Origin of the sequence: Mesorhizobium sp. B3-1-9, from assembly GCF_006439595.1 — a bacterium.
GTDB lineage: Bacteria > Pseudomonadota > Alphaproteobacteria > Rhizobiales > Rhizobiaceae > Mesorhizobium.
Genome location: NZ_VFTJ01000011.1, coordinates 1 through 110,729 on the forward strand (window position 1 = coordinate 1; position 110,729 = coordinate 110,729).

Annotated in this window: 121 protein-coding genes and 4 pseudogenes; 66 read left to right on the forward strand and 59 right to left on the reverse strand. The window is 62.0% G+C overall.

Annotated elements, in window-relative coordinates:
- Positions 1–224 (forward strand): hypothetical protein (locus FJW07_RS19625; RefSeq protein WP_246680811.1); only part of this gene is annotated, 224 nt, incomplete at its 5' end.
- A gap of 1,006 nt (positions 225–1,230) precedes the next feature.
- On the opposite strand, the gene FJW07_RS19630 is transcribed toward FJW07_RS19625, so the two are convergent.
- Positions 1,231–1,689 (reverse strand): hypothetical protein, encoded by a 459-nt coding sequence (locus FJW07_RS19630; RefSeq protein ID WP_140654120.1) that lies wholly within the window; start codon positions 1,687–1,689, stop codon positions 1,231–1,233.
- A gap of 151 nt (positions 1,690–1,840) precedes the next feature.
- On the opposite strand from FJW07_RS19630, the gene FJW07_RS19635 reads away from it, so the two are divergent.
- Together FJW07_RS19635 and FJW07_RS19640 are read left to right on the forward strand one after the other, a co-directional pair.
- Positions 1,841–2,593 carry a hypothetical protein gene (locus tag FJW07_RS19635; RefSeq protein WP_140858332.1) on the forward strand — a complete coding sequence of 251 codons (753 nt, stop codon included), beginning with the start codon at positions 1,841–1,843 and terminating at the stop codon, positions 2,591–2,593.
- A 44-nt stretch (positions 2,594–2,637) separates the two neighbouring features.
- Positions 2,638–2,967, forward strand: coding sequence for a hypothetical protein (locus FJW07_RS19640; RefSeq protein ID WP_140654124.1), 330 nt, complete (start codon positions 2,638–2,640; stop codon positions 2,965–2,967).
- Between the two features lie 2 nt (positions 2,968–2,969).
- Here the strand turns inward: FJW07_RS19640 and FJW07_RS19645 are convergent, their stop codons facing one another.
- From FJW07_RS19645 to FJW07_RS19655, 3 genes are all read right to left on the reverse strand, one after another.
- Positions 2,970–3,563 carry an SOS response-associated peptidase gene (locus FJW07_RS19645; RefSeq protein ID WP_140654126.1) on the reverse strand — a complete coding sequence of 198 codons (594 nt, stop codon included), beginning with the start codon at positions 3,561–3,563 and terminating at the stop codon, positions 2,970–2,972.
- A gap of 43 nt (positions 3,564–3,606) precedes the next feature.
- Positions 3,607–4,431, reverse strand: a complete 825-nt coding sequence (locus FJW07_RS19650) for a Ku protein (RefSeq protein WP_140654128.1) — start codon at positions 4,429–4,431, stop codon at positions 3,607–3,609.
- A 984-nt stretch (positions 4,432–5,415) separates the two neighbouring features.
- Entirely contained in the window at positions 5,416–5,625 is a 210-nt protein-coding gene (locus FJW07_RS19655; protein ID WP_140654129.1) for a hypothetical protein, read from the reverse strand.
- A 404-nt stretch (positions 5,626–6,029) separates the two neighbouring features.
- Here FJW07_RS19655 and FJW07_RS19670 point away from each other — a divergent pair, with 404 nt between their 5' ends.
- The 3 genes from FJW07_RS19670 to FJW07_RS19680 all read left to right on the forward strand — a co-directional run bounded on the left by FJW07_RS19670 (position 6,030) and on the right by FJW07_RS19680 (position 7,569).
- Entirely contained in the window at positions 6,030–6,455 is a 426-nt protein-coding gene (locus tag FJW07_RS19670) for a response regulator (protein WP_140654133.1), read from the forward strand.
- 152 nt (positions 6,456–6,607) lie between these two features.
- Positions 6,608–6,883: a hypothetical protein gene (locus tag FJW07_RS19675; RefSeq protein ID WP_140654135.1), complete on the forward strand. Its 276-nt coding sequence runs from the start codon at positions 6,608–6,610 to the stop codon at positions 6,881–6,883.
- A 311-nt stretch (positions 6,884–7,194) separates the two neighbouring features.
- Positions 7,195–7,569 (forward strand): hypothetical protein, encoded by a 375-nt coding sequence (locus tag FJW07_RS19680; protein WP_348640187.1) that lies wholly within the window; start codon positions 7,195–7,197, stop codon positions 7,567–7,569.
- Between the two features lie 806 nt (positions 7,570–8,375).
- Here FJW07_RS19680 and FJW07_RS19690 read toward each other — a convergent pair.
- On the reverse strand, positions 8,376–8,474 hold the full coding sequence (locus FJW07_RS19690; RefSeq protein ID WP_140654139.1) for a putative RiPP precursor: 99 nt from the start codon (positions 8,472–8,474) through the stop codon (positions 8,376–8,378).
- Between the two features lie 131 nt (positions 8,475–8,605).
- On the opposite strand from FJW07_RS19690, the gene FJW07_RS19695 reads away from it, so the two are divergent.
- A complete protein-coding gene (locus FJW07_RS19695) occupies positions 8,606–8,881 on the forward strand; it encodes a hypothetical protein (RefSeq protein ID WP_140858336.1) in 276 nt (91 codons plus the stop codon).
- Positions 8,882–9,886: 1,005 nt separating this feature from the next.
- Here FJW07_RS19695 and FJW07_RS19705 read toward each other — a convergent pair.
- The 14 genes from FJW07_RS19705 to FJW07_RS19770 all read right to left on the reverse strand — a co-directional run bounded on the left by FJW07_RS19705 (position 9,887) and on the right by FJW07_RS19770 (position 24,125).
- Positions 9,887–10,654, reverse strand: coding sequence for an SDR family NAD(P)-dependent oxidoreductase (locus tag FJW07_RS19705; RefSeq protein WP_140654143.1), 768 nt, complete (start codon positions 10,652–10,654; stop codon positions 9,887–9,889).
- Entirely contained in the window at positions 10,651–11,616 is a 966-nt protein-coding gene (locus FJW07_RS19710; protein ID WP_140858338.1) for a sugar kinase, read from the reverse strand. The genes FJW07_RS19705 and FJW07_RS19710 overlap by 4 nt, the downstream gene beginning before the upstream one ends.
- 21 nt (positions 11,617–11,637) lie before the next feature.
- Positions 11,638–12,624, reverse strand: a complete 987-nt coding sequence (locus FJW07_RS19715; protein ID WP_140858340.1) for an ABC transporter permease — start codon at positions 12,622–12,624, stop codon at positions 11,638–11,640.
- Positions 12,621–13,652 carry an ABC transporter permease gene (locus FJW07_RS19720; RefSeq protein WP_140858342.1) on the reverse strand — a complete coding sequence of 344 codons (1,032 nt, stop codon included), beginning with the start codon at positions 13,650–13,652 and terminating at the stop codon, positions 12,621–12,623. The genes FJW07_RS19715 and FJW07_RS19720 overlap by 4 nt, the downstream gene beginning before the upstream one ends.
- Entirely contained in the window at positions 13,649–15,175 is a 1,527-nt protein-coding gene (locus FJW07_RS19725; RefSeq protein ID WP_181182682.1) for a sugar ABC transporter ATP-binding protein, read from the reverse strand. The genes FJW07_RS19720 and FJW07_RS19725 overlap by 4 nt, the downstream gene beginning before the upstream one ends.
- Before the next feature lie 68 nt (positions 15,176–15,243).
- The gene (locus tag FJW07_RS19730) at positions 15,244–16,245 is read right to left on the reverse strand and encodes a sugar ABC transporter substrate-binding protein (RefSeq protein WP_210239900.1); all 1,002 of its coding nucleotides are present in this window, start codon (positions 16,243–16,245) and stop codon (positions 15,244–15,246) included.
- A gap of 62 nt (positions 16,246–16,307) precedes the next feature.
- Entirely contained in the window at positions 16,308–16,967 is a 660-nt protein-coding gene (locus FJW07_RS19735) for an L-fuculose-phosphate aldolase (RefSeq protein ID WP_140858344.1), read from the reverse strand.
- A 27-nt stretch (positions 16,968–16,994) separates the two neighbouring features.
- Positions 16,995–17,771: an SDR family oxidoreductase gene (locus tag FJW07_RS19740; protein WP_140858346.1), complete on the reverse strand. Its 777-nt coding sequence runs from the start codon at positions 17,769–17,771 to the stop codon at positions 16,995–16,997.
- A gap of 202 nt (positions 17,772–17,973) precedes the next feature.
- On the reverse strand, positions 17,974–18,810 hold the full coding sequence (locus FJW07_RS19745; protein WP_140784815.1) for a GntR family transcriptional regulator: 837 nt from the start codon (positions 18,808–18,810) through the stop codon (positions 17,974–17,976).
- A 90-nt stretch (positions 18,811–18,900) separates the two neighbouring features.
- Positions 18,901–20,145 carry an MFS transporter gene (locus FJW07_RS19750; RefSeq protein WP_140858348.1) on the reverse strand — a complete coding sequence of 415 codons (1,245 nt, stop codon included), beginning with the start codon at positions 20,143–20,145 and terminating at the stop codon, positions 18,901–18,903.
- Positions 20,142–20,594, reverse strand: a complete 453-nt coding sequence (locus FJW07_RS19755) for a MaoC family dehydratase (RefSeq protein ID WP_140858350.1) — start codon at positions 20,592–20,594, stop codon at positions 20,142–20,144. Before FJW07_RS19755 ends, FJW07_RS19750 begins: the two co-directional genes overlap by 4 nt.
- The gene (locus FJW07_RS19760; RefSeq protein WP_140858352.1) at positions 20,591–21,031 is read right to left on the reverse strand and encodes a zinc ribbon domain-containing protein; all 441 of its coding nucleotides are present in this window, start codon (positions 21,029–21,031) and stop codon (positions 20,591–20,593) included. The genes FJW07_RS19755 and FJW07_RS19760 overlap by 4 nt, the downstream gene beginning before the upstream one ends.
- Entirely contained in the window at positions 21,031–22,182 is a 1,152-nt protein-coding gene (locus tag FJW07_RS19765) for a thiolase family protein (RefSeq protein ID WP_140858354.1), read from the reverse strand. The genes FJW07_RS19760 and FJW07_RS19765 overlap by 1 nt, the downstream gene beginning before the upstream one ends.
- Entirely contained in the window at positions 22,179–24,125 is a 1,947-nt protein-coding gene (locus FJW07_RS19770) for an acetoacetate--CoA ligase (protein ID WP_140858355.1), read from the reverse strand. The genes FJW07_RS19765 and FJW07_RS19770 overlap by 4 nt, the downstream gene beginning before the upstream one ends.
- Before the next feature lie 134 nt (positions 24,126–24,259).
- On the opposite strand from FJW07_RS19770, the gene FJW07_RS19775 reads away from it, so the two are divergent.
- Positions 24,260–25,435 carry an acetyl-CoA C-acetyltransferase gene (locus FJW07_RS19775; RefSeq protein WP_140858357.1) on the forward strand — a complete coding sequence of 392 codons (1,176 nt, stop codon included), beginning with the start codon at positions 24,260–24,262 and terminating at the stop codon, positions 25,433–25,435.
- Positions 25,436–25,687: 252 nt separating this feature from the next.
- Here the strand turns inward: FJW07_RS19775 and FJW07_RS32100 are convergent.
- The 4 genes and pseudogenes from FJW07_RS32100 to FJW07_RS19795 all read right to left on the reverse strand — a co-directional run.
- Positions 25,688–26,013: pseudogene (locus FJW07_RS32100) on the reverse strand (tyrosine-type recombinase/integrase); the annotation flags it as partial.
- Positions 26,014–26,109: 96 nt separating this feature from the next.
- Positions 26,110–27,066 (reverse strand): alpha/beta hydrolase, encoded by a 957-nt coding sequence (locus FJW07_RS19785; protein ID WP_246680812.1) that lies wholly within the window; start codon positions 27,064–27,066, stop codon positions 26,110–26,112.
- Positions 27,067–27,125: 59 nt separating this feature from the next.
- Positions 27,126–27,407: a hypothetical protein gene (locus FJW07_RS19790; protein WP_140858361.1), complete on the reverse strand. Its 282-nt coding sequence runs from the start codon at positions 27,405–27,407 to the stop codon at positions 27,126–27,128.
- A gap of 55 nt (positions 27,408–27,462) precedes the next feature.
- On the reverse strand, positions 27,463–27,786 hold the full coding sequence (locus tag FJW07_RS19795; protein ID WP_140858363.1) for a DUF768 domain-containing protein: 324 nt from the start codon (positions 27,784–27,786) through the stop codon (positions 27,463–27,465).
- Positions 27,787–28,075: 289 nt separating this feature from the next.
- On the opposite strand from FJW07_RS19795, the gene FJW07_RS19800 reads away from it, so the two are divergent.
- The 6 genes from FJW07_RS19800 (at position 28,076) to FJW07_RS19825 (ending at position 32,882) form a co-directional block, all read left to right on the forward strand.
- A complete protein-coding gene (locus tag FJW07_RS19800) occupies positions 28,076–28,402 on the forward strand; it encodes a low affinity iron permease family protein (RefSeq protein ID WP_140646325.1) in 327 nt (108 codons plus the stop codon).
- A 293-nt stretch (positions 28,403–28,695) separates the two neighbouring features.
- On the forward strand, positions 28,696–28,869 hold the full coding sequence (locus tag FJW07_RS32380; RefSeq protein WP_348640015.1) for a DUF982 domain-containing protein: 174 nt from the start codon (positions 28,696–28,698) through the stop codon (positions 28,867–28,869).
- A 160-nt stretch (positions 28,870–29,029) separates the two neighbouring features.
- Positions 29,030–29,191, forward strand: a complete 162-nt coding sequence (locus FJW07_RS32105) for a DUF982 domain-containing protein (protein ID WP_246672463.1) — start codon at positions 29,030–29,032, stop codon at positions 29,189–29,191.
- Between the two features lie 513 nt (positions 29,192–29,704).
- A complete protein-coding gene (locus tag FJW07_RS19815; protein WP_140646326.1) occupies positions 29,705–29,893 on the forward strand; it encodes a hypothetical protein in 189 nt (62 codons plus the stop codon).
- A 349-nt stretch (positions 29,894–30,242) separates the two neighbouring features.
- Positions 30,243–32,357, forward strand: coding sequence for a catalase (locus tag FJW07_RS19820; protein WP_140858365.1), 2,115 nt, complete (start codon positions 30,243–30,245; stop codon positions 32,355–32,357).
- Positions 32,358–32,618: 261 nt separating this feature from the next.
- The gene (locus tag FJW07_RS19825) at positions 32,619–32,882 is read left to right on the forward strand and encodes a hypothetical protein (RefSeq protein ID WP_140858367.1); all 264 of its coding nucleotides are present in this window, start codon (positions 32,619–32,621) and stop codon (positions 32,880–32,882) included.
- Between the two features lie 28 nt (positions 32,883–32,910).
- On the opposite strand, the gene FJW07_RS19830 is transcribed toward FJW07_RS19825, so the two are convergent.
- Genes FJW07_RS19830 through FJW07_RS19840 form a run of 3 tightly spaced genes read right to left on the reverse strand, consistent with a single transcriptional unit; the run spans position 32,911 to position 34,515 of the window.
- Positions 32,911–33,123 (reverse strand): hypothetical protein, encoded by a 213-nt coding sequence (locus FJW07_RS19830; RefSeq protein WP_140858369.1) that lies wholly within the window; start codon positions 33,121–33,123, stop codon positions 32,911–32,913.
- A 49-nt stretch (positions 33,124–33,172) separates the two neighbouring features.
- On the reverse strand, positions 33,173–33,772 hold the full coding sequence (locus FJW07_RS19835) for a hypothetical protein (protein WP_140858371.1): 600 nt from the start codon (positions 33,770–33,772) through the stop codon (positions 33,173–33,175).
- Positions 33,773–33,786: 14 nt separating this feature from the next.
- Positions 33,787–34,515 (reverse strand): DUF4142 domain-containing protein, encoded by a 729-nt coding sequence (locus FJW07_RS19840; protein WP_140858372.1) that lies wholly within the window; start codon positions 34,513–34,515, stop codon positions 33,787–33,789.
- A 416-nt stretch (positions 34,516–34,931) separates the two neighbouring features.
- Between FJW07_RS19840 and FJW07_RS19845 the strand changes: the two genes are divergently transcribed.
- Positions 34,932–35,528, forward strand: a complete 597-nt coding sequence (locus FJW07_RS19845) for an isochorismatase family cysteine hydrolase (protein ID WP_181182683.1) — start codon at positions 34,932–34,934, stop codon at positions 35,526–35,528.
- 378 nt (positions 35,529–35,906) lie between these two features.
- Complete coding sequence (locus tag FJW07_RS19850) at positions 35,907–36,824, forward strand: hypothetical protein (protein ID WP_140858376.1); 918 nt, start codon at positions 35,907–35,909, stop codon at positions 36,822–36,824.
- A 106-nt stretch (positions 36,825–36,930) separates the two neighbouring features.
- Here the strand turns inward: FJW07_RS19850 and FJW07_RS19855 are convergent, their stop codons facing one another.
- The 3 genes from FJW07_RS19855 to FJW07_RS19865 all read right to left on the reverse strand — a co-directional run bounded on the left by FJW07_RS19855 (position 36,931) and on the right by FJW07_RS19865 (position 39,415).
- Entirely contained in the window at positions 36,931–38,001 is a 1,071-nt protein-coding gene (locus FJW07_RS19855) for an HWE histidine kinase domain-containing protein (RefSeq protein ID WP_140858377.1), read from the reverse strand.
- Positions 38,001–38,744: a Crp/Fnr family transcriptional regulator gene (locus FJW07_RS19860; RefSeq protein ID WP_140858497.1), complete on the reverse strand. Its 744-nt coding sequence runs from the start codon at positions 38,742–38,744 to the stop codon at positions 38,001–38,003. Before FJW07_RS19860 ends, FJW07_RS19855 begins: the two co-directional genes overlap by 1 nt.
- 452 nt (positions 38,745–39,196) lie before the next feature.
- Positions 39,197–39,415: a hypothetical protein gene (locus tag FJW07_RS19865; RefSeq protein ID WP_140710575.1), complete on the reverse strand. Its 219-nt coding sequence runs from the start codon at positions 39,413–39,415 to the stop codon at positions 39,197–39,199.
- A 370-nt stretch (positions 39,416–39,785) separates the two neighbouring features.
- On the opposite strand from FJW07_RS19865, the gene FJW07_RS19870 reads away from it, so the two are divergent.
- From FJW07_RS19870 to FJW07_RS19880, 4 genes and pseudogenes are all read left to right on the forward strand, one after another.
- Positions 39,786–40,001, forward strand: a complete 216-nt coding sequence (locus FJW07_RS19870; protein ID WP_140858379.1) for a hypothetical protein — start codon at positions 39,786–39,788, stop codon at positions 39,999–40,001.
- Between the two features lie 216 nt (positions 40,002–40,217).
- Positions 40,218–40,598 (forward strand): response regulator, encoded by a 381-nt coding sequence (locus FJW07_RS19875; protein WP_140784798.1) that lies wholly within the window; start codon positions 40,218–40,220, stop codon positions 40,596–40,598.
- 131 nt (positions 40,599–40,729) lie between these two features.
- Positions 40,730–40,888 (forward strand): annotated as a pseudogene (locus tag FJW07_RS32385) (DUF6766 family protein); the annotation flags it as partial.
- Between the two features lie 29 nt (positions 40,889–40,917).
- Positions 40,918–41,172: a hypothetical protein gene (locus FJW07_RS19880; RefSeq protein WP_140858381.1), complete on the forward strand. Its 255-nt coding sequence runs from the start codon at positions 40,918–40,920 to the stop codon at positions 41,170–41,172.
- A gap of 9 nt (positions 41,173–41,181) precedes the next feature.
- Here the strand turns inward: FJW07_RS19880 and FJW07_RS19885 are convergent, their stop codons facing one another.
- From FJW07_RS19885 to FJW07_RS19895, 3 genes are all read right to left on the reverse strand, one after another.
- Positions 41,182–41,505, reverse strand: a complete 324-nt coding sequence (locus FJW07_RS19885) for a DUF982 domain-containing protein (RefSeq protein WP_246680813.1) — start codon at positions 41,503–41,505, stop codon at positions 41,182–41,184.
- 94 nt (positions 41,506–41,599) lie between these two features.
- Positions 41,600–42,142 (reverse strand): gamma-glutamylcyclotransferase family protein, encoded by a 543-nt coding sequence (locus FJW07_RS19890; protein WP_246680814.1) that lies wholly within the window; start codon positions 42,140–42,142, stop codon positions 41,600–41,602.
- Positions 42,143–42,322: 180 nt separating this feature from the next.
- The gene (locus tag FJW07_RS19895) at positions 42,323–42,634 is read right to left on the reverse strand and encodes a hypothetical protein (protein ID WP_140654189.1); all 312 of its coding nucleotides are present in this window, start codon (positions 42,632–42,634) and stop codon (positions 42,323–42,325) included.
- A gap of 148 nt (positions 42,635–42,782) precedes the next feature.
- Here FJW07_RS19895 and FJW07_RS19900 point away from each other — a divergent pair, with 148 nt between their 5' ends.
- Positions 42,783–42,998: a DUF2934 domain-containing protein gene (locus FJW07_RS19900; protein ID WP_246680815.1), complete on the forward strand. Its 216-nt coding sequence runs from the start codon at positions 42,783–42,785 to the stop codon at positions 42,996–42,998.
- Between the two features lie 169 nt (positions 42,999–43,167).
- On the opposite strand, the gene FJW07_RS19905 is transcribed toward FJW07_RS19900, so the two are convergent.
- Entirely contained in the window at positions 43,168–43,770 is a 603-nt protein-coding gene (locus tag FJW07_RS19905; protein ID WP_140858382.1) for a diguanylate cyclase, read from the reverse strand.
- Between the two features lie 443 nt (positions 43,771–44,213).
- On the opposite strand from FJW07_RS19905, the gene FJW07_RS19910 reads away from it, so the two are divergent.
- Positions 44,214–44,789: a response regulator gene (locus FJW07_RS19910; protein ID WP_226892159.1), complete on the forward strand. Its 576-nt coding sequence runs from the start codon at positions 44,214–44,216 to the stop codon at positions 44,787–44,789.
- 52 nt (positions 44,790–44,841) lie between these two features.
- Here FJW07_RS19910 and FJW07_RS19915 read toward each other — a convergent pair whose 3' ends face one another.
- Complete coding sequence (locus FJW07_RS19915; RefSeq protein WP_140646342.1) at positions 44,842–45,273, reverse strand: hypothetical protein; 432 nt, start codon at positions 45,271–45,273, stop codon at positions 44,842–44,844.
- 334 nt (positions 45,274–45,607) lie between these two features.
- On the opposite strand from FJW07_RS19915, the gene FJW07_RS19920 reads away from it, so the two are divergent.
- Genes FJW07_RS19920 through FJW07_RS19930 form a run of 3 tightly spaced genes read left to right on the forward strand, consistent with a single transcriptional unit; the run spans position 45,608 to position 50,598 of the window.
- On the forward strand, positions 45,608–46,663 hold the full coding sequence (locus tag FJW07_RS19920) for a chemotaxis protein CheB (RefSeq protein ID WP_140654195.1): 1,056 nt from the start codon (positions 45,608–45,610) through the stop codon (positions 46,661–46,663).
- A complete protein-coding gene (locus FJW07_RS19925; protein ID WP_140858384.1) occupies positions 46,617–50,189 on the forward strand; it encodes a CheR family methyltransferase in 3,573 nt (1,190 codons plus the stop codon). Before FJW07_RS19920 ends, FJW07_RS19925 begins: the two co-directional genes overlap by 47 nt.
- 34 nt (positions 50,190–50,223) lie before the next feature.
- Positions 50,224–50,598, forward strand: coding sequence for a response regulator (locus FJW07_RS19930; RefSeq protein WP_140646346.1), 375 nt, complete (start codon positions 50,224–50,226; stop codon positions 50,596–50,598).
- Positions 50,599–50,609: 11 nt separating this feature from the next.
- Here FJW07_RS19930 and FJW07_RS19935 read toward each other — a convergent pair whose 3' ends face one another.
- Together FJW07_RS19935 and FJW07_RS31780 are read right to left on the reverse strand one after the other, a co-directional pair.
- On the reverse strand, positions 50,610–50,990 hold the full coding sequence (locus FJW07_RS19935; RefSeq protein WP_140784794.1) for a response regulator: 381 nt from the start codon (positions 50,988–50,990) through the stop codon (positions 50,610–50,612).
- The gene (locus FJW07_RS31780; RefSeq protein ID WP_181182684.1) at positions 50,983–51,765 is read right to left on the reverse strand and encodes a hypothetical protein; all 783 of its coding nucleotides are present in this window, start codon (positions 51,763–51,765) and stop codon (positions 50,983–50,985) included. The genes FJW07_RS19935 and FJW07_RS31780 overlap by 8 nt, the downstream gene beginning before the upstream one ends.
- Positions 51,766–51,975: 210 nt before the next feature.
- Here FJW07_RS31780 and FJW07_RS19945 point away from each other — a divergent pair, with 210 nt between their 5' ends.
- The gene (locus FJW07_RS19945) at positions 51,976–52,299 is read left to right on the forward strand and encodes a hypothetical protein (RefSeq protein ID WP_140654202.1); all 324 of its coding nucleotides are present in this window, start codon (positions 51,976–51,978) and stop codon (positions 52,297–52,299) included.
- Between the two features lie 230 nt (positions 52,300–52,529).
- Here FJW07_RS19945 and FJW07_RS19950 read toward each other — a convergent pair whose 3' ends face one another.
- Entirely contained in the window at positions 52,530–52,736 is a 207-nt protein-coding gene (locus tag FJW07_RS19950) for a hypothetical protein (protein WP_140646352.1), read from the reverse strand.
- A 162-nt stretch (positions 52,737–52,898) separates the two neighbouring features.
- Between FJW07_RS19950 and FJW07_RS19955 the strand changes: the two genes are divergently transcribed.
- Both FJW07_RS19955 and FJW07_RS19960 read left to right on the forward strand, forming a co-directional pair.
- On the forward strand, positions 52,899–53,684 hold the full coding sequence (locus FJW07_RS19955; protein WP_140654204.1) for an SDR family NAD(P)-dependent oxidoreductase: 786 nt from the start codon (positions 52,899–52,901) through the stop codon (positions 53,682–53,684).
- 77 nt (positions 53,685–53,761) lie between these two features.
- Positions 53,762–54,940, forward strand: coding sequence for a zinc-dependent alcohol dehydrogenase (locus tag FJW07_RS19960; protein WP_140858386.1), 1,179 nt, complete (start codon positions 53,762–53,764; stop codon positions 54,938–54,940).
- A gap of 394 nt (positions 54,941–55,334) precedes the next feature.
- Here the strand turns inward: FJW07_RS19960 and FJW07_RS19965 are convergent, their stop codons facing one another.
- Positions 55,335–55,604, reverse strand: coding sequence for a hypothetical protein (locus tag FJW07_RS19965; RefSeq protein ID WP_140646358.1), 270 nt, complete (start codon positions 55,602–55,604; stop codon positions 55,335–55,337).
- A gap of 189 nt (positions 55,605–55,793) precedes the next feature.
- Here FJW07_RS19965 and FJW07_RS19970 point away from each other — a divergent pair, with 189 nt between their 5' ends.
- The 9 genes from FJW07_RS19970 to FJW07_RS20010 all read left to right on the forward strand — a co-directional run bounded on the left by FJW07_RS19970 (position 55,794) and on the right by FJW07_RS20010 (position 64,993).
- Positions 55,794–56,900 carry an SDR family NAD(P)-dependent oxidoreductase gene (locus FJW07_RS19970; protein WP_140654210.1) on the forward strand — a complete coding sequence of 369 codons (1,107 nt, stop codon included), beginning with the start codon at positions 55,794–55,796 and terminating at the stop codon, positions 56,898–56,900.
- On the forward strand, positions 56,897–57,970 hold the full coding sequence (locus FJW07_RS19975; protein ID WP_140710555.1) for an NAD-dependent epimerase/dehydratase family protein: 1,074 nt from the start codon (positions 56,897–56,899) through the stop codon (positions 57,968–57,970). The genes FJW07_RS19970 and FJW07_RS19975 overlap by 4 nt, the downstream gene beginning before the upstream one ends.
- Positions 57,967–59,259, forward strand: coding sequence for a TIGR04295 family B12-binding domain-containing radical SAM protein (locus FJW07_RS19980; RefSeq protein WP_140858387.1), 1,293 nt, complete (start codon positions 57,967–57,969; stop codon positions 59,257–59,259). The genes FJW07_RS19975 and FJW07_RS19980 overlap by 4 nt, the downstream gene beginning before the upstream one ends.
- Entirely contained in the window at positions 59,244–60,344 is a 1,101-nt protein-coding gene (locus FJW07_RS19985) for a glycosyltransferase family 4 protein (RefSeq protein ID WP_140858389.1), read from the forward strand. Before FJW07_RS19980 ends, FJW07_RS19985 begins: the two co-directional genes overlap by 16 nt.
- 2 nt (positions 60,345–60,346) lie before the next feature.
- Positions 60,347–61,474 (forward strand): glycosyltransferase, encoded by a 1,128-nt coding sequence (locus FJW07_RS19990; protein ID WP_140858391.1) that lies wholly within the window; start codon positions 60,347–60,349, stop codon positions 61,472–61,474.
- Positions 61,471–62,565 carry a glycosyltransferase gene (locus FJW07_RS19995; protein WP_140654218.1) on the forward strand — a complete coding sequence of 365 codons (1,095 nt, stop codon included), beginning with the start codon at positions 61,471–61,473 and terminating at the stop codon, positions 62,563–62,565. The genes FJW07_RS19990 and FJW07_RS19995 overlap by 4 nt, the downstream gene beginning before the upstream one ends.
- On the forward strand, positions 62,562–63,671 hold the full coding sequence (locus tag FJW07_RS20000) for a glycosyltransferase (RefSeq protein WP_140858392.1): 1,110 nt from the start codon (positions 62,562–62,564) through the stop codon (positions 63,669–63,671). Before FJW07_RS19995 ends, FJW07_RS20000 begins: the two co-directional genes overlap by 4 nt.
- Positions 63,672–63,694: 23 nt before the next feature.
- Positions 63,695–64,729, forward strand: coding sequence for a UDP-glucuronic acid decarboxylase family protein (locus tag FJW07_RS20005; RefSeq protein ID WP_140858394.1), 1,035 nt, complete (start codon positions 63,695–63,697; stop codon positions 64,727–64,729).
- A gap of 78 nt (positions 64,730–64,807) precedes the next feature.
- Positions 64,808–64,993: a hypothetical protein gene (locus FJW07_RS20010; protein WP_140654223.1), complete on the forward strand. Its 186-nt coding sequence runs from the start codon at positions 64,808–64,810 to the stop codon at positions 64,991–64,993.
- Here the strand turns inward: FJW07_RS20010 and FJW07_RS20015 are convergent, their stop codons facing one another.
- The gene (locus FJW07_RS20015) at positions 64,994–66,742 is read right to left on the reverse strand and encodes a hypothetical protein (RefSeq protein WP_140858395.1); all 1,749 of its coding nucleotides are present in this window, start codon (positions 66,740–66,742) and stop codon (positions 64,994–64,996) included.
- Between the two features lie 172 nt (positions 66,743–66,914).
- On the opposite strand from FJW07_RS20015, the gene FJW07_RS20020 reads away from it, so the two are divergent.
- From FJW07_RS20020 to FJW07_RS20070, 11 genes are all read left to right on the forward strand, one after another.
- On the forward strand, positions 66,915–68,018 hold the full coding sequence (locus tag FJW07_RS20020; protein ID WP_140858397.1) for an inositol-3-phosphate synthase: 1,104 nt from the start codon (positions 66,915–66,917) through the stop codon (positions 68,016–68,018).
- Positions 68,015–68,611 carry a histidine phosphatase family protein gene (locus FJW07_RS20025; RefSeq protein ID WP_140646378.1) on the forward strand — a complete coding sequence of 199 codons (597 nt, stop codon included), beginning with the start codon at positions 68,015–68,017 and terminating at the stop codon, positions 68,609–68,611. Before FJW07_RS20020 ends, FJW07_RS20025 begins: the two co-directional genes overlap by 4 nt.
- Positions 68,612–68,625: 14 nt before the next feature.
- Positions 68,626–69,723 carry a glycosyltransferase gene (locus tag FJW07_RS20030; RefSeq protein ID WP_140858399.1) on the forward strand — a complete coding sequence of 366 codons (1,098 nt, stop codon included), beginning with the start codon at positions 68,626–68,628 and terminating at the stop codon, positions 69,721–69,723.
- Positions 69,723–70,526, forward strand: coding sequence for a sugar phosphate nucleotidyltransferase (locus tag FJW07_RS20035; RefSeq protein ID WP_140858401.1), 804 nt, complete (start codon positions 69,723–69,725; stop codon positions 70,524–70,526). The genes FJW07_RS20030 and FJW07_RS20035 overlap by 1 nt, the downstream gene beginning before the upstream one ends.
- Before the next feature lie 2 nt (positions 70,527–70,528).
- The gene (locus FJW07_RS20040) at positions 70,529–71,290 is read left to right on the forward strand and encodes a TIGR04290 family methyltransferase (protein ID WP_140646387.1); all 762 of its coding nucleotides are present in this window, start codon (positions 70,529–70,531) and stop codon (positions 71,288–71,290) included.
- The gene (locus FJW07_RS20045) at positions 71,283–72,218 is read left to right on the forward strand and encodes a beta-xylosidase (RefSeq protein WP_140646389.1); all 936 of its coding nucleotides are present in this window, start codon (positions 71,283–71,285) and stop codon (positions 72,216–72,218) included. The genes FJW07_RS20040 and FJW07_RS20045 overlap by 8 nt, the downstream gene beginning before the upstream one ends.
- A gap of 18 nt (positions 72,219–72,236) precedes the next feature.
- The gene (locus FJW07_RS20050) at positions 72,237–73,298 is read left to right on the forward strand and encodes a glycosyltransferase family 4 protein (RefSeq protein ID WP_140858402.1); all 1,062 of its coding nucleotides are present in this window, start codon (positions 72,237–72,239) and stop codon (positions 73,296–73,298) included.
- Complete coding sequence (locus tag FJW07_RS20055; RefSeq protein WP_140858404.1) at positions 73,298–74,290, forward strand: GNAT family N-acetyltransferase; 993 nt, start codon at positions 73,298–73,300, stop codon at positions 74,288–74,290. The genes FJW07_RS20050 and FJW07_RS20055 overlap by 1 nt, the downstream gene beginning before the upstream one ends.
- Before the next feature lie 49 nt (positions 74,291–74,339).
- Entirely contained in the window at positions 74,340–75,200 is an 861-nt protein-coding gene (locus FJW07_RS20060) for a class I SAM-dependent methyltransferase (protein WP_246680816.1), read from the forward strand.
- 59 nt (positions 75,201–75,259) lie between these two features.
- Positions 75,260–75,478 (forward strand): hypothetical protein, encoded by a 219-nt coding sequence (locus tag FJW07_RS20065; RefSeq protein ID WP_140646397.1) that lies wholly within the window; start codon positions 75,260–75,262, stop codon positions 75,476–75,478.
- Between the two features lie 192 nt (positions 75,479–75,670).
- Positions 75,671–75,808, forward strand: a complete 138-nt coding sequence (locus FJW07_RS20070; RefSeq protein WP_319023005.1) for a hypothetical protein — start codon at positions 75,671–75,673, stop codon at positions 75,806–75,808.
- 299 nt (positions 75,809–76,107) lie between these two features.
- Here FJW07_RS20070 and FJW07_RS20075 read toward each other — a convergent pair whose 3' ends face one another.
- The gene (locus FJW07_RS20075; RefSeq protein ID WP_246672467.1) at positions 76,108–76,689 is read right to left on the reverse strand and encodes a sigma-70 family RNA polymerase sigma factor; all 582 of its coding nucleotides are present in this window, start codon (positions 76,687–76,689) and stop codon (positions 76,108–76,110) included.
- A 134-nt stretch (positions 76,690–76,823) separates the two neighbouring features.
- Complete coding sequence (locus FJW07_RS20080; RefSeq protein WP_140858407.1) at positions 76,824–78,749, reverse strand: APC family permease; 1,926 nt, start codon at positions 78,747–78,749, stop codon at positions 76,824–76,826.
- A gap of 1,171 nt (positions 78,750–79,920) precedes the next feature.
- On the opposite strand from FJW07_RS20080, the gene FJW07_RS20085 reads away from it, so the two are divergent.
- The 10 genes from FJW07_RS20085 (at position 79,921) to FJW07_RS20130 (ending at position 89,091) form a co-directional block, all read left to right on the forward strand.
- Positions 79,921–80,643, forward strand: coding sequence for a heme-binding protein (locus FJW07_RS20085; protein WP_140858503.1), 723 nt, complete (start codon positions 79,921–79,923; stop codon positions 80,641–80,643).
- A 92-nt stretch (positions 80,644–80,735) separates the two neighbouring features.
- Positions 80,736–82,514, forward strand: a complete 1,779-nt coding sequence (locus FJW07_RS20090; protein WP_181182685.1) for a methanol/ethanol family PQQ-dependent dehydrogenase — start codon at positions 80,736–80,738, stop codon at positions 82,512–82,514.
- Positions 82,515–82,560: 46 nt separating this feature from the next.
- Positions 82,561–83,364: a substrate-binding domain-containing protein gene (locus FJW07_RS20095; RefSeq protein ID WP_246680818.1), complete on the forward strand. Its 804-nt coding sequence runs from the start codon at positions 82,561–82,563 to the stop codon at positions 83,362–83,364.
- Positions 83,361–83,894 (forward strand): c-type cytochrome, encoded by a 534-nt coding sequence (locus FJW07_RS20100; protein ID WP_140646410.1) that lies wholly within the window; start codon positions 83,361–83,363, stop codon positions 83,892–83,894. Before FJW07_RS20095 ends, FJW07_RS20100 begins: the two co-directional genes overlap by 4 nt.
- Positions 83,891–84,904, forward strand: coding sequence for a cytochrome c oxidase subunit II (gene coxB, locus FJW07_RS20105; protein WP_181182686.1), 1,014 nt, complete (start codon positions 83,891–83,893; stop codon positions 84,902–84,904). The genes FJW07_RS20100 and coxB overlap by 4 nt, the downstream gene beginning before the upstream one ends.
- The gene (gene ctaD / locus FJW07_RS20110; RefSeq protein ID WP_140858412.1) at positions 84,901–86,877 is read left to right on the forward strand and encodes a cytochrome c oxidase subunit I; all 1,977 of its coding nucleotides are present in this window, start codon (positions 84,901–84,903) and stop codon (positions 86,875–86,877) included. Before coxB ends, ctaD begins: the two co-directional genes overlap by 4 nt.
- Complete coding sequence (locus FJW07_RS20115) at positions 86,874–87,479, forward strand: cytochrome c oxidase subunit 3 (RefSeq protein WP_140654253.1); 606 nt, start codon at positions 86,874–86,876, stop codon at positions 87,477–87,479. Before ctaD ends, FJW07_RS20115 begins: the two co-directional genes overlap by 4 nt.
- A 1-nt stretch (position 87,480) precedes the next feature.
- Entirely contained in the window at positions 87,481–87,822 is a 342-nt protein-coding gene (locus FJW07_RS20120; protein ID WP_140646416.1) for a hypothetical protein, read from the forward strand.
- Positions 87,819–88,697: a cytochrome c oxidase assembly protein gene (locus FJW07_RS20125; protein WP_140858414.1), complete on the forward strand. Its 879-nt coding sequence runs from the start codon at positions 87,819–87,821 to the stop codon at positions 88,695–88,697. Before FJW07_RS20120 ends, FJW07_RS20125 begins: the two co-directional genes overlap by 4 nt.
- A complete protein-coding gene (locus FJW07_RS20130; RefSeq protein WP_140858415.1) occupies positions 88,678–89,091 on the forward strand; it encodes a cytochrome c in 414 nt (137 codons plus the stop codon). The genes FJW07_RS20125 and FJW07_RS20130 overlap by 20 nt, the downstream gene beginning before the upstream one ends.
- 279 nt (positions 89,092–89,370) lie before the next feature.
- On the opposite strand, the gene FJW07_RS20135 is transcribed toward FJW07_RS20130, so the two are convergent.
- The 8 genes from FJW07_RS20135 to FJW07_RS20170 form a co-directional block, all read right to left on the reverse strand.
- A complete protein-coding gene (locus tag FJW07_RS20135) occupies positions 89,371–89,880 on the reverse strand; it encodes a DUF892 family protein (RefSeq protein WP_140858417.1) in 510 nt (169 codons plus the stop codon).
- Positions 89,881–89,956: 76 nt separating this feature from the next.
- Positions 89,957–90,763: a hypothetical protein gene (locus FJW07_RS20140; protein ID WP_246680819.1), complete on the reverse strand. Its 807-nt coding sequence runs from the start codon at positions 90,761–90,763 to the stop codon at positions 89,957–89,959.
- Positions 90,764–90,819: 56 nt separating this feature from the next.
- On the reverse strand, positions 90,820–91,212 hold the full coding sequence (locus FJW07_RS20145; RefSeq protein WP_140858421.1) for a phage holin family protein: 393 nt from the start codon (positions 91,210–91,212) through the stop codon (positions 90,820–90,822).
- A complete protein-coding gene (locus FJW07_RS20150) occupies positions 91,209–91,823 on the reverse strand; it encodes a hypothetical protein (RefSeq protein WP_140646423.1) in 615 nt (204 codons plus the stop codon). The genes FJW07_RS20145 and FJW07_RS20150 overlap by 4 nt, the downstream gene beginning before the upstream one ends.
- Before the next feature lie 161 nt (positions 91,824–91,984).
- The gene (locus FJW07_RS20155) at positions 91,985–92,314 is read right to left on the reverse strand and encodes a PRC-barrel domain-containing protein (protein ID WP_140858423.1); all 330 of its coding nucleotides are present in this window, start codon (positions 92,312–92,314) and stop codon (positions 91,985–91,987) included.
- Between the two features lie 2 nt (positions 92,315–92,316).
- Complete coding sequence (locus tag FJW07_RS20160; protein WP_140858424.1) at positions 92,317–92,676, reverse strand: hypothetical protein; 360 nt, start codon at positions 92,674–92,676, stop codon at positions 92,317–92,319.
- The gene (locus FJW07_RS20165; protein WP_140858426.1) at positions 92,676–93,896 is read right to left on the reverse strand and encodes a divalent metal cation transporter; all 1,221 of its coding nucleotides are present in this window, start codon (positions 93,894–93,896) and stop codon (positions 92,676–92,678) included. Before FJW07_RS20165 ends, FJW07_RS20160 begins: the two co-directional genes overlap by 1 nt.
- A complete protein-coding gene (locus FJW07_RS20170) occupies positions 93,893–94,327 on the reverse strand; it encodes a hypothetical protein (protein WP_140858428.1) in 435 nt (144 codons plus the stop codon). The genes FJW07_RS20165 and FJW07_RS20170 overlap by 4 nt, the downstream gene beginning before the upstream one ends.
- 1,093 nt (positions 94,328–95,420) lie before the next feature.
- Between FJW07_RS20170 and FJW07_RS20175 the strand changes: the two genes are divergently transcribed.
- On the forward strand, positions 95,421–95,939 hold the full coding sequence (locus FJW07_RS20175; RefSeq protein WP_140858430.1) for a ferritin-like domain-containing protein: 519 nt from the start codon (positions 95,421–95,423) through the stop codon (positions 95,937–95,939).
- 674 nt (positions 95,940–96,613) lie between these two features.
- Here FJW07_RS20175 and FJW07_RS20180 read toward each other — a convergent pair.
- On the reverse strand, positions 96,614–97,111 hold the full coding sequence (locus tag FJW07_RS20180) for a response regulator (protein ID WP_226892151.1): 498 nt from the start codon (positions 97,109–97,111) through the stop codon (positions 96,614–96,616).
- Positions 97,086–99,788, reverse strand: a complete 2,703-nt coding sequence (locus tag FJW07_RS20185) for a PAS domain S-box protein (protein WP_140858431.1) — start codon at positions 99,786–99,788, stop codon at positions 97,086–97,088. Before FJW07_RS20185 ends, FJW07_RS20180 begins: the two co-directional genes overlap by 26 nt.
- A gap of 437 nt (positions 99,789–100,225) precedes the next feature.
- Here FJW07_RS20185 and FJW07_RS20190 point away from each other — a divergent pair, with 437 nt between their 5' ends.
- Complete coding sequence (locus tag FJW07_RS20190) at positions 100,226–100,432, forward strand: hypothetical protein (RefSeq protein WP_140646433.1); 207 nt, start codon at positions 100,226–100,228, stop codon at positions 100,430–100,432.
- A gap of 108 nt (positions 100,433–100,540) precedes the next feature.
- Here the strand turns inward: FJW07_RS20190 and FJW07_RS20195 are convergent, their stop codons facing one another.
- Both FJW07_RS20195 and FJW07_RS20200 read right to left on the reverse strand, forming a co-directional pair.
- Positions 100,541–100,873: a hypothetical protein gene (locus tag FJW07_RS20195; protein WP_140858433.1), complete on the reverse strand. Its 333-nt coding sequence runs from the start codon at positions 100,871–100,873 to the stop codon at positions 100,541–100,543.
- A gap of 926 nt (positions 100,874–101,799) precedes the next feature.
- A pseudogene (locus FJW07_RS20200) lies at positions 101,800–102,238 on the reverse strand (AAA family ATPase); the annotation flags it as partial.
- A gap of 290 nt (positions 102,239–102,528) precedes the next feature.
- Here FJW07_RS20200 and FJW07_RS20205 point away from each other — a divergent pair.
- A complete protein-coding gene (locus FJW07_RS20205; RefSeq protein WP_348640016.1) occupies positions 102,529–102,753 on the forward strand; it encodes a hypothetical protein in 225 nt (74 codons plus the stop codon).
- A 295-nt stretch (positions 102,754–103,048) separates the two neighbouring features.
- On the opposite strand, the gene FJW07_RS20210 is transcribed toward FJW07_RS20205, so the two are convergent.
- Entirely contained in the window at positions 103,049–103,432 is a 384-nt protein-coding gene (locus FJW07_RS20210; protein WP_140646436.1) for a GFA family protein, read from the reverse strand.
- A gap of 437 nt (positions 103,433–103,869) precedes the next feature.
- Between FJW07_RS20210 and FJW07_RS20215 the strand changes: the two are divergent.
- Positions 103,870–104,277 (forward strand): annotated as a pseudogene (locus FJW07_RS20215) (MucR family transcriptional regulator).
- Positions 104,278–104,527: 250 nt separating this feature from the next.
- Positions 104,528–104,710, forward strand: a complete 183-nt coding sequence (locus FJW07_RS20220; protein ID WP_140858435.1) for a hypothetical protein — start codon at positions 104,528–104,530, stop codon at positions 104,708–104,710.
- A gap of 130 nt (positions 104,711–104,840) precedes the next feature.
- On the opposite strand, the gene FJW07_RS20225 is transcribed toward FJW07_RS20220, so the two are convergent.
- Positions 104,841–105,086, reverse strand: a complete 246-nt coding sequence (locus tag FJW07_RS20225; protein WP_140858436.1) for a hypothetical protein — start codon at positions 105,084–105,086, stop codon at positions 104,841–104,843.
- Between the two features lie 174 nt (positions 105,087–105,260).
- Here FJW07_RS20225 and FJW07_RS20230 point away from each other — a divergent pair, with 174 nt between their 5' ends.
- Positions 105,261–105,458, forward strand: coding sequence for a hypothetical protein (locus FJW07_RS20230; RefSeq protein ID WP_140645536.1), 198 nt, complete (start codon positions 105,261–105,263; stop codon positions 105,456–105,458).
- A 1,986-nt stretch (positions 105,459–107,444) separates the two neighbouring features.
- Positions 107,445–107,573, forward strand: coding sequence for an IS66 family insertion sequence element accessory protein TnpB (gene tnpB, locus FJW07_RS32110; protein ID WP_226892230.1), 129 nt, complete (start codon positions 107,445–107,447; stop codon positions 107,571–107,573).
- Positions 107,574–108,047: 474 nt separating this feature from the next.
- Here tnpB and FJW07_RS20250 read toward each other — a convergent pair whose 3' ends face one another.
- Together FJW07_RS20250 and FJW07_RS20255 are read right to left on the reverse strand one after the other, a co-directional pair.
- Positions 108,048–108,554 carry an Hsp20/alpha crystallin family protein gene (locus tag FJW07_RS20250; protein ID WP_140645537.1) on the reverse strand — a complete coding sequence of 169 codons (507 nt, stop codon included), beginning with the start codon at positions 108,552–108,554 and terminating at the stop codon, positions 108,048–108,050.
- 96 nt (positions 108,555–108,650) lie between these two features.
- Positions 108,651–109,130 carry an Hsp20 family protein gene (locus FJW07_RS20255; RefSeq protein WP_140645538.1) on the reverse strand — a complete coding sequence of 160 codons (480 nt, stop codon included), beginning with the start codon at positions 109,128–109,130 and terminating at the stop codon, positions 108,651–108,653.
- Positions 109,131–109,408: 278 nt separating this feature from the next.
- On the opposite strand from FJW07_RS20255, the gene FJW07_RS20260 reads away from it, so the two are divergent.
- Positions 109,409–109,792 carry a DUF982 domain-containing protein gene (locus tag FJW07_RS20260; protein WP_246677295.1) on the forward strand — a complete coding sequence of 128 codons (384 nt, stop codon included), beginning with the start codon at positions 109,409–109,411 and terminating at the stop codon, positions 109,790–109,792.
- On the opposite strand, the gene FJW07_RS20265 is transcribed toward FJW07_RS20260, so the two are convergent.
- Together FJW07_RS20265 and FJW07_RS20270 are read right to left on the reverse strand one after the other, a co-directional pair.
- Complete coding sequence (locus tag FJW07_RS20265) at positions 109,776–110,054, reverse strand: usg protein (protein WP_140858438.1); 279 nt, start codon at positions 110,052–110,054, stop codon at positions 109,776–109,778. The two genes, FJW07_RS20260 and FJW07_RS20265, sit on opposite strands and share 17 nt — an antisense overlap.
- Before the next feature lie 18 nt (positions 110,055–110,072).
- Positions 110,073–110,414, reverse strand: coding sequence for a hypothetical protein (locus FJW07_RS20270; protein WP_140645541.1), 342 nt, complete (start codon positions 110,412–110,414; stop codon positions 110,073–110,075).
- Positions 110,415–110,729 lie beyond the last annotated feature (315 nt).

The window sequence follows — 110,729 nt, forward strand, 5'->3', positions numbered from 1 at the left end:
GCGTCTTCGAAGTGATCGCGGCGGCGATGCAGCATCGCGATGGCAGCTTGCTCGAGGCAGATCCCGCCACCTTTGATCTCTTGGCAGACCGGTTGTCCCGAGAAGCAAACATCTCCAACGAGCAAGCCCACGATCTTATTGGGCGTTTCGGCACCGATTGGGAAATGCTGCTCAACGAAGCCCATTTTATGAAAGAGCTTGAAGGCCGGCTGGCGAAGGAATGACAAAGCACCGGCGATTCGTTAGGGCTGCCGAAGCAGCAAGCGTCCACTGACACGAAGCGCTCTAACGAAATGCTCCAGGGGTGCTTAAGACTGGGCCGGATCACAAGCGCGGTAGCGCATCAGAGTCACGTCGGATGCGAAAGCGCGGATCGCACAGCGAGAAACAAGAGAGCGACGGTTTCCAAGGTAGCTAATAGCCTTGGTGTCAGAAATGCTTTAGCGTACCCTTCTGTACTAGTTTGCAAGGGATGGGATAATGCAAGTTGATCGTTTTCGAAAGATGCTTCGGGAGTTTTCGAGGCAGGCTAGAACCGGTCAGATAGCGACTAACACCATCACGGGCAATGTCGTCGCTAACATTGCCGACCAGTTAGAGCGCGACTTGGGAAACTCAATCGCAAATCGCCGGATAAAGAGCGACACCACAATATCGTTCGCTCCTGATATTTGTCCCTGTTGCGGTAAGTAACCCGAATGACGGGATGTATGTGGTATCTCCGTATCCCAAAATGCGGAGCACCCGGCGCCGGCGGCGTGAACGTCACGCCGTCGAACGCGTCGCCGGTGCACGTAGGTTATGGTGTTACAGCGGGCCAGAATATAAAAGCCAACAACACCACGAATATCACCAGGGCTGCAACAGCGCCCCACATTAGAACATTTCGAGTGCCGCGCTGCTCTTCGTGTCGGGAAATATTGTTGGGCATTGTCGAATCCTGGTGACGTCGGTTTCATCAGCAACGCTAGCTTCATATGCTGGTTCCGAGGCCTTCAGCGAATTGGCCTCATGAGCCAAGCGCTCCGCTTCCGTTCGCGACAGCCCGATAAGCAAACTGTCGTGGCGGAGTGCGGGCAAATCCGTCGACCGGTCATATACCAGCCACTCATCGGCTGGATCACACATTGTCTCGAACCTCATCGCCGCGCTCCCATGCGTTAGGGTGTCCTAATCTTCGCTTGCCACCGTTGTTCCAACCTCAACCTGGAAAGTCGCTGTCCAAGCCGTTCATCGAGGCAGCGACAGGATTTCGAGGCGAACTGGTCCACCTCGATTACAACTTGTGCAAAAAAGCGCCCGCTCCACAGAACTGAACAGCGCGGCCTTGCCATAGCGTTTGATGAGCGCCTCGGGTTTCACCGATGCATGATGCGAGCAGTTTTTGCACCAGGCCCGAAGCGTGTGCCAGCTTCGGAGATCGCCAAGCGCCACATCGAGACCGGCGTGTATGCTACCGTCCACTATCGTCTCGAGAGGAACGGTTGGCTCGCCAGGCGTGAGCAGCTTCTCCATTGCGTAATTGGCGTTTCGATGAATGAGCAGCATTCCCGGCCGACGCCGAATTGCCGCCTGCCATCCGGCCTGCGACACGACGAAATCCGGTGATCGCGATATGGTTTCGATAAGGGCGATCTCGTCGCGATCCCACACCTCGATTCGGAAATTGTCCTCTGCTGTTTTCCCCATAGCTCCGCAGCCGGACGCTTGGGCGACCGCCTATTCCTCCGAAGTGCTGATCCCCTTTGAATAGAGAACAAATTCCTAGCCGGTCAATGGCAGCTTGACAGTTTTGTTCCTATTTTGTTCACTTCTTGCATGATAGCCACAGGAGGCAGGAATGCCGCTTCGACTGGTGATTGAGAATGCAACCTGGGAAGAGTTGTGCCGCGGCGTCGCGGCCGCGGAGGCTGTTTTCGCCCGCTCGGGAATTTCATACGAAGATGCTGTCAACGGGATGCTGGCAGCCGATCCCTGGATGAAAGAGAAATTTCCTGACTTTCCAGAGCCCAGCAAGAAACAGGAGACGGCAGCCAGCGTCTGGTACGAGGCCGAACGCGCCGCTTGCCAAGCTTGCTGTGCGGGATGGCCCGAAGACAAGGTCGTTCGCCCGCACCGGGTTTTGGGGATCGGTCCAGTTGAACCGAGGGTGAAGACGGCGAACCTTGCTACATGGCCGGACAGGCAGGGGCGATACCGGGAGATCATCGAGCGCTTGGAGACGGCCATCGGCCCCGACCGGCAACTCGATATCGATACCTGTTACGTAATGGGCTGGATCGATGGGCCGTGCACACCCGAAGAAGCGGCCGAAATGGAGCTCCCCTATCTCACGGGCAAACTGGCACAGATTTTGGAGATCACCAAGAAATCCCTTCCCAAATGGACGATCGAAGTCGACCAGGAACCATGCGATGCTCGCATCATCGAACCGGATCGCGACAGGGATGAGCACGTCGATTTGAGCGTGGCTGCGTGGCGTTGCTCAGATGGCTATCAACACATGGAGAAGCCTCCTGCCAACGCGGCAATTGCAGTTACACTCGCGGCAATGCGCCTGCAGGCTGACAGTTTTCTGCCCCCGGCATGGTGAGACGAAATCGCAGCATTCCGCCGCCAACGGTCATCGATCGCGAGATGCCGCACCAAGTCGCTCTGCCCGACGACATCTGCACAGCATACAACTTCACGCTGATCCGACGGTTTCTCGAGGAGCAAGGGCTATCATGCCGGACGCGATCGGTGATTGCAATCTGGGAAGACGGCAAGCAGGAGCAATGGCGATTGCACTGTTTCGCAGATCGCGATGCCGCCGCCGCCTTCCTTGACCACTTCGGCGGGTTCATGTTCGATCCCAAGCATGACCGTGAGAATGGCCGAGCACGTGGCGCCTGGCGCCGCAAGGGCGTCTATCAGCGGATCTTCGAGATTGGACCTCTCAGTGTGCCGGAAATCCTGCGGAACTGAACTCAGGCGCGCTCTGGCCGTACCGTTTCAACGGATAACGATCCCGCCGGCAAGGGTCGCAACAACTCGCTTTCCGGTCTCGATAGATCGAGCCAGACTCTCCAATTCTCAGGCTGAAGAACGACCACCTGCCGATTGTGATACGGCGCGACATCCGGCCCAGGGTCGGTCGTCAACATAGTGAAGGTGGGCGGCTTGTTGCCGGCCGCCTCACGCCAGAGCCCGGCAATGGTTAGGAATGGAGCACCGTTCAACGTGAAGCGGTGTTTGGCTTTTGGATATTTCGTGCCCGTGAACTCGAAGAACGCCGATGCCGGCACGAGGCAGCGTTTGCTGTCAGCAAAACGACGCCCTTCGGACCGGAAGTTGAACACCGGCCCTCCCTTCGGGCCGGCCGGCGGAAAACCAAACGTCATCGACACAAGTTCAACGCCGTCTCCGGCAGCACGCATGATCGGCGCCGGATCGTTGATGCGGATGTCGTCAGCCTGGGGAAGATCAAGTTCGGTTTGATGGGTCGGGATATTCAGCGCCAACGATTCCATCATCCGGCAATATTCTGCCCAGGCGACGTGCTGCTCGTAGTCGTTGCACATGGAGTTTCCCGCGGAAACGACGAAGGATGATCTTAGGAAGCTACTAGGCCGATTTTCGTGCAGGCTTCGACTTTGGCGCCGGCCTAATGCCCTCCTTGGCGAGGCTCTTCTTCAGTACGGCGGCGAGGTCGACAACATTCTCCTTGGGTTTTGGTGCCGGCTTGGGCGGCTTCTTGCCCTTGCGCTTGGCGTCGATCATTGCGATCAACGCATCCTCATAGGTATCTTCGAACTTCGACGGATCGAACTTAGTCACCTTCTTCTCGATCAGGAGCCCGGCAATTTCGAGCAAATCCTTGTCGTACTTCGGGCTCTTCAGATCGTCGAAGACGCTGTTTTCCGAAATCATCTCGTTATGCGTGCGCAGTTCGGTCAGCAGCATTCCCTTGCCGAAGGGTTGGATCACGACCTCTCGACCCCGCTGGTAAAGAACAACGCAGGATCGAGCGGCCACCCGCTTGTTGGCCATGGCTTCCCGAAGAACATTGAATGCCTCGGCAGCAGTGCCATCGGCCGGAATGACGTAATAGGGCTTTTCAAGATATCGGGTGTCGATATCGTCGATCGCAACGAAGCCGTCGACCTCCAGCGTATGGTGCGACGTCAGCTTGAGCTTCTTGATCTCGTCCGGCTCGATTTCGAGAAACTCGCCCTTCTCCACCTCATAGCCTTTGATCTGGTCTTCCGCGGGAACCAGGTCGCCGGTCTGCTCGTCGACATAGGCGCTCTTGACGGGAAGCCCGTCCTCGCGGCTCAGGATCTTGAAATGGACCTTGCCGGTCTCGGTGGTAGCGCCGACCAGCTTGACGCCACAAGTCACGGATCCGACCTTCAGAAAACCCTTCCACACTGCGCGTGGCGCTGCCATGTCCTGTTCCCTCGCTGATCGAATGATACAGGAACAGTTGGCGCTGGGCATGGTTCCCGGTCGGACGAATGGTATCAGGGGGCATGCAGACGAGAGCGACTTACGATTCGAAGACGGGTACATTCACGCTGGAGAAGGGCATCTGGCGAGGAACGTTCCCGGTCGCGGACTTGCCGAAGTGGCTGAAGTTCTATCGCCAGCAGATGGAGCGGTATCCAGCACACGCGGCATCCTACTCAGAAGACGTGAGAGCCCTTGAAGCGCTCGCGGCGGAATTGCGTTTGGGGTAATGAAAGAGCCCGCACCGGGGGGGAACGATGCGGGCTCATGCCGGGAACTGCCAAACCCGACGCGACGCCGTGAAACGCTGGGAGGGGCACGCGTCGCGGCTACCCAACATTGTCGTGACGAGAATGTTCCGTGGGGATCAATGCCTTCGCTTCAGGAAGCGCGCTTCACGCAGGAGCGATGCCCAGTCAGTGCCGATCATCTCGACGAGCTCTCGGGCCTGCTCTTCGGAAATCCCTGTCTCTTTAACCAGCCGCCGAACCAATAGATCAGCCAAGTCTTTCTTGTGGTCTCTTCCGTCGCGACACATCTGAAACTCCGTGCATCGCGCCGAACTGGTTGTGAGCGGAAAGGTTTCGGATGCGGATCAGGCGTAACAGAACGTGAAAAAAGCCCGCCGACCGAAGCCGACGGGCTATCTTCCCTCAAACTGCTCGTGCTCCCCTTCCCGGGTGGTCCGCCCGAACCCAGGAACCCCACATAAGGCTCTTCCTAATGCAGTTTTGACTAATGGGCTGTAGCTCGGGAGCAACAACGAGGGGGATTTTCCGGGTTGGCCGGCTAGAGGCGGCCTTCAAAAGGCCTGACAGGTTCTCGCGGTGGGGTCGTCTGCATTCTTTAAGCAGATGTTTGCTAGGCCCGGTGCGCATCATCTTGTATCATTCGCGAGCCAGGCTACAGCGTAAGGAGTATCATCTAGCGACCGAGTGGCAGTTTTGACACTGACAGCAGTTCAGCCTCGTCCCTGATCCCTGCCAAATAGTTGGCCAGCAGGCGAGATGCGAGGGCTTCGCGTCGCTCGGGGGACTGATGTTCATCCTTCAATTTGTCGAACACGCGACCGAGTAGCGCGACCTCCGACGAACTGAAGACGCCTGCTTCTCTGGCTCTTTCAAGAATTGGCATGAAGTCCCTCCCTAGACAGGTCGATCCCTCAAACGCCGTCAAACTCGCCTTTGAAAGTCTCCGTTGTCAACGAAAGAAAAAGCCCGCCGGGCGGTGAGCCGAGGGGCCTCACATTTCAGCCCTTAGCGATCATCCGATGACAGGCGGTGCCGACGGTCCTGCAACGATAGCAGAAGGCTTGACCTTGCGAACAAGAACGGGCTTCTCATATGTCTTTTCATCAATCTCTCCAGATCTTTAATTGCCGCCGGGCCGGCTATCCGCGGAACGATCACCGCAGCGCGATCCGTCGGAGGCCGTGTCATAGTCATGCTGACAGTTTCCAGCAAAAGATGCCGTTGAGGCACCCAGTGCGCTGAGCAGCAGCGCGATGAAGATAAAGATTCGCATAGCGCCGGGGATTGGTGGAAATCGACTCGCAAAGATTGCGCGACTGCTTAAAATCCCCTCGTCGCATCATCGCGGGTTGGGGATTTGCATTGAAAGCGCCGATAGCTCTCGTCCTCGAAGACGAAATGCTGATCGTTCTCGACGTAGAAACGCATTTGGCAGAGGCCGGCTTTGCGGTGGTAGTGGCGCGGTCGTGCGAGGAGGCCAATCGGTTTCTCAGCGGTCACACGCCAAATCTCGCCATAGTGGACGTCGAGTTGGCGGACGGCTCGTGCCACGCTGTCGCCGGCACGCTTTTGGAAAGAAACGTCCCATTCATAGTGCATTCCGGAACCCCTCTGGACGAAGGGGCTGACGTGTTCCGCGCAGGCCATTTTCTGTTGAAGCCGGCCTCTATGCAGAAGCTCGTCGAAATCGCGAAGGCGATGGTCGAGGGCTGAGCGGTATTCCCTTAATGTCCACACCGGGGATGAACCGCCTTCAGGACCTGCCTTTTAGCACTAGGTTGCCCCGTGCCTTCTCTGGTTGTCAATCTCGGGAGAAACAAAGTTGCGCTGAGAGCGTTTGAGCTTGTTCAACGGGCCAGAGCAGCATGACCAGATACTATTTCCACGTTGATAACGGCACCTTCGTCCCCGACCCTGAAGGGGTCGATCTCCCGGATTTAGACGCGGCGCGGCAGGAAGCAGTGCGCACTGCTGGCGAGATGATAAACGACAGCAAGCAGTCTTTCTGGGAGCATATGACGCCTTGGATCATGAATGTGACGGATGATGAGAATCATCTCCTGTTCACGCTTCAGTTCGCGGCGAAAGTGCCTTCAGGCGATGCGCTCTACATCCCGCGCACGGAGGCTGACCGCGGCTAGGGTTGAGCCCGACAAAGAAGCCCGCCGGCCAAAGCCAGCGGCAGAGTTACTGGAGTAGATGCGCTAAGTGGAAAGATGCGCGGCAGGCTGGCCGGGGGGACAGCGGAAAGCAGCGCGAACTCGGCAGCGAAACCGGTGGAAAGACATAAAAACTTATGTCAATGCAATTATGCTAATTTAGCTTCCGATTTAGCCGACTCTCCCCTACGAGTCGGTTAGGCCCGGCGGTTTAGCCCCACGCACCCCAACGCGGAACTGTCGGGCCGCTAGCTTGGGGGTGTTCAGGCTTTGCGCCGCCCGGAAGGCAACGAATGAGCAGGCAGCGAGAATATTACCAAAGGCTTGACGAACCCAGCCGTCGCACCAGACTCAATGGCATGGCGAAGGGTAACATCAACATCGGCGACGAGGTCACGATTATAGCGATGGTGCGCCGGCGAGTAACCGAGGATCTCGTCAGCGTCTCGATCCCTGGCTACAACCAGCCGCATTCGATCCTCGATCGGACATCAAAGGTCAGCAAGGGTCGGCCGATCGAGCTGGTGGGCGATGTCACGCATGTCGATGGGACAAAGGTCACCGTGAACCTCGGCATCCCTGTCACCGTCGATGCCGAAATAGTCACCCTGAAGACGCGCTATGTGCCTCCGAAGCGGAAGGCGCCGCTCATCGACAAGGCGTCCTAAAAGAAAACCCGCCCGCCGGAACCTGGGGGATTATGCAGTTCGCCTGATCGGTGATAGATCAAGCCGGCTCAGGCGGAGGCACAGACGGTCCGGCAACGATAACGGAAAGTTTGCCCTTGCGAACGAGGACGGGCTTCTCATAGGTCTTCTTCACTGAAAACTCCCCCAAGGTTGAAGATCCTTAAACGCGGTGAAAATGACCGGCGCCACCGCTGGTTCTCAAGACAAGAAAAAGCCCGCCGGCCAAAGCCAGCGGGCAGTTACTGGAGTAGCCTGGGCGCGCAAACTGGCAACGTGCGCGGCAGGCTACTCAGCAACAGCGCAAAACCCGAGTAGTTCCCTCGACACCTGTGTGTTGCTCCCGTCAGTCGTAATATCCGTCGGACGAACGTCTTATCCGCCAACTCATAAGTCCCGAGGGCGAAACATTTTCCGCAGATCTTCATTAGGAGGTGCTGGCGAGCATAGTCCCTTCGTCGCCAGGTCATGGATGCCCGCCACTACCTGCGATGATGGTGGGCATCCATCATTCAAAAGGTGCCGGATTGCCGCTTCCTCGAGAACTTGAAGACCAATATCTCACCTTTGAGTGCCCACGATGCGAACGCGCGATCGTTCGAAAAGGCATATGGTTCAAGACCATTTCCTCATTCAAATGCCTGTCCTGCAAGGCAGCGCTGGGGCTTGGATACGCCGAGAAGCTGCACCTCTTCGAGAAGCACAGGCATCTGATAGCGACCCGACAAACCGATGATGATGTAAAAGCCTCGTCGGCCGGAGCCGACGGGCGCTAAGATGCGGTGTCGTCAGCCTGGCGGCAGGACGACTACAACAGACGCGGTTGCAACGGCTGCGGAAAGCTTGCCCTGGCGCACCAGCATGGGCTTCTCGTAGGCCTTCTTCATGGGAATTCTCCCGGTTTCGGTTGATCTCTCAAACACCATGACATTGTCCCCTGGCCTTCTTTGGTTGCCAAGCTGTGAGTAACAAAGTGGCCCCGCGACAGTTTGGGCCTGTCCAACAAGGGCAGAGCATCATGACAACCTATTATTTCCACGTCGACAACGGCGAATTCATCCCCGACGGAGATGGTGTCGATCTCCCGGATCTGGACGCGGCGCGGCAAGAAGCCGTGCGTGCTGCGGGCGAGATGATAAACGAGAGCAAGCGCTCTTTCTGGGAGGGTATGACCCCTTGGATCATGAATGTGACGGACGATGAAAATCATCTCCTGTTTACGCTTCAGTTCGCGGCGAAAGCGCCTTCAGGAAACGCGCTCTACATCCCGCAAACGGAGGCTGACCACGCCTAGACTAGGCCACCGCCCGACAAAAAACCCGCCTGCCGGAGCCGGGGTTGGAGGTAGGGTTTGAAATGACCAGGAGCCATGCTGGCAATTCTCAAGTGGCAGGCGTCAAAGGTTCCGTCAAGGACGCGGCGCCGAGCCAAGCGGTGCGCTCAGATATCAAATGAAAAAGCCCGCCGGCCAGGGCCAGCGGGCAAAGGTTGGCTATGGTCTCGACCCACCAAAGGGACGAACCAACACAATACGCGCAGCGGGCGGCGAGCGCCTTCACAAATGTTAAGGCACTGCTTGCTTCAGTTGACGCTGTTCCAACTGGTCAATCCGCTCAGTCAGGCGTTTGATGTAATCGGATAGGGTGTAGGTATTCCCGAATCGCTTGCCGGTTCCGCTCGCGAGGCCAGCCTCGCGGCTTGCTCGTGAACTCCTCAACGTAGCCGTACCGTCCGACGATGACACCACGGACGAACCGGACAACTTCCGCCCGCCATGCCCATGCTGTGACGGCCGCATGATCGTGATCGAGGTGTTCGAACGATGGAGGCAGCCGCGCGAACCGCCACACGGTTCCCGGTCGACCGGGAGCAGCACGCCATGACCCGGCATGGAATGGTTCAGCCTTCAGTTGCGGGCACTCAGCCTCCGGCAGCGGATCGACACACGTCTATGGTGATGATCGACTCCGACAGAGCCGCGCCCAGCCGCCCACCGTCCCGCCATCACCGCGCGGAGGCGCAACGAAGCGGTCTGTCCGTATTCACCCCAGAGTTCCCGGGTCGCGCCATTGCCGACATCTGCCAAAATCCGAAATCCCCATAGCCATCACCTGTGGCCCGCGGGTTCCTTCCTCGGGACTTCGTACGCTTGCCGGCGCCCGAAACTCTTCGCGGAAGCGGAAGGTCCGGTCAGGGGATGGTTGAGCTAAACTACGAAGCCGACCTTCCAGCCCTCATAGTCTCGACGGCTTCGGAGCGAAGCGGATATGGCGATCACGCAGGCCACCTCAGAGAGTAGTCAGTGGTAGTAGATGCCGCCGTCCACGTTGAGTGCCTGCCCAGTGACGAAGGCCGACAGATCCGAGGCGAAGAACAAGACCGGGCCGATGATGTCCTCCGGCGCGCCGAGGCGCTTCAGCGCCGCGACATCCTCCCAATGGCGGATCGCCGCTTCGCTGCCCAGATTGTTCTTGCCCATCTCGGTCAGGATGATGCCTGGGCAGATGGCGTTGACGGTGACGCCGTCCATGCCGACCTCCTGCGCCAGCACGCGGGTGAGCGTGATCACTACCGCCTTGGTCGCGGCGTAGTGGCCCTGCGTCGGCACGCCCTGCCGGCCGGCGATCGAGGCGATGTTGATCACCCTGCCCGACTTCCTGGCGCGCATATGCGGCAGCACCGCCTGGCACATCATCAGCACGCCCTTGGCGTTGACGTCGAAATGCGCGTCCCAATTGGCCTCGTCGAGATCCTGCAGCAGGCTGGGCTTGAGGATACCGGCATTGTTGACCAGCACGTCGATGCTTCCGGCAGCCTTGAGCAGCGCCTGCGCGGTGGCGTCGATGTCCTTCTTCTTGCTGACGTCCATCGTGTAGACATAGGCCTTGCGGCCGGCCGCCTCGATCTCGCCTTTGGTCACGTCGAGCTCGGCCGCCTGCGAGTGCAGATCGGTGATGGCGACGTCGAAGCCCGCTTCGGCGAGCCCCTTTGCGAGCGCCCTGCCGATGCCGCGGCTGGCGCCGGTGACGAGAGCCGTCTTGCCCTTGGCCTCAGGAAGAATGGTCATGCTGGTTCCACCTTTGATGTCTTGACCGGGAGCGAGTTCATCGCCGCGATCGTGTCGTCGAACGAAACGAGTTTGCCGTCGGAGCCGAGCCCCATCGCCACCTTGGCGGCGACGGCACTGGCAAAGCGTGCGGACTGCCTCAGGTCCCAGCCTTTGACGATGCCGACGATGATGCCGGCGGTGAAGGAGTCGCCGCAGCCCGTGGTGTCGAACACCTCGACCTCGAAGGCCGGCAGATGGAAATCCTCGCGATGCTCGGGCGAGACATAGACGCCGCCGGCACCGAGCGTGAGGATGCAGTTCTTCACGCCCCTCGCCTTGAAGAAGGCGGCGACGCTGGCCGGATCGCGGTCATGCGCCATCTCACCGGCCTCGTCGATGCTGGGCACGAAATAGTCGATGTAGGGCAGGCACGGCTCGACCAGCTTCCAGGTCTCCGGCGTCGCCTGGATGAGATCGAAAGTGGTGACGCGGCCAAGCTCCTTGGCGCGCTTCAAGAGCCTGACGGTCGGCTCGCCGTCAAAGCGCTTCAGGAGGCCGGTGCCGCCGACATGGACGACGGTGGCGTCGAGCGCCGCGTCGAGATCGGCATCGGCGACCTCGAACAGGGTGGCGGTGCCGGGAACATGCAAGGCTGGCCGCTCGCCGTTCGGCCGCACCGGCAGGATGGTGGATGACGTCTGGACGCTGCCGTCACGGCGCACAAGGCTCGTCTCCAGCCCATATTTCTGAAGTTTGGCCAGGAACCAGTCGCCCATGTCGTCGCTGCCGAGCGTGGTGACAGCCCGGGTCTTCAGGCCGAGGATGGCGCAGGCCATCCCGGTCGCGCCGGCCGTGCCGGCGACAGTCATGCGGATCTCCTCAATATAGTCGGCGCGGCCGCCTTCGGGGATGCGCGAGACCGGCCGTCCCAGGATGTCGAGGACGTAGAAGCCGATCGAGCTGACGTCGAATTGTGGCATGGCTGACTGGACCTTTCGAACTCAATGGGCGGCGCGGCGCAGGCCGAAGCTTGCGGCCAGCACCAGGAAGACGAGCACGCCGATGCCGACCTGCTGCCAGTAGAAATTCCAGCCGACGAGCAGCAGCCCGTTCTTGACGATGGCGAGCAGCAACACGCCGAGCAGCGTGCCGATCACCGAGGGCTTGCGCTCGCGGCTGAGCGTCGTGCCGATGAAGGTGGCGCCGATCGCGTCGAGCAGGAAAGCGTTGCCCGACAGCGGCACGTAGGACTTCACCGTCGCGGACAACAATATACCTGTGATGCCGGCAAGCAGCGCGCACAGCACATGCACCATCGACAATTCGCGCGGCACGCGGATGCCGGAATACCAGGCGACGCCGGGCTGGGCGCCCATGGCCTGGACATAGCGGCCGAAGACCGAGCGATGCAGCAGGAGATGGACCGCGATCGCCAGGACGATCAGCACGATGACCGGCGTCGGTATTCCGAACATAGCGGTGCGGGCAATGGCGTTGAATTGGTCTGCTGCATAGCCGCTTGTGAGATAGATCGGCTGGCCGCCGCTGGTGGCGAGCTGCTGCGTGCTCTGGCCGATGAAGAGCACGCCGAGCGTCGCCAGGAAGGGGCTGATGTTGAGCCTGGTGATAAGGATCGCATTCAGCAGGCCGACGATCAGCGCGGCGCCGAGCCCGCCCGCGACGCCGACCGCGCCGCTGTAGCCGGCGGCCAGCAGCATGACGAAGATCATGCTTGCCATGTCGACGGACACGCCGACCGAAAGGTCGATGCCGCCCGACGAGATGACGATGGTGAGCCCCAGCGCCACGATCGCCAGCATGACGACGTTGTTGACCAGCACGTTGAAGAGATTGGCCGGCGTCAGGAAGGTCGGGCTCGCCACCGAAAAGAAGATGACGATGGCCGCGAAGGCAATGAGCACGCTGTATTTGGCGAGGAAGCCGCGCAGGCTCGCCTTGGCTGCGTTCTCGTTGGCCGAGACACTCATCGCGAACCCTCCGAACCGCGGGCAAAGGACGTGATCGCCACCACCAGCAGGATCAGCGCACCCTGCACCCCGTTGACCCAATAGCTGGAGACGTTGAGCAGTTGGAAGCCGTTGGCCAGAAGGCCGATGAACAGCACGCTGAGCAGCGTGCCGCCCATGGTCGGCACCAAGCGGCGGGAAAAGACCGTGCCGAGCAATGCCGCCGCCAGCACTGACAGGAGCAGCTCGCCGGAACCGGGTGTGCTGGCCGACAGGCGAGAGACGGTGAGGATGCTCGCTACAGCAGCACAGAAGCCGCTGAGGATGTATGTGAAGGAGACGTAGAAGGGGACGCCGATACCGGCCGCCCGCGCTGCCTCGGGATGACCGCCGACAGCGTAGAGCCTGAGCCCGAATGCCGTGCCGTGGACGACTGCGATCATGATAGCGGAGAAGACGATCAGCGCCCAGGCAAGCGCCGAGATGCCGAGGAAGCTTCCCGAAACCAGCACCCCGAGCAGCGGCGAGGATGCGCCGACGACCGTGTTCTGGGTGAGCGTGAGTTCCATGCCGGCCGCGACATTGAGGACGGCAAGCGTCGCAAGCAGGGGAAGGATGCCGAGGCCGACCACGGCAAGGGCGTTCAACGCGCCGACCGCCATGCCGACGGCGATGGCAGCGAGCACCGAAAGAAAGTCGCCATAGCCCATCGACAAAAGTGTTGCGTAGACGGCGGCGCAGAGCCCCATATTGGCGGCGATCGACAGGTCGATGCCGCCTTCGGTGACATCGGAGCCGCCGCCGATGATGACGGCCGTCATGCCATAGGCGAGCACGCCTAGGATCGCCGACTGCTCGACGACATTGATCAGGTTGAAGGTCGAGGTGAAGCCCGGCGCGAAGATGACGAAATAGGCCATGATCGCGGCGAAGGCGGCGATCGCGCCAAGCCGCACGACCAGCGCGCCGAAGCGCCGACCCGCGCTCTTGGCGGCGGCTTGCTTTTCATCGGACGCGCCGACTTCGGTGTGGAGAACAGTCGCGCTCATGCGGCCACTCCACCGGTGATCGAGCGCGCACCGGACGAAGCCGCCAGCAGCGCGTCGCTGTTCATCGAAGGACCGGAGAAGCTGCCGGCGAGCCTGCCGCGATAGACGACCAGAACGCGGTCGCAGACGCCGACCAGTTCGAGCAGGTCGGAGGACAGAAGCAGGATCGCCGCGCCCTCTCCCGCCAATCGGTTCAACAGATTGTAGATCTCGACCTTGGCGCCGACATCGACGGCGACTGTCGGCTCGTCCAGCACATAGACGCGCGACTGGCAGCTCAGCCATTTGGCCAAAGCCACCTTCTGCTGGTTGCCGCCAGAGAGCTCGCGCACCAGCGCGTCGCGATGCGGCGTCTTGATCGACAGTTCCTTGATCAGGCCGTCGACCGCCTTGTTCTCCAAGCCGCGGCTGACCATGCCGCTCCTGGAGTAGCGGCGCAGGCTGGCCAAAGAAATATTCTCGCGCACCGACAGGCCAAGCGCCACTCCATGCGCGCGGCGATCTTCCGGCAGCATCGCAATGCCGTCGCGCACCGCCTTGACCGGCGTCGACAACGCAAGCTCCCTACCCTCGACCTTGACCTGGCCGCCATCGGCGGTCTTGAGGCCGAACAGACACTGGACGATTTCCTTGGCGCCGGAGCCGAGCAGGCCGGTGAGGCCGACGATCTCGCCGGCGCGCACGTTGAAGCCGATATTCTCGAAGCTGCCGCCGAGGCGGAGGGAGGAAACCTCCAGAACCGGGGCGCCTAGAGTGACCGAGCGCTTCGGGAACATCTCGCCGACATCGCGGGCGATCATCATCGAGATGATCTCGTTGATCGACGTCTGGCGCGGATCGACCGTGCCGACATCGGTACCGTTGCGCATCACGGTGACGCGGTCGCAGAGCTTCTCGATCTCCTGCATGTAGTGGGAAATGAAGACCACGGCGATGCCGTCGTCGCGCAGCCGGCGCAGCACGTCGAACAGGCTGTCGACCTCGCGTTTGACCAATGCCGCGGTCGGCTCGTCGAGCACCAGCACCGACGCTTTCTGAGCCAGCGCGCGGGTGATCTGCACGACCTTCTGCTGCGCGGTCGTCAGGTCTTTCACAAGAGTTCCCGCTGGCAATTCCATGCCGAAGAAGCGCTTCAACAGGTCCGCGGCCCTGCGCTCCATGGCGCGGCGGCTGACGAACGGGCCGAGGCCGATTTCGTGGCCGAGGAAGACAGCTTCGCCGACGGTCGCGGTCGGCACCAAAAGCCTGTCTTGGTGGATGAAATGCACGCCGAGCTTTTCGACCGAAGCCGGCGTCAGCGTGCTGACGGTCTCGCCGTTGATGAGAATAGTGCCGCTGTCCGGCTTGATGATGCCGGCCAGCACCTTGATGATAGTCGACTTGCCGGCACCGTTCTGGCCGACAAGGCCGAGGATCGAGCCGCGCGCGATCTCGAGGTTGGCGTTTTCCAGCGCGCGAACCGGTCCGAACCGCTTCGATATGCCCGTCATCGATACAGCAATGTCACGCTTTGCTGTCTGCATGGCCGTCAATCCTGGTTGGATATGACGGGCAGCCACAGTCGTTGGGCTGCCCGTCGTTTCGTTCCGTCCTATTTAACGCCTGCCTTCTCGGCGGCGTCGAGGAACGGCTTTCCTTTTTCGGCGGCGTTTTCCTTGTTGATCAGCACCGAAGGCACGAAAGTGAAGGGCGGCACCTTCTGGCCAGCCAAGTATTTGGCGACGTTGTCGACCGAGGTCTTGCCGATCTCATAGGGCTGTTGCGCTGCCACCGCGCCGGCGGACGACTTCGGATCCATCACCATCTTGATGACTTCCGGGCTGCCGTCGATGCCATAGGTCTTGACCTCGTTGCGGCCGGCGGCTTCGACCGCCTGCGTGGCGCCGATCTGCGGCACGTCCCAGCAAGCCCAGACCGCGCCGATCGAGCCCTTCTCGGGCGACTTGGTCAGCATGTCGGTGACGTTGGAATAGGCGCTCTGCACCGTGTTGGGGATAACGTCGCGCAGCTCGGGCTCGACGATCTTCACATCCGGGAACGAGGTCAGCACATATTTCAGCTGGTCGTAGCGGATCTTGCAGACCGGCACGCTGTAGAAGCCGTTGAAGACCAGCACATTGCCTTTGCCGCCCATGTCGGCGACCATCTGCAAGGCGATCTCGGCGCCGATATTGTAATTGTTGGAGGTGGTGTTGTTGATGGCGTGCGGGGTGGCGGTATCGACCGTGAACAGCGGGATGCCGGCATCGCGGATCTTCTGCAGCCACGGGTTCAGCACTTCGAGATTGCCGAGCTGCTCGATGATGGCGTCGGGCTTCTGCGCGATCAGCGTCTGCAGTTGCGCGATCTGCTGCTGGTCCTTGCGACCGGCGTCGAGCGCGATGACTTCGCCGCCGAGCTCCTTGACGCGGTCCTGGATGCCTTTGAAGGCCATCAGGTCCCAATAATGGTCCGTGCCGATGGCCGAGACGCCGATGCGCTTGCCCTTGAGCGACAGCTCCTCGGCGGTTGCGCCCGAGACGGCGGCAAGGCTGTAAGCCACCGCCAATCCCAGGGCGAGTGCCTTGACGAGCCCTTTCATGGATCTGGTCATTTCATTTCCTCCCTTGTTAATCGCTCCGGGCCTTCCGGAGGATTCTGCCTGATTGCCGCCGCTCAGGCGGCGGCCTCCTCGTCGCGCAGACCGTAGCTCGCCATGCGCTTGATGACGTTTTCGATCTCCTCGTCGGACAGCACCGGCGGCTCTCCGATCTGCAGGGCGCCGTGATACTGGCGCGCCAGCGTCTCGACCTCGACGGCAAGCCACATGGCCTGAGCGAGGCTCGATCCGACGGCGATCATGCCGTGCTGGGCAAGCAGGCAGGCCTTGCGGTCGCGCAGCGCCTCCACCGCATGCGCCGAAAGCTCGGCCGTGCCGAAGGTGGCGTAGGGCGCGCAGCGTATGTCGCTGCCGCCGCCGACCGCGACCATGTAATGGATCGCCGGTATTTTCCTGCCCATGATGGCGATCGTGGTGCAGTAGGTCGGATGGGCGTGGACGACGGCGTTGACCTCGGGCCGCGCCTTCATGATGTCGAGATGGAAGCGCCATTCGCTGGATGGCGGCAGGCGCCCGTCGACCTCGCCGTTCCACCCCATGAAGACGATGTCCTCCGGCTGCAGCGTGTCATAGGGCGTGCTGGTCGGCGAGATCAACATGCCCTCGCCATGGCGCCGGCTGATGTTGCCGGATGTGCCCTGGTTGATGCCCAGCGCGTTCATCTGGATGCAGGCATCGATGATTGCCTGGCGCGCCTCGAGGTCCGAAAGGGTCATGCGATATACCAATCCTTGCGAGGCCAACTACCAGGCCGTGTAACCGCCATCGATCGACAGGATCGCGCCGGTGACGTAGCTCGAGGCCGGCGAGACCAGGAACAGGATCGCCGAGGCGATCTCCTGCGGCGTGCCCAAGCGCCCCATCGGCGTCATGTCGATCCAGGTGTTGAAGAGCTCGGGACGCTCGCGCATCTTCAGCGTCATCTCGGTGCCGACATAGCCCGGCGCCAGCGCGTTGACGCGCACGCCCGATTTCGCCCACTCGACCGCAAGCGCCTTGGTCATCATGTGCACGGCGCCCTTGCTTACCATATAGGACGGCGCCGTCTGCGGACGGTTGACGATCAGGCCCGACATCGAGCCCAGATTGACGATCGAACCCTTCTTGCGGGCGACCATCGAGCGGCCAAAAGCGCGCGAGGCCCAGTAGACGCCGTTGACGTTGACATCCATCACCAGGCGCCATTCCTCGTCCGGCGTGTCGAGCGCGGTGTTGAGGCGCGCGATGCCGGCGCTGTTGACCAGGATATCGACCTTGCCGAAGTCAGCTACGACCTTGGCAGCCATCGCCTCGACGGCTTCCGGATTGGTGACGTCGAGCACGCGGCCATCGACGCTTACGACACCGGCGGACTCGAGCGCCTCGGCGCCGGCCTTCAGCCCATCCGCATTCATGTCGAGCAGGACGATATTCGCGCCGCAAGTTCCGAGCGCCTTAGCGGCCTCCAAGCCGATGCCGCTGGCGCCGCCGGTGACGACGGCGACCTCGCCCGTCAGGTCGAATTGCGACCGGTAATCCATGCACGTCCTCCATCAGGACAGGCTCGAGCGCGGGCAACATTTCGCCCTCGCCGCCGAGGCAGCGCCGCAAGCCGACCGGTCCTGATAATGCCTCCGGGGTCAGGCTCCTCCCGACCCCATGGCGAGCACGTTACAGAAGCTTCCGGGGTCCGTCAATCTGGTTATAACCAGAAAACAGCAATCTTTTTTGAATGATCCATGATCAGGTGCGGTCGACGCCATTCACCGTCGCCGAAGGCTGCTCGACCGCCATGTGGATGCGAGCCACGGAGGAGTTGTAGAAGGCCTCATAATATTCGAGCGCGGCGCCGTCGGCGTCATAAGCGATCGACTCGATCTCGATCAGCGGCGTGTTGGCGGCGACGCCCATCTCATCGGCCTCTTCCTTGGTGGGCAGGGCGGCGCGCAGCCAGCGGTCGGCGCGCTTCACGGTCAGGCCGAAGACGGCGCGGATGGTGCCGAAGATCGACTGGTTTTCCGACAGGATGTTCTCCAGGCCCGGTACCCGATGTCCCGGCAGGCTGATGCGCGTCATGGTGATCGGCGCGCCGTCGGTCATGTAGACGCGGCTGATGCGGACCACGCTGCCATTGGCGGGAATGCCGAAAACCTTCGACTCCTTCTCGTTCGGCGGGCAGCGGTAGATCTCCAGCGTGCGGGTCGAGACCTTGTGGCCTTTGGCGGTCAGGTCGTCGAACACACCGAGATTGGCGGTCATGAAGTCGACATGCTCGCGGGGTGCCGCGACGAACATGCCCTTGCGCGGCATCTTGATGATGCGCCCTTCGTTGGAAAGCGAGCCGATCGCAGCGCGCACGACAGGGCGCGAGACGCCGAAGAAATCGCAAAGCGCCTGTTCGGAGGGAATGCGCGAATTGGCGGCCAGCAGGCCGGTGTTGATCGCTTCCTCGACCTGGTTGCGCAACTGCACCCAGAGGGGTGCGGCCTCGTCGCGGTTGAGCTTGACCTTGGAGCCGATCGAGCGGAAAGCCTCGGCCGCCTCGGCATCTTCCTGGTCGTAACGAGGACGCCCGCGCATTCTGGTTGCTTGTTCCATCATCGGTCTTCAGGCTGCGGGCAAACCGCCCGGTATGAATGTTTGCCGCGATTCAACGCGCAGCAGCGGCTCCTAACGGAGCCCGCCAGCCATTTTCTCGCTCTCCGGCAAGTTTCGCAACCATAGCATCGCGGCTGCTCCCAGCAGCGGTCCGGGAACCAACAGCAGGAAGGCCCAGCGCCAGCCGCCCATGAAGTCGGCGAAGCGCGGCGTCAGCCAGATGGCGAGCACCGTCAGCGCGAAACCGGCGCCCAGCTGCACCGAGAGCGCTGTGCCGACGAAGCGGCGGTCGGCAAGCTCGGTGACGGCTGCGGAGAACTGCGCCGAATCGCCGATCACCGAAACGCCCCAGACGATAGCCACCAGCATGAACAGCCAGAGCGGACCGGTGAACAGGAAGCCCATCAGCAATGCGCAGCCGCCCGACACGATCATCATGCCGGCGGTGGTCGCCGTGCGGCCGACGCGGTCCGAAAGATAGCCGCCGAGCAGGCAGCCGAGAATGCCGGACGCGACGACGAAGAAGGTCGAGAGTGAAGCGGCAACCGCCGTGCCGATCGCCTGCGCGTCGAACGCCGCCCGCGTATAGGCAAGCAGCCATGCCCACATGGCGTAGAGCTCCCACATGTGACCGAGATAGCCGAGATTGGCGAGCAGCAATGGCTTTTCGCGAAACACCTGGCCGATGCGCGAGGGCTCGAAGATAGCCTTGCCGAAGGGATAGGGGCCTTCCTTGGCGAACAGTAGGAACAGCAGCGCGCCTGCCGCAGTGGCCACGCTGGCGGCGGCGACCACCGGCCGCCAGTCGAGCGCGGTCGAGACGGCGCGGAAGAGATGCGGCAGCGCCGAGCCGATGGTGAGCGCGCCGATGACCGCGCCGAGCGCAAGGCCCCGGTCGCGCGTGAACCAGGTGGCGACCAGCTTCAGCGCCGGCGGGTAGACGCCGGCAAGCGCGGCGCCGGTGACGATGCGCGCGGCGATCACGCCGCCCGGCCCAGTATGAAGCAGCAGGCTGGCATTGGCGAGCGCGGCGACAAGGGCCGCGGCCGCCATCAGGCGGCCGAGCCGCACAAGATCGGGGAGGTTGACAAAGCTCGCCGCCAGCGCGCCGAGGACGAAACCGACCTGGACGCCATTGGTCAGCCAGGCCTCGGCGCTCGCGCCCAGTGCCAGCTCCCGCTTCAGTTCGGGAAGGATCGCGGTGGCCGAAAACCAGGTGGTCAGCGACAGGACGACCGCCAGGCAAAGCAGCGACAGCACCCGCCAGCGCTCGCTGTCGGCCGCCATGCCAAGCCGGCCATCGCCGACCGTGCTCATGCGCCTTGCAGCGGCACGGTGAAGACCGTCGCCGAGCCGGTGAGGCAGAGCTCGCCCTGGCCATTGCGCACGCTGGTCTCGATCTTGCAGATCGGCTTGTCGTGCCGCACTTCCTTGACCTCCACGCGTCCGGTGATCTCCTCGTCAACGCCGACGGCCTTGACGAACTTCCAGGCCACTTCGAGGAACACGGTTCCTGGGCCGGGCAGATCCTCAGCCACCAGCGCATTGAGAATACCAGACGTGACGCCGCCCTGGACGATCAGCTTGCCGAACACCGACTTCTCGGCCAGCGCGCGATCGTAATGCAGCGGATTGCGGTCGCCGGTGATGTCGGTGAAGGCCTCGATGTCGCTCATCTTCGTGCGGCGCGTGCGCTCGGCGAAGGCACCTACCTGCGGGCGGCCCTTCACGACACCCACCCAACCGTCTTTCGTCTCGGTGCTCATTGCGGCTTCTCCTCTGCTCCGGGTTCGACTGGTTTGAAGGCCGGCAGGACGCGGCCACCGATGGCTGTGGGCGCAAGCCGGAGCATGGCCCCGACCTGTCGCGGCCGTGTGCCGGGCAGGATGAAGCTCAGTATCGTCGGGCCTTCGGCCAACTCGACCAGACCGACCACGTAGGGTGCCGCCGGCAGCCAGCCGGGATGCCCTGGCTTGTGCACTTCCGAAAAGGATTTCAGCCGTCCCCTGCCCGATGCGTCCTTCCAAACCAGACGCCCGCCCCAGCAATGCGGGCAGATCGGGCGCGGATAGAAGACAGCCTTGCCGCAATCCTCGCAGTGCTGGATGGTCAGCCGGCCTTCGGCGGCGGCATCCCAGAACGGCTTGGTCAGCGCGGTGATCGTCGGGCCGGCGGTCTTAAGCGTGCTCAAATCGACAGACATCAGGCGGCTCCCAGCACGAGCGCTGTGGCTTCGCTCATCGTCGCGCCATTGCCGGTGACCAGCGCGAGCCCGGCCTCGCCGATCTGGCGTTCGCCCGCCTCGCCGCGCAGCTGGCGCACCGCCTCGACAACATGGGTCATGCCGCCGGCGAGATCGGGCTGGCCGAAGCCAAGCTGGCCGCCATGCGTGTTCAGCGGCTTGTCACCTTTGTGGGAAAGGTCGTGGTCGCCGAGCCACGCGCCGAACTGGCCCGGCCCGCAGAGGCCGGCATCCTCGATCGTCGTCGCGACCATGTTCGTGTAGCAATCGTAGAGCGACAGAAGATGCATCTCGTCGGCATGCGTGCCGGACTGCGCGAAGGCCCGCGCCATGGCGCCCTTCAGCGGACCGGAGGTCAGGCTCGGCGCCTGGCTCACGGCGCGATGCGTGACCTTCTCGCCGGCGCCGAACAGATGCACGGGCAGCTTGCGCAACGACCGCGCGCGCTTGGCAGACGTGACGACGACCGCTTCACCGCCGGCGACCGGCATGACGATTTCGAGAAGATGCAGCGGCGAGGCGATCATCGGCGAGGCCAGCACCGCTTCCACATCGGCAGGCTTGCCGAAAAAGATGGCGTCGGGATTGAGCTGGGCGTTGGCGCGCGCCGCCGCGGCGATCATGGCGAAGTCCCGCGCGGTCGAGCCGTATTCCGCCATATGCGCCTGCATCAGCAGCGCGTAGGAGATGTTGGCGCCCGAGGCGCCGAAGGGCACGTCGAACTCGCGGATCGGATTGCGATTGGGCGAGCGGGGTGCTGCCTCCTCTCGGTTGTTGGCGAGCACGCACAGCACCGTCTCGCACATGCCGGCCTCGATCGCGGCCGCCGCGCGCCAGACCATGCCGGCGCCGGACGCGCCGCCGAGATCGACGACATTGGCCATGTTCGGCGCCAACCCCAGATATTCGGCGATGGTTGCCGGGACATGCTGCGGCGTCTCGCCGACCTGTGGCCCGACCAGCAGCCCGTCGATCGCGCCCGGCTCCAAGCCCGCATCGAGCACCGCCAGGCGCGAAACCTCGGCGATCATCTCCAGCGTCGTCACGCCGCGGGTCAGACGCTGCGGCTTCAACTCGCCGATGCCGACGATCGCTCCCTTCGACTGGATCATGCCGCCTTGCTCCGGTCGAGCGCGCGGTATTCCTCCAAGCAAGCCGGATTGGCGAGCGAAGCCATGTTCTTGACCGGCTGGCCTTCGAGCGTGGTGCGGGCGGCGCCCTCGACGCGCTTGCCGTTCAGCGTGTAAGGCACGGCCTGCACCGCGTGGATGCGATGCGGCACGTGGCGCGGCGACGCGCCTTCGCGGATCGCCCTGCGGATTTGCTCGGCAAGCTCGGAGGTCAGTTCAAAACCGTCATTGAGTTTGACGCAGAGCACGATTTCTTCGTCGCCCTCGACCGGCGCCCCAAAGACTAGGCAATCCTCGATCTCGGCGAAGTTCTCGCAGGCCGCGTAGATCTCGGCGGTGCCAATGCGCACGCCGCCGGGCTTCAGCGTCGTGTCGGAGCGGCCGTGGATGATCCCCGAGCCATAAGCCGTTATTTCGGCGACGTCGCCATGCGTCCAGATCTCGCGGCGGACGGCGAAGTAGGTGGCGTGATAGCGCGCGTCGCCGTCCTTGCCCCAGAAGGTCAGCGGCATGGACGGGAATGGCTCGGTGCAGACGAGATCGCCCTGCCGGCCGATGATCGGCGCGTTGCGCTCGTCCATCACGCCGACCGCGAGGCCGAGCCCTTTCACGGTCAACTCGCCACGCCGCACAGGATGTATCGGCGATCCGAGCAGAAAGCAGCCGATGATCTCGGTGCCGCCGGAGATGGAGGCGAAGATCATATCGCGCTTCACATGCTCGTAGACCCAGTCGAACTGTCCGGGCGAAACCGGCGCGCCGGCCGACAGCAGAGACCGCAGCGACAAGAGGTCGTGCAATCGCCCAGGCGCGTAATTTTCAACGGCGAGTGTCGCGAGATACTTCGGACTGGTGCCGAAATGCGTAACGTTGGCGCGCTCCGCCATTGTCCAGAGCGGACTGGGATCGAGGCCAGCGGGCGATTTCAGGATCGGCGCGCCGTCATAGAGCACTACCGTCGCCCCGCAGCCAAGGCCTGAGATCAGCCAGTGATACATCATCCAGGCGGTGTTGGTGTACCAGCTCATGACGTCGCCCGGACGGACGTCCCCGTGCAGCAGGTGCTCCTTCTGGTGCTGGAGCAGAACGCCGCCAGTACGATGGACGATCGCCTTCGGCGCACCAGTCGTGCCGGAGGTGTAGAGCACATAGGCCGGATGGTCGAAGGGCACACGCTCGAAGGTCAGCGGGCCGTCGCCGCCGAAATCGTCGAACGCAACGCAATCTGCCGCGCAGTCCGGCCTGAGGCCGGATTCGCCGGTCAGCACCAGCGTCGTCACCGTCGGCATCGCGGCGACGATCTCGGCCAATCTGCCGGAGATGTCGTGCTCCTTGCCCGCATAGCGATAGCGAGATGCTGCGAACAGCACCTTGACGCCGATCTGGCCAAGACGGTCGGCGATCGCGGTGGCGCCGAAATCCGGCGAGCAGGACGACCAGACGGCGCCGACGGAAAGCGTCGCCAGCAATGCGACGAGACCTTCAACGCGATTGGGCAGGATGCCGCCGACACAATCGCCCTTGGCGATACCGGCCGCGCGCAGGCCGTCGGCCATTCTAGCCACGAGCCGGCGCAATTCGGCAAGCGTGACGGTCCGGAAATGGCCGCTCTCGTCGGCCTCGATCACTGCGACCCTCTCGCCGTCGCCACACAGCAGGTTTTCGGCAAGATTGAGCGATGCCCCCGGCAGGAAGCGGCTCCCGGTCATCGGCGCATTGTCGTCGCGCAGGAAGGCGATCGCGCCGGACTCGCCGATGACCTCGGCGAAATCCCACACCGCGCGCCAGAACGCGCCAGGATCGCCGACCGACCAGCGATGCAGCGTCTCGTAGTGGCGCGGGTCGAAGCCGTTGGCTATCGAAAAGCGCGCAAGGTTGGACGATTGGAACGCGGCCGGCGCCGGCGTCCAAAGCACGGATGACATGGATTTCCTCCCGCAACGCAGGCCCGGCTCGACACCGCGGCCTTGCCTGCCGATGCGTTTCAGATTATTGGTTATAACCAGAATGTCAAGCTGCGATCGCGACCACGTGGACAGCGCTGGCGGAGGAGCAGACTATGGATGCCGTGCATATCGTTGCCGCGAAGCGGACTCCCATCGGCAAGCTGAACGGCGCGTTCGCCAGCCTTTCGGCGGCGGAGCTGGGGGCGCAGCTTATCCAGGCGATGCTGACGGCAACGCAGCTCGCGCCCGATGCCGTCAGCGAAGTGATCATGGGCCAGGTGCTGACCGGCGGCGCCGGGCAGAATCCGGCGCGACAGGCCGCGCTCAAGGCAGGCCTGCCGGTCAGCGTCCCCGCCATGACCGTCAACAAAGTCTGCGGCGCCGGCCAGAAGTCGATCCATCTCGCCGCGCAGGCCATTCGCTGCGGCGACGCCGATTGCGTGATCGCCGGCGGGCAGGATTCGATGACCTCGGCGCCGCATTTCATTCACGGCGCCCGCGCCGGCATCCGCATGGGCGACCGGACCGTCAAGGATTCGATGATCACCGACGGGCTGTGGGACGCCTTCCATCAGGTGCATATGGGCGTAACCGCCGAAGCGCTGGCGCAGCGCTACCAGATCACCCGCGAGGAACAGGACCGCTTCGCGCTGCGCTCGCAGGAGAAGGCGGACGCCGCCATCCGGGCTGGCAGGTTCGACGACGAGATTGCGCGGGTGTCGATCAAGGCCAGGCAAGGTGACCTTGTCGTCGAGCGTGACGAGCATCCCAATCCTTCCACCACCATGGAAGGCCTCCGCCGGCTGAGACCGGTCTTCGATGTGGGGGGAACGATCACGGCAGGCAGCTCGTCAGGCCTCAACGACGGGGCAGCGGCGGTGCTGGTGATGTCGGAGGCGCGGATGAAGGAACTCGGCCTGACCCCCCTCGCCCGCATCGCGTCTTATGCTTGCGCCGGTGTCGAACCGATGGACATGGGCCTCGGACCGGTGGCGGCCTCGCGCCGCGCGCTCGACAAGGCCGGCTGGCGGGCGTCCGACCTCGACGTGATGGAGATCAACGAGGCCTTCGCCGCGCAGGCCATCGCGGTCAATCGTGAGATGGGCTGGGACGAGGACATTATCAACATTAACGGCGGCGCCATCGCGCTTGGACATCCGCTGGCCGGCTCCGGCTGCCGCATCGTGGTGACGCTACTGCACGAGATGGTCCGCCGCGACGCGAAAAAAGGATTGGCATCGCTCTGCATCGGCGGCGGACAAGGAGTGGCAATCTGCCTGGAGCGGTGAACCTGACACTCTGAGCAGTAATTGCCTGAGGGAATTGGGCAATGGGCTTGGCCACGACAGCTTTTGGTCAACGATTAGAGCGCAAGACTACGGCCAACATAGGCGTTGCCGCCGAAGCTCGTTGCCACATGCAGGGCAGCTTTCCCGGGGTGATCGCCCGAAACCTGCACCTCCGCTTCCCACCCCAAGACAAGCAACGTAGTCTCGGGAGCTGAAACGGTCATCCGCGCTGCGACGGATGACCGCCCAGCGTCAGATTTCGGTCCGCTCTGCCAAGAGCAGTGCGTCCTCCACGTCGACGCCAAGATATCGGACAGTATTCTCAATCTTGAGTGGCCGAGCAGGATCGGGATGGTGCGGATATTGCCCGTCGCCTTGTAGATCATCGAAGCCTTCGCGCCGAAGCGAATGAGTGCCGTACTCCTCTGGATGCAGACCGATCGCAGTCACCAATTCGTCACGAGACCGGCGTACTGCGTTGTCCTCATGTGGTGTGCGAGATCGACCCGGCTCGGGAAAGCATCGTCCTCGACCGTGCCACCACGCCGTTCCAGCCAATCCAGCAGGCTTGCTCTCGAGGTCCTGCCTCAAGCCATCCGGGATTTATGCGCTGGCCTGCTGCAGCCACCCGGTTCCTGACCGGATGGCTCGTCGCAAGGCGACGCGGACGTGTCTTAGGAACCGGAGACTTGAATAGGGGCCTCAGAGACCGGGTCGGCAACGCTCGCGAGAGCGGCAACCTTGTCGATCATTGCTAGAACCGCCTGCGGCTTGCTTTGATGCACCATATGTCCGGCATCCCGGACGATATCGACCAGCGAGTGGTCTATCTCGGCGTGCAGCCGTAGCGCCTCGGCCTTGGCATCAAACAGCTGATCACCTGCGCCGGCAATTATGCCGACAGGAATGGCGATGTCGGCATATCGACGATTGGGGAACAGAGCCGACGCCAGCATCAGGAAGGATTCCGCAGAGATGGACCGCAGTTGCGAGGGGCGGCTCGCCAGCCCGCTTGTCGTTGCCGCGAAAAGCGTCGCGACCCTTGCCGGGTGGAATATCTTCTCCATCGCCCAGCGCCAGTTCAGCCTGACCAGCGAAGGCAGTATGGCGTGACGCAATACCGTCCCGATCAGCGGGACCGCCGGCAGCGCGGAGATGGCTAGCGCCAGCCTTGGCGGCGGATAGTGATAGCCAGCGACAAGGACAACACCGGCGACGAATCGGGTGTGCCGACGTGCCATCTCGAGCGCCACGGCGGCTCCCCATGAATGCCCGACAACCACATAGCGCTCGACGCCGAGTTTTTCGGCCGCGGCCTGGATGAGATCGGCCTGGGCGCCGGCGGTCCAAAATCTGCCCACCGGGCGTGGGCTCAGCCCAAAGCCGGGTCTGTCAAAGGCAAGCACACGATACTTCGCAGCGGCTTTGTCGAAGATGCCGCTTGTCGTGAAGTCCTCCGCCGAAGCGCCGTTGCCGTGCAGGAGCAGCAACGGTTGCCCGTGGCCCGCTTCCAGGAAATGCAGCTTGGTTCCGCGGAGGTGGATGAAACGCCCGAGCGGGCGTCCGGCCAATGCCTGTCTCGCGAGGAGATTGTTGTAGAGCGCCAGCCCAGCCGTTGCCGCTGCAAGCAACAGGAGCAGGTTCCGCTTGGACCTTGTCGTCACGAGAGCAGTCGCGTCGCTGCTCGCGATCAGGCCGACCCTTTCTGAGGCAGCTCGGTCTCTTCGTCGACCTGATCCCGCAGCGCCTGTCGTCCGGACTTTCGATCTTCAGCCCCAGGCGAGCGCTTTTGCCGTTCCAACTCGCGATCCACCGTCTTGCGCGATCCTTCCGCGGGGTCTTGCTCCGGCAATGTCTCTGTTTGCCGCTTCGCCTGATTATTGCTTGATTCCGATCCGACAGGATCGCTCTTTCCAGGGGACTTCATCATCGTATGCGTCTCTGTTCGTCGGAAGGGCTGCATGGCTGCCATGGACAAATCGGTGCCAAACCCTTGGCATCAGCCTTTGTTCCGCCGCTGCTGACCCTCACCGCAGGCCCTCGGCGTCGTCCGGCGCCTCGTGGTCGGGATCGGCAGCTTCCAAGGCATCGATAACCGGTGCCAGTGAATTCTCCTCATCGGAATTCGATTCCGTCTTCGCATTTTCCGCGCCGGTTTTATCAAGCGCGCTTTGGATGGCCTCTTCGATGTTGCCGACCTCCTGCTCCCGCAATTCGCGACCGTAGCCGGCGGCGTCGGCGTCCTGCTCGAACTGCTGCGCCAGCATCGGAACGCTGACCGCGGTATCGGCGAGCAAATTGCCGACATTCTCTTCCAGCCAGCTGCGCAGGAATTCCTTCGTCGCATTCATGGAGCATCTCCTCGCAGCGAGATAACCGGACCGTGGCACTGAGGTTCCCGCTAATCCGAAACCGCGAGGAACGAACGGATCGATGGACGGTTGGGAACCCGAACATCCCGCGAAATTCCATGACCGACGATGAAAACGGTCAGCTTCTTGCTGGGTCGCCTGGAGACCGTGCGCCCAATGGACTTAACAAGTAAGCCTACCCTGGCTTGGCGACGCGTGGGGAGGCACTGCACCTCGCGTCGCCAGCCGCCTTTGCGGGAACCCGCATTGCTCTCAGCCGTTCGCACGCATGGCGACATTGCAGCTTCGAGAAGCGCTGACCAAGGTCGGCACGTTGACGTCCCGGCCAGCGGCATTTTTGATTCTGGGCGGCTACACTGTTTGTTGGCTTGTCTTTGAACGGGAAACGCTTGACTGGCACGGCGCCGCGACGCTGATCACGTGGGCAATGACGCTGCTTATCCAAAGGGCCGAGCATCGCGACACTCAAGCCCTCCAAGCGAAACTCGATGAGCTGATCAAGGCGAACGATGAGGCTCGCAACGAGATCGCCGAAGTGGACGACAAAGAGCCGGAAGAAATCGAGGAAATGCGAGGCTCCGGCGAACGAAGCTGACAAACTATCGAGCCGCGCGGGCACCCTGCCGAGCCCGCCCCCCCGGGCCGAAAGCAATTTCATCAACAAGGTCAACGGTTGCAGTGGGCCCGGAGGGTGCTAAAGAAAATCAATGGGTTAGCGGATGGTTAGCCAACCCATACCCTGGTCCGGCGAACCAAGGTAACCGCTGTCGGCTCCTTGCCTGCCCGGAAGCTCAATTGTTCGTTCGATTTGGAGGATCTTATGAACGATCGGATGTTCGACAGCCCTGTTTTCGTAAAAAGTGAAAACAGCCTCATCCAAGAGATCGCGTGTCTCGAAGACGCTTTGGAATTTTGTATGAATGGCCAAAGCATAAACGCGGTCCGATCTACGACACCGCCCTTCGCGCTCGCCAGCGGGCCTTCGACAGTGATTACCCGCTGACGTCGGCGCAGTCCGCGTTTTCCGGCTTTGCCAGGTCTGCTAAATCGTCGAGGACGTGAGTGCTCCGCCGCCTTGGATGACGGGCACAAGCGGCCGCGGTGGTGGATTGACAGCCTGAAGGCATCGGGGATGTAACGGAGCTCGCGATGCTTTCCAAACCTTTCGAAAAACCAGTCCGCGTGTGGGTCGGGTTGGGACTTCCCGCGTCAACTCAATACGGTGGTCGAGGCCTACCAATTCGCGGTTGACTGGTGCGGCAACAGCCCGGAGCAGGGGGCAGCCATTCGGGCTTGCAAGGCCGTCTTGGCCGGAGACATCGACGCGGAGACGGCGAGGAGCATTTTTGTGGGCCTTCGCGCGTCGGAAAGACATTTTCGTTGAAGACCGGGACCTCCCGTTATCGGAAACGGCCGCCCCACTCACGCTTATGCCGGCGGAGCGCCTGACGGCAGTTCGGCGCTCTGCATTCCGCCGCCCTTTCATGAACTCATGATAGATGACGACAACCGATACCGGGATCAGACCGCCCAAACATGAGGTCAATGCCGCCCATTATGATAGTGATTGCCAAGATGCCCTCGCATCGCGCCTCGACGAAACTAATCGAAATGGCTGAGAGGGCCGGGTGGAATAGAAACAGGGTGGCTTCGGCGCTGATGGGCTGCAAAGAGGCTTAATAGCGATAGCGCGTCGCGGTAGCGGCATCCCTCGGCCATTCTTTTTCAAATCGCGAGAACGGCACCAGCGGCCACGGGCTGACAATTCGCCATGGTCATCAAGGCGAATTGCTGGCGAGAGGTTTTGGGCCTCGTCGACGGCGGAACGTCGTCGGCGGGAACCTTATTTTCCCCAATGGGTTAATGTGCTGTCGTTAACTTATGTTAGGAAGAGGCAGTGGCACGGAAGGTTGATGAAGTGCTCAGTCCGGAAGAGTTGTCTTCCGACACCACAAAGGTGGAGCGCGAAATAGCCGTGGCTTTGGATGCGTTGGCACACCAAGAAGCGCCTTCTCGCATGCTGGAACTGGCGCGAAAGCTGGACGCTGCGATCACGTTGCGTGCGCGCAAAGCCCGTCCGAATTGACGGCCAGTGACGACGTTCTGATCGCGCCGACTCCGGAACAATCATGGCCGGCATTGTTCGCCTGTGAAACCTTCCATGGGCAATCGGATGAAGAGCTAATTCAAAGCCTGATGGCCGAGTTCCTGCAGCGCTGGTGGCGCCGAAATCTCTTACCTGGCACCGAGAGAGGGTGCCGGCTCGCGCATCCTCTCGGATAACCCGGGCTGTCCCAAGCCAGCGGAGCAGAGGAAGGATCGGACGCTGTTCCAAGCTAGCTCACGCCACGGCATGCCTCGCTAAACCGGCTGGAACATTCGCCCATATTGCTCGTTCGGCAACATCATTTCAGCGAGCACAAGGGACACCGACAATGCCGAAGAAAGCTTCCCCGGCCGACGCTACGACCGTGGCTGAGATTCATGACCAGGAACTTGTCCGCGGTAATGGCGGCGAACTGCATCAGGTGGCCGAAGGCGAGGTCGAGGTGCAGACGACGGCGCTTGGTACGCCGATCGCGGATGACCACAACACGTTGAAGATCGGCGAACGTGGTCCCACGCTGATCGAGGATTTTCATTTCCGCGAAAAGATCTTCCACTTCGATCATGAGCGCATCCCCGAACGCGTGGTCCACGCGCGTGGCTACGGCGCCCATGGCTTCTTCGAGACCTATGAGTCACTCGCCCAGTATACGAAAGCCGATATCTTCCAGCGGGCCGGCGAAAAGACGCCAGCCTTCGTTCGTTTCTCGACCGTCGCCGGCAGCAAAGGGTCTTTTGATCTGGCGCGGGATGTCCGGGGCTTCGCCGTGAAGCTCTACACCAAGGAGGGGAACTGGGATCTGGTCGGCAACAACATCCCGGTCTTCTTCATCCAGGATGCGGTCAGGTTTCCGGATATGGTCCATGCCGTGAAAGAGGAACCAGACAGGGCGTTCCCGCAGGCCCAATCCGCGCACGACAATTTCTGGGATTTTATCTCGCTGACTCCGGAATCGATGCACATGATCATGTGGATCATGTCCGACCGCGCCATTCCGCGGTCCTTCCGGTTCATGCAGGGCTTTGGCGTGCACACGTTCCGTCTGGTTAACGCCAAGGATGAATCGACCTTCGTGAAATTCATCTGGAAGCCGAAACTCGGCATGCAGTCGGTGGTCTGGAACGAGGCCGTGAAGATCAACGGCGCCGATCCCGATTTTCACCGTCGCGACCTCTGGAACGCCATCCGGTCCGGCGATTTTCCGGAATGGGAGCTCTGCGTGCAGCTCTTCGACCAGGATTTCGCCGAGAGTTTCGACTTCGATATCCTCGATCCGACCAAGATCATTCCGGAGGAGGTCATCGAGCCGCTGCCGGTCGGCCGCCTTGTTCTCGATCGCATGCCGGAGAATTTCTTCGCCGAAACCGAGCAGGTCGCCTTCATGACGCAGAACGTGCCGCCGGGCATCGATTTTTCCAACGATCCCCTGCTGCAGGGACGCAACTTCTCCTACCTCGATACGCAGCTCAAGCGGCTGGGCAGCCCCAACTTCACCCACCTTCCCATCAACGCGCCGAAATGCCCGTTCCATCATTTCCAGCAGGACGGCCACATGGCGATGCGCAACCCGGCTGGCCGCGCCAACTATCAGCCGAATTCCTGGGGCGAGGGGCCGCGCGAGGCGCCTGAGCGGGGCTTCCGCTCCTTTGCCGATGCGGAGGAGGGACAGAAGGTCCGGCTGCGGGCGGAGAGCTTCGCCGATCACTACAGCCAGGCCCGGCAATTCTTCCTCAGTCAGACCGAGCCTGAGCAGCGTCACATCGCGATGGCTTTGACGTTCGAACTGAGCAAGGTCGAGACGCCAGTCATCCGCGAGCGGATGATCTCCCATCTGCTCAACATCGACGAGACGCTGGCGGTCACTGTCGCCGACAAGCTCGGCATCAAGACGATGCCTCCCGCGGCCGATGCCGCCGTGCCGACTCGCGATGATCTCGAGCCGTCGCCCGCACTCAGTATCATCAATAACGGGCCGGACAGCTTCAAGGGCCGTAAGATGGGCGTGCTCGTCAGCGACGGCATCGATTCCGGCCTTCTGCAAGCGGTGCGGGATGCGGCGCACGCGGAGGGCGCCAAGGTGGAAATCGTCGCGCGCAAGGTGGGGGGTGTCGAGGCCGGGGATGGCAGCTGGATCGAAGCCAACCACATGATCGACGGCGGACCGTCGGTTCTCTTCGACGCGGTCGTGCTGCTCGTATCCGAGGAAGGCGCCGACATGCTGTCCAGAGATGCTGCCGCAAAGGACTTCGTGTCTGACGCCTTCGCCCATCTGAAGTTCATCGGCTTCGTCGCGGAGGCCGGACCTCTGCTGGCAAGCGCCGGGGTAGCGACCGATGCGGACGAGGGGCTCATCGAGCTTAATGGCGGCGGTTCCGCGCGCTCGTTCGTCGAGGCTTGCCGCAGGTTGCGGCTATGGGCGAGGGAAGGTGCCGTGAAACTCTGACGTGTTCATCCGACCAATAGAAACACAGGACTTTGCCGGAACATTTCGAGCGCATGCCGGTTCGAGAGAAGATCGCCCTCCCTCCAGCGATCCGGGGTCCCATCAAGGCCTACGAGGGCCCGTTGCCGCATGCAGGCATCGGGCCCTTCTTCGTCTGCGGATATTCGGTTGCGGCGAATCTCGCGAAACCGGGCGCGGCGGGAACAAGCGGGATGTCTTCCGGGTTCTTTCGAGAGAGGAAACCGTCGACAGGAGGCCGCAATGAGCGAGGCTATGACGACCTCAAATCACGAAGTGATCCGAGCATGGATCGAGGCGCGCGAGGGCAGGCCTGCCATCGTCGCGGCGCCGGGGAAGGCCGCGATGCTGCGGGTCGATTTCGGCGGAGGCGATGTAGATCTGAAGCCGATCGAATGGGAAGATTTCTTCAAAGTGCTGGACGACAACAACTTGATGTTCGTTCACCAGGACATGACCTCGGAGGGCAGCACCAGCCGCTTCAACAAATTCGTCCCGCGAGAGTAGCGATCCAGGATGTGACGGGCTTCGACAATTACTGAACTCCCGGCATTTTGCTGGCGTCCTGGGGATTCTTCGTGATGCCGGCGGCTGGCGAGGTATCTTGCGGCGCATTCCCGCCTTGGTTTTGTTCTGGTGTGCGTTTGACGGGCGCTGTTTGCCAGCCGGTGCCGACATAGACGAAGGCCCAGTAACAGAGCGCCATGACTATAATCAGCAGCAGCAGCGGCAAAAGCACCCGTTTCATGCCGAACTCCTGACGGGCTTTGCTGTTGCACCGCAGGCGCCGGCGACGCTCATGCTTCCCGCCGTCGCGCAGCCTCGCGCTCGACATCTTCAGCCGAATAATCGCCGGCAGCCGGGTCGAACGCTGCCCATCCGCCCGCCTGGTATTCACTACGGCGGTCGGCGATGTTGACTGACGCGGAGCTGCGGAGAACTTCCCGGGCTTCCGAGGCGAGGTCGTCCTCGACGCGAGCCGTCACCAGCGTGCCGCCGCGGCGGACGCCTTCGGCATAGACATGCGCGTCTTCCTCCGGCACGCCGGCATCCGTCAGGCTGCCGATGATGCCGCCGGCGACGCCGCCCACAATCGCTCCGGCGACGGCGCCCGCGGCCGTTGCCGCCAGCCAGCCCGCCGCGACCACCGGCCCGACGCCCGGTATTGCCATGGCACCCAGGCCTGTTGCCAGGCCGCCAGCGCCACCCACGACCGCGCCGATGCCGGCGCCGCTTGCGGCATCCTCGGAGGCTGGGGATTGCGTGTTCTGGTACCAGCCGCGGGCATTGTTGGCCATGATGCTGATGTCGGATGACGCGACGCCGATGGACTCCAGCGCGCCCACGGCGTCAGCGGCGTCGTCATACTCGTCAAACAGAGCGGTGATCGTTTGCATGTCGGTTCTCCTGTTTATTGTTGGCTGGCAAAGACGTTGCCCTGATAGTCGAGCGCAACGGCGGTGCCCTTGCCGTCCTTCGTCGCCTGACCGCGCCAGATGCCCTGTTCGTCCTTGGCGAGCGCCGAGACGTCCCCGTAGCCGGCATCCTCGATGCGCTTCTTCGCCTGCGCTTCGGTGAAGCTGTTCGCGCCGGGGACAGGAGCGGATGGTTTGGGCGTCGATGCCGATTTAACCGCCGGCATGCCCGCGCTGCCGCCGGCGATCTTCTCGATCATGTCCTGATGCATCTTCAGCGTCGGCAGCGTCTCCGCCGCGAAAGATTTGAGGGCGGAATTGTCTCCATCCTTGGCGTACGCCTCGAACAGGCCGACTGCGTCTGCATGCGCTTTGCGCTGCATCTCTACGTAGGGCTGGTCCAGTGAGGCCGTCGTGCTCTGCAATCGTTCCAGATCGCTCTTATGCTCGGCATCGGATTGCGCCGGTACCTGCAACTTCTGCTCGCCGGCGATCTTCTGCAGCTTGGCGTTCGCCGCGCCGTGATCGGTGATCATCCGCCTGGCGAAATTCTTGATCTGCTGATCCTTCGCGTTGTCCTGCGCGATTTTGCTCGAATCCACTTCGAACATCCCGCCGATGGCTGCCTTGTTGACGAAGGTCTGCGCGTCATCGGCCGCGAAGGCCGGAAAGGCAAGCATCAACGCAGCGGCCGCCGATGGGATAAAGAATGTCCGCGTGCTCATGGGGCAAGGCTCCTTTAGTCTTGGTGGCACCGAACAACCGTTCTTGCCCTTTGTTCCCCAGGCGCCTCATTCCATGCTCTGAAAAATAGCCCGGCCGCGGCCGGGCGGATCGTGAGTTGGATCCGTTTGGTGTCGAAGTGGCTTGGACGGCAAGTTAGATGCTTCAGCCCACCCGTTGGGCTCTGCCTCCGCGAGCTGGAGGGCGCGGCGTCGGTTTGTACCCTCCATGATCTCGCGCCTTCTCGAACGCGAACGGTGCGCGGCCATGGCCAAGGCGCACGCGAGGGAATTCGAACCCATCAAGATGTATCGGTCGCACGCGCAATACGCGTCTTAGCCTGTCGCATCAGAGAGTCCGGCCTGCCGCGGGATTTCGACACGCGAACTGCTTCTCGCGATATCGAACGCGCCGCGATTTGAAGGCAAAATACTTTGGCAGCGCTCTCACCGATCTCGGAGAAAGCCGTCCATATCTGCGTAGACATGCAGCAGATGTCACGCCGCTGGGGCCTTGGGCGGTCGAATGGCTGCCTGCCACAAGTTCACAGGCTGGTGCGCAAGCGACCGGAAGCCACGATCTTCACCAGGTTCATCCCGGCGTGGAATCCGGGCAAAGGCCATGGTCAGTGGAATATGAGCATCTGGCGGAGATGACGATCGCAAGGGCCGGCAAGGAGATGGTCGAACTTCTGCCCGAGCTTGCCATCCACATCCCGCCGGCTTGCCTGTTCGATAAACCGATCTATTCACCGTGGCTGAGCGGCGAACTTGCTCGCGTGCTTCAGTCCGAAGGCGTCGAGGAGGTCATCGTCAGCGGCGGCGAGGCCGACATGTGCGTTCTGGCGACCTTGCTCGGCTCTGTCGATCTCGACTATCGAACGATCTTGGCGGAGGACGCCATTTGCAGCACGTCCGATGAAGCCTATGAAAACATCCTGAAGCTCTTCACCAAGCGCTACTCCCACCATGTCGAGGTGGCGCCGGTAGACGCTATTCTTGGATACTGGCATTAGCCGCCTTGAGCGATGTTGGTACGGCCATTTTGACTGTCCTGATTGCTGAGTTCTCCGGGAATATCTAGGCAAAACCTCAGTTCGACCGGCGATGGCGCATGTCGCGTCCCCATGCGCCATCTCAGGCCTCAATTGTCTGATCGAGGCCCGCCCGTTCCCCCTTGCGGGCGGGCTTTGCCCGCTGAAGCCCCCAGCTTTGGATCAAGTCGGCGCTTCATCCGTCGAAAGGAACGAAAGCCAAATCCGGGAATTAGGTACAAGCATCTGAACATGATTTCCAGGAGGAAGAAATGGGACGAGGTATTCTGCTCTGGCTGCTCGGCGTTCCAATCCCGATCATCATTCTTTTGATGCTTTTCGCGCGTTAGGAGCCCGACGATGACCAATGCATTTTCCGGGGTCGATGAACCGGCCGCAATCGAAACGTCGAGCTCCGCGGTCAGTTGGGGTCCCATTGTGGCCGGCGCTTTTGCGGCCTCAACCCTTACAGTCGTCCTGATGCTCGTAGGGTCCGGGCTTGGCCTGACCATGATGTCGCCCTGGGGCAGCGCCTCCCTGACGACATTTGCGGTCTCGACCGCGATCTGGCTTGTCATCGTGCAATGGCTCTCATCCGCGCTGGGAGGCTATATTGCCGGGCGGCTTCGCACCAAATGGGTCAACGTCCACACCGACGAGGTGTATTTCCGTGATACGGCGCATGGCTTCCTCGCTTGGGCCTTGGCTACCTTGCTGGTGGCGACCGTCCTTGGTTCGGCGATCTCGGGGATTGTCGGCGCAGGCACCCAGGCCGCGACCGGCTTGTTGAGCGGCGCCGCCACCGGCGCGGCTTCGCGGGCCTCGGCGCAGTCGCCATCCGCCAATGACTTGGCCGGATACTTCGTCGACTCGTTGTTCCGGCCGGCCGACAACGCAGCCGCTGCCGCGCCTCCCGCGGCTGGCGCGCCCCAGAACACCGCGGACACCACGGCCCAGGCATCACGCATACTGGCGGTCGGCGCCGCGAACGGGGAAATGAGCGCGGACGACAAGGCTTATCTCGCCCGCCTGGTAGCGTCGCGCACGGGTCTTCCACAGGCTGATGCGCTGAAGCGGGTCGACGACGTCTTGGCGCGGATCGAGGATGCCAAGAACAAGGCCAAGACGGCCGCCGATAAGGCTCGCAAGGCAAGCGCCACGACCGCGCTGATCGGAGCTTTGTCTCTGGTAATCGGCGCCTTCATCGCGGCCGTCGCCGGAGTGCTTGGTGGCCGCCAGAGAGATGAGGACGAGGCCCGCTTTTTGCGAAACGGCTGACGGATATCGCCGGGCCTGGAGCATTCCAGGAAAGTGTGAGCGGCTTTCCTCTCGGAATTGTTTTGAAACAAAGAATAGAAGGGCAATTCAGCCGCCGCCCGTGGTGCTACTGGCTGCCGATGGCCTCAAGCGGGATGACAGCCATGAAATTGAGACCGCTCGGAGCGATCCGCAAATCCACCGTCGCTCCGAGCTCGTAAGGCAAGGTGTGCTCCAGCACCTCCAGGCCGAAGCCGCGCCGCTCAGCGGGGCTGAAATCATGGGGACTGCTTTCTGTCCATGTGAAGCGGAGCGTGTCTTCTTCCAGCTGCCATTCGATGTCGATGCGGCCCGCGCGACTTGAAAGTGCTCCGTACTTCAGGGCATTCGTCGCCAGCTCGTGAATGGCCAGCCCCATTGTCTCGGCGGCCTTGGGCGCCAGAGCCACGGACGGACCTTTGATCATCAGGTTCTCGTCTTCCCGGCCACCTGCGGCGCGCAATTCTTCCGCGACGATCGACGCCAGATTGATGCCGATGGACGGGCGCCGCGTGATGGCTGCCTGCACACGGGCGAAAGCGTTGATGCGACCCTCCAGATGAGCCGCCGCCTCGTCCAGCGATTCGCTCTTTTCCATCGTACGCCGCACGATCGAACGGATGACCGCCAGCGTGTTGCGCGCATGATGCTGCAATTCAGCGAAGCGCGCCTGCTGCCGTTCCTCGGCTTCCCGCTGACGCGTGATGTCCTGGCCGACGCCACCGATATGGGCGACCTTTCCCGCTTCATCGCGCATCGGAAAATCGGCATCGCGCAGCCAGCGTATCTCGTTGTCGGCTGGCCGGCATATGCGGTATTCGAAGGTCGCGCGTTCGCCCTCGCGAATGCGCTCGATCTGGCCCAGCACATACTCGCGATCTTCGGGCACGATAAGCTCGATCCAGGTGGCGAAGTGGTTGCCGGCCAAGGCCTGTTCACGGCTCATCCCGTAAATGGCATCGAAGGCGGGCGTCAGGTATTCCCACTGCAGCGTCTCGGCGTTGCGGATCCACAATACGTCCGAGGCGGCCTCTCCGAAATCCTGCAGGTTCTCCTCGCCGTCACGCAGTCGGGCCTCGGCACGCGCATGCTCGCGCATGGCCGCGTTGACATTGGCCAGACCGCGTTCAAGCGGCTTGTTGGGCGGGCCCTTGGACATCACTCCTCATTAGCATCGAGATGCCTGCCTTCGCGATCGAGATGCAAATAGTTGGGATTGAAAAGCGCGACGTCCTGCAATGCCTGGAGATTGGGAATGGTGAGCGTCCTGTCCTTCAGCACAATGAGATTCGAAGCGCGCAACTCTTGCAGCGTACGATTGACGTGAACCGTCGACATACCCAGCGTCTCGCCCAACTCCGTCTGCGTCAACGGGAATTCGCAACTGCTACTGCTTGTGCAGCCGGCAGCCTCCAGCCGGATGAACAACTCGCATAACAGATGCGCCATCCGCTCGAGCGCATCGCGCTGGCCGAGGTTGACCGTCCACTCGCGCTGGATGGCCGCCGCGACGAGCAATTCCCACCACAGTGCCTGAGTGATGCGCGGGTGCCGGATCATCATCTCGTCGAAAGCGGCGCGTGAAATTTCCGAGACTACGACCGGCGTGATGGCACCGATCGAGTGGTCCATTTCCTTGAGGATGAAGACGTTGAGATCGCACAGATCGCCGGGGAGGAAAAACGCAATGATCTGCCGGCGTCCGTCTTCGAGGGTCTTATAGCGGTAGGCCCAGCCCTCGTTGATCAGATTGATGAATTCAGGTTTCTCGCCTTCATGGATAATGTCTTCTCGGGCGGAGAAGCGCCGGACGCGTTGCGCCGCGATTTTGACCAGCATCTCCTTGTCGGCATGCGAAAGCCGCGTGAATTTCTCGAGCTTGCGGATCAGAGGTCGCCTCATCCTTATCCTCTTGTCCCGTGGTACACAGAATGATCCGCCGGCGACCTTACCTATGTTAATGTCGAGCATGGGCGCGGCGACTCGCCGTCGGGGGAGGCAGGCCAATGGATTAGAAGGTCGCCGGTGCTCGCGTGCTCGAGATGGAAGACAAGCATTTTTCTGGGACAGGATATCACCAAAGCGCTCGCTGCGCTCGGTCTGGCTGTCATCGGTCCTGTCGCGACCAACTATGAAGCGATGGAAGCCTGTCATGATCGCGTCGACGCCGCCGTCCTCCCTCTGGACCTGGCCGCAACCGTCGACTTTGCCGGCGGCTGCCGCTGGTTTTCGCCACCGGCTACGGCGCGAAAGTCGCAGACTTGAGAAGCCTTACGATCCTATGGAACTGGCGCGTTACATACCGGAAATGACACGCCAGCCATTGCCGGCACCGCTGAAGGGTCGTCGCCGGATCAGATGCCCATCAAGTCGAAGCTCACGACATGGCCGTGCTTTACGGCCGATCGCGCGATCATGTTGCTCAATTGCGGGCTCTCGACCGAGCAATCCGGCATGACCGTCAAGATGGCACGCGTGGCCGCGGCCACGGACACCGGCGAGCGGTTCGAGGAACGCGTTTCCATGTAATGTTCGATGAGTTCGTTGAGCCGCACAGGATGATATTTGATCACGCCGCAACCTCCCTTAGCCGCGCTTTTGCTGTCTTGCAGTCGATAATTGCGCCCGGCCTCGCGGCCACGCATTAACCCATGAGAGGAAGGCGGAAATTCTTTGGAAGCTTCGGCGCGGCAAGGGTCCGATCGGGAGAAAGGGCCCGCCTCGCCTGGGGTAGAGTTAGGCGGGCCCTCCGGCTCTCTTTGGCTGCCGCCGTTTTGTCAAGCCAGGGCTGAAATTTATCCGAACCGGGAAAGAGTCGCTTTAACTGCGTTATGTCGGGCACCGGCGCCGAGCGCAGATATCTTCAGCGTCACCGGCGGACCCGGTCGAAATGGCGCCTGGGATCGCCCGCAAGGCGTTCAGCCGAACAATAAGAAGAACACAATGATCTCCGCTCCCAACGGCTCTGGTTTTTGCGAAATCACGGCTGTAGCGCGTGAGCTCTCGCTGTCCGATCTGGCGGTGCCGATCGAGCACATCGTCCGGTCGCTTTACGAAAATCTCCCCAAGGGCGAACCCTGCCCGCCGGCGTTGATCGAGGGCTTCAAGCAGGCGTTGCAGAACCCAGCACGCGAGGAAACAGACGCAAATGGTATCTGAAGATGCGCTGCCATTGAGATTTCGCGACGCTGAGCCATATTCCTTTCCGCTCCGACATGCGTCGACCAGTAATATCGTCATGCCAATATTGGAGCGGGAGGCTGGATTGCGGAAAGATGACAAAGGGAGTCATCCGCCGCGTCAATTTGGCGGTCGCCAGGGGCAGCAAGAAGCGCTCCTAAGGGTGACACGGTGTTTGGAGGAGCACTGGCTGTGATGGGAGGATCTGATCTCGGCGGCCGCACTGTGCTGGTCGTGGAGGACGAATATTACATCGCCCTCGAGGCGGCGCGCGCGTTGCGCTGCGCCGGCGCCGAGGTCATCGGGCCATGTCCATCCGATCGGGCTGCAAGGGCTGAACTCGAAGAGCGGCGCCCCCATGCGGTTCTACTCGATATCAACCTCGGGCCCGGGCCGTCATTCAGCCTGGCCGATTCCCTCAAGGATATCCGTATCCCGTTCGTTTTCATCACCGGCTACGATCAGGAGGTGATCCCCGACCGGTTCGACGACATCGAGCGGCTGCAGAAGCCGGTGCAGCTCCGGCAAATCGTCGGCGCCATTTCCAAGGCGCTGGGAGACGCTCAAACGCAATAGCAGCCTGTTGCCGTTTTGCATGGCTGCTTAAGGTCGACAGCGGCTGTGGAGGGACGGCGACGGGTGCGCGCCTAGCGCTACGCCTGCATCGCAACCATGCCTGGATGGTGCGTTGGAGCTGATGATCGCCTTGGCAGAGCGAATTTTTGTCGACGGGCGTCCTGGTGCTGTTGGCTATCTGGCTGAGAGAGCGCGGCTCCCCCGAGAGCAAGCCAGTACATGCGCCACATGCGAAACGGGTCACTGACAGCCGGGGCACCACCGTTCGTCGTGGTCGCCATTCTGTCTGATGACCACGGGCTCATCGACTGAATGGAACATGCGGCTTGCTTCGCTGTTCGGCGCTATGGATGAATTTCGCTCGCATAGCATTCAATTGTACCTGGAAGACCTTCTCCGGACACGCATGCGCGCGGAGCGTCTGATGGATGAAACCGGCTCGGCCATTGCCCAGGCCCAAATTCTGCTGCAGCAATCCCGCGTGCTGCTGGACAGGATCGAGAGCGACAGAAGCCTTTATCCGCTCTGGCGAAATGCTCAAGGCGCCGGGAGAGGGGCTCGCAGGCGAAAATAGCGGCCGACCTTAAGTCTTGTCACCAAGGAAAATCCTTGCGTCTTTTGCGGCGGCGACGAAGGCCTGGCGTGCCACGCGTGGAGGCTTTCCGTCCCGCAACACCGACAAACATGCCCTGATTGCATGATGTCGCGCGCTGGAGTCCGGTTGCGGCCAAGTATGCAGAAGGATGTCGGCAGCATCCAGCACAGTGACCACCACCCGATCACGATCGACCCTGCCGGGCTGCACGATAACCGGTTTGCGAAAACGTTTGATGCGTTCTTTGCGCATGATCGTTTTGCCGCTGACGATTTCGCACAAAAAGAAGCGCGTAATTGCCGCCGCAATCAACAACCTATGTTAACGCAGTGCCGTCATTCATGGGGCAATGTTGATTTGGCCTTTGTGCCCTCACCTAGGCTGGGCCCGGCCCCGCAATCCTGTGTCACGGACAACATCGCGGGCCGGGCTTTGCCGGGTCCTCCCGGATGAAACGCCGATCCTCGTAGCGGTCGAGCAATCCGGATTGGATCGGATCAGCAAGGCTGCGAGACTTCATGTAGACATGTGCCAGCGTGCTTGACCCGTCCGCGACAGGATCGATCTCGATCAGAATGCGAAAGTTCCCCGGTTTGCCGATTGACTCAATGCTATCGAGCTTCGCCAGAACGCATTCGTCGACGATATAAAGCTCGCCGCTGACATGAAGGCCGCTCCCGGGCTCATTGAACATCATCGGGGCGAAGCGTGGCCCTGCGATCAGCATCGGATATCGCTGTTTGGTACGGCACGGGCCGATAAATCGCGCGCCCGACAGGCCTTCATCGTGGAGCGGAAAGCCTCTTTTCAAAGTGCCGAACACGAACACGTTCTCGGCCAATGGTCGGCTGGACATCTCAATCGACGGGCTTTGACCGGCGGCGAAGCCTGTCGCGTTGGTCGAGATGCACCCGTTGGTTCTCTCCAGCAAGTAGCGAAGGCGGCCCAACGGCCGCCGCCCGTTCTCGCAGGTACTCGCGTGACGCTGCTTTGTCCATAGTATCGATTCGCCATGGTTGCGGCGGCTCCGGACGGTTCCAGAGCCTCACAATCCGCCGCCGGATCGTCGGCGGCGGCAGTCCCTGAACTTAGAAGTCATGGCTATGTTCCGCGACGACCGCGGCGCAGTTCATTCCTTCACGTAGGCGCCGGACTGACGACCACTCCTCGGCGCCTTGGCGTCCTTGGAATGCTCCGCGACAGAGGGACCGGCCCCTGAACTCTTTTGCGTGGCCGGGCTGGGCGTGGTCTGGCGCGGCGGATTGCGGCCCTCCGACTGATGGGTCCTGTCCTCGACCTCGCCCTGTCGTCTGGTGAGACCCATGCCTTCGCGAGGCTTTTCATTCTCGGCAGCTTCCTGCGAAAATTGGTCGGCAGGATCCGGATCGCTATTAGCGGGATATTTTGTGGCCCCCGTCTCGCGGCGGTTCTGATTGTTCATGGCTGATCTCCATTTCTCATGGAGAAGTAACAATGGCGCGAAGGCGACGTTCCCGATCCAGCACGATAGATGGCACCCAAGTTTTGACCGGGCGGAACAAACGTCCAGGCAATCAATTAGACGCGGGCAGCGCCACCGGAGGAGCGAAATGAGGCTCGTCATGGACGGGGAAGAACGCATCAGGCAACGCGCCCATGAAATCTGGGAGCGTGAAGGCCGCCCCGAGGGCCGCCAGCAGGAACACTGGGATCAAGCCGGCCAGGAGATCGAGCCGGAAGGTTCGGAAGTCGAGTGCGGCCCGGTGGCGCCCGATCCCGCAGTTGGCGTCGGCTCCGACCCTGCCGCCAACGGGCCGGGCGGCTGAAGCACCTCGGCCTGCGGATGCGTCGTATCCTAAATGCACTTGGCATTCTGGTGATCGTTCTGGTCGCGCTATGGGTCTGGTTTGACCAAAACGGCGGACGCCCGCGCGGTGGCGCCCAGCAGCCATCGCCGCACGCTATCGACCAGAATGGCTGAGAGGATAGCTAACCTCACCGCGTCGCGGTGTCGCCGGGCTCATGCCGTCTGGCCTTGGCAGGCACCAGCCGGCCTGAGTTGGCGCGCAAACCTCTGAAGAACTCCTCCACATAGGGCAGCAGTTCGAACAGCACGATGACGATCATCACGGCGCCAATATATGTCACCGGCAGTTGCTGTTCTTTCCAGGTCAGATCGAGGCGAGCCTTTTCCGTTCCGGCGCCGAACAGAGCCAGGAATTGGTCCCAATGCAGCGCCACCACGATGACCAGACCCATCAGCGGGATCATTTCCAGGAAGCTGTGCACATGCTGCTCGATCGGGCTCACCGTGCGCGCGGTGGTCGCATAGCGAACGTCCCACAGCGCCGTCGCTTCGTGGACGAAGAAGGTGACGATCATCACGGCGATCACCAAGGCATTCACCTCCAGGAACATTGCCGCAAGCAGCGGGATTCCAACCTCGGCAAACATCAGCAAATGAATGAGCGATTCCTTCGCACCGGTCGTCGATTCGATGTGGGTGGCGCGATGGCAGAGCCAGTCGGCAAAGCCCGCAATCAGCCAGACCGGCAAGACGAAATACATTAGGATGAGCACCATCGGATCAGCTAGCACCGCGTGTCTCCCTATTCTCCGCGTCGCGCTCGAGCTTTGCAGCCTCGCGATCGGCTCGTTGCCGTATTTCAGCATCAGCGCCAGCACCAACCCGCTTGGAATTCTCGCTCTTTCCGGAAGGTCGCGGACACATTCGGCATTTTCGACCCGTTGTCGTCCCTGGGAGCTTCGCCGTGCGAAGTCATAGTCATGGTTCCCGGCCGACCTCACGCCGAACCGCAGGCCGACGGAATGGTTCCATGCCTGTCGGATCCGGATCGAAGCGCGCGCAGTGAACGGCTGGAACGGTTCACCCACCGCCGCGTTCTACCAATTGGGTTCCCTGCGACCTCGTGGATATACGCGCCTGGTATCGACGCGGCATGCCCCGCGACTGAGGTCTCACCACAATGAGAATATGAACTAAGGAGCTTCGTGTGCGAAACCTCAGGGGACTTCACCTCTTGATCGCGGAAGACGAGTGGCTGGTGGCCAGCGATCTGGCGACTTTCTTCGCTGACATGGGCGCTATCATCCTCGGACCGGCAGCGACAGTGGAGCAGGCCGGGCGACATGCAAAGGCGGCGGACGCAGCGATTCTGGATATCAATCTGCATGGCCGCCACGTTTTCCCGGTAGCGGATGAATTGATGCGGCGCAACGTGCCTTTCGTCTTCTTCAGCGGGTATGACGAGATCGCCATCCCCGAGCGTTTGCGTTTCGCGAGCAGCCTGAGCAAGTCGTCAAACCGCGCTGTCGTGGTCGATGCGCTGTTCCAGCCGGAGCCCTCTGCAGAGCCATTGACCTTCGCGCAGCCGGCGACCGCGGCGGAGGACGTCGTAGCGCTGCTCCCCAAACTCCGGCTCACCGCGCGTCTGCTGCTGGACGATGCCGGCGCTTCCGACCGCCTTGTCGAGCACACTTTGGAACAGGCGCTTGAAGATATCGACAAAAGGCCCGAAGGGTCGTCGATCGCCGACTGGCTGAACACCATCATGCGCAGGATGGCGCGGTTGCGCGGAGCTTGTCTGCTGCACTGATCTCAGACAGCCGAGCCGCCGGCGACCTGCGTTCGCCGGGCGACCAGCATTCTCAATGCGTCAGGCGGCTTCTGAGCCAGCCGAGAATCCGGTTGCCTTTTATGATCCGGCGGACCCGCGCGGCAGCCCAGCTGGCTTGCATCGTAGCGCCGGCATGGCAGCTGCACACGACGTCATGCAATTGCCAATCGGACAATTCGAAAAAGCGCTTCGCCTCGCCGTAAGTGTCGGACTGCAAGCCGGCCGCGCGCAGCAACGGATCATCGAACGCAACCGCGAGCGGCGATCCGTCCGCGCGCACGCGTTCGCGAACCTCGGGATCGACATATTCGGTGCCCGTTAGCGCGGACAGGCACCGAAGGGGATTGCGGTCCAGCAGTTCCGCCCACCGCTCGATCCGCTGCGTTCTCGTTGCAAGCGGAATCAATCCAAGCCGGTCGACGACTGCCACCGATTGAAGTTCATATGAGGTCTGATGCTTCATTGCTGTCTCCTGTGGTTTGAGGCCGATATCTGCACGGCGCGGCAGACCTGCCGGGCCGGAAGCCCGCGCCTGCGAGGGACAGGCGCGGGCCGATCAGGGTGTTGCCCACCGATCTTCGACAAACGCCTGGCGTGGCGTCTGAAGCGAACCCGAACTGCCAGTCCTCCGCTATGTTCCAGCCATCCTCGCGGTGATGAGCCTGGGCCGGCAGCGAATGGAACTTCGTGCAGATTGCAGGGTTGAACATCTGACCAGTCGTTTGAACCGCTGAACCGCGGTGGCGCCATCACTACATCGGAGCGGTTCTCAGCCAAGCTTGGAGGCTTGTTGGCGAATGGCCCGTTCCCATGGCCCATCGAACAACCACAATATCATCGTCATCGGGGCGTCGGCCGGCGGGATCGAGCCGCTGAAGCGGATTGTCAACGACCTGCCCGCCGATCTGCCGGCCGCCACGTTCGTCGTGGTGCATATCGGCCAGGTCAGCTACCTGCCGGAGATCCTAGACCGCGCGGGCACACTCGAAACGCAGCCGGCCAGGAACGGTGAAGAGTTCAGGACTGGCTGCATCTATGTGGCGCCACCCGGCTTCCACCTTCTCCTTCATGATGGCCATATGATGCTGCGGCGCGGCCCGCGCGAGAACCTTGCCCGGCCGGCCATCGACCCCTTGTTCCGCTCGGCGGCGCTGAGCTACGGTGCGAGTGTCATCGGGGTTCTGCTTTCGGGTTCGCTTTCCGACGGCACCGCCGGGTTAAGGGCCATCAAGTCCGTCGGCGGGCTGGCTGTCGTCCAGCACCCCAAGGACACGCTGGTGCCGGGGATGATTGAAAGCGCGCTGCGCTATGTCGACGTCGACCACTGCCTGCCCGCGGCCGAGCTCGGCCCTTTGCTGGCAAAGCTTGCGGTCGAGCCGCCCGGAGAATCCTTTCCTCCCCCGCCTGTGGTTAGATTGGAAGCGGCCATTGCCGCGCAGGAGCATTCGACGATGCAAGAAGCGGATCGACTTGGCGAATTGTCAGTGTTTACATGCCCGGAATGTCACGGGCCGTTGTGGGAGATCGAAGACGGTGACATGCTGCGCTATCGGTGTCATACCGGGCATGCCTTCACCACCGACGCGGTGATGGAGGTGCAGGCGGTGGAGGCCGACGATATCCTGTGGAGCCTGCTCCGCTCGCATCAGCAGCGGGCGGCGTTTGCCAAGCGAATGGCAGAGCGGGAGCGGGCGAAGCTCCGCTCCGAACTCGCCGCCGAAATGGGCAGGCGGGCGAAGGAATATGAGGCGGATGCCGCTGTGATCGAACGCATCCTCGAAAGCAGGCGGGTTCAGGTAAGGGGCAATGGCGAAGTCAGCGCGGAAGGCAAGTACTCACAAGGCAAGGGTTAGTTCGCCCGACGATGAAAAACAGCCGGCGTCCTTCCCGATTGTCGGCATCGGCGCATCGGCGGGTGGCATCGCGGCATTGCGGAGCTTTTTTCCCGAGGTGCCCGCCGACAGCGGCTTCGCCTACGTGGTCATCCAGCATCTCGACGCCGAGCACGAAAGTGCACTTGCCAGCATCCTCCAGCGCTCAACCGCGATCGCAACGCAAACAGTTGCCGAAAGCGTAGAGATCAAAGCCGATAACATCTATGTGATCCCGCCAGGTGTTTCGGTGAGGATTGAAGAGCGGCGCTTTCACTTGGTCAAGATCGCGGCCGAGCGCGACAAACGGGCGCCGATCGATGATTTCTTCACCTCCCTTGCGCAGGAGCAGGCCGAGAACGCCGCCGGAATCATTCTTTCCGGAACCGGCAGCGACGGCACCGTCGGCCTGAGGGCTATCAAGGAGCGCGGCGGACTGACCCTTGCGCAGGAGAGCGCCGAATATGACGGGATGATGCGCAGCGCCGTCCAGAGCGGCCTGGTCGACATGGTGCTTCCCGCGGAGGAGATGGCCGGCAAGCTGGTCAGCTATTTCACTCACGCGAGCCGCACCGAAACCGAGCGGGATCGGCGCAAGCGCGAAGTGACCGAACAGCTTTCGCGCATCGTCGCCCTGCTTCGCTCGCGCACAGGCCATGATTTCAGCGGCTATAAGGACAACACCATTTTGCGGCGCATCCAGCGCCGCATGCAGGTGCTGCAGATCGACGATCCTACCGTCTTCTATGAGCGGCTACGCGAGGACCCGCAGCAGGTCGATCTTTTGTTCCAGGACCTGTTGATCGGCGTCACCAGCTTCTTCCGGGACCCGCAGGCTTTCGAAGCTCTCGAACGTGTGGTCATTCCCCGGCTGCTTGAGAGCCGCAAGCCTGGCGAGACGATCAGGGTATGGGTGCCGGGCTGCGCCACCGGCGAGGAAGCCTATTCGATCGCCATGCTCTTGAAGGAAAACGCGCCGCGCGGCGCCGCCTCGCCCAACTTACAGATCTTCGCCACCGACATCGACGAGCGCGCGCTGGAAGTAGCGCGCGCCGGTCGCTACTCGGCGACGATCGCGCCGGACGTTGCGCCGAAGCGGCTGAAGGAGTTCTTCTCGCGCGAGGACGGTACGTACCGCATTTCCGCCGACTTGCGGGAGATCTGCCTTTTTTCGGCGCACAATCTCTTGCGAGATCCGCCCTTTTCGAAGCTCGACCTGATCGCGTGCCGCAACCTTTTGATCTATATGGGCCCGGAACTGCAGGAAAAGATCGTCCCGATCTTTCACTACGCATTGCGCAACAACGGCTATCTCCTTCTCGGTTCTTCGGAGAACGTCACGCGCCATCCACAGCTGTTCTCGACGGTAGATAAGACAAACCGCATCTTCCAAAGGCGCAACGGGGCCACCACACATCGGTTGCCGGAATTCCCGCTCGCTGCCGCGGCGAGATCGACGGATCCAAGTGCGCGCCGGCGGGCAACGACCGAAACCCTGCAGGAAATCGCGGAGCGTTTGCTCGTCGAGCGCTATTCGCCGGCATATGTGATCGTGAATGCTGCCGGCGAAATGATGCACAGCTCAGGCGGCACGGGCAAATATCTGGAGCTCGCTGCCGGCGCCCCCAGCCACAGCGTCTTTTCCATGGCGCGTCGCGGGTTGCGCATGGATCTGAGGGCCGCGCTTCACAAGGCCGTAAGCACCGGACAGGTGGCAGTCCAGAATAAGATCAGCATCGGCACCAATGGCGGGCGTCAGACGATCAGCCTGGCTGTACAGCCGCTGCCGGGCGATGGTTCTTCCGACCCCCTCTATATGCTGATCTTCCGGGATGTCGGCGGGATCAAGCCTGAAGCCGAGGACGAGGCCATCCACATAACCGACGATGTTGAAAGCGCCAATGTCAGCCAGCTCGAAAGGGAGCTGAGGGAAACCAAGGAGCGTCTGCAGATCACGACGGAGGAACTCGAATCCTCCAACGAGGAGCTGAAATCCTCGAACGAGGAGCTTTCATCGATCAACGAGGAGTTGCAGTCGTCCAACGAGGAACTGGAGACCTCGAAAGAGGAGCTCCAGTCGATCAACGAGGAGTTGCACACCGTCAATGCCGAGCTCAGTCTGCGCGTCGACGAGCTCACCCGCGCCAACAACGATGTGGCGAACCTGCTCGAAAGCACGCAGATCGCCACCGTCTTCCTCGACCGCGACCTCTGCATCAAGAACTTCACACCGACCGCGCGCGACCTGTTCCGGCTGGTGGAAAGCGATGTCGGACGGCCGCTGGCGCATGTCCGTCCGCGCTTCCCGGCCGACGGCCTGCAGGCCGACATGGAACAGGTGCTGCAAAGGCTTGGCACGATCGAGCGGCAGATCGAGGGCATGGACAACGGCAAGAGCTATATCATGAGGGTGCTGCCCTACCGGACAGTCGACAACATCATAGCGGGCGTCGTCGTCACCTTCGTCGACATTACCCAGATCACGCAGGCCGAGAAAACGATCGGCGCACTCTCGCACGACCTGCGCAACCGCGTCGAAAGCCTCGGAACCCTGCTCGACCTCGTGCCGATCGGCATCTTCATCGCCGAGGATGACGCTGGCGTGCAGATCCGCGCCAACCGGCGCGCGGCGGAGCTGTTGGGTCGGCCCGCTGCCGGCACCAAGCTGATATCCGTGCCCGCAATCCTGCCGCTGACGCTCAATGGAACCAAGGTAGGCACCGACGACCAGCCACTGCTCAAGACAATGCGCACCGGCAGGGCAATTCCCGGCTATGAAGCGAGGGTCCAGCATGAAGACGGCACCGCAATCGACGTCATGATGTCGGCCAACCCGCTGTTCGACGAAAAGGGCAAGGTCCGCGGCGCCATCGCGGCGCTGGTCGACATATCCAGCCACAAGGAGGCCGAGCGCAGCCAGGAAAGGCTGCTGCACGAATTGCAGCACCGCGTGAAGAATATCCTCGCCACGATCACCGCGCTGACATCTCGCATGGTTCGCACATCCAGTTCGATGAGCGATTTTTCCACGTCCTTCCAGCAGCGGCTGCAGGCAATGGGTCGAACGCACGACGTGCTGTCTTCCTACAACTGGACAGATGCCGATCTCGAGCAGTTGCTGCGGGCAGTGCTGTCGCCTTACAGCAGCAAGCTGCGCCAGAATATCATCATCCTCGGAAGCCCTTTGCAGCTTGGCGCGAGCGCGGCCGCGACACTCGGCATGGTTTTCTTCGAGCTTGCCAGCAATGCCGCGAAATACGGGGCCCTATCGACAGAGGACGGTCGCGTCGAAGTAGCCTGGAACACCGACAAACCGGGCATTCTGTCGATCCGCTGGAGGGAAATCGACGGACCTGTCGTCGAAGAGCCGCCAAGGCGGAATTTCGGAACGAGCTTCATCCAGCAGAGTTTGGAGTACGAGCTGGGAGGGAAGGTCGATCTAAGGTTCGAACGCTCCGGACTTGAATGCGACATAGAAATTCCACTGGCGTCAGGCAAAGGTCGCTGACATTTGCCGCTGAGCGATGAGGAGTGGACACAACATGCTCTTGTCCGGCCTGAATGTCCTCGTGGTCGAGGACGTATTTATGCTTGCGGAGGATCTCACCGACCGGTTGACGCAAGCAGGATGCACAGTGATCGGCCCGGCACCTACGGTCAGACAGGCGCTTGCACAAATCGATGGTGTTGCCCTGGACGGAGCCGTGCTGGATGTGAACCTTCGGGGGGAGCAAAGCTTTCCGCTGGCCGAGCATCTCACGCTCGGCCGTGTCCCTTTCATTTTCCTTACCGGCTATGACAGCGTCACCGTCTTTCCCGACCAGTTTCGCGACAAGCCCAAGCTGTCGAAGCCGGTCGATTACAACCTGTTGATTGAAGCGGTGTCGCGGTTCCGCAAGAGCGATGCGCCGGACTGAGAAAGCCTGGCCTACGACGTGGTGCGATCGCCTATCAACCGGCTCGCAAGTTCGACCAGATGCCGGATCGGCGCAGGCTTCGGCAGAAAAGGCGCGCCATGGAAGACAGCGGACTGGAACGCCGGATCGTAGCCCGAATGGACGACGAAAGGCACACCCGCTTCCTTGAGGCGAGCGGCGGCGGTACCCCGTTGGCCGTCGAGCAATTGGATGTCGATGATGGCCAGATCGGGCCGGTTGTCGTCCAGCCATGTCGCGGCTGCCCGTTCCGAGGCCACGCACGCCACCTCGAAGCCGAGCGCCCTTAAGCCATCCGCCACGTCGCAAGCGATCAAATATTCGTCTTCAATGATCAGTGCCAAGGGCGCTTGCATAACGATCTCCTCAGACACGCTTACCTCCTCCTGGCACACGGCTTGATGTACTCCGCCGGCCAGGGAAGCGCACAATGTTTCGCCCGCAAACGGCTGCGCGGCTGCCGATAGGATTCGGGCCGGCTTGGTCCAAGCCTGCGTCCTCGCCCCGGCTAAGTTGGATCACGTCGAGGTCTGACAAGGCCGCGCGGGCCTCGAACAGTCGAAGGAATTGCGACCTCAGCCCATCGCCCCTTGCGGCGGCGGTCGCGTGCAAGGGCATAAAGAGATTTATAGTCCGATCCTTCACAGACTTGCCTCCATCACAACGCCGCGGCCGCCTTTCCCGCTTTGCCTCATCGATAGCGATGGACAAGATTACATCGCCGTCGCCGCCCCGAACCGCCCAGCCCTCCCGCCGAGGTTCGGCAGCCGGATCGTCGAGCAGATCGATCGCCGAGCGCAGCGCTTCATCATGTACAGCTTCGGCGTTGGGCAATTCCACCCCATCAAGCCGCCTCAAACTGCCACCCTCGCGATATTCGAATGTATAGAGATCCTGGCCCACGTCGATTGGCCTCTCGTCGGCGGGCCGGACGGCATCCACGGTGCCGTCCTGGCTACCTTGCGCAGATCGGCCGCCGAATGCCGCGCACTGAACCATCAACTCTTTGGCGCGATCGACAAGCGCGGCATCGCCAGGCAAGCGGTCGGAGACAACCATGGTGACAGCGATGTTTTCCCCGTCCTCGCCGAGAAATTCGACCGTCACGTGTCCAGTACCGGCATGTATCGCTGTGTCGAGAACTTGCATTCCTGCCTCTTCGTCTCCGCGTTGGGGATACAAAGCTCCCCAGCTCCCGAAAGTTCCGCCCCAGTTCAAGAATCGACTTAGATAGCCGCGCCTGACATCCCCAAAGCGCTCGCGATGAACTCGAAGGCGGCTCCCTGATCGATATCCATCCTAAAGGCCCGGTTGGAACAGCGGGGCCGGAAGCAGGTTTGGAAACAAAGGAGGCGCCGAATGTCACCCAACCAACGCACACCCGCCGAGGCCCGCGGCGAAATCCAGGCCGGCAGGACGCAGGACAAGACCCCAGGGTTCGACCCTGCGGCGGCGCCGCAGGAGACGGATGCCGAGGCCGGCGATGTCCCGACTTCCGCCAAGCCGGCCGGGCCGCGCAAACCGAGCTTCACCAACCAGACAAGCTTTGCCAACGCGATGCGGCCGCCAGAGAACGCGCCCGGCCTGCAACCGCGCAGGAATGGCCCGGTGCTGGTGATCGTGGCGCTGGTCGTCCTGGCCGCGGTTGTGTTTCTGCTCGCCGCGGTCTTCCGCCAGGTATGAAAGGAACATCATTCCCCGTTCCAAGTTGGATGGCGCAAGGAGGTAATTGCGATGCCGCGCTTGAGACGTTTGTTTCGTCATCTGTGGCGCTGGAAAGCACAGCCAACAACACACCCCTCTCCAGTCGACGCCATTGTGCGGGTGCTGCGCGAAGCCGAAAAGCAGCGCGGATCCCGACGTTCGGGGTGACAGAGCCCCCGCCGGCTAGTGTCTCCGGGATCGAGCCGGAGTCACTTCTCGTCAAAGATATGCTCGTGGATGATACCGAGGATCTGCAGCTTGACCGTTTCCCGCGCTTCGGGCTTCACGAAGGGCATCAGCAGATCGACCGTTTCCTCCACCCGCCGCGGCAGGTCGGCGCTCGGATCGCTCAGATAGCTTCCATGAGCATATAGGTTCTCGGTCAGCTTTTTGCTCAGGTCGGAAAAGAGTCCCATGCCATTGCTCCTTGCTGATCCAACAGCCTGAGCGCCCACGCGGTTCCCTCGGCCGACCGCATAGCAATCGGCCGCGCGCAAATCCTCCTTGCCCGAAATCCTACCCGCCCGAGGAACATTCGGTCCAACCGGATGTTCGGCCGAACCACTCAGGAGGATCGAATGGGAAACAGGAAACTGGCGGTCGTCACCGGCGCCTCGAGCGGCATCGGCAAGGCGCTCGCGAAACTCTGCGCCAAGGACGGCTACGATCTAGCCATTGTCGCCGATGAGCCGGCCATCGAGCAGGCCGCCGAGGCGCTCCAGTCGCATGGCGTCTCGGTCGACGCAGTGGAGGCCGACCTTGCAAGCGAGGACGGCGCCGACAAATTGATCGCCAAGATCGGCGATCGCGACATCGATCTTCTCTTCCTCAATGCAGGGCGCGGCCTGGGCCGCGGCTTTGTCGACCAGGACTGGAGCGAGGCACGCCGCGTCATCGACACCAACATCACCGGCACCGTCTATCTCGCCCATAAGCTCGGCCGCAAAATGGTGGAGCGCGGCCGCGGCCGGATCCTGTTCACCGGCTCGATTGCCGGCTTCATGCCGGGTACGTTCCAGGCGGTCTACAACGGCACCAAGGCTTTCATCGATTCCTTTGCCATCGCGATGCGCCACGAGCTGAAAGACAGCGGCGTGAGCGTGACCGTGCTGATGCCGGGGGCCACGCAGACGCGCTTCTTCGAGCGTGCCGATATGATGGACACCGAGGTCGGAACGCAGGAGAAGGACAACCCCGCGGATGTCGCGAAAGACGGCTACGATGCCTTGATGGCAGGCGAAGAACAGGTCGTCAGCGGCTGGAAGAACAAGATGCAGGTCGCCGCCGCCCATGTCACGCCGGTCGGCGCGCTGGCCGAACAGCACCGCGAGATGGCCGAGCCTGGTTCGGCGAAAGAGGGCTGAAAATGATCCGGGGACATTCCCGCTCAGCGTCAGTTCCGCCGCATCGCTAGGACCCACAATTCATAGGAACAATCCCAATGAAAGCCCTGACATGGCATGGCAAAGGCGACATTCGTTGCGATCAGGTCGCCGCTCCGGCGATCGAGAACGACCGCGATATCATCATCAAGGTCACCTGCTGCGCCATATGCGGTTCGGACCTGCATCTGATGGACGGCTACATGCCGACGATGAAATCGGGCGACGTGCTGGGCCACGAGACCATGGGCGAAGTGGTGGAGGTCGGCCGCGCCCATACAAAGTTCAAGAAGGGCGATCGCGTCGTCGTGCCCTTCAACATCTCGTGCGGAGAATGCTGGTTCTGTCAGAACGGCCTGTTCTCGCTCTGCGACCGGTCGAATCCCAACGCCGAGCAGGCTGCCAAGGTCATGGGCCAGTCGCCCGCGGGCCTGTTCGGCTATTCGCATCTGGTCGGCGGCTACTGGGGAGGACAGGCCGAGTATTTGCGCGTTCCCTTCGCCGATGTCGGCCCCATCAAGGTGCCCGACGGCATCGATGACGAGCAGGTGCTGTTCCTCTCCGATATCTTTCCGACCGGCTACATGGCGGCCGAGAATGCCGGCATCCAGGAAGGCGACACTGTCGCCATTTGGGGTTGTGGACCGGTCGGCCAGTTTGCCATCCAGAGCGCGTGGATGCTCGGCGCCGGCCGCGTCATCGCCATCGACAAGGTGCCGGAACGGCTTGCCATGGCGCGCGACTACGGCAAGGCGGAAACGCTCGATTTCAGCAATTCCGATATTTACGATGCCCTGATGGCCATGACCGGCGGGCGCGGGCCGGACAGTTGCATCGACTGCGTCGGCACCGAGGCCGATGCCACCGCAACGACCGATTCCATGCTCGATAAGGCCAAGGCCACCGTCTATCTCGGCACCGACCGGCCGCATGTGCTGCGCGAGGTGATCTATTGCTGCCGCAAGGGCGGCACCATCTCGGTGCCCGGTGTCTATATCGGCCTGGTCGATCACATTCCCTTCGGTGCGGCGATGAACAAGGGGCTGACATTCCGCATGGGCCAGACCCACACCCAGCGCTATCTCGAGCCGCTCCTTCAAAAGGTCGAGAGCGGCGAGATCGACCCTTCCTTCGTCATCACCCACCGCGCCGGCCTCGAAGACGGACCCGGCCTCTACAAGACATTCCGCGACAAGCAGGACGGCTGCATCAAAGTGGTGATGCGCCCGCACGGCTGATAGCGCCGATAGCGAATGATAGGCTTTGCAGATCTCTGACTGAACCAGGAAGGTTCGAAATGGCTCAAGCGAAAGATACGTCCAAGCCTCCAGTGAAGTCGCCCGACCGCGGAGGTCTTCCACATCCGCGTCGCGATGCGCAGGGCAGCGATGCAGGCGCGAAGCCGATCGCTCCGAAGACCGCAGGCGCCCCGGAGCCATCGTCCTCGCCGCTCGATAACCGTGTTGCCAGCCGCAATGCTGGCCGGCGCCGCGAGGCCGGGCCGACACCCAGGCCGACGGACAAGCCGCTCGATTGAGCGGGACGAACAAATGCGGCAGCCTGACCGCCTGTCGCGGCGCCGTTGCAGGGTCTCCTCTCCCTTCAACGGCGCCATGACACTATCCTTGGCCGTCAGCTCTTCCGGCTGCGCTCGACGAATTTGTTGAAGCGGCTCGTTCCGCCGCCAGCTTCATCCTGATGCAGGAAGGCGAGATCGTTCTCGTCGAAGATGCGGAAGAATTCGTCCCATTCGATCGGTTCGAGCGTGTCTTCGGGCTCGCCGAAATCGATGCGCAGAATGCCGCCCTTGCCTTTCGTGCGAACGACAGCCGGCTGGCCATTCCGTTCTTCTACCCACTTCCGGATTTCGTCGTGGTTGGTGGTCGTCTTGGCCTCGGACATGGACTTTCCTTTCTGCAGCGGGGACCGATGAGCGGTCCTAACAGCAGCCAACAGGCAATGTTCCAGATGGTGGAACGGTTCTCTGACAAAGCTGCGGCACCTCCTGAGACGGGAACTTTGTTGAAGCAGGGAACAAACCTTTTGCCGCGCAGTTCGGGGCGCCGAAGCCAAATCCGCAAGGGAGTCATCGTGAAACGTGTATTGGTTACGGGAGGTTGCGGCTTCATCGGCCGCCACGTCGCCCAGGAACTCACCGACCATGGCTATCAGGTGCGCCTGCTCGACGCGCTTGTCGATCAGGTGCACGGCGCCGAAGCCATCAACCTCCCTACGGGGGCCGAACTGATCAAGGGGGACGTGCGCGACCGCGACGCTGTCGCTGAGGCGGTTTCAGACGTCGATGCCGTGATCCATCTGGCGGCCGAGGTTGGCGTCGGCCAGTCCATGTACGAGATCGCCCGCTATGTCGGCACGAACGATCTCGGCACGGCGGTGCTGCTCGAGGCACTCATCAAGAAGCCGGTCGAACGGATCGTCGTGGCGTCCTCCATGAGCATCTATGGTGAAGGCCTCTATCAGACTCCGGACGGCGAGCGGATCGACAATGCGCGCCGCAAGCCTGCCGATATAAGGGAGGGCCGCTGGGATTTGCTGTCGGCGACCGGCCAAACACTGTCGCCTCTTCCGACGGACGAGGAGAAGCGGCCCGATCTCGCCTCGATCTACGCGCTGACCAAGTATGCGCAGGAACGCGCGGTGCTGATCTTCGGCCAGGCCTACGGCGTCGATGCCGTTGCACTGCGCCTGTTCAACGTGTTCGGCGCCGGACAGGCGCTTGCCAATCCCTACACCGGCGTTCTCGCCAACTTCGCCTCGCGCCTTGCCAACGGCAAGCGGCCGACGATCTTCGAGGACGGCGAGCAGAAGCGCGATTTCGTTCATGTGCGCGATGTCGCCACCGCGTTCCGGCTGGCGCTGGAGCAGCGCCAGGCCGCCGGCCATGCCATCAACATCGGCAGCGGCCACGCTTATTCGATCAGGGACGTGGCCCGTCTTCTTGCCAAGGCTATGGGCATCCCAAAGCGGCCGCCCGAAATCCTCACCAAGGCGCGCTCCGGCGATATCCGCAACTGCTTCGCCGACATCGCCAAGGCCCGCGAACTGCTGGGCTTTGAGCCGAAGCGTCGGCTGGAAGATTCGCTCGGCGAATTCGCGGCATGGGTCCGCAACAGCGTCGTTATCGACCGGGGCGCGGACATGCGGCGCGAGCTGGAAGAGCGGGGATTGGTCTCATGACCCAGAGCCACCGCCATCCGCGCAAGGCACCGATAGCCGTCATTGGCGGCAGCGGCTTCATCGGCTCCAACCTGGCCGACAGCCTGCTATCCGATGGCGAGGCCGTGCTTGTCGTCGACAATCTCAGCCGCCCGGGCGTCGAGCAGAATCTCGACTGGCTGGCGCAAAAGCACGGCGACCGACTGAGCGCCGAAACAGTCGACATACGCGATGCCAGCGCACTGGCGGCGGCGCTGGCGCCGGCAAAGGCGATCTTTCACCTCGCCGCCCAGACCGCCGTGACGACCAGCCTGGTCGATCCCGCGCAGGATTTCGACATCAACCTCAAAGGCACGTTCAACGTGCTGGAGACCGCTCGCAGCACCGGCGTCCCGGTAGTCTTCGCCAGCACCAACAAGGTCTATGGCAGCCTGCCCCAGATCGCGGTGCGGCAAGCCGACGATCACTGCGAGCCGCTTGACGAGAAGGTGCGTGCGAGCGGGGTCGATGAGAAGGTGGGCCTTGATTTCTGCACGCCCTATGGCTGCTCGAAGGGCGCAGCCGATCAGTATGTGCTCGACTATTCCAAATCCTACGGACTCCCGACAGCGGTGCTGCGCATGAGCTGCATCTACGGGCCGCGCCAGTTTGGCACCGAGGATCAGGGCTGGGTCGCGCATTTTCTACTCAGCGTCTTGTCCGGCCGGCCGATTACCGTTTACGGCGACGGCAGGCAGGTGCGCGACATCCTGCATGTGTCCGATGCCGTAGCCGCCTATCGCGGCGTGTTGGCCAGGATTGAGGATCTCAAGGGCCAGGCGTTCAACCTGGGCGGCGGCCCGAGCAATGCGGTCAGCCTGCGCGTGCTGCTGGCGGAGATAGCCGAGATGACGGGCAGCGACGTCGCGCTTCGCCACGACCGCGAGCGCGTTGGCGACCAACCATTCTTCGTCGCCGACACGCGCAAGCTGCAAGCCGCGATCGGCTGGCAGGCGCGTGTCCCATGGCGCGAAGGCGTCTGCGATCTCGCCAGCTGGCTGGTGCGACATCGGCTCCAGTCGCGCCCGGAAGCCACGAGGTACGTCGCATGAAAGTCGCCTTGGTCAATCCGTTCTGGACGTATGAGCACAGCATCTATTTCGGCTGCCGGCAGCCGCATCTGCCGCTGGAGCTCGGCTATTCGAAGGCAATGCTGGAAGCGGATGGTCACGACGTCCTGATGCTGGACGGGCAATTGCAGGTCCTCGACAACGCGGCGCTGGCAGAGCAGGTGGCGTCATTCGCGCCGGCCATGACCGTGGTCACCACCGCGCCGACCTATCTGTTCTGGCGCTGCGCGCCGCCTGAACTGCGCGTGCCGGGGGAATTCCTCAGCCATCTCGCCGGACGCGGCGGACGAACCGTGGCGGTCGGACCGCATGGCTCGGCGACGCCTGCACCGACCCTACGCAAGCTCGGCGTCGATGTCGTCGTGCGCGGTGAATGTGAGGACGTCGTGACGGAGCTTGCACGGCAGAGCGACTGGAGCAAGATTGCGCATACGGCCCGGCTCCAAAACGACCTTCCAGTGTGCAATGGCGGCGTGCATGCCAGCCCGTTCGTCGATCATGCTGCGCTCGCCTGGCCGTCCGACTGGATCGCCGCGCATGGCCACCACCACCACAGGTTCGATGCCCATCAGAAGGGCGCCGGCGCCGAGGTGGAAGCGTCGCGCGGCTGCCCCTATAATTGCAGCTTCTGCGCCAAGATCGATTTCCGCGATGCATATCGGCGCAGGAAGCACGACGCCGTTGTGGCCGAGATCGACGGTTTGATCACTCAAGGGGTCGGCTATATCTATTTCATCGACGAGATCTTCCTGCCGCAGAAGGCGCTGCTGGAGGCCTTGGTCGAACGCGACGTCCAGTTCGGCGTTCAGACACGTATCGACCTCTGGAAGCCGGAACTGCTCGAACTGCTTGGCGCGGCCGGCTGCGTCTCGATCGAGGCCGGTCTTGAAAGCCTGACCGTCGAAGGCCGCGCGATGCTCGCCAAGCGCTGTCGGCTCGACACAGAGGATCTGGCTGCGCTTCTGGTTGACGCCCGCCGTCATGTGCCTTTCGTCCAGGCCAATCTGATTGGCGTGGTCGAGGACGACCCGACGCTGGTGGACTATTGGCGCAAGCACCTCATCGATCACGGCGTCTGGGCGAACGAGCCCGTGCCGCTCTATCCCTATCCGAGCTCTCCCAGCTACCGCGAATTGTGGGGCGAACCCGACGACCTCGCCTGGGAGCGCGCCCATGAGCACTACCTCGCCTCCTTCCGATCCTTCAGCGACATCCAGGACCAGCGGCCGCATGCGCTGGCTGAGTTGGAGTCCTCATGCTGCAATCACTGACCCATCGTCCGCGGCGCATCCTTATGACGACCGACGCCGTCGGCGGAGTCTGGCGCTATTCGCTCGATCTGGCGCGAGAGCTGGTGGCCAGCGGCGACAGCATCGTGCTTGCCGGGCTGGGACCCGAGCCTTCCCCCGAACAGGCTCGGGAAGCGCGGTCCTTCGCCGCGCTGGTTTGGCTGAAATGCCCGCCGGACTGGATGACGCGCGACACGAAAGATCTCGATCGGTTGCCTGGCGAATTGCAGGAGCTTGCGTCGGACTATGCAATCAATCTCGTACACCTCAATGCGCCGGCGCAGGCAGCCGGTCTCGAGCTGACTTGTCCGATCGTCGCGGTATCCCATTCCTGCGTGGTCACATGGCTGCATGCAGTGCGGGCGCAAATGCCCGAGGGCGATTGGGCTTGGCAACGAGAGCGCAACCGCGCCGGATTCGACCGCGCCGAAGCCATTGTCGCGCCGAGCCGAAGCCATGCCGCCATGCTCGGAGCCTGCTACGGCCCGATCGCGGGCTTGAGCGTCGTCCACAATGGTGCGCTCCCCGGCCCGGCAAGCGCGCATCGTGAGTCCTTCGTTCTCGCTGCCGCCCGCTGGTGGGATGAGGGTAAAAACGGATTGGCGCTCGATGCCGCGGCTGCCTTGTGTGGCCCTCCCGTTTTCGCCGCAGGCGAAACTGAAGGTCCGGATGGACAGCGCCTGTTCTTCGATCATTGCATCTCGCTTGGCTCGATCAGCCATTGCGAGGTTCGGCAATTGATGGCGCGGGCCAGCATGTTTGTCTCGCCGTCCATCTACGAGCCTTTCGGGCTGGCCGCCCTGGAGGCAGCCTCTGCGGGCACCCCCTTGGTGTTGGCGGACATCGCGACCTACCGCGAGATCTGGGACGGAGCAGCGACGTTCTTCGACGCGCGCGATCCCCACGCGCTTGCCGGCTGCATCGCCAGGCTCTCGCGTGACGAAAGCTTGCGACGCCAGTTCGGTCAGCGCGCCGCCCGACGGGCGCGCAAATTCTCGCTCAGCGCCCAGACGGCGCGGATGCGAGAGGTCTACGATCGGGCGGCGACGGCCATGGCAGGGCTTTGACCATGCGCTTCGTGTTCTACACCCATTCCGCCGTTTCCGACTGGAATCACGGCAACGCGCATTTCCAGCGCGGCATCATGCGCGAGCTCGTCGCACGCGGACATGAGGCGGTCGCGCTGGAACCCGCCGACGGCTGGAGCCGATCGAATCTGCTTGCCGAGCAAGGCCCTTTCGCCGTCGAGCGCTTCCGCAAGGATTTCCCGGAGCTGATGGCGCTGAGCTATGGCCCCGGCTTCGCGCACGAAGCCTGGCTCGCCGGCGCGGATGTCGTGATCGTCCACGAATGGACGGACAAGGATCTTGTCGCGCGCATCGGACAGGCGCGAGCCTATGGCAATTTCACGCTCCTGTTCCACGACACCCACCACCGCGCCGTATCGGCGACGCAGGCGATAGCGGCACTTCAGCTCGAGCATTACGACGGGGTGCTGGTCTTCGGCGAGGTGCTGCGCGAGAGCTATCTTCGCGCCGGCTGGGGCAAACGGGTCTTCACCTGGCATGAGGCGGCGGACGACCGGCTGTTCAAGCCGTGCCCGGATGTCGATCCCGTCTCCGACCTCGTCTGGATTGGCAATTGGGGCGACGACGAACGCAGCGCCGAGATCGCCGAGTTCCTGATCGAGCCGGCGAGCGCTCTCGCGCTGTCGGGAACCGTGCACGGCGTGCGCTATCCGACCGATGCCCGAGCCGCGCTTGCCGAGGCAGGGCTGCGCTATGATGGCTGGATTGCCAATGCCGACGTGCCGAAGAGCTTCGCCCGGCATCGCGTCACTATGCACATCCCCCGCCGACCTTATCGGGAGAGCCTGCCCGGCATTCCGACCATACGCATGTTCGAGGCGATGGCCTGCGGCATTCCGCTGGTCTCGGCGCCATGGTCGGATGTCGAAGGACTGTTCCGTGCCGGCAAGGATTTCCTCTTCGCCCGGAACGGCGCCGAGATGCAAGGTCACCTTCGCGACGTGCTGAACGACAGCCAGCGTGCGGAGGCGCTCGCCGCGTCCGGCCGGGAAACCATCCTTGCGCGCCACACATGCCGGCACCGCGTCGACGAGTTGTTCGACATTCTCGCCGCATGCGGCAATCGCGAGGTCGCTGAAATCAAACCTGCAAGGGAGGCCGTCGCATGAAGATCGCCTTTTACGGATCGAGCCTTCTGTCGTCCTACTGGAACGGCGCGGCCACCTATTATCGGGGCTTGCTCAAGGCGTTGTCGAAGCGCGGCTATGACATCGTCTTCTATGAGCCCGATGTCTACGATCGCCAGAAGCATCGCGATATCAAGGCGCCGGACTGGTGCAGCGTCGTCGTCTACGAGCCGACAGCGCATGCGCTGATGCAGGTCGCCTCGTGCGCCGCGCAGGCAGACGTCGTGGTCAAGGCAAGCGGCGTCGGCTTCGAGGACGAGGCGCTGCTGCATGCGGTTCTCGACAACGCTCGCCCGGATGCGCTGACCGTGTTCTGGGACGTCGACGCGCCGGCGACCCTAAGCGAGTTGCGCAATCATGCCGAACACCCCCTGCATGAGACGTTGAAGAGGATTGGCCTTGTTCTGACCTATGGCGGCGGCGATCCCGTGGTTTGGGATTATCGCGCGCTCGGCGCCGCGGAATGCGTGCCGATCTACAACGCGCTCGATCCCGAGACACATCATCCGGTCGCCGCAAATCCGGGCTTTGCCTGTGACCTCGCTTTCCTCGGCAATCGGCTGCCCGACCGCGAGGCGCGCGTCGACGCCTTCTTCTTCGACCCGGCCCGTGTGCTTGGCAGCCAACGCTTCCTGCTCGGTGGATCCGGCTGGGGCGACAAGCCCTTGCCGGCGAACGTTTCGTGGCTCGGCCATGTCGGTACGCGCGATCACAACGCCTTCAACGTTACGCCGAAGGCGGTGCTCAACATCAGCCGCGACAGCATGGCGGCCAACGGGTTTTCGCCCGCGACACGCGTCTTCGAAGCGGCGGGCGCGGGTGCATGCCTAATCACTGATGCCTGGCTCGGCGTCGAGTTGTTCCTGACCCCCGGCGAAGAGATCCTGGTCGCGCGGGACGGTGCCGACGTCGCCGAGATCGTGCGCACGCTGACGCCGACACGGGCGAAGGCGATCGGCGCCGCGGCGCTGCGGCGCGTTCTGGCCGAGCATACCTACACGTTGAGAGCCCGGCTGGTGGACGACATCTTCAAGGCGCATTTCGAGCGCCGGGCAATGGAGGCCGCGGAATGACGAAACCGCTCGACATCGTTTTCCTCGGACTTTCGTTATCCTCATCCTGGGGCAACGGCCACGCGACGACTTTCCGGGGGCTGCTGCGCGCGCTCGACGAGCTCGGCCATCGCGTCACCTTCCTCGAACGCGACGTGCCCTGGTACGCGCATCACCGGGACCTGCGCGACCCCGATTTCTGCGACTTGCGCTACTACCAGACGGTCTCCGAGCTGCGCCGCAATCACCGGCAGGAGTTGCAGCGGGCCGACGCGGTGGTGATAGGCTCCTTCGTGCCGGAAGGCAGGGTCATCATTGACGAGCTCGCTTCGCTGTGCACTGGACAGTTCTGCTTTTACGACATCGACACGCCAGTGACGCTGGCGCGGGTTGCCGAGGACGATTGCGATTACCTTGCCCGCAGGCAGATCCCCTATTTCGACGTCTACTTCTCCTTCACCGGCGGACCGACGTTGCAGCGCCTCAGATCGGAGTTCGGCGCCCTCCGAACGGAGCCGCTCTACTGCTCGGTCGATCCAAAGCGACACCATCGCACCGGAGACGCGATCGAATGGGATCTCGGCTATCTTGGAACCTACAGCGCCGACCGGCAGCTCGCCCTCGAAACGCTGCTGCTGGAGCCGGCGCGGTGCCTGCCGGACCGCCGCTTCGTCGTCGCCGGCTCACAATATCCATTCGACCTCGCCTGGCCGGACAACGTCCAGCGGATCGAGCACCTGCCGCCCGCCGAACATGCCGCCTTCTACAGCCGCCAGCGTTACACGCTGAACCTTACGCGGGCGTCAATGATCGCGGCAGGATGGTCGCCCAGCGTGCGGCTCTTCGAGGCCGCCGCCTGCGGCACCCCGATCATCAGCGACCGCTGGCCCGGTCTCGATAGCTTCTTCCCGGAATCGACGATCGAGACCGCAGCCAGTGCCGGCGACGTGCAGGAAATCCTCACAGCGAAATCGGAGCAGGCCAGACTCGATATGGCCCGTTCGGCACGCGAGGCGGTGCTTGCAAGCCACACCGGCGGCGCTCGGGCGCGTGAATTCGTTCTGACTTTGACTCAGTCAGTCCATACGCGCGCGGCGATCGATCTGAACGTGGAAAGTGCAGCATGAATAGCAGACAGGAGACTTTGCAGATGCGGCGATCAAGAAAGGTTCAGCAGACACGGACGGCGCTTGTCGCCGGCGGTGCCGGTTTCCTCGGTTCGCATTTGTGCGAGGCCCTGCTTCACGACGGGTATCGCGTCATATGCGTCGACAACTTTCTTACGGGCCGAATGGAGAATGTCAGCTCGCTAATCGGCCAAGCCCGGTTCCGGCTGATCGAGCAGGACGTTTGCGTCCCGCTGGAACTCGGCGAGGCTGTCGACCGCGTTTTCAACCTGGCCTGCGCGGCATCGCCGCCCCGCTACCAGGCCGATCCGGTCCACACAACGCGCACCTGTGTGATCGGAACGCTCAATCTGCTCGAGCTCGCGGCAAGCAACGGCGCCCGCTTCCTGCAGGCCTCGACCAGCGAAGTCTACGGCGATCCAGAACAGCACCCACAGCGCGAGGACTATGTCGGCCACGTCAACTGCACAGGACCGCGCGCCTGTTATGATGAGGGCAAGCGCACCGCGGAGACGCTCTGCTTCGATTATCTGCGGGCCGAGATGGCCGATATTCGCGTCGCCCGCATCTTCAACACCTATGGTCCCAGAATGGACCCAGCCGACGGCCGCATCGTGTCCAACCTAGTCATGCAAGCGATCGAGAAACGGCCGCTGACGATATTCGGCGATGGCCGGCAAACCCGCTCATTCTGCTATGTCAGCGACATGATCGGAGGATTGCGACGCCTTATGGATGTCGATCCCAATCCGCGACAGCCGGTCAATCTGGGCAATCCCGGCGAGTTTTCGATCCTCGAATTGGCAAGGCTGGTTCGGGAACTGACCGGCAGCAGATCACCCGTGAAATTCCTGCCCTTGCCGCAGGACGACCCGCGCCGCCGGCGGCCCGACATAGGCCGCGCAAGAGCGCTTCTCGGCTGGTCACCGAAGGTGCCTCTCAGGCAAGGCCTACTGCAAACCATCGCCTTTTTCTCGAGGCTCGACGACCTCGCGATGGAGGCCATCGTACCGGTCAAGAGGACTGAGGCCGGAAAAGCTCAGAACCTTCAGCTCTGAGGCGGTGGTTTCCTTCACCGTAGCGGAACAACCGACCGGGATTGCGGTTGGACATGACAACCGTCATGGAGAAGAGCTGTGCAGCCGAAGCGACCAATCAAGGACATCGACCAGATGGCGGCGGCCGAAACCGCCGCGTTCCTGCGGCGAGCCTCCATCACCTATCTCGAATGTTGCGTCAGCCTGATGATGACACATCTGCAGCGCGAGGAAGTGGCCACAATTCTGGAGGAGGAAGCGGACATGCTGCGCAGGCTGGACTGATCAGGACCTCGCGCGCTCGATAAAACGCGAAAGCCTGGTTTCGTAGCGGTCGGCGGCGCGCGTGGCTCTTATCCGCTCATCGCCGTGTGTCAACTGTCGGGCCATCGTCCACAGCCCAAGCTGGAAGGCGAGATAGCAGGGCTCCATGTAGTCCACCAAGGAATGATCGACGGCACGCGACATTTCTGCCTCAACGCCTTGGATGAGCCGCGAAAGCTCGGCGTCGGAAAGCTCATATTCCACCGTCGCGCCTGCAATGTCCCACGTTATGTCCTGACAGCCGACAATGTCGTGCGAGCGGCAATGGTCGACGGCGTCCGTCTTGAGCAGGGTTCCCTCCGGCCGAACCAGAAATTCCCACGGGTGCAGGCGTCCGTCGATCTCGATCCTTCGCAGGAAGGGATGTGAGGAGTGGCGGGCGAACCAACCCTTTAATGCTTGGGCCGGCTCTTCCCCCAAGGCTTCCCTGCAGTTTTGCATGGCCATGTCTGCAAGCCTCTCCAGCGACGCGCCGGCCTCTTCCGTCTGCAACTCGGCAGCGCGCCAGCCGAGATAGCGTCCAAGCCATTCGACCAGCAGGTCCCTGGCCAGCTCTGTCCGATCCAGCCTGTCCGCGTCTGTCCAACGCTCGATCAGGAAGCCGTGGCAGAGTCCGGCAGGCTGCGTTCCAAAACCGGCCCTGTGCACCGACCTTGCCGTGTGCAGCTTATGCTGCCCGGTCCCGCCGAGACCGGCGAACTTGACCAACCAACGCTCCGTGCCCGCCAGTGCCAGGAATTTTCGCCGCTCAAATCCGGCAAACACCGGAGGCCAATGCTCCGGCGCCGTGGAAATATGCTTGCGCCATTCGCCGCCGGAAATGTCGCTGAGTTCGACATCGGCCTTGCCGAGGAGGTTCGCCACCCATCGGCGAAGGTTCGGCGCGACGCATCCATCGAAGGCCGCTTCGAAGTCCGCGACATGGCGCGGGCAGTGACTCCAAATAGCCTGCATGTCTGCCGAAGCTTGCACGCCCGGCCCGCCACGGTGGCTTGGGAACAGATGAATGCGCTCCCGGTCGATGTCCTGCCGGCGCAGCCAGGCAACGACAGCATGAAAGGAACTGCCGGAGAGGCCCGGACCTTCATCAACGATGGCAAATTTGGCAAGAGGTCTGTCGCGCCAAGAGCCGAGGAGTTCGGGCGCGGCGCAAATGTGCCGGGAAAATGGATGGCCGATCGGTCGCACGCTAACAGGCGGCGGCGCATGCAGGGCGGCGGCGACCATCGCCGCCAAGCCGAGACCAATGCTGCGGATGCCGATGACGCATGTGTTTGCGTCGAGTCCCGACCGCAGCGCTGCAAGCAGATAGGTTTCCGGATATAGCGCATAAAGCGCGTAGCCTTCGGCCGGGCCGGTGGTTATTTCGTTGCCACAGTCCATGCCGGCAAGCTTCGCAAGCAGCGACGCATCGAGCACTCCATGCCGGACAAATCCTTGTTGCCAGGATCGCAGCACTTCCTCCGACAACTCGACGAGAATTTCCGACCCCAGCTTCTGTCTCGAGGAATTCCAATCGCCGCCCTTGATGTCGAATTCCGCATCGGCAAGGCCTTGTATAAGTTCGGACGCGCAGACGAAAAGATCGACCAGGGCAGCGTGGCGCTCGATGCCCGCGGGCAGATCGCCGATCGCTCTCGCGGCGGCCAACACAGCTTCCCTGAGCTGTTGTGCGCTGTGCGCTCGCTTGTGGTCGCCGAAGACGATCATGCGGCTCCTACCCGGCTGTCTGCCGCCAACGCGAACCGCGTCTCTTTTGATCCGCAACCCAGCCCAGCAATTTCGGACGCCGGGCAATTTTTCGCGGCGCCACGGAACATTCGAGGCCGCTCCCGGTTCGGCGGCGAGGAACTTACCTCCAACCAAAAGGGGCAGCGGTTTCGTGACATCGAAGAAAGTTCGTATCGGCATCGTCGGCGTGGGCAATTGCGCGTCATCTCTTGTGCAAGGTCTCTCCTACTATCGCCACGTCAACGGCAACGAGCCGATCCCCGGGCTGATGCATGCCGACCTCGGCGGCTATCATGTCGACGACATTGAGGTCGTCTGCGCCTTCGATGTCGCGAAAAACAAGGTTGGACGCGATGTGGCGGAAGCGATCTACACCGCGCCCAACAACACCTTTCGTTTTGCTGATGTCGCGCCGACCGGCGTTCGTGTGGAGCGCGGTCCAACACTCGACGGCATCGGCAAATATCTCCGAGACGAGATCGAAGAGTCGGATGAACCGGCCGCAGACGTAACCACCCGGCTCCGGGGGAGCGGGGTCGAGGTGCTGATATCCTATCTTCCGGTCGGCTCCGAACAGGCGACGCGCTTCTATGCCGAATGCGCGCTTGAGGCCGGCTGCGCTTTCGTCAATTGCATCCCTGTCTTCATCGCCTCGCGGCCGGAATGGCGCAAGCGCTTCGAGGAACGTGGCCTTCCCCTGGTCGGCGACGACATCAAGAGCCAGGTCGGTGCAACCATCGTGCATCGGCTGCTCGCCAATCTCTTCCGTGAGCGCGGCGTGCGCATCGATCGCACCTATCAGCTCAACTTCGGCGGCAACACCGACTTCCTCAACATGCTCGAGCGCGAGCGGCTGGAATCGAAGAAGATCTCGAAGACGCAGTCCGTCACCAGCCAGATCGACGTCCCGCTTGAGGCCGGCAACATCCATGTCGGACCCAGTGACCATGTCCCGTGGCTGACCGATCGCAAATGGGCCTATATCCGTGTCGAAGGCACTACTTTTGGAGGCGTGCCGCTCAATGCCGAGCTCAAGCTGGAGGTCTGGGATTCGCCCAACTCGGCCGGCGTCGTCATTGACGCTGTCCGCTGCGCAAAGCTCGCCCTCGACCGCGGCATCGCCGGCGCGCTCACAGGCCCCAGCAGCTACTTCATGAAGTCGCCGCCGGAGCAGTTCACCGACGCGGAAGCGCGCCTGCGCACGCTCGCCTTCATCGCCGGTAACGACAAGCCTATGCTGGACGCCGCCGAATGACCACGACGTTCTTTCTCATCCGCCACGCGGCGCACGATCATGTTGGCTCATACCTGGCCGGGCGGCTCGAAGGCGTTCGCCTCGGCGAAGCCGGCCAGGCGCAGGCACTGCACCTCGCGCGGCGACTGACGCGAGAGCCGCTCGCGGCGATCTTGAGCAGTCCGCGCGAGCGCACGCTGGAAACAGCGAAGCCGATCGCCATCGCTTGCGAGATTGAGAAGATCGCGATCTGCAAGGAACTCGACGAGATCGACTTCGGCGAGTGGTCCGGCAAGACATTCGAAGAACTGAGCGGCGATGCAAGCTGGCGGCTTTGGAACGACCAGCGCCAGAGCGCCCGCACGCCGAGCGGCGAGACCATGCTGGATGTGCAGCACAGGATGGTCGGCCTGATGGACGCGCTGCGCGAGAATGGACAGGGTCAGTGCATCGCGCTTGTCAGTCATGCCGATGTGATCAAGGCGGCTGTCTGCGCGATCCTCGGCCTGCAGCTTGGCGACTGCTTTCGCTTCGATATCGCGCCGGCCTCCATCACAACAGTCGTCCACGGCGACTGGGGCTCCAAACTGATCCGTTTGAATGAAGTTGCCTGAGGGAGTGGTCGCCCATGCGCATGGTCATATTCGGTCTGACCGTTACATCGTCATGGGGCAATGGGCATGCCACGCTCTGGCGGGGACTGATTAGCGCGCTAGCACCGCTTGGCTGGTCGATTAGCTTCTTCGAGCGCAATACACCGTACTATGCCGGCGCCAGGGACATCGACCGGTTGAGCGGCGGCGGTGTCGTTCTTTACCCGGATTGGGAAGATATCCGCCAAGAGGCCGAGGCCGCGATACGGCAGGCCGACGTCGTCATCGTCACCTCCTATTGTCCAGATGCCGTGGAGGCCTCGCGGCTCGCCAACGACCGCTGTCGCGGCCTGAAAGTATTCTACGACCTTGATACACCGGTGACGCTGGCGAGCATCGAGCGAGGTGATTACCCGGCCTATTTCGAGCCGGAAGGATTGCGCGATTTCGATCTGGTCCTCAGCTATACAGGAGGGCCGGCCATCGATGCGCTGAAGCGCATTCTCGGCGTGCGCGATGTCCTGCCGCTCTACGGCCATGTCGACCCCGACCGTCACCAGCCGGCGCAGCCAAAGCCCGAGTTCGCCGGCGACCTATCCTATCTCGGGACCTACGCCGAGGATCGGCAGGCAGGCGTCGAAATACTGCTTGTCGCTGCCGCCGCCCGGCTTCCAAACCGACGTTTCATCATCGGCGGGGCGCAATACCCGCAGGACTTCCCCTGGAGCGGCAACATCTATTTCGTCCGGCACCTGCCGCCCGCCGATCACCCTGCCTTCTTTTCCTCCTCGCGCCTGACGCTGAACGTCACCCGTGAAGCGATGGCGCGAAAGGGCTGGTGCCCATCAGGGCGTCTGTTCGAAGCAGCCGCATGCGGCGCCGCGATCATCTCCGACGACTGGGCCGGCCTGGACAGCTTCTTCACGCCCGGCAGCGAGATTCTGTTGGCGCACACTACCGACGATGTCGTCGCCGCGCTTGGCCAGTCGGACAGCGAAATCGAGGCGCTTGGCCGCCGCGCCCGTGAACGCGTTCTCGACGAGCACACGTCCGCGCACCGCGCCGCCGAACTCGATCGCATCTTGAACGCCGCCGTGTCCACGGCAGGTGGAGCAATGGAGGAAGTCGTCTGATGTTGGGCATCGTGCCTGCCGCAGGTCGCGGCAGCCGCATTCAACCGCTGGGTTTTTCCAAGGAACTGCTGCCGGTCGGCAGCCGACTGGATGGCCAGACCGAACGCCCTTGCGCGGTGAGCGAATATCTGGTGCGGCGGATGGTCCGTAACGGCGTCGACCGCATCTGCTTCATCATCGGTTCCGGCAAGTCGGACATCCTCGAATACTACGCCGCCGGCTATGACGACGCCACGGCGATTTTCGTGGCGCAGCCTTCTCCGGTTGGACTGTGCGACGCGATCTTCCGCGCGGCACCGCTTGTGACGCCGGAAGAAACGGTCCTGATCGGCCTGCCGGACACGATCTGGTTTCCTGAAGACGGCTTCTGCCACCTGGCCGACGACCAGCTTTCCTTCCTAATGTTTCCGGTCGATCGCCCCGACCTGTTCGACGCCGTCGTCCTCGATCGGAACGGGCGGGTCGAGCAGATCCAGGTCAAGCAAGCTGACGCAGCGACAAACTGGGTCTGGGGCGCCTTCAAGATGCCGGGTCGTATCTTCCTTCAACTGGCGGCACTGTGGCGCCAGCGCGACGGCGTGGACGAGTACTTGGGCACTCTGGTCAACGCCTATCTCGCCGGCGGAGGCGAGGCTTACGGCGTCAAGGCCGGGACGGCTTATGTCGATGTCGGTACTTTCAACGGCTATCGCACGGCACTCAGGCTGCTGGAAAACAACGGCGCCGCGGAAGACGAAGTCCCGGCGATGTTCGCCCGGCAAGACCGCTCGCCTGTGCCACTCCTCCCAAGCGAAGGAGCTTAGTCATGCCCCATTCCAGCACGGAGATACGCCGCCGCATCGACGCATTGGGGCCCTGGTTTCACAATATGGAGCTCGCGGGCGTGGAGACCGCTCCCGATCATTTCCTCGGCAACTACCCGCTGATCAAATGGCGCAAATTCGCGGATGCCATTCCGACTGATCTTTCGGGCAAGTCGGTGCTCGATATCGGCTGTAACGCCGGCTTTTACTCGATCGAAATGAAGAAACGCGGCGCCGCTCGCGTGCTCGGAATCGACTTCGACCAAGCCTATCTCGCCCAGGCCCGCTTCGCCGCCGAGATCGCCGACTGCGACATAGAGTTCCGAGAATTGTCCGTCTACGATGTCGGGGCGCTCGGCGAACGCTTCGACATCGTGCTGTTCATGGGCGTGCTTTACCACCTGCGCCACCCGTTGCTGGCGCTCGACCTGATCCGAGCGCATGTCGCGGGCGACCTGATGATCTTCCAGTCGATGCAGCGCGGCAGCGGCAAAGTCTTACCGCTCGAACAGAACTACCATTTCTGGACGCGCGATCTGTTCGACCGGCCAGAATTTCCAAAGCTGCATTTCATCGAGCATCGTTACGCCGACGACCCGACCAATTGGTGGATCCCGAACCGCGCCTGCACCGAAGCGATGCTGCGCAGCGCTGGTTTCGACATCCTGCTGCATCCGGAAGACGAGGTCTATTTCTGCCGCGCGTCCGACGAACCGACAGGCAGCGGCGCCGTCTATCCTTCGAAAGGAGAGACCGATGATTGAAGCCGCCATGATCTGGAACGAGCCCAACAACAAATCGCATTGGGACCCAGAGCTCGACCCCGACTGGAGCCGTTTTGCCACGATGGCGATCATGGCTGCCGATGCGATAGGCCGCGAGAACCCGGCAATCACTAAGGTCCTCGGCGGCATTTCCCCGATCGATGCTGGCTTCATGACGCGCATGAAGGAGTTCGGCGTGCTTGACCACGTCGATGCCGCCGCAGTGCATGGCTTCCCGCTCGACTGGAACCTCTGGCAGATCCACGAGTGGCCTCACAAGCTCGGTGAGATTGCTACAGTCGCCGATATTCCGGTCTGGGTCAGCGAAGTCGGTGTGTCTACCTTCGGCGCCGAGGAGGTGCAAGTTTGGGGCTTGCGCCGGACGGCGGACCTTTTGCTCAGCCTCGCGCCACGCGTGCAGTGGTACAGCCTCTATGATCTGCCGCGTTCCTGGGAGGCGACGACGCGCCATCGGGAAGCGGAAGGCTCGTCCTATTACAGGCACTTCTACATGGGCCTGCTGCGCGAGGACGGCACGCCCAAGCCGGCGCTCGAGGAGTTCGCGCGCCACACTCCGCAAATGGGCCTAGTGCAGTGGTTCCACTATGAGGACCATCGGCTGGATGATGCCGTTGCCTGGATGCACCGTCTGGGCGTTACGCACCTGCGCACAGGCCTATCCTGGGCCGACAGTTTTCGGCCGAATGCGCAGGGCTGGTTCGATCGTCAGATGGAAGCGCTTGCCGATTTCAACGTCACGGTCACCTTCTGCTTCACGCCGCAACATCGCGGTCTGCAGCCCCATCACACCAGCCCGCCCCAAGTGCCGGAGGAATTCGCCGAGTTCTGTGCGGCGATGATCCGCCGCTACGCTCCGGCGATCAGCGATGACATGGCACCAACGCTACGTGTGTCGGCAGCATGGTGAGTTCCGGCTCGATCGGCTATGACACTGACCGTCCTCAACGTCGCCTACCCCCTCGCGCCCGTCGGGCCGGATGCGGTCGGCGGCGCCGAGCAGGTGCTGTCGGCGCTGGACCGGGGGCTGGTTGAGAAAGGCCACCGGTCGGTTGTCGTCGCCTGCCATGGGTCAAAGACGGCTGGCGTCTTGGTGGAAACACCGGCCGAAGCAGGCGTGCTCGACAAGGCGGCGAAGGACCGGGCCCAGCAGGCGCATCGCGATGCGATCACGGCCGCCCGGGCGCGCTGGCACATCGACGTTGTTCATCTCCACGGGATCGACTTCGATGCCTATCTGCCTTCCGAGGGCCCAACCCTGGTGACGTTGCACTTGCCGCTCGGCTGGTATTCGTCCGAGGTGCTTGCCCCGCCACGCGAGGACCTGTGGCTGCACGCGGTCTCGTGGGCGCAGCACAGGACGACGCCGGCAGGGTCGAGACTTGCGAAGCCTATTCCAAACGGCGTTGATATCGAGGCGCTGAACCAGCCCCGATCGCGGCGCAATTTCGCGCTGGTGCTCAGCCGCATCTGTCCCGAAAAGGCCATCCATCTCGCGATAGAGGCGGCCAAGCGCGCCGGCATTCCCCTGGCGATCGCCGGCCAGGTCTATCCCTACGAGACCCATCTGCGCTATTTCGCCGACGAAGTGCACCCTCGGCTCGATCGGCAGCGGCGTTTCCTCGGGCCACTCGGCTTTTGTGCCAAGCGGCGCCTGCTCAACGCCGCCCGCTGCCTGGTCGTTCCCAGCCTTGCCGCCGAAACAAGCTCGCTTGTCGCGATGGAGGCGCTTGCCTGCGGCACGCCGGTCGTCGCTTTCCCGAACGGCGCCCTTCCCGATGTCATCGAGCATGGCAGGACCGGATTCCTGGTCAATGACGTCGAGGAAATGGCGAAGGCCATTGTCGCATCCGGAGCCTTGGACGACGAGGCATGCCGGGCCGAGGCGCGCCGCCGCTTCTCGCTTGAGCGCATGATCACATCCTACATGGATGCTTACGAAGCGCTGGCGAAGCTTGGCACCCGTCGCGCTTTGCTGGGAACCGGCTGATGGGCAGTCTGCGCACCGAGATCATTCGCGCCCCCGGGACGTTCGAGGACCTGGAGCCGTGCTGGTGGCAGCTCTGGGGGCAAAGCATCTCGGCCACGCCGTTCCAATCTCCTGCCTGGCTCATCCCCTGGTGGCGTACATTCGCGCCGGGCGATCTCACGGCAATTGCCGTGTGGAGCGGAGACGATCTCGCCGGACTGGCGCCGCTCTATATCGAAAGGCATAATTGCGGTCCGCGCCTGCTCCCCATCGGGATTTCGCTTAGCGACTATCTCGACATTTTATGCGCGCCGGAACTGCAGGCGGAGGCTGAGGCCGCCATAGCCGAGGCGGCGCTGTCGTTGGAATGGTCGCAGTGGATCCTGCCCGACCTCTCGGCCGATGCCATATCGCTGAGCCTTGAACTGCCGAATGCCGAAGAGCGCAGATCGATGGCCCACGCGGCCTGTCCTGTGCTGTCGCTCGATGGCGATCGGACTCTGGCCCGCTCGGTTCCGGCGAGACGAAGGCGTCAGTTGCGCCGTGCCGAGAGAGCTGCCCGGCGAAGAGGAGCCGTCATTGTCAGCCGCGGCGAGTCCGATCCGCGGACATTTCTCGACAGGCTCATCCGACTGCATGGCGCGCGCTGGACCGGCCATGGCGGTGGCGTGCTATCCGACACGGCTGTGGAATTTCATCGCAGGGCCCTGCCGCGGCTTGCCGATAACGGCCTGGCGCGATGCTTGACGATCCAGATCGACGATGTCGTCGTCGGTGCCTATTACGGTTTTCATCACCGCGACCGGGCCTATGCGTATCTTGGCGGTTTCGATCCGGCCTATGCCGACGAAAGCCCCGGCGCGATTCTGATCGGGCATGCCATCACCGGAGCCGCCAGCGAGGGCGCGCTGGAGTTCGATTTCCTACGCGGCAGGGAAGGTTACAAATATGGCTGGGGCGCGAAGGACCGCTGGACGGCGCAGAAGGTGTGGACCAGGAGCGCGTCGCCGTGAACATCGCGAAGCAATCAGGCGCGATTGCCAGGCGCTGCTCGAGGATTGCATGACGGACAGCCTTTCCGTTGACAACGCGCTGGGCAGATTGGCCGTTTATATTGACAAGACCACCAGCGCGGCGCAACTGGCGGATATCGCGCTGGATATGCGTCCAAGCCATGCTCCCCGGCGGTGCTGGCTGGAAGAGATCGCCACGATGCTTCGTGGCAAGGCGGATGCCTTCGACAAGGTCCGAAGAGCGGCTGCCTGCGTGTCGCATGACCGGCCGGATAGCGAACCGACCGCCATGACTGTCAAACGGCTGGCCGGCAGCTTCGATCGGGCGGCCGCCATATCTCCCGCGGCCAGCGTCCAATTGTCCTCGCTTGGCGACGAGCACAGGCTTTCGACTACGACCGCCGAGATTGTCTCATGGCTGGAACAGCAGGGTGTCCTTGGTGCCCATAAGCACATACTGGACATCGGCTGCGGCATCGGGCGTCTCGGACATGCGCTCGGCACCCAGGCAGGATATGTCGTCGGCATCGATATCTCGTCGCGGATGATCGAAATCGCGCGCCGGCGATGCGCCGGCCTTGTCAATGTGGAATTTCGCCTGACCTCGGGCCTTGATCTCGGTGATTTCGCCGATGCAAGCTTTGACGGCGTGCTGGCCCTGGACAGTTTTCCTTACCTGGTGCTCGCCGGGGTTGCCGAGCGGCATTTCAGCGAGATCGCGCGCGTCCTGCGACGGGGAGGAATGGCAGCGATCCTCAACTATTCCTATCGGACATCGCCGGGCATCGATTCCCGCGACATCAGCCGTCTTTCTCATGTATGCGGCATGGACGTTGCGGTCGACGGTGAAATGCCGTTCGGCAGTTGGGACGGCATGGTCTTCCTCGTCCGCCGTGCCGGCGGAACATAACGCACCGGCGGCAGTTCGGTCACCGAACAGTTCCACGCCTGCAGAACAGGGAGAAGGAAATGGCATCCGGCGGTAAGAAGCAGATGGGCCGCGGCAGCCAGGGCAAGGGTTCCGGAAGCGGAGCGAAGGCGACGCTTGCAAAGGACGTGGTCGGCGAGAACGACGTGCTGTCCAACCGGGACAAGAAGCAGCACACCGAGCAACGCGGTCTCGACGGCAACCGGATTAAGTCCGATCAGTATCAGGATCACGCGGCGAACCGCCTTCCCGAGGATTGAGCTGATGTTCCCAGATCACCTCTTGCCGCGAAATCCGGTGACAACGGACCGGAAATCCCACAGCCTGCGGCAAGCGCCTTGCAAAGGCTGGTCGGCTATGCCCCTGTGAGATTTGAAGGGGCCTCTATTTGTTAAGAGAATGCGATGTCTCACAGGAGTCAGCGCGATCTTTGCGCCCAGTTGATCCTGAGCTTGGACCAGGAGATCGCATCACTGTTGAATGCTATCGAGCGGGAAGAGGTCCCTGACCGGCTGACAAGGCTTGCGCTCGAACTGCAGAAGGCGCTGATCGAAAAGCGCAAAGGCGACATGACGGGTGAGCGCGGTTGAAGATGTCACCGGCAAGGATGCAGCATTACTCGGAGACGGGCAGGTATCAATATCGCCCGCTGTCGCGTGATCGGTTGAACCTTAACATAAGTGAATCGTTGTAGCCGTTTGGGGGGTCATCCCGATGGCTGGCAGAACTCCGGAAGTGGACGAACTCGCTCGGCGGCTGGTCGCAAAGACGGGCATCACCGAAGCGCAAGCGCTCGAACTTGTTGCTCTGCTCGGCCTGAATTGGGCCTCGTTGATGAGAGAGGCGAAAGTCATGAGAGCAGCTCAGCGCCTGTAGGATTTGGCCGCGCTTAGCGCCTTGCGCCCTCAGTATCCCAATGGTTGTCCGAAAATTGACCTCGTGGCTCGATCAGCACTTGCGGCGAGGTTTCCCCGAGGAACTCCAGAACGCCGGCACGGGCGCGGTTGAGACGGCTTTTGACGGTGCCGACAGCGCAGCCGCATATTTGCGCGGTTTCTTCGTAGCTTACGCCCAGTACGCCGATCAGCATCAAAACCTCACGCTGATGGGAAGGCAGCTTCTGGATGGCTTGATGCACTTCCCTGCTTTGGACGGACCAGTCCTGGGACGGTTCCGAAGTCGGACGGCTGGAGGCGCAGTCGAGCAGCCCGGGCGCCTCCCTCGCCGCCGCTTTGATACGCGTGTAGTGCGTGTTGCGCATGATGGTGAAGAGCCAGGACTTCAGGCGCGTGCCGGGCTCGAATTTGTCCAGATTGCCAAGCCCCTTGGCCAACGTTTCCTGCACAAGGTCGTCGGCATCGTCAGGCACGCGACAGAAGGTTCGGGCAAAAGCCCGTAAGGCAGGAATGAGATCGACGATGGAGATCTCCTCGGTGCTGGGGCTCGGCAGATTATGCTCTCTGGATGACAATGTTCCGGCCCCAGCAAGTAGGAATTACGAGGTGCAGACCAGGGAGAATGTTTGAAAAAAAGGAACGTTCCTGTTTTCCATCGCTCGGCCAGAAACTTTTGGCGACGTGGCGTGATCGAAGGGAGCGGCAACATTCAATGGGCCCCCTCGATCCTCGGTTCTTCGATATACCAGGGCATTGAAATGATCACGATGTCCGACCCGCCGAACTCGAGCAGTTTGGCGTGCAATCGGCGAGCGCGATGCGTATGCAGGATATATTGCCACCAATTGGGCGGCACGACCTCTGGGAGCAGCACTGCAATGGGGCGGCCATCGAACTCTCCGCGCAACGTCCTGATCTCCTTCAGTAACGGCTCGTACATCAGCCGGTAGTCGGCATTGAGGAGAAGAAGACGCGGCGGGCGCAGGCCCGCCGCTCTCGCCGGCGCTTCCACATCCTGCGACCACCTTCCGCGAATTGCGCGCTCTTCATCGCTCTCTTCGCCCGACAGCCGCGCCACATGGACGGCGATGACATCTCCGGACAGGTGAAAGGCAAAGCTGAGCGCCTTGTCCGCCATCCTGTTCCATTGCTGGGTCACGACAAGCACGACAGCGGGCTCGGTGCTGCTCAAATCGACTTTGCCGGGCTCGCGCAGACTTGCCTCGAGCTGGTCGTAATAGCGCCGCACCAGCCGCAGGAGGAGGATCACCACCGGGATGACGATCACCGTGATCCAGGCCCCTTCCCTGAATTTGGCGATGACGATCACGATGAGCGCCAGCGCGGTGACTATGCCGCCGAACGCGTTGATCGCCAGATGCATGTGGTTGCCCATCCGGTTCGTGTCCTTGGTTGTGCGAAGCGCCCTTACCCAGTGCATCACCATCCCGGTCTGCGACAGCGTGAAGGTCAGAAAGGCGCCGATGGCGAAGAGCGGGATCAGATGGTCGGTGATGCCGCCGAACACGATCAGCAGCAGTCCCGTCGACAAGGCGAGATAAAGGATGCCGATCGAGAAAACGAGCCGCCGGCCAACCATGGCGAAGGGTTTGGGAAGGTACCCGTCTTCCGCCACCATGCGGCAAAGGCGGGGGAAATCGACGAAGCTTGTATTGGCCGAAAGCGCCAGCACGCAAAGCAGGCTACCGATGGCGACGTAGTAGAAGACACCGTCGCCAACGACGGCATGCGCAAGCTGCGACAGCACGCTCTGATAGCCGTCCTTCTCCTGATCCATCGCGCCGATACGGTAGTGTGCCGACAGGAACGCGATGCCGCCGAGCAGCAGCCCAAGGATCAGACAGATCGCCGCCAGCGTGCGCCGGCCGTGCCTGACAGCCGGATCCTTGAAAGCGGTCATGCCGTTGCTGACCGCCTCTACGCCGGTCATCGCCGTGCAGCCGCTGGCAAAGGCGTGCATCAAGAGGAGCAGGCTTACGGTTTCGAACGGCTGCTGCAGGGGCGGCGGTGGAATTGCCGGCACCGGTTGACCGCCGGAGGCGACCGTCTTCGCGACGCCGATCGCCAGGATCGCCAGGAAGCTCGCGACGAACAGATAGGTCGGCAAGGCAAACAGCCGGCCGGCATCGAGCGTGCCGCGCAGATTGACGACGGTCACCAAAAGCAGGATCCCGAGGCAGATCCAAAGCGTGTAGGCATGCAGCGAAGGCAGCGCCGACACCAGTGCGCCGACGCCGGCAGAGATGCCTACGGCGACATTGAGCACGTAGTCGACCATCAGCGCGGCGGCGGCAAGCAGGCTGGCGTTGCGGCCAAGATTTTCGCGCGAGACGATATAAGCGCCCCCATTGCTGGGGTAAGCGGCGATGGTCTGGCGGTAAGAAAGATAAAGGACCGCGAGCAAACCGACTATGGCGCCCATGATCGGACCGATATAGCCCAGACCCGCCGCGCCGAGCGGGATCAGGATCGTGAGCGCCGCTTCCGGACCGTAGGCCGACGAACCCAGCCCATCGAGGCCCATGGTTGGCACGCCTTCGAAAACACCGATCTTGCGCTGCGACTGTTCCTGATTGGCCAGCCGGCGACCGAGAATCCAGCCCAGTATCGACATGTTGTGTGTCCCGGGAAACTCCTCCCGAATAGCGCGGAAAGAAGAATGTTCCTCGACTGCGACTTCCGACCCGGAGTGCAGGCGGGAATGCGCCGCTCGCTATAAATCACCAGTTCCCGTTGCTGGAGAGCGACCGAGCTCCCGATAGCGGCTCTTGTTGCCGCCCGTAACGGGACGTGACATTCGACCGTCCGTTGTATTTGCTGCAGATCGCGTCGCCTTGGACCGCAGCACGGCACGCGGTCACATACAGTGGCAAGTCCTTACGAGCAAAAACACGCCCACTCCATATGGGATAATGAGGAGTGCGAGGGCAATCCAATAGCCCGGCTGCGCCATTGCCGCGAAATCTGAACGAAGCTGTTCCATTGCCATCGAACGACGCGCCCCTCATCGTTGTTCCAAGCGGGGCTCAAGACGGCAGTCCTGGGGGCATGACGCCTTCTGAATTTGCCGGCAATAGAACATGTTCTTGAGCTTCCAGTTCGAGGCAGGACCAAAAGCAGTGGAGACGTTTGGTGGCTCCTCTAACGCCAGAACAGGTAACGCGCCCCGTGTCCGGTTGATCTGTCCTCCGGTGCGGCTTGGAGCAAAATGTGATTTGAGCGAAGCGAGTGTTCGCGCGGTTGAGCGTGGTGGCCGTCCACCCGCCGGAAAAGCTGCTTGCCATGCGCCAGGCATTCCAAGCCGCCGGCATCGTGGTTTCGGACGGGATACCTCCGGCAAAGCCTGTCCTTCGATTGCAAAGCCCGACTCGTGTTCCGGTCACCAATCTTACTGATGGCGAGGCTGGGATAATCGGCAACAGCGCAACGCAGCCACTCTCGCCATCTCGATCGGCGTGCCGAGCGGTTCGGGGAATTCGCGTGGCAGACAGAGTAAAGACAGTTTTGTAACCCTGCCGCGGTCGCAAAAAACGGCCAAGCCCTGCCCCAATGCCATGATCCGACCTGGCGCCGACACGTCTGACGCGGCCACTGATCCATACTGAATCGGTTGCTCGACGTCCTTCCACCCCAGCGGACTTGGTCGGCTACAAACGCCTTTCATCAAGGAGGAACAAAGCTGCCTGTTGCCAGTTTGAATAGCCTCAACAGAGTGCTTCGAGGCCATGGCTCATCGTCGGTTTTCGTCACTGGGTCTGGGTTTCCTGGTCTTGACGTTTGGCTCGATGCAGCAAGGCACTGCTCAGGCCCAGGCGCCCTGCTCGGCCGATCACGATAAGCTGCTCTCGGCGTTGAAGGCTAATGTCAAGGCAAGTGGCGGCCCCGCGAATGGCGGCTTCGAGAACAATGAATGGGCAGCGATAGTCGCCCGCGACGGTACCGTCTGTGCCGTTGCCTTCAGTGGACCTACCGCCGATGCGCAGTGGCCGGGCAGCCGGCTGATCGCGGCCGAGAAGGCCAATACGGCCAACGGGCTCAGCCTGGCCAACATGGCGCTGTCGACAGCCAATCTCTATGCCGGGGTGCAGCCGGGCGGGCCGCTGTTCGGTCTCCTGGCCACCAGCCCCGTCAACCAGGCAGTAGCCTATGCCGGTGACCCCAAGACTTTCGGCAGCGCCAACGACCCGCTTATTGGCAAGTCGATCGGGGGCGTCGTCGTGTTTGGCGGGGGACTGGCTCTTTACGACGGCAAGACAATCGTCGGGGCGCTCGGCATCAGCGGCGATTCCTCCTGTGCCGACCACAATGTCGCCTGGCGCGTTCGCGCCGCTCTCGGCCTCGACAAGGTTCCGGCGGGCGTCAATCCCAATCGCAAGGACGCCATCATCTACGATCTTGATCCCGGGGGGAAAAGTGCCTCCGGCTGGGGTCATCCGCTTTGTGCCGGTCGCGAGGCCGATATTGCGGCGGAAATCGGTTCCGGCGTCGGAGGTTCGACGCCGAAATGAAGCAAGCAACCGAAACTGCAACATTCTGCGGTGATGCCGCGTATTCCGACCGCCCGGCCGTATCTCAAAAACATTTTGGCGTTCTTACAGCCATGCTGCTGGTCTGCGCCCCCTTGCTGACAGCCGCTTCGGAAGCTCCCCCATCGCCGGCGATATCTCCGCCTCCCGCGGCCGCGCCGCCTGATGACGGGCAATGGACGATGCCCGCCAAGAACTACGCCTCGACCCGTTATAGCGAACTCGCGGAAATCAACGAGGGTAACGTCAAGAACCTGCAGGTCGCCTTCACCTTTTCGACCGGGGTGAACAAAGGCCAGGAAGCAGCGCCGCTGGTGGTCGGCAGCACCATGTATATCGTGAGCCCGTTTCCCAACATCGTCTACGCGCTCGACCTTTCCAAGCCCGGCGCGCCGATGAAATGGAAATACGAGCCCAATCCTGAGCCGGCCGCTCAAGGGGTTGCCTGCTGCGACGTCGTCAACCGCGGCGCGGCTTTCGCGGACGGGCGCCTCTTCTTCAACACGCTAGACGGCCACACCATCGCGCTCGATGCGGACAGCGGCCAGCCGATCTGGAACGCCCATATCGGCAACATCAATATCGGCGAAACCATCACCATGGCGCCGCTTGTGGTGAAAGGCAAAGTGCTGGTCGGCAATTCCGGCGGCGAGATGGGCGTTCGCGGCTGGGTCAAGGCGCTGGACGCCGGCGACGGTCACGTCGTCTGGACGGCCTATGGCACCGGGCCGGACAAGGACGTGCTGATCGGACCGGACTTCAAGCCCCACTACGACATGGACAAGGGCAAGGATCTCGGCGTCACCTCATGGCCACCCGAAGCCTGGAAGATCGGCGGCGGCAATATGTGGGGCTGGATTTCCTACGATCCGGACCTCAACCTGATCTTCCACGGCACCGGCAATCCCGGCCCCTGGAATCCGGACCTGCGGCCCGGCGACAACAAGTGGACATCGGGAATTTTCGCCCGCGATCCCGATACCGGAGCGGCGAAATGGTTCTATCAATGGAGTCCACACGACCTCCATGACTATGACGGCATCAACGAGCAGGTCCTGCTCGACATGAACTGGCAGGGCAAGCCGCGCAAGGTGCTGGTCCGTCCGGAACGCAACGGCTACCTCTATGTCCTTGATCGCACCACCGGCGAGGTCCTGTCTGCAAAACCTTATGGTCCCGTCAATTCCAGCAAGGGCGTCGACCTCAAGACCGGCCGCCTGATCGAAAACCCGGACAAGCAGACCGGTACAGGCAAGGTCGTCCGCGATATCTGCCCGACCGCGTCGGGCCTCAAGGATTGGCAGCCTTCAGCCTTCTCGCCGAAGACCGGCCTGCTCTACATTCCGCACAACAATCTGTGCATGGACGAAGAAGGCGTCGAGGTGAACTACATTGCCGGCACGCCCTATGTCGGAATGAACGTGCGCATGATACCCGGGCCCGGCGGCAATCGCGGCGCCTTCACCGCCTGGGACATCGCGGCTGAGAAACCCGCCTGGAGCCTCAAGGAGAACTTCCCGGTATGGAGCGGCGCGGTCGTGACCGCCGGCGACGTGGTCTTCTATGGAACGATGGAAGGCTGGTTCAAGGCAGTGAGCGCAAAGACAGGCGACCTGCTTTGGCAGTTCAAGACTTCGTCCGGCATCATAGGCCAACCCATCACCTATCGCGGCCCAAACGGCCACCAATATGTCGCCGTCTTATCCGGCGTCGGCGGCTGGGCCGGCGCCATCGTGTCGGGCGACCTCGACCCGCGCGATGCCAGCGCCGCGCTCGGTTTCGTCAATGCAATGAAGGACCTGAAGAACGCGACCACGGCGGGAGGCACGCTCTATGTGTTCCGGCTGCCCTGATGCGTTCGGCTTGATCCACGGCGTGGCACGGAAGGCGTTCCCACGAATGGCGCTCGGCACCGCCGCACTCGCCTTGCTGCTCTTTCCGGCGACGGCCGGCGTTCGTGAGCTCAGGGTCTGCGCCGACCCGAACAACCTGCCCTTTTCCAATGCGGCCGGACAAGGATTCGAGAACAGGATCGCCGAAATCATCGCCGCCGATCTTGGCGCGAAGCTGACCTACACCTGGTGGGCGCAGCGCCGCGGCTTCGTGCGCAACACGCTGAAGACGGGTCTCTGCGATCTCGTGCCCGGCACGCCGGCCAATCTCGAAATGCTGCGCACCACGAGGCCCTACTACCGCTCCTCCTATGTCTTCGTGACTCGCCAGGACGACCCCGACGTCGCCTCCTTCAACGACCCGCGGCTGCGCGACTTGCGCATCGGCGTTCAGCTCATCGGCGACGACGGCGCCAACTCGCCTCCTGTCCAGGCGCTTGGCCGCCGCGGCATCATTGGGCATCTAATCGGCTACCCCGTCTATGGCGACTACTCCGCTCCCAATCCTCCGGCGCGTATCGTCGAAGCAGTGGCGAGCGGCGATATCGACCTCGCGGTGGTCTGGGGTCCGCTCGCCGGCTATTTCGCCCAGAAGCAGAAGGTGCCGCTCCGGATCACGCCGGTTACGCCTCGCATCGACGGGCCGCAATTGCCGCTGATGTATGACATCTCGATGGGCGTTCGGCGCGAGGACGATGCGCTGCGCAGCGATGTGAACAGCGCGCTTGCCAGACACAAAGCCGAGATCGACGCGGTTCTGACGCAATATGGAGTGCCTCGTCTCGACGTGGCCGGGAGCCCGGTGCGATGAGATCGACCGCCGCCATGCTTCTCTTGGCGATTTTAGCGCTGGCGGCCTGCCAGCGCGAGGAGCGGGACACACGGCCGCAGTCGGCGCTCGGCTCCGGCGAGCAGCCGACACCGGTGACGACTCTGGAACCCGGCGGGCAGCGGCCCTCTCCCACAGACAACAAGGCGGCGAGCTTCGAGGCCAATGCCTTCCATCTGAGCGAAGGCAAGCGCCTGTTCGGCTGGTTCAACTGCTCAGGATGCCATGCCAATGGCGGCGGCGGCATGGGCCCTGCGCTGATGGACGAAAAGTGGATCTATGGCAGCTCGATGGAAAGCATTCACGCCACGATCCGCGACGGTCGTCCGAACGGCATGCCGAGCTTTCGCGAGAAGATCCCTGACGACCAGATCTGGGAGCTCGCAGCTTTTGTTCGCTCGCTGAGCGGCAACGCGCCCTCCTCCGCCGCGCCTTCCCGAAATGACGATATGATGGTGCATCCGTCGGAAAACCGCATGCCGGACGCCGCCACGCTGGGGAAGTCGCCGTGAAACGCTTCGCCTCGATTGCGTTCGCCACGGCAATCGCCCTGCTTCTTCAGGGATGCGCAGGCTGGCAATCGGCGCTCGACCCGAAGGGCCCGACGGCGAGCGAACTGGCATGGCTGATCTGGTTCTTCACCGGGCTTTGCGCGGTGGTGTGGGTGCTGGTGATGATCGCTCTTGCCGCGCCGCTGATGATACGGCCGCGGGAACGGTTGGAGCCGCTTGTGCTTGACGCCGGCGCGGACAATCGGAAGCTGCGCGTGGTGACGGCCGCCGTCGGGCTGACCGCCGTCATCCTGATCGGGCTCACTCTGCTGAGCTTCTTCGCCAACAGCACGCTCGCCGCGATCGGCTCGGACGCCGCGCTGACCATTCGCGTCACCGGCCATCAATGGTGGTGGGAGGTGCGCTATGAGGACGCCACGCCGAGCCGCATCCTGACGACGGCGAACGAGATCCACATTCCCGCCGGCGAACCGGTTCGGCTTCTCCTCACCTCGACCGATGTTATCCATTCCTTCTGGGTCCCGAGTCTTTCCGGCAAGCTCGACCTCATTCCCGGTCACATGAACGTGCTCGACATCAAGGCGGATAAGCCCGGCGTCTATCGCGGCCAATGCGCCGAGTTCTGCGGCGCGCAGCACGCCAATATGGGTACCTTCATTATCGCCGAGCCGCGGGCAAAGTTCGACGCATGGTGGAACGACCAGTTGCAGCCGGCCGCTGGCCCGGCGAGCGACGAGGCAAAGACCGGCGAAGACCTCTTTCTCAAGCGGCCCTGCGTGATGTGCCATAGGATCGGGGGCACCCCCGCCGGAGGAACGGTCGCTCCCGACCTGACGCATATAGGCAGCCGGCAAACGCTTGCGGCCGGAACATTGACGATGAGCCGCGGCAATCTCGCCGCCTGGATAGCCGATCCGCAAGGCATCAAGCCGGGTTCTCACATGCCGGTTGTCGATCTGAGCGGCGACGAGCTCAACGCCATCGTCGCTTATCTCGAGGGGCTGAAATGAGCAGCGCGGATCTCACCAGCGAACGCGATCTGCCGCCCGAGCGCGAGGTGTCCGCCAGAGGCGATCTTGCACCCGAGCGTGATGGGCCGCGCGACAGCGGCTTGGATGATGCCAGCCTGCATCGCTGGCTGGCGCGGACGTGGCGCACGCCCCCCGGCATCATCGGTGCGCTCTCGAGCGTCGATCACAAGGTGATCGCACGGCGCTACCTCATCACCGCCTTCCTATTTCTGTGCTTGGGTGGGCTCAACGCCGTCGTCATGCGCGTCCAGCTCTCGGGCCCGCAGCGCGGGCTCATCGGCCCGGATCTCTACAACCAGCTTTTCACGATGCATGGCGTCACCATGATGTTCCTGTTCGCCGTGCCCATCGTGCAGGCGACCGGTATTTATCTGGTGCCGTTGATGGTCGGCACCCGCAACATTGCCTTTCCTCGCCTCAACGCGTTCAGCTACTGGGTCTATGTCTTGGGGGGTATCTTCGCCTGGGTATCCTTCGCCCTCTCGATGGCGCCCGATGTCGGCTGGTTCGCCTATGTGCCGCTGTCCGGGCCGGAATACAGTCCCGGCAAGCGCGCCGATGTATGGGCGCAGATGATCACCTATACCGAAGTGTCCTCGCTGTCGGTCGCCGTCGCCACCATCGTGACGGTGCTGAAGCAGCGCGCGCCCGGCATGTCGCTGGACAAGATACCGCTTTACGTCTGGGCGTTGCTGGTCACTTCCTTCGTCATCGTCTTCGCCATGCCGGCGGTGATGATCACGTCGACCTTCCTCATTCTCGACCGGCTCGTCGGCACGCACATCTTCAACCCGGCGGAGGGCGGCGATGCGCTGCTGTTCCAGCATCTGTTTTGGTTCTTTGGGCATCCGGAGGTCTACATCATCTTCCTGCCGGCGACCGGCATGGTCTCCTCCATCATTCCAGCCTTCGCGCGGCGCCCGGCGTTCGGTCATTTGGGGCTGGTGCTGTCGCTGATCGCTGTCGGTTTCCTGTCGTTCGGCCTTTGGGTCCACCACATGTTCGCGACGGGACTGCCGAAGCTCGGCGCCAGCTTCTTCACCGCATCCAGCATGATGATCGCCATCCCCAACGGCGTGCAGATCTTCTGCTGGCTGGCGACATTGTGGGACGGCAGACCGGTTGTCCGCACGCCGCTGCTGTTCGTCTTCGGCTTCTTCTTCATCTTCGTCATTGGTGGCCTCACCGGCGTCATGCTCGCCTCGGTGCCGCTCGACCTGCAGGTGCACGACACCTATTTCGTCGTCGCCCACTTCCACTACGTGCTGATCGGCGGCTCGGTCTTCCCGCTGCTGGCCGCAGCCTATTTCTGGTTCCCCAAGATCACCGGCCGCATGATGAGCGAGCGCCTTGGGCGCTGGCACTTCTGGCTGGCCCTGATCGGCTTCAACGCTGCTTTCTTCCCGATGCATGTCGTAGGCCTGTGGGGCATGCCACGCAGGGTCTACACTTATCCAGCCGAGCTTGGCTGGGGCAACATCAATCTTTTCATCACCGCCGGCGCGGTGCTGTTCTTCCTGAGCTTCGTGCTGTTCACCTTCAATCTCGTGCATGGCGCATTGCGCGGCGCGCCCGCCGGCGACAATCCATGGGACGCCGGCACGCTCGAATGGGCAACCTCCTCTCCGCCACCCAGCTACAATTTCGCGCGCATTCCGGTCGTGACAAATGTCGAGCCGCTGTGGGCCGAACGCGAGGCGCTCCCGGTCGCGACCGGGCTTCGCGTCGACGTGCGCGAGTTGGTCATCTCGACGGTGGCGGAAGCCCATCCAGACATCCGCGAGAAATCGGCGACGCCGTCGATCTGGCCGCTGCTGGCTGCGATCGCGGTCGGCGGCACCTTCCTTTATTCGATCTTCACGCCCTGGGCCATCGTCTGGGGCGTGGGCCCGATCGCCATCACCCTGATCGGCTGGTTCTGGCCCAAGGACGATCCGGAGGACGAGGAATGAACAAGCGTCCCGCCGCAGATCTTTCCGGCCTCCCGACCTTTGGACATGGTCCGGGCAGTCCCACCTGGTGGGGCACGCTTGGCTTCATGGCGCTGGAAGGGACGGGCTTTGCACTGGCGGCCGGCGCTTACCTCTATCTGGCGACCTTGTGGCCCAACTGGCGTCTGAGCGCTCCGGAACCCAACCACTGGCCGGGAACGATCGTGACGCTGCTTCTCATCGTCAGCCTGGTGCCGAACCACATGCTCAACCGCTACGCCAAGGAATGCGCGATCGGGCCGGTGCGGATCGGCATGGTGGTGATGTCGTTGCTCGGCATTGCGCCACTCATTGTGCGCTGGTTCGAGTTTCCGGCACTGAATATTTATTGGGACACGAACGCCTATGGCTCGATGCTGTGGGTGCTGCTTGGTCTCCACACCACGCATCTCATCACCGACGTCGGCGACACGATCGTTCTGACGGTGCTGATGTTCACGCACCATGGCTATAACGGCCGGCGCTTCGGCGATGTCGGCGACAATGTTTTCTACTGGGACTTCGTGGTCCTCACCTGGATCCCGATCTACCTGCTCATCTACTGGCTGCCGAGGTGGGGCTGACATGCGTGCGCTGCGGCTAGGCACGTCCTGGGGTGGTTTGTTGTCGGGGCCTTTGGCCTGGGCAATCTCGACGCAGCTGAACTATGCGCTTGTGCACTGGCAGTGCAATCGTCAGGTGCAGGTCGTGCTCCCGGCGGCGCTGTTGCTCGCCGTGTTTTCGCTGCTCGGCGGCGCGCTGTCATGGCGGGCGAAGCGGCAGGGCGGCGCCGCGTTCAAGCCGGAGCGCACGCGCAGCACCGAACGTTTCGTCGCCGATCTCGGCATGCTCGCGGCTCTGTTGTTTGCCCTCGTCATCGTCATGCAGGGCAGCGCGGCGCTTATCCTCGACGAGTGCCTGCGATGAGCTTCGATGCGTTCTTCTCGACCTCGATATGCTACGGCGCCGGCGCGCCCGAGGCCGGATGGACGTTGGCGTTTCCTATTACGCTTCCCTTGGCTGCAATCGCGCTCATCTATGGGATCGGCGCAGGCCGGCTGTGGCGCCGCAGCGGCCGAGGCCGACCCGAGCGGCTTCGCCAGGCTCTTTTGTTCGCCGCCGGCTGGGGCGTGTTGACGGGAGCGCTGGTGAGCCCGATCCATGCGCTCGGCGAGCGGGTGTTTTCAGCCCACATGATCGAGCATGAGTTGCTGATGGCCGTGGCGGCGCCGCTTCTTGTCGCCGCCTGCCCGAGCGCGGCCTTGATGTGGGCGTTGCCGGCCACACTTCGGCGGGGGACAGGAAAACTCACCCATGGCAAGATGCTCCAGGCGGTCTGGGCGTTCGCCGCTCGCCCGCTCAACGCGACGATCCTTCACGGGATAGCGATCTGGATCTGGCATATTCCAGCGCTGTTCGAGGCAGCGCTACAGCAGGGCGTGCTGCATTATGCGCAACATGCGAGCTTCCTCGGCACTGCCTTGCTGTTCTGGTGGGTGCTTCTGCCGCGCTCTGGCCGACAGCAAACCTATGGTAGCTCCATCATGCATCTCTTCTTCACGTCGCTGCATACCGGCCTGCTCGGCGTCCTGCTGCTGGTATCGCCCAAACTCTGGTATCCGGAGAATGCCTCCGGCGCCGCGCTCTGGGGTCTGAGTCCCATCGAGGACCAGCAGCTCGCCGGGCTGGTGATGTGGGTTCCGGCCGGGCTCATCTATGGCGGAGCGGCCTTGCTGATCGCCGGCCTTTGGATAAGCAACAGCGGAACCAGGGAGGCAACGCATGCGCTCCGACCTGGCTAGGCTTATCGGCGGCGCCCTGGCCATGAGCCTGCTGCTCGCCGCGGTCGGCCTGGCGGCCTTATGGACCGACCGGCGCGATCGCGTCCGGCACGAGTCGGATGTCGCGACCGGCGGCGTGGGCGCACGCGCCATTCCGATCATGACCGCGAATGGCTGTTCCGGCTGCCATACGATTCCCGGCGTGCCGGGAGCGCAAGGCCAGGTCGGGCCGCGCCTCGACGGCAGCCTCGCCGGCCGCGTCTATATCGGCGGGGTGCTGGCGAACAATCCGGAGAATCTGATCCGCTGGATCCGCTCGGCAAGGGAAATCAACCGGCACACCGCCATGCCATCGATGAGGATTACCGAGCAGCAGGCGCGCGATATCGCGGCCTATCTATACGGGCTGAGATGATAAGCAAGGGAACCGAGATCGCAAGCCGCGTGCAAGATCACCGCGGTTCCAGGATGAGAATGACGAATAGGCCGACAGGCAGGCCGCTCGTCTGCGGTTCCGTCCGGAATTGGGTCAAAACAAGAAGATGAGGCGGTTCGCCCTTTCCGTGAAACAGTGAATCCCTCTGGAGCATTTCACCGTTTCGTGGAAACGGCGAAATGCTCCACCTCCTTGTTTTGACGCAATTCCGGGCGGAAAACCGCTCACACTTTTCCTGGAATTGATCTAATCGCCGTCTCAGCGCTTGGCGCTGTCGCTATCTGCGTCCGCACGCGTCAGGAACGTCTGGGTGACCTGCGGAAGGTGGTCCTTCAGCCACTCGGCCATGGCTTCCTCTTCGCGCAGGTTCTGTTCGCACACGCGGGCAATCTCGGCTTCGCCCACGGCATTGGCCGCGGCGATGAGGATCGTATAGGACGCGATTTCCATATGCTCGAATGTGTAACTCGCCAGAGAGCCTTTCATCACTTCGTCACCGGCGAAGACGCCGCTGATCGACTGCGCGGTGGCGGTCAGCTTGCCGCCTGCGTCCTTCAGCATGGACGATCCTTCGTCGAGGCCATCCAGGCAGGTCTTCAGCCGTCTGGCCTGCTCTTTCGTTTCTTCCAGATGGCTACGGATTCGCTCGTTGAGTTCGGGGTAATTGTCTATCCGACTCAATTGGCCCGACAGCATCGTCTCGGCCTGTTCCTCCATTGCGTGAGCGTCCCTCAACCATTGAACAAGCCATTCGCGCGATTCAGCCATTGCGGTGTCTCCATCAGTTTGACGCCGCCCGAACCGAGGGTGGCCCGCATTGTTCCTTGAACGTGATGAAAAGCGTCTACGATTTCCGGGACGAGGACGGGTCGGAACCGGAGAGTTTCTCCCGCATCGATTCGTCGGTCTTGTCGGCCGCGGCTTTGACAACGCCGCCGGCCTTGTCGGCCAGCGTGCCCTCGCTCGAGGCCTGACGTCCGGCTTCGTCGCTCGCCGTCTGGTAGGCTTCGGCCGCGACTTGCTTTGCAGTGTCGAGGCCTTCTTTCAAAGTGTCTTCGGCACTGTCCCGAAGCCTCTCGCGATAGGCACCCAATCGCTCATCCTCGACCTCGGTGTGGGGCAGCATGGCGCCGATCGCAGCTCCGACGGCGAGGCCGATGGCGGCTGCTGCGAGAGGCTGGTCCTGAAGCAGACCATGCGCCGATCGGCTGGCGCTCGTCGCCATATCGGCCGCAGCCGCCGCCGAGCTCGCCAGTGTGTCGGCTGCGCTGCTTGCCAGGTTCGACACCGTGCCGGCTGCTTCGCTTGCCATTCCCGAAACAGTTCCGGCCGCTCCGCTGGCGGCTTCGGCAACAGAGCCTGCCGCATCCGACGCGCTCGAAGCCATTCCAGCGCCGAATGCGCCATGATCGAGGCCAGGACCGCGCCGCGTCACACCATTGGTACCAGCCGGGGTGGCGGAGGCGCCGCTGCCCAACATCAGCCAGGCCAGGCCCGCGCCGATCACGGTCAGCGGCAACGGATTGTCCCGTACCTGGGCCTTCAGGTTGTGAAGCATGTCGGAGCCCGCGCCGCCTCTGAAAAGCCCGGTGAACTCGTCGAAGAGCTGCCCGGGGGTCATCTTGTCGCGAATGGAGTCGGCGGTCGCCACCACCCTTGCGCGTGTGGCTTCCGCCTCGCGTTCGAGCTCGGCTGCGGATCTCTCGGTCATCTCGCTTGTTCCTTCATCACGTTCACGTCACGCTTGAGCTGTTCCTGTGTGCGGTCCGGCGCGAGCTCGGAAGGCGCCATGCTCGCCATGCCGGTCCGCAACAGGATGACGCCGAGCACGGCAACGACCACGCCGACGAGCAAAGCGGACCAACCGGCGCCCAGACCAAGGCGAGCCAGGGCGATGACGAGTGCCTGCAACAAAACCAGCAGCGCGGCGAGCAGACATATCGCGCCGCCCAGCACCTCCACGGCGCCTGCGCCGGCCTTAGTCGCGTTCTCCGATATCTCCGCTCTTAGGAGCCTCGCCTCCGTTTGCACGAGCGTGCTCACCTGCTGCGCCAGATCGGCGACCAATGTGCCGAGACTTGGATTGTCCTCAGTGCTCATTTCTTCAGCTCCGCTGCCTTCCCGGGTATGCCGCCATCGGAACCCCAATTTGCTGGAGCGTTATGCCGGCGCGCGCTCGTTCCCATGCCGGTTTGTCGGGGGTGATCGGGCGTTGCCGCGCCCTGCGTCGGGCGGCGCGTGCCGGGCGGCGAAGCCTTCATGAAGCGGCCAAGTGCCAATCCCGCCAGAACCGAACCGGCAAGAAGCGCCCCAGGATTCTGGCGGCCAAAAGACTGGACGTCTTCCAGCACCTGTCCGAACGGCTTCTCTTTCAACGAGGAGGACAGCCGCTCCAGCCCGCTTGCGGCCTCCTGCATGAACTTCGAGGCCGCAGTCTGGTCGCTGTTAGCCAAGTGATTGCTCGCGGCGCGCAGGGCGCCGCCGAAAGCCGAAAGGCTCGATCCGATATCGCGCTGCGTCTGCTCGGCCTTTTCGGAGACGGCCTGCTGGGCTTCGGCGGCATATGCTCCAGCCCTGCGGGCAACCTCGTCGCGGGCATCGTGGAGAGCTTCGCCGGCGCTCTGCGCTTCTTGCCGGATCCGGTCGGAAATGTCGTCCTTCGCTTTGGCAAAGTCGGCGGACTGGGGGTCCCGATCATCCTCGCGCTGCATGGTTCCTCCTAGTGAAAGCCGAGGAAGGAAAGCACTGCGAGCACAACGACGATCAGACCAATGAGATAGATGACACTGTTCATGATACAGCCTCCTCGATGCAGTCCGAACTTCCCGCCGGCTGCGATGTTCCCCTGGACGAGCGGCTTTTTAGCAAATTCTCATTTGCTCTCGGGCTTTGCCCTCAAAGCGGCAAGCTCCTGGTCCGAGCAAAGCAGCCGGGGGCGTGTCGGATCGGAAATATCGATCTTGTCCCAGGGAATGCGATAAAGGCCCTCATGGCGCCTCAGCGCGAAGAAGTCGAGCAATGCAGCGCCGATCGTCGAAGCGGACAAGCGCTCGAACGCGGCGAAGATGCCGACATGAAATTCGGTGGCGACGAGGTCGTCGCCGTCCCGCTCAGCGATGATCTCTTCGATATAGCCGATGCTCTTGCCGCGCTCGGAGAATACGGGCCTGCCGGCAAGATGCTCGAGATTTACAGTCGCCATCCTCAGGCTCCCGGGATTCGGCCGACGACATGTTGGCGCAGCCAGTCCTGCCAGGCGAAGATCTTGGTGCGGCGCACGTCGATGTCGAATTCGATGTCGACGCCGATGTCGCGCACCTTGTGCCACGCGATCCGGTGCGGCCGTGCCTGACGCTTGCCGCCAAGCTTTGCCGCGAGCCGCGCGGTCCATCGGCCGGGTCGCGCGCCAAGCCGACGTGCCAGCGCGATCGAGCCAAGCTCGATCGCAATGAGCCTGGGCGGCTTACCCGGCCTCAGCTCGGCGACCAAGCCATCAACCTTGCCGATCTTGACCTGCTCGCGATCGACGACCTGCTTGTCCAGGATATCGCGCAGCAGCTGCATCACGTGCCTCCGAATATCTGCAGCGGAATCGTCACGAGCGCCAGCACGAAGCCGAGCGCGATGACGAAAATCACGGCCGCGTTCGAGATGACGCCGTTGCGATGCTTGCCTACATAGCGGTCGTCGTTCAGCAGGAAGAGGAACGGCACAACCGTCAGCGGGAGGCTGGCCGCTGTCAGCGCCATGGAGAAGATAGTGAGCTTCAACGGGTCTAGACCGAGCGCTATCGGGACCGCGGCGAGGAAGAGCGTCAATGTGTAGATGAGGCTGAATCCGGGATCGTCGCGCGGCTTCAGATCCTCGCCCCAGGTCCAGCCGAATCCCTGCGCGACGAGATAGCCCTGCTGCAAGGCCACTTCGAGCGCAGCGCCGAAGCAGGCGATGGCCAGCGACGCGACGAAAAGGACGAAGCCCCAGAAGCCGAACATCGGAATCAACATCAACGGAAGCTGGTTGTAGTCTTCCACTTCGGTAACGCCATGAGCACCAAGAACCAGCGCCGCCACGATCAGAACGCCCACCGAGATCGTGCCGCCGAAACTCATACCGAGCCCGGCTATCGCCCGATTGGCGCCGAGATAGCTCTTGTCCCACTGATCTTCGATCGCGCCAGAGGAATAGAACATGAAAAGGTAAGGCGATATCGAGGCGCCGAGAATGCTGACGGCCATGAACCAGTATTTTGCCGTGTCGTGCTGCGGCAGGCTGGGCACGGCCCCCACCGCCACCTCTTTCCATTCGGGGCGGAGCATCACGGCTGCGACGACGAAGCAGAGCGTCACCAGACCAAGCATCGACACCCCCTTCTCGATGAGCCCGAATGTGCCTTTCCACAACAGCAGCCAAGCCAGGAAAGCGACCGGCAAGGCCCACCATTGAAAGCTGATCCCCGTGGCAAGCTCGGCGGCGATAGCCACCCCGCCGATCTCGGCGGAAAGCACCAGGAAGTTGACCAGCAGGGTGGCAAGGAGCGGCCAGATGAACGCATTGAAGCCGAACCGTTCGCGGATGCCATCGGCAATGGTGTGATGGCTGACCGCGGCGAAGCGACCGGCCATCTCGACCAGGAAGATGATGCAGATGGTACCGAGCACCACCGCCCAGATGAGCCGGAAACCGAACAGTGCGCCGGCCTGCGCCGCCGTCGCCATCGATCCGACCTCCAGGAAGCCGCCGACGCTGGTGACGACACCAAGCGAAATCTCCAGCAGCTTCTTCATCGTTTCGGCGAGAAATAGTTTCGATAGGCTGTTGCGAGATCGCCTTGCGCGGCCCGAAGCTCCTGTTGCGCCTGACCGACCTGCGCATCCTGTCCGGCCTCGACCGCGTCCTTGGCCCGCCTTGCCGCATTCGACAGCCGGCTAACAGCGGCCGCCAACGCATCTTGCTTTCCCCGGTCGGACGGAGACGCCGATTCCACTTGCCGGCCAGCGTCGGCGAGTGTCTCGGCAAAGGACTGCAATGCTGAGGACGCATAATGGGACGGCGCTGCGCCGGAGAGCCAGGCGTCGCTCACCAGCACTGCCGCCTGTGCCGTCGAGGCCGCAAGCTTCGATTGCTGGTCAACGGTTTCAGACGAGGAACAAGAGGCAAGCGCCAGCGCCAGCAGGGGCAGGAAGGCCCGGCTCGGCCGGGCAACGGTGCGCAACATCTTCCCCTCGCTGCAATCGCTTCAAATCCCGAAGATAAAGCCGCAGCCACGCGAAAGTTCCTCCGTGTTCGGGATTTGCGGCATCGAGGCTGGCCGGTTCCATGTCCGACTGAGCTCGCAATGTTTCAGCTTTATCGGGACGATCGTGAACGCGACATAGCCAAGACATGGCTTGAGCGCGCCAGAGCCCGCGCAATCTCGCTCACTTAACAGAAAAGCGTCACCGGCAGGCAGGGCGGTGCTGCGTTCGGTCGATGGCCGGCAGCGTAGTTGCGGGAGGATCCAGCCTTCCGTCATGTGGAATATCTGGCGATCGAGTCCGGCCTGGAGAGGCCGGCATTGCGTGACGATACTGCTTCGTGGGACCAGCAGCTCGACCGTGCTCGTGACCGCTCATTGCGACACGGGTGCGATGCGCGACCATGGCGAGCTGGAAAATCTCGCCACCGTCCTGACGCTTTGACAGGGGCGTGCGCGGCTCCCTGGCCGAGGCCGACCTGATCCCGCTGGGGCTAATTGTCGGACTTCGCTTTGTCAGCCTGGCCGATGGCTTTTGCGGAGCGAGTTCGCGATCCACAGTCTTGCGTGAACCTTCCGCGAGATCTTCTTGCGGCAAGCGCCCGTGCGTCTCGGGCTCAACGGCTTCCAGCGCATCGGCGCCAGCGAACTCTCCTCATCGGGATTCGGTTCCGTTTCCGCATCTTCCTCGGCGGCTCTGTCGAGCACGCGTTGGAGCGTTCATGGAGCACCTCCTCGCATCGACTTAACCGGCCGTGACGCCGATGTTCCCACAAACTCGAAGCACGAGGAACGAACGGACGGGTGGGAGGTTGCAGATCCAAGACCCGGCGAGGCATTCCACGACTTCCGACACGACAGCGCTTCACGGCAGGACGGCCCGAACCAGGCAACACTCCTTTTCCAGCCGCCCACCATCTCCATCAACGGCGTGATTGATAGTGAAACGGTCAGCTTGTTCGGTTGTCTGGAACGCGATGTTTCAACACGACGGTCTTGTCGGAACTTCAGGTCCCCGGGCGGATTAGGAAAGAGCGCTGCAGGCGCACGATCGCAACCGCAAAGGAGCGTAAAAATGCCGAAGAAAGCTTCGTCCGCGATCTCGAAGGGCTTGGAAAGCCTCTTCCTGGACGGACTCAAAGACATCTACTATGCGGAAAAGAAAATCTTGAAGATATTGCCAAAGCTGGCGAAAGCAGCACAGTCCGAAAAGATAAGCGCTGCCTTCGAAAAGCACCTCAAGGAAACTGAAGCCCAGGTCGATCGCCTGGAGCAAGTCTTCGACATACTCGGCAAGCCGGCCCGGGGCAAGACCTGCCCGGCCATTGATGGAATCATCGAGGAGGGCTCGGAAATCCTCGAGGAGTACAAGGACGAACCGGCGCTCGACGCGGGTCTGGTGGGCGCCGCACAAGCGGTCGAGCATTACGAAATCGCGCGCTACGGTACGCTGATTGCATGGGCCGAGGAGCTCAGACTCAAGGATGCTCTCCCGCTGCTCCGTCAGACCTTAAAAGAAGAGTCCGACACCGACGAGGCGCTCAACGCTCTCGGCGAGAACGATGCCAATCGACGTGCTCTGCAGGCGGCCTAGCGCCACGACGGAGTTGCAGCGGTCCTGCCGGCCACAGGACCGCTCACGCGAAAGACTGACTGGCTGCCCTCCCGCCCGCGGATGGTCACGAAACGCTTGCCCGTAGCTTGTGTCAAAGCAAGAGTCGTTGTCAGCTAAGGCTGGTTCGTCGAACATTGGGAACTGCGGTCGCTTTGAAGTGAGCCGCTGTTCGCGAGGAACGGGGTCGAGATCGGCGAGGCCGAGTCGCTGGTCGACCTACGTGATCGCCGAGGAACACGATGAAGAAGACCTGAAAGAAACCGACCATGCTTCAGGTCGCCGCGGGTTTCGAGATCTCGCGATAACTGCCCGCAGAAATCCGCCCAAGAAGTAGTCTGCAAGTCAGCATGTCCCTTTCAACGGAGGCATGCAATTCCTGCCATAAAATGGCGCTGTCGAGGGCGCGCTCGCGAACGGCTGCGCTATCGCCGAGCTACACCACCTGCGGGGGACACGACCCGCGTTTTTGTGGGCCAAATCACGAAGCTTCGCGTGTCGTTCCCTATGCTTCCGCGAGCAACCAGCGAGGTACCACCGAAAGTCTCCATCGCCTCGCCCTCTAGACCTGGTCCATAGGTTCAAATCACACCCAAAATCAAGCACTGACGTGGCGCTCGGCGCGTCCGACTGCTTAAATGACCCTCCCCGCGCGTTCAGCTCTCCTTCTCGAGCTCCTGAAGAGCATTTCGAATGGCTGCGACTAGCGTCGCTATCGAATAGGGTTTCTGCACCCAGCCCAGCGGTCTGGCCGCTTCGGCTCGAAGCCGCACGTCGCGATCGCTATGGGCCGTCGTAAAGACGCACCGTATGCCCAACTCGCGGTACAATTCCACGGCCGCGTCGATGCCGTCCCGCTTGCCGAGCAAGCGGATATCCATCAGGGCAAGCACCGGCTTGGTCGAGAGCGCCATACTTATCGCCTCATCGGCGCTGGTCGCGAGGCCCGCCAGCGAGAAGCCTTCGGCCAGCAGTCCCGCCTCTACATCCAGCGCGATCAGGTAGTCGTCTTCGACGATCAGAATCGGCTGGTTCAGAGCGGTTTCGGGGTGTCCTCCGCTCACATCATCTCGGGAGAAGACTACCTGCGGCTTGAAGGGCCGATTGATGTCCCCCGCACGGCTCAACTCAGGTATCGCTGCTTTTGGTCGCAAGGCCAATCTCCTGAGGCATCTGAGAAAAAATAATGGTGCATCTGGACGGGCTCCGGCTGACTTCGAACGTCGCGCCGATCTGTCGCACCAGGCCTTCGACAAGTCGCAGGCCGGACGACGACGAGCGTACCGAACTCAGTTCGAAGCCCGGGCCCTCATCCTCTACCACAAGGCTAATCGCCCGGCCGTTCTGTCTGATGGAAACGCGAATGGTTCCATGCTCATTTCCGGGCAAGCCATACTTCACGGCATTGATCAAAAGCTCATTGATAATAAGCGCCAGCGGCATCGCAACGTCGTTCGGCAGTTGGATCGGATCTGCCTCGCAGACCAATTGAACAGCTGAGGGAAACATCTGTTTTGCTGTCTCGCAAACAGCTCCCAGGAAAGGTTCGGCACCGAAGTTGATGGCATCGGGCGTGTCATAGAGGACCCGCTGAGCGGCAGCCATGGCGGCCACCCGCTTGCTGGCCTCATGCAGAACGGTTTGAGCCTCCGAACTCTTGCTGGTCCTTGCCGCCATGGAAAGCAGGGACTTCAGCATCATCATGTTGTTCTTCACGCGATGGTTGAGCTCGTCGAGCAAGATCCGTTGCTGGCTTTCTGCCTGCTTACGCTCGCTCACATCGACCAGCATGTTTATGGCGCCGGTGATGTTTCCCGCGGCATCGCGCATCGGTGTGGGATAGGGAATGAATGGAACCCGGGTACCATCCGGCCGCTCAGCCACCGCTTCATATCCCCGGATGGGCCGCCCTTCGCGCAGTGAGATGGCCATGGGACACTGATCGTGGGGAAGCGGCGTTCCATCCGGCCAGTAGAGCTTCCATGTCACGCACCATTCGTCGGTGCCAATGACGGGCGTTCGGCCGGCGAGTTGCACCGCCGCTTCATTGAAGTAGGTGATCTTACCGTCGCGATCCGTGGTGTAGATCGCGGCAGGAATGGCCGCGAGCAGGTCTTGAAGGTGGCGCTCGCTGTCTTTTATCTTGGCTTCCGCTACCTTTTTGTCGGTTACGTTCCGGGCGATTTTGGATGCTCCGACGATATGGCCTGACGCATCCCGCACCGGCGATATTGTGAGAGAGATATCTACCAGCGTTCCGTCTTTGCGGCGGCGAACCGTTTCGAAATGATCAACGAGTTCGCCGTTGCGGATGCGGCCTAATATCAGCGGCTCCTCGTGCTGCCGATCCTCGGGAATGATAGTGGTGATGGGCTTACCGACCATCTCCGCGGCCGTATAGCCGAACAACCGCTCGGCGCCGCGATTCCAGGTCGAGACGACGCCTCTGAGATCCTTGCTTACGATGGCGTCATGGGACGACTCCACGATTGCCGCCAATTGCCGGGTCGCATTCTGTGTCTTGACACGCTCAATGCCAAAGCCGAGCTGGCGTGCAATTGTCCGGGCGACTTCAACCTCTTCGGCCGAGCATTCGTGCGGCTCGTCGAAATAGGCCATGAACTTGCCCAACAGACGCCCACCTTCGGTTATCGGAATGAAGCAGACCGCGCCGATGCCTTCTGTTCGGATTGCCTGTCTCAAGCCGTCGGGGAGTTCGGCCTGTTCCACATCGCGCATGCAAATCGGCTGCGGATCGCGGTCTGCCGCGGACCAGGGCGAATGGCCTTCCACGGCGCCTCGATATGCCTTCGACAAGCCCCGCCAGGCGACAAACTTCATGATCCCGCCTTCCAAGAGCAGAACAGAAGCACGCTGACATCTTAGCCCGCGCTGGATCGCGTCGAGCGCCGCCTCGTAGACGTCTTCGCGGGTACGGGCGTGCTGTAGCATTTCCGTTAATTGATGCAGCGCAGCCTGCTCCTCGGCCCTTTGGGCGAGCGTCGCCTCAATCTCTTTCCGCTCGGTGATATCGTGCTGCACCCGTACCGCGTAGTGAAACCGCCCACTGCCGTCGTAGACGCTGGAAGACGTCACGACAGCCCAGAAAAGCGACCCGTCCTTGCGCACGAACCGCTTCTCGATCGTGTAGCTTTTGATCTCGCCAGCGACCTGTTGGCGATATTTCATGCGATCCGCCTCGACGTCGGGAGGAAAGGTCCGATCGAAAATAGATCGGCCAACAAGGTCCTCCTGCGTACAGGCCAAAAGACGGCACAAATGTCCGTTCACCCGCAGCAGCCGGCCTTCGGCGTCAGCTTCCACGATTCCCACACCAGCGCTGTGATAGGTCAGGGCAAGCCTCTGCTCCTGTTCGCGCAACAACTCTTCCGCTTCGACCTTCTCAGTCACGTCGATGGTGATGCAGCGCGTATTGAGGAACTGACCACCAACCGAACGCACATTCGATGTTATCTCGACCCAACGCATGGAGCCTTCTTTGGCGCGCAACCTCGCACGATAATGTCGAAGCTGCTCATGCCGAGAAAGGCGGTGCAAAATGTCTTCGATCGCGGCGGGATCGGCGTGGAATTCGCGGATGTTCCGGCCGATGTATTCCTCCGCGGCATAGCCGAGCAAGTCCAGTTCGGCTCTATTGGCGCGCAAAATCGTGCCATCATTCGCGACCAGGTGGAGAGCCACGGCTGCATTCTCGAAGAAATCTTCCATATCGCTGCCGGGGAGCAGGACCGCACGGGGCCCTTCGACGTCCCTTTCATCGGCGAAGGATTTCGCGCCAGAAATGCTGGAGGGCAAAGCTCGTTGTTCCATGAAAGATTGAATTCCCCTAAACGCAGCTTAACACTCGATTTCACAAGAGGTTCCAATGGGCTGCACAATTCACCCGGCCATTAACGGCAGGTGTTATGCTGGAAGGCGTTCGCGGGCGCCGGACCAGCAAATCCGGCGACTCGATGATGCCGCTATTTTTCGAGCCGTCGCAGCACGCTTGCACGGCACCGCGACCTGACGCTTATCCAGACCTATGCGGAAAGCAGCCAGTCAAAGATCCGGTTCCCGGCTTGGCTTTTGCCGAGAAGCCGCCCGCTCCAAGGACATGCGCAACGGATGCTGCGGAGCGTTAATATTCTTCTGGACGCTAGTACAAGCCGCTACATATTTAACGATCGGGCAGCTGTCGGAGACCTTCTAGGCACACGACTGCCGACCAAAGGGATGATCCGCTGATTTCGGGATGGAGAAAGGCCGTGGAAGATCGCGCCGGCTCGCTGCCCAACGTAGCTGACTTCGTCATTCACAAGGTTCTGGATACGTTCGAATACTCCGACCGCGGCGCGGTGATCACGATGGTCGATCCGCAGGGCGCACGCATCCGTCTCCACGTCAACATCGTCACCGGGGAGTTGCTTTGCGAACACATTGCCGAAGCGCTGGAGCAGCGATACGGGAAATAGAACGCCTACTTCAACAGCGTCATCGTCCTGTCGACGGCGCGATGCAATAGTCGGCCCAATTGTCGATCAGGAAGTCGGCGATGAACGACGGCCGGTCAATCACCTTTTTCACATCGCGAACCGCCGAGTTGGGGCAGACGAAAATGTAGCTGGTGGGCAGCGTGACTTCGCCCTGGCCCGCATGGTAGAAAATTTCCCGAGCTCGGTGACGAACTCCGCCTTGCCCAAAGGCGATTTCAGGTGCTTACACTGATAATTGCCATTCGCCGTCGTAGCGTTGTTGGACAGGAATCCGACGGCGGCGCGACCCATGTCCGCTGATCGCGTGGGACGCTCAAATCCGATATAGCTGCTTTCGAGGCGTGCGAACCACTTTTTGATTAAATCTTCCAGTTCGCTGTCGATCAGATTCAGGACAAGGCGGTCTTCGTTAAACGGCATTGTGCGCTATTCCACCTTCGCACAAGAAGTGGCGAATATTCTTTTCGTTCTCAAGCTGTATTCGCCCAAGGTGACGCGGCGGCGGGGATTATATAGGGGCGCTTCAAGCGCAGCGAGCGCTCTCAATGCGGCTGACGCCGGCAAACTCGTATTCCAGTTCCCAAGCTCGAAGCGGACGGGGTTGGCCGCCAGTTGCCAATCTCGGCAGGCCAGTTCGAAGGCCTGCCGTTTTGCGCCTCGCGTCCGCAACCGCCAGACGGCTTGCGAGCCCAAGCCATGGTGCTGCCGACACCGCTCCTCGTCTGGCCGATCAAGGCAGCGGAAACTCATATGGGTCATTCTCATTCGATGATGCTAGCCGAGGGCGAGCCGCGTTGAATGCGGCAAGAACTTGAGCGCCTATCCGACGTAGCGCGGCTTCAACGCGCTCGGTGGGGTTGCTGACCCGTCGGTCTTTCGACTGGGAACCGGTCAGTCCGGCATCGAACTGCTGACGTTGGCTTAGCCCCAGAAGCGTTAATTATGCATCGCCTATTTCGAAAGCGGCGCTACCGCAGCTGCTCGCTCGAACTCTGTAATGGAGCGCGCAGGCGGCCGACCGTAGGCGTCCAGCAGAGCATTCCAGAATCGCAGCAGGAGCGCGCGCCGTTCATCCGGCGTCCAAATCTCCAGCTCTTCGTTCACGTCCACCCAAGGGCTCACAGCCGGGAAGCGTTGCGTTTGGTATTGGCCAGGCAAGACAGTCCCGGTCAGATCACCAGCGCCAAGTTTGATTCCGATCGGACCCTTGCCGCCCATCGCCCTGATGGCGGCGACGTCTCTTACTCACGGGGATTTCCTTCCCACGTCTCTTGGCAAGCAATGCATGGGAAAATGGGCTCTGTTCGTTCGATTGTCTTCCCTTTGCATGGTTATTGATTTTCCTCTCGCAGGAACATGATGCGGTCGCCGCTGGCGAAAGCTCTCGCGCCGCGTTCCACTTCCACTTGAAATATCTTCGTCGAGATCGCCTGCAGCGCGCATGCGCTCGCGTGCTGCCTGGTTGAGCGCGCGCACCTCGTCGTTTGTGTGGGTGAGAATGATCCGGCTTGCCTCAGGCTGCGTCTGCCTGTCGCGATCCCAGCGTTCGACCAGACCGCTGCGCGCGTCGTCCCGAGTCGCCGCCTGATGCACCATGCCTTGCGCCTCATAGGCGTCGATCGCTGCGCCGATCCTGCCGGTTGCCAAATCGCAGGTGGCATCACGCTGCCAGTCCTCGCGCTGCTTGCGCACTTGGCCGATTTCGACGCCGCAGTGACGTTCGTGGATCGAACGGAACGCAGCACCCGCCTCGATCGCCTGCAGTTGCTGTGGATCGCCGACCAACCATACGGGGCATAGCGCTACTCATCCAAAGTGGCCGAGACTCTCGGCTCGAGTTCTCCAACGCCTCTCGCGGCGCGGGCGCGGCCGGAGACCTCCCAACAAAGCGGCGCGGACGATTCCACGCCCGGCATTCACCCAACTTGGTGGCTGATTGAACGTTCCATTAGCGATGCTTGACTAAACCGCTGCCCGCTCCAGACTCCCTTTATGGCGAAGGGCAGCATCAAAGTCGGCGACGAGGTCGCCATCACCGCTAAGGTGCGGGGTCGCGTGACGGAGATCGCTTCAGCGTGACGATCCCCTCATACGACTTTCCCCACTCGATTATCGACCGAACGACAAAGATCACGCATGGCCAGGAGATCGAACTGACCGGCGACGTCACCCATGTCGACGAAGCGAAGGTCACGGTCAACCTGGGCATTCCCGTTACGGTCAACGCCGATACGGTAAGGCTGGTCATGCGCAACGTCCCGCCGAAGCGGAAGACGCCTCTGATGGACAAGGCGACATGACGAAGCTTTCGGAGCTCGGCCCATTCGAAGCTCACCTCAACGGAAGGATTTGCGAGCACGAAAGTGAGTATTTCTACCGCTGCCCCCGGTGCGGTCAGATGGTGGATGAGCGGGACGCGCGGCAGGTGGTCTGGCACTCTTTCTCGGAGCATCGGCGGCTGATCATCGATGGTGAGGCGCCTCACTTGCCATAAGCGACGAATTGTAGCTGGCAGCCGAAGCGTGCAGGCCAAAAAAACTGGCAACCGACGGCGGCCGTTTGAGGCGCCCCCATTCGAGCGCCTGCCGGCTGAACCTAGCCATCCTGCTCCTGCGGTAGGCCGTCGGTTAGATCGTAGAAATCGGACTTCGAGCCGACGAAAATATGCTTGGCAAGGCGCAGGCCGGTCGGTCGGTCAAGGGTTCCAGCAGCGACGAAGGTTTCGATGCCCGGAGCCGCCTTCCAGAATAGATTACCACCGCAGCGCGAGCAGAAGCCCCGCTCGACGTCATCTGACGACCGGTACCAACTGAGAGTCGACGACGCTTGCAGTCGGAGATCCTCCGAGCGACAGGCCGCCATAGCCGCGAAGTTGCCGCTTGTGCGGGCGCATTGGGTGCAGTGACAGGCTATAGGCTGTGCAAGCTCGCCCGCTATTTCGTAACGCACAGACCCGCATAGACAACGACCCGATGGCATGGAGACCTTACCCGCAGAGGAAGATATTGTTCCATGAAGTTGCAAGCTATTAGAGTCATGGGCTGAAGTAGCGGCCGAGTCTAAGGCGTCTTCTGAATCCGCTCGCGGCTACGGCGAAAGGCTTCAGATAATGTAAATCGCATACGCCGGTCGACCAGCTTGGGTTGCTAGTCAGCCAAATCGCTCCGCTCCAAAATGCGCACAAAGTAGCTGATCAGGCGGCGGGATCGCTGTCGCTCAGATCGGAAGAACCTTCGGCATTAGAGGATTGGTTGAGTTGGGCCATCTGCTTTGCCTGGGGCGCGCGCCGTCATGTTCTGTTCCTCGAAGGCAACCCGGCCACGTATCTCTGATTGTGCGGCGAAGCTTCCGATTGGCCGGCCGGTGACTAGCAGGATAGAAAACGACTTGGCCGACCAGACCCAAACAACGAGCTAATCAACTTAACCGCAGACATCGTCTCCGCATATGTCGGCAACAATCCCCTCCCCGTATCGGGGCTGCCCGACCTCATTGCTTCTCTCGATACATCCGGCATTCGCCAGCCAAGGCACCAGAGCAACCTGCGTTGGCGCCCACGGTCAATCCGAAGCGATCGGTGCTCCCCGACTACATCATCTGCCTCGAGGACGGGAAGAAGTTCAAATCGCTGAAGCGGCATCTTGCGTTGCACGGCCTGACGCCCGACGAGTACCGCGAGAAATGGGGCCTTGGCTTGTTACTATCCGATGGTAGCGCCAAATTATGCCGCGCAGCGGTCGGCACTGGCGAAGGCGAGCGGACTCGGTTCGCAAGCCTGGGGCCAAGCCAGAGGGATCGCCGGTAAAAAGCGCTCGGGCCGGTGATTGCACGCGTCGTCGTTGCGTGGGCGACTGCGGCGCATCCGGCCCGGTCTGCATCGACGAATTGAACACTGTTAGAAGCTGGAATCGCCGTTCCGCTACGCCCGCGTCAGGCACCCGCTGAAACGTTGCTGCTCCGCGCGGGTGTGTATCATTTTAGTACAATCCTCAATTTGTAGACTCCTGCGATGCATTGGCGGCTATTGGTTCTGGCCGTCATTTTGGAGGGAAAAGCCGCGCGGGAGGAATACCAATGACCATCCAAAAGGAAGACTATCGAACCAACAGAGCCGACTATGCCATCGCATCGATGCAAGGCCAATCGGCCGCTTTTGATGCTCGCCATGAGAGACGGGAAAGCAAGAAATCCCTGTGGCTGAGAGATCGGCGGCTCGCCAGATTGGCCGAAAATCCGTGTGAAACCGTGCCAGGATGAAGAGCCAGACGGCGCGGGAATTAGCGCGCTGGTTGTCGTTAGCCGGTGCCGTGTCTCGCCCCCGAGACCCATCGGCCAGGCCCGGCGTTTGCTGGCAGCTGCCAGCCTGCCGGGCCGCTCCTGCTGTCCTTTACTCATCGCGCCAGATCACCCGCTTCTCCCACCGGATTTCGACAAGCCGCCGAAAGCGGATCGTGTGGGCCTGCTCGCCGGTCGCGTGAAATAGCTGCGCGCTCATCCACTCTCGGCCGCCGCACTTCTGACAGCGGGCTTTGCCCCTCACCTCGTCGATCGTGACGTTGCCGATGACCTCTCGCAACTCGATCGGCTTGTAGTAGCGCGTGATGTTGCAGCGGGCGCAGCGGATCCCCGCCACCTGCCCTGCGTCGTGGGCATGCGACAAGGTCCAGGGAGCACCTCTCGGCCACTTCTCGGGTTGCTCAGGCATAGGAGTGAAATGAGGAACGCAATCCTGTGTGGTCAAGGGATCCCTTGACATTTTGTTCTCTTTTCGTTCACTGTCTCTCAATTGCGACGAAAGGAGCCCGAGATGCTGCATAAACCGCTGCGCAAGCCGCCTCACATGCCAACTGGTGTCTCTATCGCAATGATGGACGACGGCATAACCAAGGTCGGGGTCTTAACGCTGCAGACGATCGGCGAGGATGTCGAAATTGCAATCAACCTTGAAGCCGTCGCCGTCATGACCAAGGCGCTTAACGCCTTGGCTCAGGAGCTACGCAAATAGAGGGCATTGGGCCGCCGCGTCGACGCAATTGCTTGCGGTTTCGCAACTCACGTTTTTCGGCCGCAGTCAGCTTATCCACTGTCAATATGCGTTACATATATTAGCAACTGCTTGACTAATACGCCGGCCGCCCCAGAATCCCAGAATGGCGAAGGGCTCTTTCAACATCGGCGACGAAGTCGCCATCACAGCGACGCTGCGCGGGCGTATGTGACCGAAGACCGGATCAGCGTGTCGACCCCAGCTACGACTTTCCCCATTCGGTAATGGACAGGACGTCGAAGGTGAAGCACGGCCAGCCAATCGAGCTGATAGGCGATGTCACCCGCGTCGATGAGGGCAAAGTGACAGTCAATCTCGGCCTTTATGCTTAGCGCAATGCAAGGGAGGGGCGGCCCGCCGTGATCGTTGCTCAGATGATAAACGACTTCGTCACGGTGCAGGTATCCGGGAGCCATTTGCGATAGGTGCATTGCCGAAGCCCTGCGTCTCAGCTCTCATGCGCATGCCGCCCAGACCACCGAGGCGTTGGGGACCACTTCGGATTTCACCCGACAGCGCGGGCGGTGCGCCAGATGCTGTAGCGAAAGGACAGTGACAGTCGCGCATCAGGATAAATAAGCGGGCCGTCCAATCCGGTGATCTGCAAAGCCCGTCGCAGCTAATAAGCGTAAGCGACCGGCTTTTCTGCGATGGGTGGTGAGCGGCTACACCCCGTAGAGATTGAGCACTTGCCGACTCAGATGCGCGGATTTGGTTGCAGACAAATCAAACGAAAAAGCCGCCGCTCGCTTGAGTTGACTAACACCCTTCGGTGGTTGTTTTCATCTGGCCCGGGGCTGCTGATTTCGCGCTGGTATCTTGCTGGCCCGGAGCCGCCTGTTTTGCGCTGCCGGTCTGTTGGCCAGGTGCACAATCCTTTGCCGAATTGGAATTGGTGCCGCTAGTGGTGGTGGAGTCGGTGCCTTGAGCGCTGGGCATTGTCGTCGTGTTTGAAGAAGATCCACTCGTGGTAGTGCTGTTGGTCTGGGCCAAGCCCAGCCCCGTGGACATGGCCATTATCGCTGATGCTAAAAGTATCTGCCTCATTGTTCTCATCTCCTTGGAAGCTGCAACGTCCCTTCTGTTGCATAACATCGAGACAAGCGGGCGGTTCCAGATCCGCAAGTGCCTGGGGACTGTCAATGCCGATTTTTCAGGAATTGCGCTTCGCGGAGCAAAGCGGTCCAGTCCGTCCCAATCAGATGTATTAGCTCAGCGGCCCGCTGCTCGGTGATCCCGGTCTCTTTTGCCAGCCTCTCGGCCAGCTGCCGCTTTGCAACGCGCGCTCGTATCGGTAGTGTCTCAGTTTGAAATTTTGACGTTGGTTAAAATTGTCGGGACCGTTGCGCGGTCGCCGCATTAACCGGGGAAGCGGTCGCTCCTTTCAGGGGTGTAGCCGCTTACGAAATCGCAGGAAGCCCGCCGCTCGACTGGGTAGCGGCGGGCTTTTCGTTCCCTGGATGTCCTGCAATCGTTCTTCCGTAGCGTCATCTAATCGACCTGCGGTTGTTAGGAGTTGTCCGCAGCACGCTTCTTACATGGACCGCGTGCCCGGCTTCGGCGCAACGGCGTCCATTTTCTCGCAAAGGTCTTCCATCGACCACAAAAGTGAACGTGCTTGCTATTTTCCCGGTGTTTCGCTGCTGCCTTCTTAACGATCTCGGCGCCGCTCTGGCGTCATGTTCTCGGCGCGCTTCTTTCCGCCCTTGGCACCTAGCGCCTTGGCGCGGGGTCTTTATGATGGGCGGCGCGTGTTTGCGCCGACTGGCAGCACTGCGGCCGCGGTGAAGCGGCAGCTGGCGGCCACGGAGAAGGCGTTATGATCGTCGTTCCGGCCGGCGTGAAAGTGCATCTGGCTTTGGGTCACACCGACATGCGCAAAGGCTCGATGGGCTCGCGACGCTGATCCAGGAACATCTGAAGAAGGAGCCGTTCTCGAGGCATCTGTTCGTGTTCCGCGGCAAGAATGCCTGGCTGCTGAAGATCCTGTTCTGGGATGTCACCGGTCTTTGTCTGTTCACCAAGCGCATGAACCACGGACAGTTCATGTGGCCGAGCCTGGCGGCTCGGTGACGCTGTCGCCGGCACAGCTGTCGGGTTGGCCGAACGTCTGCAATGTTTGGGAGTAGAGGCTGGGCATCCGGGAGAAGTCTAATACCGGCACTCACCCTGGCAGTCGAGATTGCGGATGCGGTAGCAGCAGCAAAAAAGCGGCAGCGAGCTTCCTTTGATGTGAAATCCAAGGCAGAAGAACTGGCGAGGACTCACCCCAACGCGGGGGCCAGCGTCGGTGATGTCACAGATACTCTCGAAGAGGAGAGCTTGGCCGCTGGCATCATACCGATATCTGAGCCGCGCCATTAGGCCGCGCTCAATCGAGCAGCATGCGTTCCTCTTTAGCGGCAGCCTCGATCGTTCTCGACGGCGCCCGCGTGTTTCGTTCGGGCTTTGCCGGAATGCGGCTCGTCGCTGAGAGGCATTTCTCTTCCTGGTAGAGCAGGTGTGGCGCGGGAGGCCCGGCCTGTCGGCGACCTTCCGCGCCACATGTCAGCTCTTGATTTCGATGCGCTTTGCCTGTGATTGCGCTTTCGCGGTCTTCGGCAGCCTCACCGTCAACACACCGTTTTTGAAGCGGGCGTCGACCTCGCCCTCCTCGACTTCGTAACCGAGGGGGATGCGCCGCTCGAAGCGGCCGTAGTAGCGCTCCGAGAACTGCCGGTCCCTGTCCTCCGTTTCGGAGCGCTTCTCGCCCTTCAGCGTCAGCACGCTGTCATCGAGCAGCACTTCGATGTCCCTTTCCTCCAGACCGGGAACCTCGGCCGTCACCTTGATCTCCTTCTCGCCGTCGGAAATCTCGACGCTCGGCCAGCCGCTGCCGAATGAAGATAGCGTACCGAAGGCCGGTAGCGCAGGGCCGAAGCCGCGAAAAGCGTCGTCGAACAGGCGGTTCACCTCGCGATGCAACGAGAGAAAGGGGTCGCGCTCGTCATCGCGAAACAAGCTCGGAAGCCGGCTATTTTCCCGTCTCCAAGGGATCAGATCACGTACACTCATTGTTGTTCTCCTTTCTGTTGATTGGATTTGACCAATCGTTTCGCGACGGCACCGGGCGAGGCCCGATGCCGCGCGCGCAAGACCATCAGCGAGCTCTCAGGCGACCTGCCTCTCAGCTTCGATCTTCCGGTTCGCCGCGACCTTCGGCATCGTCTTGTCGGATGCGATTTCGATCCTGCGCGGCTTCATCTCTTCGGGAATCTCGCGCTTGAGATCGATCGTCAGCAAACCATTGACGAGACCGGCGCCGACAACCTTGACGTGATCGGCCAGTTCAAAACGGCGTTGGAAGGCTCGGCCGGCAATGCCGCGATGCAGGTAATGGCTGTTGTCCTCGCCGACCTTCTGGCCAGACACCATGAGCATGTTCTGCTCCTGCGTGACGGTCAGTTCGTCTTGGCTGAATCCGGCGACCGCCATGGTGATGCGGTAGTCGTCCTCATCGGTCTTGGCGATGTCATAGGGCGGCCAGTTGTCGATCGGCTCGCCTCTGCTCGCAGCCTCGAGCGCGTTCAGCATGCGGTCGAAGCCGATGCTCGACCTGAACAGAGGGGTAAAGTCGAATGTCGTTCTCATAGCTACATCCTCCATTGAGCAATATAGATACGAGGAGCGCCAAGGATGCGGCGCTCCTTGACCTTCGCTGGCCCTTTCAGGCGCCAGCAAAATCGATCTGGGAATTCAATTCCACCGCGTCAAGAGGCAGAGCGGCAATCATCATGGCGCCCGAAGGCATCGCCGGGCCGATCGGGCTGCTGGCTGCCGATGGGGAGGTTCAACGGTTTTAACGCCGGCCATGCGGCAACCTTGACACGGCATGGGCGGCCAACCATCTCGACAAGGGGCGTTCGCCGATGGCGCCGCCCGATTGCTTGCTCGCAAAAAGACTGGAACAACAAACGGAGGAAGTGATGAACGACGTTCGGTTTCCCGAACCGGTCAAGCTCGAATTTCCCGCCACTTCGCGCAAGGTCGCCAGCAGCTTCGAGGCATTGGAATGCCTGGATCAGCAATGGCCTGAATGGGCGCAGGGACGCAGCTGGCGCGCCGCAGAGCGGGCCTGCCGCGACGCGCTGGATGGCTGGCGCAGCGGCCGTGAGGCTTATAACGCTTTCAAGAAAGCGGCGAAACGGGCCGGCCTGATACCGGCAGATGGCCATTCCGCGCTCCGCAAATGCCGTCCGAGGAGGACGACCGGAGGCTTGCGATCTGACGCCACGCTCAGTGGATGGCAATGATCACGTCGACGGCGCGCAATTCCGAAGGTTGGATGAGGCGATGGTGGGCGACTCGCACGGAATGCAGCGCGCCCACCAGTTCACGCTCCCAATAGCCCAGGAATTCTTGCAGCTCCGGAAACTCCGGCGCCAGGTCATATTCTTGCCAGACGTAGAGCTGCAGCAGGCTCGGGTGATCGGGAAGATGGTAATGGATCTCGGCGGTGGTCAGCCCGTAGCCAACCATCTGCAGTCGGAACTCCCTGCTGACCGCGTTGACCATATGCTTCTCCTTACGATTTCATGCGTCCAGTCGGTCAAACATGTGCCGATGATCGGTTGCCGGATATGGCGTCGCAGCCTCGACATCGAGTTTGCACAAGGCATCCATAATCTGGTCCAAGGTTACCGGCCGCTCGGTACCCGGCGGCTGACGCAGCGCTGGCATGGATTCCACAGCGCAGGCATCCGAAGCCCAGGACGACAGAATCGCCCGCTTTTCCTGACGATCGAGCGTCTCGTCCTTCAAGACCTCGTCAGGATGCTTGAAATGCCTGGCCGGCGCCAGCAGGCGATCGAGCGAATAGTCGGATGTTTCGGGGGCAAGAGAGGAAATTATCGGCGAAAACGTCTGGTGGTTCATCGATGTCCTCCGTCTGCAAAAACTCCTCGAATAGCGTTCGTGTTCCAGGCTGCCGTCCCATGGGCAGCAGCAGCGATAATTTTGTCTGCGAGTCGCGAAAATTCAAGCGGCAAAATCTCCCGTTCGAACGAAATAGCTGCACGATAACAGTCTGTTGGCACTCTCATATGCCGAGTGCCAATTTTTTTGCATAGGCCCCTTGAAACCCGAAAATCCCAAAACTAGCTCGATATGCGCGCGATGCCCGAGAGGGTCGCGTCGCCCCGCACCGGCCGATATTGCCGGTCCGGTGCGGGGGAACCTCAAAACCTGTTT

Bases quoted from the DNA above. Each gene is read 5' to 3' on its own strand.
- FJW07_RS20090 (WP_181182685.1), top strand. From the start codon at position 80,736: ATGCTGCTGGTCTGCGCCCCCTTGCTGACAGCCGCTTCGGAAGCTCCC.
- FJW07_RS19755 (WP_140858350.1), bottom strand. From the start codon at position 20,594: ATGAGCACCGAGACGAAAGACGGTTGGGTGGGTGTCGTGAAGGGCCGC.
- FJW07_RS19735 (WP_140858344.1), bottom strand. From the start codon at position 16,967: ATGACCCTTTCGGACCTCGAGGCGCGCCAGGCAATCATCGATGCCTGC.
- FJW07_RS20095 (WP_246680818.1), top strand. From the start codon at position 82,561: ATGGCGCTCGGCACCGCCGCACTCGCCTTGCTGCTCTTTCCGGCGACG.
- FJW07_RS19705 (WP_140654143.1), bottom strand. From the start codon at position 10,654: ATGACCATTCTTCCTGAGGCCAAGGGCAAGACGGCTCTCGTCACCGGC.
- FJW07_RS20150 (WP_140646423.1), bottom strand. From the start codon at position 91,823: ATGCAGCGCGAGGATGATCGGGACCCCCAGTCCGCCGACTTTGCCAAA.
- FJW07_RS20255 (WP_140645538.1), bottom strand. From the start codon at position 109,130: ATGAGAACGACATTCGACTTTACCCCTCTGTTCAGGTCGAGCATCGGC.
- FJW07_RS19965 (WP_140646358.1), bottom strand. From the start codon at position 55,604: ATGTCCGAGGCCAAGACGACCACCAACCACGACGAAATCCGGAAGTGG.
- FJW07_RS19775 (WP_140858357.1), top strand. From the start codon at position 24,260: ATGGATGCCGTGCATATCGTTGCCGCGAAGCGGACTCCCATCGGCAAG.
- FJW07_RS19895 (WP_140654189.1), bottom strand. From the start codon at position 42,634: ATGAACAATCAGAACCGCCGCGAGACGGGGGCCACAAAATATCCCGCT.
- FJW07_RS19715 (WP_140858340.1), bottom strand. From the start codon at position 12,624: ATGAGTGTCTCGGCCAACGAGAACGCAGCCAAGGCGAGCCTGCGCGGC.
- FJW07_RS19880 (WP_140858381.1), top strand. From the start codon at position 40,918: ATGCGGCTTGCTTCGCTGTTCGGCGCTATGGATGAATTTCGCTCGCAT.
- FJW07_RS20265 (WP_140858438.1), bottom strand. From the start codon at position 110,054: ATGGTCAACGCGGTCAGCAGGGAGTTCCGACTGCAGATGGTTGGCTAC.
- FJW07_RS19840 (WP_140858372.1), bottom strand. From the start codon at position 34,515: ATGAGCACGCGGACATTCTTTATCCCATCGGCGGCCGCTGCGTTGATG.
- FJW07_RS19690 (WP_140654139.1), bottom strand. From the start codon at position 8,474: ATGAAGAAGGCCTACGAGAAGCCCATGCTGGTGCGCCAGGGCAAGCTT.
- FJW07_RS20000 (WP_140858392.1), top strand. From the start codon at position 62,562: ATGACGAAACCGCTCGACATCGTTTTCCTCGGACTTTCGTTATCCTCA.
- FJW07_RS20055 (WP_140858404.1), top strand. From the start codon at position 73,298: ATGGGCAGTCTGCGCACCGAGATCATTCGCGCCCCCGGGACGTTCGAG.
- FJW07_RS20155 (WP_140858423.1), bottom strand. From the start codon at position 92,314: ATGGCGACTGTAAATCTCGAGCATCTTGCCGGCAGGCCCGTATTCTCC.
- FJW07_RS20250 (WP_140645537.1), bottom strand. From the start codon at position 108,554: ATGAGTGTACGTGATCTGATCCCTTGGAGACGGGAAAATAGCCGGCTT.
- FJW07_RS19875 (WP_140784798.1), top strand. From the start codon at position 40,218: ATGGGAGGATCTGATCTCGGCGGCCGCACTGTGCTGGTCGTGGAGGAC.
- FJW07_RS19860 (WP_140858497.1), bottom strand. From the start codon at position 38,744: ATGAGGCGACCTCTGATCCGCAAGCTCGAGAAATTCACGCGGCTTTCG.
- FJW07_RS19650 (WP_140654128.1), bottom strand. From the start codon at position 4,431: ATGGCAGCGCCACGCGCAGTGTGGAAGGGTTTTCTGAAGGTCGGATCC.
- FJW07_RS20015 (WP_140858395.1), bottom strand. From the start codon at position 66,742: ATGATCGTCTTCGGCGACCACAAGCGAGCGCACAGCGCACAACAGCTC.
- FJW07_RS19725 (WP_181182682.1), bottom strand. From the start codon at position 15,175: ATGCAGACAGCAAAGCGTGACATTGCTGTATCGATGACGGGCATATCG.
- FJW07_RS20185 (WP_140858431.1), bottom strand. From the start codon at position 99,788: ATGGAACAACGAGCTTTGCCCTCCAGCATTTCTGGCGCGAAATCCTTC.
- FJW07_RS20160 (WP_140858424.1), bottom strand. From the start codon at position 92,676: ATGCAGCTGCTGCGCGATATCCTGGACAAGCAGGTCGTCGATCGCGAG.
- FJW07_RS19850 (WP_140858376.1), top strand. From the start codon at position 35,907: ATGACCAATGCATTTTCCGGGGTCGATGAACCGGCCGCAATCGAAACG.
- FJW07_RS20005 (WP_140858394.1), top strand. From the start codon at position 63,695: ATGCGGCGATCAAGAAAGGTTCAGCAGACACGGACGGCGCTTGTCGCC.
- FJW07_RS19710 (WP_140858338.1), bottom strand. From the start codon at position 11,616: ATGCCACAATTCGACGTCAGCTCGATCGGCTTCTACGTCCTCGACATC.
- FJW07_RS19645 (WP_140654126.1), bottom strand. From the start codon at position 3,563: ATGTGCAACGACTACGAGCAGCACGTCGCCTGGGCAGAATATTGCCGG.
- FJW07_RS19835 (WP_140858371.1), bottom strand. From the start codon at position 33,772: ATGCAAACGATCACCGCTCTGTTTGACGAGTATGACGACGCCGCTGAC.
- FJW07_RS20170 (WP_140858428.1), bottom strand. From the start codon at position 94,327: ATGTTGCGCACCGTTGCCCGGCCGAGCCGGGCCTTCCTGCCCCTGCTG.
- FJW07_RS20035 (WP_140858401.1), top strand. From the start codon at position 69,723: ATGTTGGGCATCGTGCCTGCCGCAGGTCGCGGCAGCCGCATTCAACCG.
- FJW07_RS20145 (WP_140858421.1), bottom strand. From the start codon at position 91,212: ATGAGCACTGAGGACAATCCAAGTCTCGGCACATTGGTCGCCGATCTG.
- FJW07_RS20050 (WP_140858402.1), top strand. From the start codon at position 72,237: ATGACACTGACCGTCCTCAACGTCGCCTACCCCCTCGCGCCCGTCGGG.
- FJW07_RS20100 (WP_140646410.1), top strand. From the start codon at position 83,361: ATGAGATCGACCGCCGCCATGCTTCTCTTGGCGATTTTAGCGCTGGCG.
- FJW07_RS19960 (WP_140858386.1), top strand. From the start codon at position 53,762: ATGAAAGCCCTGACATGGCATGGCAAAGGCGACATTCGTTGCGATCAG.
- FJW07_RS19695 (WP_140858336.1), top strand. From the start codon at position 8,606: ATGACAACCTATTATTTCCACGTCGACAACGGCGAATTCATCCCCGAC.
- FJW07_RS20220 (WP_140858435.1), top strand. From the start codon at position 104,528: ATGACCATCCAAAAGGAAGACTATCGAACCAACAGAGCCGACTATGCC.
- FJW07_RS19975 (WP_140710555.1), top strand. From the start codon at position 56,897: ATGACCCAGAGCCACCGCCATCCGCGCAAGGCACCGATAGCCGTCATT.
- FJW07_RS19640 (WP_140654124.1), top strand. From the start codon at position 2,638: ATGCCGCACCAAGTCGCTCTGCCCGACGACATCTGCACAGCATACAAC.
- FJW07_RS19630 (WP_140654120.1), bottom strand. From the start codon at position 1,689: ATGGGGAAAACAGCAGAGGACAATTTCCGAATCGAGGTGTGGGATCGC.
- FJW07_RS20045 (WP_140646389.1), top strand. From the start codon at position 71,283: ATGATTGAAGCCGCCATGATCTGGAACGAGCCCAACAACAAATCGCAT.
- FJW07_RS19750 (WP_140858348.1), bottom strand. From the start codon at position 20,145: ATGAGCACGGTCGGCGATGGCCGGCTTGGCATGGCGGCCGACAGCGAG.
- FJW07_RS20065 (WP_140646397.1), top strand. From the start codon at position 75,260: ATGGCATCCGGCGGTAAGAAGCAGATGGGCCGCGGCAGCCAGGGCAAG.
- FJW07_RS19635 (WP_140858332.1), top strand. From the start codon at position 1,841: ATGCCGCTTCGACTGGTGATTGAGAATGCAACCTGGGAAGAGTTGTGC.
- FJW07_RS19820 (WP_140858365.1), top strand. From the start codon at position 30,243: ATGCCGAAGAAAGCTTCCCCGGCCGACGCTACGACCGTGGCTGAGATT.
- FJW07_RS20260 (WP_246677295.1), top strand. From the start codon at position 109,409: ATGGCGCCGCCCGATTGCTTGCTCGCAAAAAGACTGGAACAACAAACG.
- FJW07_RS19855 (WP_140858377.1), bottom strand. From the start codon at position 38,001: ATGTCCAAGGGCCCGCCCAACAAGCCGCTTGAACGCGGTCTGGCCAAT.
- FJW07_RS20125 (WP_140858414.1), top strand. From the start codon at position 87,819: ATGAGCTTCGATGCGTTCTTCTCGACCTCGATATGCTACGGCGCCGGC.
- FJW07_RS19745 (WP_140784815.1), bottom strand. From the start codon at position 18,810: ATGCGCGGGCGTCCTCGTTACGACCAGGAAGATGCCGAGGCGGCCGAG.
- FJW07_RS19800 (WP_140646325.1), top strand. From the start codon at position 28,076: ATGGCGACATTGCAGCTTCGAGAAGCGCTGACCAAGGTCGGCACGTTG.
- FJW07_RS19920 (WP_140654195.1), top strand. From the start codon at position 45,608: ATGGCCCGTTCCCATGGCCCATCGAACAACCACAATATCATCGTCATC.
- FJW07_RS20270 (WP_140645541.1), bottom strand. From the start codon at position 110,414: ATGAACCACCAGACGTTTTCGCCGATAATTTCCTCTCTTGCCCCCGAA.
- FJW07_RS19870 (WP_140858379.1), top strand. From the start codon at position 39,786: ATGATCTCCGCTCCCAACGGCTCTGGTTTTTGCGAAATCACGGCTGTA.
- FJW07_RS20025 (WP_140646378.1), top strand. From the start codon at position 68,015: ATGACCACGACGTTCTTTCTCATCCGCCACGCGGCGCACGATCATGTT.
- FJW07_RS19680 (WP_348640187.1), top strand. From the start codon at position 7,195: ATGAGCAGGCAGCGAGAATATTACCAAAGGCTTGACGAACCCAGCCGT.
- FJW07_RS19720 (WP_140858342.1), bottom strand. From the start codon at position 13,652: ATGAGCGCGACTGTTCTCCACACCGAAGTCGGCGCGTCCGATGAAAAG.
- FJW07_RS19995 (WP_140654218.1), top strand. From the start codon at position 61,471: ATGAAGATCGCCTTTTACGGATCGAGCCTTCTGTCGTCCTACTGGAAC.
- FJW07_RS19760 (WP_140858352.1), bottom strand. From the start codon at position 21,031: ATGTCTGTCGATTTGAGCACGCTTAAGACCGCCGGCCCGACGATCACC.
- FJW07_RS20135 (WP_140858417.1), bottom strand. From the start codon at position 89,880: ATGGCTGAATCGCGCGAATGGCTTGTTCAATGGTTGAGGGACGCTCAC.
- FJW07_RS19955 (WP_140654204.1), top strand. From the start codon at position 52,899: ATGGGAAACAGGAAACTGGCGGTCGTCACCGGCGCCTCGAGCGGCATC.
- FJW07_RS19945 (WP_140654202.1), top strand. From the start codon at position 51,976: ATGTCACCCAACCAACGCACACCCGCCGAGGCCCGCGGCGAAATCCAG.
- FJW07_RS19795 (WP_140858363.1), bottom strand. From the start codon at position 27,786: ATGAATGCGACGAAGGAATTCCTGCGCAGCTGGCTGGAAGAGAATGTC.
- FJW07_RS19655 (WP_140654129.1), bottom strand. From the start codon at position 5,625: ATGCCAATTCTTGAAAGAGCCAGAGAAGCAGGCGTCTTCAGTTCGTCG.
- FJW07_RS20175 (WP_140858430.1), top strand. From the start codon at position 95,421: ATGCCGAAGAAAGCTTCGTCCGCGATCTCGAAGGGCTTGGAAAGCCTC.
- FJW07_RS20085 (WP_140858503.1), top strand. From the start codon at position 79,921: ATGCAGCAAGGCACTGCTCAGGCCCAGGCGCCCTGCTCGGCCGATCAC.
- FJW07_RS20210 (WP_140646436.1), bottom strand. From the start codon at position 103,432: ATGCCATCGGGTCGTTGTCTATGCGGGTCTGTGCGTTACGAAATAGCG.
- FJW07_RS19925 (WP_140858384.1), top strand. From the start codon at position 46,617: ATGGCGAAGTCAGCGCGGAAGGCAAGTACTCACAAGGCAAGGGTTAGT.
- FJW07_RS19790 (WP_140858361.1), bottom strand. From the start codon at position 27,407: ATGGCAGCCATGCAGCCCTTCCGACGAACAGAGACGCATACGATGATG.
- FJW07_RS20230 (WP_140645536.1), top strand. From the start codon at position 105,261: ATGCTGCATAAACCGCTGCGCAAGCCGCCTCACATGCCAACTGGTGTC.
- FJW07_RS19825 (WP_140858367.1), top strand. From the start codon at position 32,619: ATGAGCGAGGCTATGACGACCTCAAATCACGAAGTGATCCGAGCATGG.
- FJW07_RS19985 (WP_140858389.1), top strand. From the start codon at position 59,244: ATGCTGCAATCACTGACCCATCGTCCGCGGCGCATCCTTATGACGACC.
- FJW07_RS20195 (WP_140858433.1), bottom strand. From the start codon at position 100,873: ATGCCGTTTAACGAAGACCGCCTTGTCCTGAATCTGATCGACAGCGAA.
- FJW07_RS19980 (WP_140858387.1), top strand. From the start codon at position 57,967: ATGAAAGTCGCCTTGGTCAATCCGTTCTGGACGTATGAGCACAGCATC.
- FJW07_RS19990 (WP_140858391.1), top strand. From the start codon at position 60,347: ATGCGCTTCGTGTTCTACACCCATTCCGCCGTTTCCGACTGGAATCAC.
- FJW07_RS31780 (WP_181182684.1), bottom strand. From the start codon at position 51,765: ATGCAAGTTCTCGACACAGCGATACATGCCGGTACTGGACACGTGACG.
- FJW07_RS20115 (WP_140654253.1), top strand. From the start codon at position 86,874: ATGAACAAGCGTCCCGCCGCAGATCTTTCCGGCCTCCCGACCTTTGGA.
- FJW07_RS19675 (WP_140654135.1), top strand. From the start codon at position 6,608: ATGACCAGATACTATTTCCACGTTGATAACGGCACCTTCGTCCCCGAC.
- FJW07_RS20060 (WP_246680816.1), top strand. From the start codon at position 74,340: ATGACGGACAGCCTTTCCGTTGACAACGCGCTGGGCAGATTGGCCGTT.
- ctaD (WP_140858412.1), top strand. From the start codon at position 84,901: ATGAGCAGCGCGGATCTCACCAGCGAACGCGATCTGCCGCCCGAGCGC.
- FJW07_RS20040 (WP_140646387.1), top strand. From the start codon at position 70,529: ATGCCCCATTCCAGCACGGAGATACGCCGCCGCATCGACGCATTGGGG.
- FJW07_RS20130 (WP_140858415.1), top strand. From the start codon at position 88,678: ATGCGCTCCGACCTGGCTAGGCTTATCGGCGGCGCCCTGGCCATGAGC.
- FJW07_RS20080 (WP_140858407.1), bottom strand. From the start codon at position 78,749: ATGTCGATACTGGGCTGGATTCTCGGTCGCCGGCTGGCCAATCAGGAA.
- FJW07_RS19900 (WP_246680815.1), top strand. From the start codon at position 42,783: ATGAGGCTCGTCATGGACGGGGAAGAACGCATCAGGCAACGCGCCCAT.
- FJW07_RS19730 (WP_210239900.1), bottom strand. From the start codon at position 16,245: ATGACCAGATCCATGAAAGGGCTCGTCAAGGCACTCGCCCTGGGATTG.
- FJW07_RS19765 (WP_140858354.1), bottom strand. From the start codon at position 22,182: ATGATCCAGTCGAAGGGAGCGATCGTCGGCATCGGCGAGTTGAAGCCG.
- FJW07_RS19915 (WP_140646342.1), bottom strand. From the start codon at position 45,273: ATGAAGCATCAGACCTCATATGAACTTCAATCGGTGGCAGTCGTCGAC.
- FJW07_RS19770 (WP_140858355.1), bottom strand. From the start codon at position 24,125: ATGTCATCCGTGCTTTGGACGCCGGCGCCGGCCGCGTTCCAATCGTCC.
- FJW07_RS19950 (WP_140646352.1), bottom strand. From the start codon at position 52,736: ATGGGACTCTTTTCCGACCTGAGCAAAAAGCTGACCGAGAACCTATAT.
- FJW07_RS19740 (WP_140858346.1), bottom strand. From the start codon at position 17,771: ATGGATTACCGGTCGCAATTCGACCTGACGGGCGAGGTCGCCGTCGTC.
- FJW07_RS19830 (WP_140858369.1), bottom strand. From the start codon at position 33,123: ATGAAACGGGTGCTTTTGCCGCTGCTGCTGCTGATTATAGTCATGGCG.
- FJW07_RS20165 (WP_140858426.1), bottom strand. From the start codon at position 93,896: ATGAAGAAGCTGCTGGAGATTTCGCTTGGTGTCGTCACCAGCGTCGGC.
- FJW07_RS20030 (WP_140858399.1), top strand. From the start codon at position 68,626: ATGCGCATGGTCATATTCGGTCTGACCGTTACATCGTCATGGGGCAAT.
- FJW07_RS19930 (WP_140646346.1), top strand. From the start codon at position 50,224: ATGCTCTTGTCCGGCCTGAATGTCCTCGTGGTCGAGGACGTATTTATG.
- FJW07_RS20120 (WP_140646416.1), top strand. From the start codon at position 87,481: ATGCGTGCGCTGCGGCTAGGCACGTCCTGGGGTGGTTTGTTGTCGGGG.